Annotated in this window: 87 protein-coding genes and 11 pseudogenes; 27 read left to right on the top strand and 71 right to left on the bottom strand. The window is 62.2% G+C overall.

All coding sequences use genetic code 11. The features are described 5' to 3' along the window. Positions 1-85 precede the first annotated feature (85 nt). The 17 genes and pseudogenes from ACLFKU_RS05670 to ACLFKU_RS05590 all read right to left on the bottom strand — a co-directional run bounded on the left by ACLFKU_RS05670 (position 86) and on the right by ACLFKU_RS05590 (position 16,212). Entirely contained in the window at positions 86-1,309 is a 1,224-nt protein-coding gene (locus ACLFKU_RS05670; RefSeq protein WP_410848441.1) for an acyl-CoA dehydrogenase family protein, read from the bottom strand. Between the two features lie 519 nt (positions 1,310-1,828). Further along, positions 1,829-3,418, bottom strand: a complete 1,590-nt coding sequence (locus tag ACLFKU_RS05665; protein ID WP_368581544.1) for an ABC transporter substrate-binding protein — start codon at positions 3,416-3,418, stop codon at positions 1,829-1,831. Between the two features lie 196 nt (positions 3,419-3,614). Then, positions 3,615-3,713: pseudogene (locus ACLFKU_RS05660) on the bottom strand (ATP-binding protein); the annotation flags it as partial. A gap of 217 nt (positions 3,714-3,930) precedes the next feature. Then, positions 3,931-4,434 carry a hypothetical protein gene (locus ACLFKU_RS05655; protein WP_368581543.1) on the bottom strand — a complete coding sequence of 168 codons (504 nt, stop codon included), beginning with the start codon at positions 4,432-4,434 and terminating at the stop codon, positions 3,931-3,933. A 374-nt stretch (positions 4,435-4,808) separates the two neighbouring features. Continuing rightward, entirely contained in the window at positions 4,809-5,351 is a 543-nt protein-coding gene (locus ACLFKU_RS05650; RefSeq protein ID WP_410848440.1) for a type II secretion system protein, read from the bottom strand. A gap of 53 nt (positions 5,352-5,404) precedes the next feature. Beyond that, positions 5,405-5,794: a type IV pilin protein gene (locus ACLFKU_RS05645; RefSeq protein WP_368581541.1), complete on the bottom strand. Its 390-nt coding sequence runs from the start codon at positions 5,792-5,794 to the stop codon at positions 5,405-5,407. A gap of 8 nt (positions 5,795-5,802) precedes the next feature. Beyond that, complete coding sequence (locus ACLFKU_RS05640) at positions 5,803-6,360, bottom strand: type II secretion system protein (protein WP_176108502.1); 558 nt, start codon at positions 6,358-6,360, stop codon at positions 5,803-5,805. Positions 6,361-6,363: 3 nt separating this feature from the next. Beyond that, positions 6,364-8,658 (bottom strand): secretin N-terminal domain-containing protein, encoded by a 2,295-nt coding sequence (locus ACLFKU_RS05635; protein WP_410848439.1) that lies wholly within the window; start codon positions 8,656-8,658, stop codon positions 6,364-6,366. Then, positions 8,655-9,389, bottom strand: a complete 735-nt coding sequence (locus ACLFKU_RS05630) for a hypothetical protein (protein WP_410848438.1) — start codon at positions 9,387-9,389, stop codon at positions 8,655-8,657. The genes ACLFKU_RS05635 and ACLFKU_RS05630 overlap by 4 nt, the downstream gene beginning before the upstream one ends. Continuing rightward, on the bottom strand, positions 9,386-9,958 hold the full coding sequence (locus ACLFKU_RS05625; protein ID WP_410848437.1) for a hypothetical protein: 573 nt from the start codon (positions 9,956-9,958) through the stop codon (positions 9,386-9,388). The genes ACLFKU_RS05630 and ACLFKU_RS05625 overlap by 4 nt, the downstream gene beginning before the upstream one ends. After that, entirely contained in the window at positions 9,955-10,485 is a 531-nt protein-coding gene (locus ACLFKU_RS05620) for a PilN domain-containing protein (RefSeq protein ID WP_368581537.1), read from the bottom strand. Before ACLFKU_RS05620 ends, ACLFKU_RS05625 begins: the two co-directional genes overlap by 4 nt. After that, a complete protein-coding gene (locus tag ACLFKU_RS05615) occupies positions 10,482-11,354 on the bottom strand; it encodes a hypothetical protein (RefSeq protein WP_410848436.1) in 873 nt (290 codons plus the stop codon). The genes ACLFKU_RS05620 and ACLFKU_RS05615 overlap by 4 nt, the downstream gene beginning before the upstream one ends. Next, entirely contained in the window at positions 11,335-13,047 is a 1,713-nt protein-coding gene (locus tag ACLFKU_RS05610) for a GspE/PulE family protein (protein WP_410848435.1), read from the bottom strand. Before ACLFKU_RS05610 ends, ACLFKU_RS05615 begins: the two co-directional genes overlap by 20 nt. 20 nt (positions 13,048-13,067) lie before the next feature. Beyond that, a complete protein-coding gene (locus tag ACLFKU_RS05605; protein ID WP_410848434.1) occupies positions 13,068-14,267 on the bottom strand; it encodes a type II secretion system F family protein in 1,200 nt (399 codons plus the stop codon). Between the two features lie 26 nt (positions 14,268-14,293). Continuing rightward, positions 14,294-14,755, bottom strand: coding sequence for a type II secretion system major pseudopilin GspG (gene gspG / locus ACLFKU_RS05600; RefSeq protein WP_410848506.1), 462 nt, complete (start codon positions 14,753-14,755; stop codon positions 14,294-14,296). 157 nt (positions 14,756-14,912) lie between these two features. Continuing rightward, positions 14,913-15,602, bottom strand: coding sequence for a response regulator (locus ACLFKU_RS05595; protein WP_410848433.1), 690 nt, complete (start codon positions 15,600-15,602; stop codon positions 14,913-14,915). A 28-nt stretch (positions 15,603-15,630) separates the two neighbouring features. Next, entirely contained in the window at positions 15,631-16,212 is a 582-nt protein-coding gene (locus ACLFKU_RS05590; protein WP_410848505.1) for an SCO family protein, read from the bottom strand. Between the two features lie 422 nt (positions 16,213-16,634). Here ACLFKU_RS05590 and ACLFKU_RS05585 point away from each other — a divergent pair, with 422 nt between their 5' ends. Further along, entirely contained in the window at positions 16,635-17,786 is a 1,152-nt protein-coding gene (locus ACLFKU_RS05585; RefSeq protein WP_410848432.1) for a histidine kinase, read from the top strand. Positions 17,787-17,819: 33 nt separating this feature from the next. Here the strand turns inward: ACLFKU_RS05585 and ACLFKU_RS05580 are convergent, their stop codons facing one another. Then, a complete protein-coding gene (locus ACLFKU_RS05580; protein WP_410848431.1) occupies positions 17,820-18,608 on the bottom strand; it encodes a response regulator in 789 nt (262 codons plus the stop codon). A gap of 77 nt (positions 18,609-18,685) precedes the next feature. Next, positions 18,686-19,003 (bottom strand): hypothetical protein, encoded by a 318-nt coding sequence (locus tag ACLFKU_RS05575; protein ID WP_410848430.1) that lies wholly within the window; start codon positions 19,001-19,003, stop codon positions 18,686-18,688. Between the two features lie 193 nt (positions 19,004-19,196). Between ACLFKU_RS05575 and ACLFKU_RS05570 the strand changes: the two genes are divergently transcribed. Next, positions 19,197-19,805, top strand: coding sequence for a lytic transglycosylase domain-containing protein (locus tag ACLFKU_RS05570; RefSeq protein ID WP_410842380.1), 609 nt, complete (start codon positions 19,197-19,199; stop codon positions 19,803-19,805). A gap of 39 nt (positions 19,806-19,844) precedes the next feature. Here the strand turns inward: ACLFKU_RS05570 and ACLFKU_RS05565 are convergent, their stop codons facing one another. Genes ACLFKU_RS05565 through ACLFKU_RS05535 form a run of 7 tightly spaced genes read right to left on the bottom strand, consistent with a single transcriptional unit; the run spans position 19,845 to position 31,471 of the window. Continuing rightward, positions 19,845-21,479, bottom strand: coding sequence for a c-type cytochrome (locus tag ACLFKU_RS05565; protein ID WP_410848429.1), 1,635 nt, complete (start codon positions 21,477-21,479; stop codon positions 19,845-19,847). Positions 21,480-21,481: 2 nt separating this feature from the next. Further along, positions 21,482-22,324, bottom strand: a complete 843-nt coding sequence (locus tag ACLFKU_RS05560) for a hypothetical protein (RefSeq protein ID WP_410848428.1) — start codon at positions 22,322-22,324, stop codon at positions 21,482-21,484. Between the two features lie 26 nt (positions 22,325-22,350). Next, entirely contained in the window at positions 22,351-23,133 is a 783-nt protein-coding gene (locus tag ACLFKU_RS05555; RefSeq protein WP_368581527.1) for an outer membrane lipoprotein-sorting protein, read from the bottom strand. Between the two features lie 38 nt (positions 23,134-23,171). Beyond that, the gene (locus ACLFKU_RS05550) at positions 23,172-23,672 is read right to left on the bottom strand and encodes a hypothetical protein (RefSeq protein WP_410848427.1); all 501 of its coding nucleotides are present in this window, start codon (positions 23,670-23,672) and stop codon (positions 23,172-23,174) included. Further along, complete coding sequence (locus tag ACLFKU_RS05545; RefSeq protein ID WP_410848426.1) at positions 23,669-28,252, bottom strand: choice-of-anchor Q domain-containing protein; 4,584 nt, start codon at positions 28,250-28,252, stop codon at positions 23,669-23,671. Before ACLFKU_RS05545 ends, ACLFKU_RS05550 begins: the two co-directional genes overlap by 4 nt. Before the next feature lie 17 nt (positions 28,253-28,269). Beyond that, positions 28,270-29,862, bottom strand: a complete 1,593-nt coding sequence (locus ACLFKU_RS05540) for a multicopper oxidase domain-containing protein (RefSeq protein ID WP_368581692.1) — start codon at positions 29,860-29,862, stop codon at positions 28,270-28,272. Positions 29,863-29,905: 43 nt separating this feature from the next. Then, entirely contained in the window at positions 29,906-31,471 is a 1,566-nt protein-coding gene (locus ACLFKU_RS05535) for a multicopper oxidase domain-containing protein (protein ID WP_368581524.1), read from the bottom strand. A gap of 346 nt (positions 31,472-31,817) precedes the next feature. Between ACLFKU_RS05535 and ACLFKU_RS05530 the strand changes: the two are divergent. After that, positions 31,818-31,889, top strand: a pseudogene (locus ACLFKU_RS05530) (IS6 family transposase); the annotation flags it as partial. Here ACLFKU_RS05530 and ACLFKU_RS05525 read toward each other — a convergent pair. The 6 genes and pseudogenes from ACLFKU_RS05525 to ACLFKU_RS05500 form a co-directional block, all read right to left on the bottom strand. Next, positions 31,871-32,329, bottom strand: a pseudogene (locus ACLFKU_RS05525) (IS6 family transposase); the annotation flags it as partial. The pseudogenes ACLFKU_RS05530 and ACLFKU_RS05525 overlap by 19 nt on opposite strands. 136 nt (positions 32,330-32,465) lie before the next feature. After that, on the bottom strand, positions 32,466-33,923 hold the full coding sequence (gene hydA / locus ACLFKU_RS05520; RefSeq protein WP_368581523.1) for a dihydropyrimidinase: 1,458 nt from the start codon (positions 33,921-33,923) through the stop codon (positions 32,466-32,468). Positions 33,924-33,965: 42 nt separating this feature from the next. After that, a complete protein-coding gene (locus ACLFKU_RS05515; RefSeq protein ID WP_410848425.1) occupies positions 33,966-35,468 on the bottom strand; it encodes an NCS1 family nucleobase:cation symporter-1 in 1,503 nt (500 codons plus the stop codon). Between the two features lie 54 nt (positions 35,469-35,522). Next, the gene (gene preA, locus ACLFKU_RS05510; protein ID WP_410848424.1) at positions 35,523-36,803 is read right to left on the bottom strand and encodes an NAD-dependent dihydropyrimidine dehydrogenase subunit PreA; all 1,281 of its coding nucleotides are present in this window, start codon (positions 36,801-36,803) and stop codon (positions 35,523-35,525) included. A gap of 48 nt (positions 36,804-36,851) precedes the next feature. Continuing rightward, complete coding sequence (locus ACLFKU_RS05505) at positions 36,852-38,237, bottom strand: NAD(P)-dependent oxidoreductase (protein ID WP_410848423.1); 1,386 nt, start codon at positions 38,235-38,237, stop codon at positions 36,852-36,854. A 125-nt stretch (positions 38,238-38,362) separates the two neighbouring features. Continuing rightward, positions 38,363-39,628, bottom strand: a complete 1,266-nt coding sequence (locus ACLFKU_RS05500; protein ID WP_410848422.1) for a Zn-dependent hydrolase — start codon at positions 39,626-39,628, stop codon at positions 38,363-38,365. 348 nt (positions 39,629-39,976) lie between these two features. Here ACLFKU_RS05500 and ACLFKU_RS05495 point away from each other — a divergent pair, with 348 nt between their 5' ends. Further along, on the top strand, positions 39,977-40,696 hold the full coding sequence (locus ACLFKU_RS05495; RefSeq protein ID WP_410848421.1) for a TetR/AcrR family transcriptional regulator: 720 nt from the start codon (positions 39,977-39,979) through the stop codon (positions 40,694-40,696). A gap of 321 nt (positions 40,697-41,017) precedes the next feature. On the opposite strand, the gene ACLFKU_RS05490 is transcribed toward ACLFKU_RS05495, so the two are convergent. Then, positions 41,018-41,962 carry a LysR family transcriptional regulator gene (locus ACLFKU_RS05490; RefSeq protein ID WP_410848420.1) on the bottom strand — a complete coding sequence of 315 codons (945 nt, stop codon included), beginning with the start codon at positions 41,960-41,962 and terminating at the stop codon, positions 41,018-41,020. A 153-nt stretch (positions 41,963-42,115) separates the two neighbouring features. Here ACLFKU_RS05490 and ACLFKU_RS05485 point away from each other — a divergent pair, with 153 nt between their 5' ends. Next, a complete protein-coding gene (locus tag ACLFKU_RS05485; RefSeq protein WP_410848419.1) occupies positions 42,116-43,180 on the top strand; it encodes an Ldh family oxidoreductase in 1,065 nt (354 codons plus the stop codon). 48 nt (positions 43,181-43,228) lie between these two features. On the opposite strand, the pseudogene ACLFKU_RS05480 reads toward ACLFKU_RS05485, so the two are convergent. The 15 genes and pseudogenes from ACLFKU_RS05480 to ACLFKU_RS05410 all read right to left on the bottom strand — a co-directional run bounded on the left by ACLFKU_RS05480 (position 43,229) and on the right by ACLFKU_RS05410 (position 58,836). Further along, positions 43,229-44,208: pseudogene (locus tag ACLFKU_RS05480) on the bottom strand (MFS transporter). A gap of 484 nt (positions 44,209-44,692) precedes the next feature. Further along, positions 44,693-45,403: a DsbA family oxidoreductase gene (locus ACLFKU_RS05475; protein WP_410848418.1), complete on the bottom strand. Its 711-nt coding sequence runs from the start codon at positions 45,401-45,403 to the stop codon at positions 44,693-44,695. A 530-nt stretch (positions 45,404-45,933) separates the two neighbouring features. Next, positions 45,934-46,275: a BON domain-containing protein gene (locus ACLFKU_RS05470; RefSeq protein ID WP_368581514.1), complete on the bottom strand. Its 342-nt coding sequence runs from the start codon at positions 46,273-46,275 to the stop codon at positions 45,934-45,936. A 189-nt stretch (positions 46,276-46,464) separates the two neighbouring features. Beyond that, complete coding sequence (gltA, locus tag ACLFKU_RS05465; RefSeq protein WP_368581513.1) at positions 46,465-47,805, bottom strand: citrate synthase; 1,341 nt, start codon at positions 47,803-47,805, stop codon at positions 46,465-46,467. A 119-nt stretch (positions 47,806-47,924) separates the two neighbouring features. Next, positions 47,925-48,770, bottom strand: a pseudogene (locus ACLFKU_RS05460) (3-hydroxybutyryl-CoA dehydrogenase); the annotation flags it as partial. A 24-nt stretch (positions 48,771-48,794) separates the two neighbouring features. Continuing rightward, a complete protein-coding gene (locus ACLFKU_RS05455; protein WP_410848417.1) occupies positions 48,795-49,988 on the bottom strand; it encodes an acetyl-CoA C-acyltransferase family protein in 1,194 nt (397 codons plus the stop codon). 38 nt (positions 49,989-50,026) lie between these two features. Then, a complete protein-coding gene (locus tag ACLFKU_RS05450; RefSeq protein WP_410848416.1) occupies positions 50,027-51,259 on the bottom strand; it encodes an acyl-CoA dehydrogenase family protein in 1,233 nt (410 codons plus the stop codon). A gap of 81 nt (positions 51,260-51,340) precedes the next feature. Further along, the gene (locus tag ACLFKU_RS05445) at positions 51,341-52,105 is read right to left on the bottom strand and encodes an SDR family oxidoreductase (protein WP_368581510.1); all 765 of its coding nucleotides are present in this window, start codon (positions 52,103-52,105) and stop codon (positions 51,341-51,343) included. 77 nt (positions 52,106-52,182) lie between these two features. Beyond that, positions 52,183-53,214, bottom strand: coding sequence for a phosphotransferase (locus ACLFKU_RS05440; RefSeq protein WP_368581509.1), 1,032 nt, complete (start codon positions 53,212-53,214; stop codon positions 52,183-52,185). A gap of 19 nt (positions 53,215-53,233) precedes the next feature. Next, positions 53,234-53,908, bottom strand: a complete 675-nt coding sequence (locus ACLFKU_RS05435; RefSeq protein ID WP_410848415.1) for a histidine phosphatase family protein — start codon at positions 53,906-53,908, stop codon at positions 53,234-53,236. Between the two features lie 21 nt (positions 53,909-53,929). Further along, positions 53,930-55,381, bottom strand: coding sequence for an NAD(P)(+) transhydrogenase (Re/Si-specific) subunit beta (locus ACLFKU_RS05430; RefSeq protein ID WP_410848504.1), 1,452 nt, complete (start codon positions 55,379-55,381; stop codon positions 53,930-53,932). A gap of 14 nt (positions 55,382-55,395) precedes the next feature. After that, complete coding sequence (locus ACLFKU_RS05425; protein WP_410848414.1) at positions 55,396-55,722, bottom strand: NAD(P) transhydrogenase subunit alpha; 327 nt, start codon at positions 55,720-55,722, stop codon at positions 55,396-55,398. A 10-nt stretch (positions 55,723-55,732) separates the two neighbouring features. Next, positions 55,733-56,878 carry a Re/Si-specific NAD(P)(+) transhydrogenase subunit alpha gene (locus ACLFKU_RS05420; RefSeq protein ID WP_410848413.1) on the bottom strand — a complete coding sequence of 382 codons (1,146 nt, stop codon included), beginning with the start codon at positions 56,876-56,878 and terminating at the stop codon, positions 55,733-55,735. 163 nt (positions 56,879-57,041) lie between these two features. After that, positions 57,042-57,836, bottom strand: coding sequence for a TauD/TfdA dioxygenase family protein (locus tag ACLFKU_RS05415; protein WP_368581505.1), 795 nt, complete (start codon positions 57,834-57,836; stop codon positions 57,042-57,044). Between the two features lie 28 nt (positions 57,837-57,864). Next, entirely contained in the window at positions 57,865-58,836 is a 972-nt protein-coding gene (locus tag ACLFKU_RS05410; protein WP_410848412.1) for a zinc-binding dehydrogenase, read from the bottom strand. A 298-nt stretch (positions 58,837-59,134) separates the two neighbouring features. Between ACLFKU_RS05410 and ACLFKU_RS05405 the strand changes: the two genes are divergently transcribed. The 6 genes from ACLFKU_RS05405 (at position 59,135) to ACLFKU_RS05380 (ending at position 67,374) form a co-directional block, all read left to right on the top strand. Continuing rightward, complete coding sequence (locus ACLFKU_RS05405; protein WP_368592638.1) at positions 59,135-59,425, top strand: UxaA family hydrolase; 291 nt, start codon at positions 59,135-59,137, stop codon at positions 59,423-59,425. 4 nt (positions 59,426-59,429) lie between these two features. Beyond that, positions 59,430-60,584, top strand: coding sequence for a UxaA family hydrolase (locus tag ACLFKU_RS05400; protein WP_368581502.1), 1,155 nt, complete (start codon positions 59,430-59,432; stop codon positions 60,582-60,584). Positions 60,585-60,590: 6 nt separating this feature from the next. Then, positions 60,591-61,295 carry a GntR family transcriptional regulator gene (locus ACLFKU_RS05395; protein ID WP_410848411.1) on the top strand — a complete coding sequence of 235 codons (705 nt, stop codon included), beginning with the start codon at positions 60,591-60,593 and terminating at the stop codon, positions 61,293-61,295. Continuing rightward, the gene (locus tag ACLFKU_RS05390; RefSeq protein ID WP_410848410.1) at positions 61,292-62,302 is read left to right on the top strand and encodes an Ldh family oxidoreductase; all 1,011 of its coding nucleotides are present in this window, start codon (positions 61,292-61,294) and stop codon (positions 62,300-62,302) included. The genes ACLFKU_RS05395 and ACLFKU_RS05390 overlap by 4 nt, the downstream gene beginning before the upstream one ends. A gap of 40 nt (positions 62,303-62,342) precedes the next feature. Further along, the gene (locus ACLFKU_RS05385) at positions 62,343-65,924 is read left to right on the top strand and encodes an indolepyruvate ferredoxin oxidoreductase family protein (protein ID WP_410848409.1); all 3,582 of its coding nucleotides are present in this window, start codon (positions 62,343-62,345) and stop codon (positions 65,922-65,924) included. Positions 65,925-66,048: 124 nt separating this feature from the next. Beyond that, positions 66,049-67,374 (top strand): MFS transporter, encoded by a 1,326-nt coding sequence (locus ACLFKU_RS05380; RefSeq protein ID WP_410848408.1) that lies wholly within the window; start codon positions 66,049-66,051, stop codon positions 67,372-67,374. Positions 67,375-67,499: 125 nt separating this feature from the next. Here the strand turns inward: ACLFKU_RS05380 and ACLFKU_RS05375 are convergent, their stop codons facing one another. The 9 genes from ACLFKU_RS05375 to ACLFKU_RS05335 all read right to left on the bottom strand — a co-directional run bounded on the left by ACLFKU_RS05375 (position 67,500) and on the right by ACLFKU_RS05335 (position 78,764). Continuing rightward, a complete protein-coding gene (locus tag ACLFKU_RS05375) occupies positions 67,500-68,399 on the bottom strand; it encodes a LysR family transcriptional regulator (protein ID WP_368581498.1) in 900 nt (299 codons plus the stop codon). A 175-nt stretch (positions 68,400-68,574) separates the two neighbouring features. Next, a complete protein-coding gene (locus ACLFKU_RS05370; protein WP_410848407.1) occupies positions 68,575-69,864 on the bottom strand; it encodes a DUF3422 family protein in 1,290 nt (429 codons plus the stop codon). A gap of 73 nt (positions 69,865-69,937) precedes the next feature. Beyond that, the gene (locus tag ACLFKU_RS05365) at positions 69,938-71,200 is read right to left on the bottom strand and encodes an MFS transporter (protein ID WP_368581496.1); all 1,263 of its coding nucleotides are present in this window, start codon (positions 71,198-71,200) and stop codon (positions 69,938-69,940) included. Positions 71,201-71,366: 166 nt separating this feature from the next. After that, the gene (locus ACLFKU_RS05360; protein WP_410848406.1) at positions 71,367-73,007 is read right to left on the bottom strand and encodes a GMC family oxidoreductase; all 1,641 of its coding nucleotides are present in this window, start codon (positions 73,005-73,007) and stop codon (positions 71,367-71,369) included. A gap of 28 nt (positions 73,008-73,035) precedes the next feature. After that, on the bottom strand, positions 73,036-74,547 hold the full coding sequence (locus tag ACLFKU_RS05355; RefSeq protein ID WP_410848405.1) for an aldehyde dehydrogenase family protein: 1,512 nt from the start codon (positions 74,545-74,547) through the stop codon (positions 73,036-73,038). A gap of 616 nt (positions 74,548-75,163) precedes the next feature. Continuing rightward, positions 75,164-76,405, bottom strand: a complete 1,242-nt coding sequence (locus ACLFKU_RS05350; RefSeq protein WP_410848404.1) for an MFS transporter — start codon at positions 76,403-76,405, stop codon at positions 75,164-75,166. A 173-nt stretch (positions 76,406-76,578) separates the two neighbouring features. Further along, positions 76,579-77,700: a porin gene (locus ACLFKU_RS05345; RefSeq protein ID WP_410848403.1), complete on the bottom strand. Its 1,122-nt coding sequence runs from the start codon at positions 77,698-77,700 to the stop codon at positions 76,579-76,581. Positions 77,701-77,947: 247 nt separating this feature from the next. Then, positions 77,948-78,313 carry a hypothetical protein gene (locus tag ACLFKU_RS05340; RefSeq protein ID WP_410848402.1) on the bottom strand — a complete coding sequence of 122 codons (366 nt, stop codon included), beginning with the start codon at positions 78,311-78,313 and terminating at the stop codon, positions 77,948-77,950. After that, positions 78,303-78,764 (bottom strand): hypothetical protein, encoded by a 462-nt coding sequence (locus ACLFKU_RS05335; protein WP_410848503.1) that lies wholly within the window; start codon positions 78,762-78,764, stop codon positions 78,303-78,305. The genes ACLFKU_RS05340 and ACLFKU_RS05335 overlap by 11 nt, the downstream gene beginning before the upstream one ends. A 302-nt stretch (positions 78,765-79,066) precedes the next feature. Here ACLFKU_RS05335 and ACLFKU_RS05330 point away from each other — a divergent pair, with 302 nt between their 5' ends. Further along, the gene (locus ACLFKU_RS05330; RefSeq protein ID WP_368581489.1) at positions 79,067-79,771 is read left to right on the top strand and encodes a GntR family transcriptional regulator; all 705 of its coding nucleotides are present in this window, start codon (positions 79,067-79,069) and stop codon (positions 79,769-79,771) included. A gap of 189 nt (positions 79,772-79,960) precedes the next feature. Here ACLFKU_RS05330 and ACLFKU_RS05325 read toward each other — a convergent pair whose 3' ends face one another. Then, a complete protein-coding gene (locus tag ACLFKU_RS05325; RefSeq protein WP_410848401.1) occupies positions 79,961-82,453 on the bottom strand; it encodes a glycogen/starch/alpha-glucan phosphorylase in 2,493 nt (830 codons plus the stop codon). A gap of 764 nt (positions 82,454-83,217) precedes the next feature. On the opposite strand from ACLFKU_RS05325, the gene ACLFKU_RS05320 reads away from it, so the two are divergent. After that, entirely contained in the window at positions 83,218-83,766 is a 549-nt protein-coding gene (locus ACLFKU_RS05320; protein ID WP_410848400.1) for an aspartate carbamoyltransferase, read from the top strand. A gap of 685 nt (positions 83,767-84,451) precedes the next feature. Here ACLFKU_RS05320 and ACLFKU_RS05315 read toward each other — a convergent pair. Continuing rightward, entirely contained in the window at positions 84,452-85,078 is a 627-nt protein-coding gene (locus ACLFKU_RS05315; RefSeq protein WP_410848399.1) for a CGNR zinc finger domain-containing protein, read from the bottom strand. An 88-nt stretch (positions 85,079-85,166) separates the two neighbouring features. On the opposite strand from ACLFKU_RS05315, the gene ACLFKU_RS05310 reads away from it, so the two are divergent. Then, positions 85,167-86,111: an EamA family transporter gene (locus ACLFKU_RS05310; RefSeq protein WP_410848398.1), complete on the top strand. Its 945-nt coding sequence runs from the start codon at positions 85,167-85,169 to the stop codon at positions 86,109-86,111. Positions 86,112-86,147: 36 nt separating this feature from the next. Here the strand turns inward: ACLFKU_RS05310 and ACLFKU_RS05305 are convergent. Continuing rightward, positions 86,148-86,487 (bottom strand): annotated as a pseudogene (locus ACLFKU_RS05305) (3'-5' exonuclease); the annotation flags it as partial. Positions 86,488-86,519: 32 nt separating this feature from the next. Here ACLFKU_RS05305 and ACLFKU_RS05300 point away from each other — a divergent pair. Next, positions 86,520-86,901 (top strand): annotated as a pseudogene (locus tag ACLFKU_RS05300) (integrase); the annotation flags it as partial. A 740-nt stretch (positions 86,902-87,641) separates the two neighbouring features. Beyond that, the gene (locus ACLFKU_RS05295) at positions 87,642-88,874 is read left to right on the top strand and encodes a hypothetical protein (protein WP_410848397.1); all 1,233 of its coding nucleotides are present in this window, start codon (positions 87,642-87,644) and stop codon (positions 88,872-88,874) included. Positions 88,875-89,176: 302 nt separating this feature from the next. Here the strand turns inward: ACLFKU_RS05295 and ACLFKU_RS05290 are convergent, their stop codons facing one another. Both ACLFKU_RS05290 and ACLFKU_RS05285 read right to left on the bottom strand, forming a co-directional pair. Then, positions 89,177-89,713, bottom strand: coding sequence for a hypothetical protein (locus ACLFKU_RS05290; protein ID WP_410848396.1), 537 nt, complete (start codon positions 89,711-89,713; stop codon positions 89,177-89,179). Beyond that, positions 89,710-90,288, bottom strand: coding sequence for a hypothetical protein (locus ACLFKU_RS05285; protein ID WP_410848395.1), 579 nt, complete (start codon positions 90,286-90,288; stop codon positions 89,710-89,712). The genes ACLFKU_RS05290 and ACLFKU_RS05285 overlap by 4 nt, the downstream gene beginning before the upstream one ends. Positions 90,289-92,296: 2,008 nt before the next feature. Between ACLFKU_RS05285 and ACLFKU_RS05280 the strand changes: the two genes are divergently transcribed. Beyond that, on the top strand, positions 92,297-92,767 hold the full coding sequence (locus tag ACLFKU_RS05280; protein WP_368581687.1) for a PRC-barrel domain-containing protein: 471 nt from the start codon (positions 92,297-92,299) through the stop codon (positions 92,765-92,767). A 527-nt stretch (positions 92,768-93,294) separates the two neighbouring features. Here the strand turns inward: ACLFKU_RS05280 and ACLFKU_RS05275 are convergent. Both ACLFKU_RS05275 and ACLFKU_RS05270 read right to left on the bottom strand, forming a co-directional pair. Further along, the gene (locus ACLFKU_RS05275) at positions 93,295-94,062 is read right to left on the bottom strand and encodes a DUF72 domain-containing protein (protein WP_410842393.1); all 768 of its coding nucleotides are present in this window, start codon (positions 94,060-94,062) and stop codon (positions 93,295-93,297) included. A 248-nt stretch (positions 94,063-94,310) separates the two neighbouring features. After that, positions 94,311-95,068 (bottom strand): annotated as a pseudogene (locus ACLFKU_RS05270) (alpha/beta hydrolase family esterase); the annotation flags it as partial. Here ACLFKU_RS05270 and ACLFKU_RS05265 point away from each other — a divergent pair. Beyond that, positions 95,069-95,191, top strand: a pseudogene (locus tag ACLFKU_RS05265) (CopG family transcriptional regulator); the annotation flags it as partial. 245 nt (positions 95,192-95,436) lie between these two features. Here ACLFKU_RS05265 and ACLFKU_RS05260 read toward each other — a convergent pair. After that, on the bottom strand, positions 95,437-96,090 hold the full coding sequence (locus tag ACLFKU_RS05260; protein WP_410848394.1) for a TetR/AcrR family transcriptional regulator: 654 nt from the start codon (positions 96,088-96,090) through the stop codon (positions 95,437-95,439). A gap of 147 nt (positions 96,091-96,237) precedes the next feature. On the opposite strand from ACLFKU_RS05260, the gene ACLFKU_RS05255 reads away from it, so the two are divergent. The 5 genes from ACLFKU_RS05255 to ACLFKU_RS05235 all read left to right on the top strand — a co-directional run bounded on the left by ACLFKU_RS05255 (position 96,238) and on the right by ACLFKU_RS05235 (position 102,125). After that, a complete protein-coding gene (locus ACLFKU_RS05255) occupies positions 96,238-97,176 on the top strand; it encodes an alpha/beta fold hydrolase (RefSeq protein ID WP_410848502.1) in 939 nt (312 codons plus the stop codon). A 500-nt stretch (positions 97,177-97,676) separates the two neighbouring features. Further along, the gene (gene rbsK, locus ACLFKU_RS05250) at positions 97,677-98,597 is read left to right on the top strand and encodes a ribokinase (RefSeq protein WP_410848501.1); all 921 of its coding nucleotides are present in this window, start codon (positions 97,677-97,679) and stop codon (positions 98,595-98,597) included. Between the two features lie 53 nt (positions 98,598-98,650). Then, entirely contained in the window at positions 98,651-99,970 is a 1,320-nt protein-coding gene (locus ACLFKU_RS05245) for an MFS transporter (protein ID WP_410848393.1), read from the top strand. A gap of 38 nt (positions 99,971-100,008) precedes the next feature. After that, complete coding sequence (locus tag ACLFKU_RS05240) at positions 100,009-100,968, top strand: dihydrodipicolinate synthase family protein (RefSeq protein ID WP_410848392.1); 960 nt, start codon at positions 100,009-100,011, stop codon at positions 100,966-100,968. Positions 100,969-101,027: 59 nt separating this feature from the next. Then, on the top strand, positions 101,028-102,125 hold the full coding sequence (locus tag ACLFKU_RS05235; RefSeq protein ID WP_410848391.1) for a LacI family DNA-binding transcriptional regulator: 1,098 nt from the start codon (positions 101,028-101,030) through the stop codon (positions 102,123-102,125). Between the two features lie 246 nt (positions 102,126-102,371). Here the strand turns inward: ACLFKU_RS05235 and ACLFKU_RS05230 are convergent, their stop codons facing one another. The 5 genes and pseudogenes from ACLFKU_RS05230 to ACLFKU_RS05210 all read right to left on the bottom strand — a co-directional run bounded on the left by ACLFKU_RS05230 (position 102,372) and on the right by ACLFKU_RS05210 (position 110,508). Then, a complete protein-coding gene (locus tag ACLFKU_RS05230; protein ID WP_410848390.1) occupies positions 102,372-104,126 on the bottom strand; it encodes a methyl-accepting chemotaxis protein in 1,755 nt (584 codons plus the stop codon). A gap of 554 nt (positions 104,127-104,680) precedes the next feature. After that, positions 104,681-105,487 carry an oxidoreductase gene (locus ACLFKU_RS05225; protein WP_410848389.1) on the bottom strand — a complete coding sequence of 269 codons (807 nt, stop codon included), beginning with the start codon at positions 105,485-105,487 and terminating at the stop codon, positions 104,681-104,683. A 74-nt stretch (positions 105,488-105,561) separates the two neighbouring features. Further along, a complete protein-coding gene (locus tag ACLFKU_RS05220) occupies positions 105,562-108,702 on the bottom strand; it encodes an efflux RND transporter permease subunit (RefSeq protein ID WP_410848388.1) in 3,141 nt (1,046 codons plus the stop codon). Further along, positions 108,699-109,809 (bottom strand): annotated as a pseudogene (locus tag ACLFKU_RS05215) (efflux RND transporter periplasmic adaptor subunit). Before ACLFKU_RS05215 ends, ACLFKU_RS05220 begins: the two are co-directional and overlap by 4 nt. Positions 109,810-109,890: 81 nt before the next feature. Then, positions 109,891-110,508 (bottom strand): TetR/AcrR family transcriptional regulator, encoded by a 618-nt coding sequence (locus ACLFKU_RS05210; RefSeq protein ID WP_410848387.1) that lies wholly within the window; start codon positions 110,506-110,508, stop codon positions 109,891-109,893. A 95-nt stretch (positions 110,509-110,603) separates the two neighbouring features. On the opposite strand from ACLFKU_RS05210, the gene ACLFKU_RS05205 reads away from it, so the two are divergent. The 4 genes and pseudogenes from ACLFKU_RS05205 (at position 110,604) to ACLFKU_RS05190 (ending at position 114,542) form a co-directional block, all read left to right on the top strand. Continuing rightward, on the top strand, positions 110,604-112,067 hold the full coding sequence (locus tag ACLFKU_RS05205) for an efflux transporter outer membrane subunit (protein ID WP_410848386.1): 1,464 nt from the start codon (positions 110,604-110,606) through the stop codon (positions 112,065-112,067). Positions 112,068-112,069: 2 nt separating this feature from the next. Further along, positions 112,070-112,873, top strand: a pseudogene (locus ACLFKU_RS05200) (IS110 family transposase); the annotation flags it as partial. Between the two features lie 830 nt (positions 112,874-113,703). Continuing rightward, positions 113,704-113,934 (top strand): hypothetical protein, encoded by a 231-nt coding sequence (locus tag ACLFKU_RS05195; RefSeq protein ID WP_368581469.1) that lies wholly within the window; start codon positions 113,704-113,706, stop codon positions 113,932-113,934. Between the two features lie 110 nt (positions 113,935-114,044). Further along, complete coding sequence (locus tag ACLFKU_RS05190) at positions 114,045-114,542, top strand: ferritin-like domain-containing protein (RefSeq protein ID WP_176383142.1); 498 nt, start codon at positions 114,045-114,047, stop codon at positions 114,540-114,542. A gap of 118 nt (positions 114,543-114,660) precedes the next feature. Here the strand turns inward: ACLFKU_RS05190 and ACLFKU_RS05185 are convergent, their stop codons facing one another. After that, on the bottom strand, positions 114,661-114,978 hold the full coding sequence (locus ACLFKU_RS05185; protein ID WP_368581468.1) for a hypothetical protein: 318 nt from the start codon (positions 114,976-114,978) through the stop codon (positions 114,661-114,663). Between the last annotated feature and the right edge of the window lie 365 nt (positions 114,979-115,343).

Genomic DNA, 115,343 nt, shown 5'->3' with positions numbered 1-115,343 from the left:
ATGTGCAACCAGACTGGTTGGCAGGCTGGCGACGCTATCTCGCCACCAGGAGAATCGCGGATTGATATGCCCCACTCGGCGTTGGCTAGAACACACGTCCTTCCGTCAGATGCGTCGTCACGCCGTTCAGCTCGTAATCGCCGATCACGCGAGCCTTATGCAACAGCGGGTTGTGGTTGAAAATCGTGCGCAGATTGCGCCAGTGCCGGTCGTAGTTGTGCGCGCGCGACGTCGCCGACGCGCCGCCCGCCTCGAACATGCGCTCCGCCGCGTAAAGCGCGAGCTTGCTGACCACCAGCTGAGTGCGTGCAGTCGCGAGTGCGCCCTCCAGCACGAGCTCGGGCGCATCGGCGGCGCCCTCGCGGATTGCCCGCGCCGAGCGGTCGAGCACGCGTGCGTTATCCCGCACGAGCGCATCGATCGTATGGCTGTGCGCGCCCAGATCGCCGATTACCTGCTGGATGAAGGCATCCTCGCGCGCGGAAGGCGCGGGGCTGTGCAATGCGGGGCGGCCATGCCGCAACACGTAGTGCTTCGCATCGGCGACAACGTTGCGCACGATGCCTGCCGCCACTGCCACCAGATGCAGTTGCCGCAGCGCTCCGCCATGACGCCCAACAAGCGTCGTCTGCACGCGCGGCGTCACTTCGTCGTCGCGAACCAGCAGGTTGTCGAATTCGAGGCTGCCGCTTGCCGTCATGCGTTGCCCCATGCCGTCCCAGTCGTCTAGCACACGCAAGCCTTCGCGCTTCACCGGCACGATCGCGAGCACCGGGTCGCCGTTCTCGTCCTGCAGGTTCAGGCGCGCGAAGTCGGAGAACGCCGTGCCGGTCGCGTAGTACTTGCGGCCGCTTAGGCGGTAGTGCGCACCGTCGCGGCGCAACTGGGTCGTGATTTCGCCGGGGCGCGAGGTGCCCAGCTCAGTCGAGGCGCCGCCGAAAATCGCGCCATCGGCGATGCGCTGAATCTGGATCTCGTTGAACGGCGTGCGTGGCGACAGCAGTAATGCTTCGACCTGGTCGAAGTGGATGCGTAGCGCGTGCGCGAGATTGCTGTCCGCGGCCGCAAGCGTCGCGATGAGCTCGAACTCGTCTTCGAGCGAACCGCCGAGTCCGCCCCATTCGAGCGGCAGGCGCAGGCGTGCGAGGCCGGAGCGGCGGAACAATGCGAAACCGTCGAACGGCAATTCGCGGCGCGCTTCCCGTGACGCGGCGTCTTGCGCCAGGGCATGCGCGAGCGCGGGTAACGACGCCAGCGCGGTTCTTAGGCGCTCGTGCGCAGCGGTGGTATGTTGATCGGATTCAGCCATTCGTCGTTCCTCATACTGGACAGGCGGACCGGCACACGTGCGCCGGGCGTCGGATTTCATCGACAGGACAGCGTGCCAGTATAGGGACGCGCATCAGCGCGGATAACAACCGATTTGCGCTTACGTTATTCGCGTGTCTGCAATGAAAATGCCGCGACCTCGATGTGCGGCGCACATTGCGAGAATTTGCGCGAGCACGGTGCGCAACCGCAGACATAGCGACGGCCGTGTTTGTCCGAACGGCCCAGGGCACGCTAAAGCAACAGGCGAGCCGTGCTGCGAACGCGGCGCGCTTCAAAGCTCAGAAATGCTTGCGATGTGAGCGATTGCGATAGCGCGGGTGCCCAGGGAGAATGCGCAAAGCCGTCGCGCCCGCTTGTCGTATCGCGGGCGGCCGCCAAAGAGATGTCACCCGAGTGTCGTCGGGTGACGTTAGGACGAAGGTCGGGAGGCCGCATTGGCGCTTCGCGAGGCGCGAAGCGAGCGGCGCTTGCGTCCCATAGCCGCTAGCGAACCGCTTTACGGCTGAATATACAGATCGGCGAAACTGCCACGAATCCCTTCACCCGTCGGCGCGTAGTCCTTCACTTTCTTCGCAACGATCGTGATATTGGGATTTGCACCGAACTCGATCGATGGGATGTCGTCATGAACGAGTTGCTGGAACTGTATGAATAGCTGCCGGCGCTTTGCATCGTCCGTTTCCACCGATGCTGCTTCCAGAAGTCGATCGACTTCCGGACTGGAGTAATGCGCGGCATTCGAGAACGGCAGCCCGACCTTGAAGTTCTTCGACCAGAACACCCGCTGCACGCCAACCGTCGGGTCGAATGCATTCGACAGTGCTTCGAGCGTGATGTCGAAGGCACGATCGGTGTAGGCCTTCTTCACGTAGGTCGCGAAATCGTAGCTTTCGACCTCGCCGTCAATGCCGATTCGCGCGAGCGATTGCCGCACGAAATCGGCGGCACGCGGGTCCTGGAACGGGTTGAAGAGCAGGCGCAGTTTGAAGCGCTTGCCGTCCGGTCCACGTTTCAATCCGGCGGCGTCGAGCGCCGCATTGGCCTGGGCCACATCGTAGGGGAAGTAGTGAATATCGGCGTCGTGGTACTTCGTATTCGCCGCGCCGATTGCGGCCGCGGACACCTGGCCATAGCCATACCAGACGACCCGGTTCAATGCATTGACGTCGACCGCTTGCGAAATGGCCTTGCGTACCGCCCTGTCCTTAAGAACCGGCGTGTCCAGATTGAAGATCAGCTGCTGGTGGTTGCTGACGTACGGCCAGTTGGTCGTATCCACGGTGAAGTTCGGCAGCGTCGCGAAGCGCTTCACATCCGACAGCGGAATCGCCTGGTCGCCGAGGTTGGCCGCGCCGGATTCGAGCGCCGCCGCACGAGCGGCAGCATCGGGCAGGAAGCGCACGAGAATCTTGTCGATGTACGGCTTCGGTTTATCCCAGTAGTCCGGATTGCGTTCGAGAAGAATATAGCTGCCATGCACGAACGACTTGTAGATGAACGGGCCCGTGCCGACCGGAGCGCTGTTGTATGGGCTCGAAACGATGTCCGTGCCTTCGTACAGATGTTTCGGGATGATCGGCGATTCGGTGCCCGCTAGCGCGGTCAGCAGGAACGGCGCCGGCTTCGACAATTCGATCACCGCGGTGTAGGGGTCCGGGGTCTTTACGTCGGTCACGTTCGCGAACGTGCTTCGGCCCCGCGGATGCACCTGCTTGAGCGTGAGAATCGAGAACGCAACGTCGGCGGACGTGAAGGGCTTACCGTCGTGCCACTTCACGCCCCGGCGAAGCGTGAAGCGATACTCGAGCCCGTCTTTACCGACCGACCATGCGGTCGCCAGCAGCGGTTGCGGATTCAGATTCTTATCGTAGGTCAGCAGCCCCTCAACCACCTTGGGACCGATCTCCGCGTTGCCGCCGGCAGTGGTCGTCAAGGGGACGATCGACGCCGGCTCCGGGGTGACGAGCCATGTCAGCGTGCCACCGTGGTTGGGCTCGGCCTGCGCGGCAAGCATGCCGGCGCACATCGTCGTCGAACTGATCAATACCCCGAAAGCGTATCCGTACCACCTGTTTCGCATGCTCATAGTTGACCTGTTTTATTGTAAGAGTCATGGATACTAAGGCGCTTTGAACGGCTCGAAAAACAAGCAAAAGTGATTTGCTTTGCATCGCCGTTTCAGATCTCTGCCGCCTGTCTGCCTTTAGGTCCCTGCTTTACCTCGAAACTCAGCCGAGCAATCGATCGTCGACGTGGTGCTTCGGGTGGCCGAAGAAAGAGAGGCGCGTGAAACGCCACTCAGTGCCTTCCGGGTAGGCGGTCTGGTCGTATCCGTTCAGACACGTCGCGACATCCTTCACGTTGCGGATGCCGTAGAACGACTTGAGCTGATGCAGTCGCTGCGAGACCGGCGGCCTGACGCCTCACAGTCTGATTCGCAATTGGAGAACAGAAGGCACTTAAGAAAAGTCGGAGTTCATTGGGCGCTATTAACACTACCTTCAGTCAGATTCGCAGACCCCAATCCAGCCCCCGCTTTTGGCACAGTCCCGTTTCTTCACGCGTATGCCCTTGATTAACAACAGTGTCTAGCGGCGGCTATTGCCCACACACGGGGTTGGCGGTCACGGTGTCCGAAATCGGCGTCATAGTGGGCGGAACATAATAGATATAGGCACTGGCGACGCAGGCCGGCTGCCCGTCGGTTGTAACGGAACACGTGTTTCGGATGCTATTGCCGGACGCATCGGTTGCCGTGAATGCAGGGTCCGGAACCAGGTTGTCATAAGGCTGCAGTTTGTAGTTCTGGCGCAGGTCCCACAGGATGGTGTGCCAGGACTGATAGGTCTGGCTGTGATAGCCGCCGCCGCGCCCCGAACTGCCGCAGCGGGTCCACGCGTACACCTCGCCACGGATATACCCGTTCTCGTCGAATCCCGTGACATAGCTGGTCACATTCACGCCGCCACACGAGACCCCAAGCAGCGTTGGGTATCCTGGCGGCAACGGCAGGGTGGTCGGGAATGCCGGCGGCAACGGCAGGGTGACCTGAGCCTGCACAGCGGCACTCGCCAACAGTCCCAGCAAACCAATCATCTTCATGTCGTGTCTCCCGGCTGGTCGAACTGTCGTGACAGGTGGCTCGAACTGACGCATGGAGCCTCCTCGGGACTTGTGTCCGAGGAACTGACGGTGCTTTGCGGATATCCAATAGGGAATTCGAGAGCCGGTCGTGGCATGTTTACCACCTGTTCTGTCCTTGTTATAGGCGAATTCAGGTAATGCTACGAAAAACTTGGCGCGTTGCGCCTAGGGCCGGCGCATTAAAACTGGCGATGGTTGCCGTTGTAACGCAGGCGTCGGACATTGTTTGCAGCGCATGTCCGTGACACCGATATCTACATCGTGAACGATGGACGGGAGCAATCGTCTGTATGATGATTTCCATCTTCCGCTGCAACTGGGCCACTGTCTGTTCAGCGCAAGCCGCCCATGCTGCGCCCATTGAAAGTGGGCAACGAGCCGTTCAGAGGATCGAAGGAGGTTGGCGGCTTCGACGGCGCGCTCAGCGTGTTCGTGTTCGTGTAGTTACGCACGACCGGCGGCAAATAGAAGAACTGCCAGCCGCCATAGGTCTTCTGATTTTCGAAGTCCTGATAGAGAAGCGGAAAACCAGCGTGTTTGATCGGCAAGTCGGTGGAACTGCTATACACGCCGTATATACGCGCGCCCTGTTGCATCAAAACCCAATCGTTCTTACCCGTCACCGGATCCGGATAGGCGCGGCGCAAATGATGCAGCGGCGCCGGAAAACGCGAGTCGTCGAGCAGTTCGTCGATCGACGCCGGCAGCGCCCTTCCAGCGCGGTAGTAGCGAAGAATCGCGAGCCGGTACTGATTGCCTACGAACAGCAGTTGCCGCTCCCGTTCGCGCTGCCGCTCAAGCGACCACACGTCGAGCGCGCCCATCAATGCGATCGACATCAGCATCAGCGCAATCAGGAGCGCCAGCAGAACCATTCCATTTTCGCGAGTGACAGGGTGACGTCGGATTGCCCGCGGGCTCACATCGCTCATTGCGCCGCTCCCGCCCGATCTTTCGGCATCCCCTGCGGACTGCTCGCCGGCATGACGTCGTAGACACCCGTCTTGCTCTCGTCAGGCGATGCCACCGCCGCCCATTTATCGTCACCGTTGATGGGGTCCACCGGAATTGCGCGCAGATAGTGCCTTGTCACCAGATCGTCGAGCGTGTCCGGGTATTGGCCGTTGTCGCCATAGTATTTGTCGATGGCGTCCCGCATCACTGCCAGGTTCTGTTGACGCACCTGCTCCTTGCCGCGCTCGATACTGTGCATGTAACGGGGCAATGCAACCGTCAGCAACAGACCGATGATCGCCATGACGACCACCAGTTCGATCAATGTGAAGCCTCTGGCTTTACGCGCGCGCACGGTTGTCATGATGCGGCTCACCACTGTTTGTATGGAATGCCGTTGATGCCGACCCGATCGGATTTCGATGTCACGTCGAACACGTCCTTACCGGCGCGCGAATTGCCGGCGGAGCCGTTGTCCGCGTCACCGCCCTCACCTGGATTCGGTGCCTCGCCGAAGGCGCGCACGTTCCACGTGTCCTCGGCCGCAATATCCGCGTCCCCGGTAAAGAACGGATCGCGGGGCACGCGGCGAAGAAACATCAGCAAGCCGCCTTTGGGATCTTTCGCATTCTTCACGCCCGTCACCATCACGGTCAGCGAGGGCGGATAGCCGGATGCATCCGCCTCCCGCTCGATCAGGCCGGTGTCGCTCGCTTCCTTGTAAGCGTCCAGTGCGGTGCGAATCTCACGCAGCGCCGCGCTCAGTTGCTGCTCCTTCTGACGCTGCACGATCAGTTCCGAGAACGGCATGATCGCGAGCGCCAGGATGCCGACAAGCGCCAGCGTAATCACCAGCTCGATCAGCGTGAAACCGCGCTGGCGAGCGCCCGACCGGCCACGCGAAGCCAATGCGTCCGCCTGCGCTTTCATGGCTCAGTAACCACCGTTCTGAATCGGACGCAGCGGGTTGTCGCTCGGCATATCCCCTGGCGGCATCACGACGTTCCCCGGCGGAAAGGCGGGCGGCGGAGCCGGCGCTTGAGCGGGTGCAGGAGCGGCCGCGGGGGCCTGAGCCTGAGCCGGAGCCGGAGCCTGAGTGCCTGGCTGTGCCGCATTCGCGTCTGGGGACGCAGCGCTCTCAGCCCCGCTCTGCTCCGCTCCCGGAACCGCCACAGGGCCCGGCGGCGCCGCTGGCACGCTCGGCAGTGTCGAGAAACGGCCACCGTAGGGCGCGGGCGGAGGCGTGGTGCGCGGCGCCGGCGGCAGTTGGCCGAACGAACTGGTCGGCGGCACCGTGCCGGAACCCTGCGCAGCGGCTTGGGAATCGCGTGACGCCCCTGTCGTGCCGCCTCCGACACTGCCGGGCGCACGCACCGCGGGGACCGGCACCTGTTGAGCCGCCTCGGCGCCCACCGGATCGAGCCGCAACTGCTCCGCATGCACATTCACGTCGGTCCCCGACCACAGCTCTTGCGTATCGGCGTCGGCGGATTGCTGCGGACGCACGATATGCGGCGTAATCTGCAGCACGATTTCCGTCTTCAAGTGGTCGCCGTTGTGATTCGAGAACAGGCGCCCGAGCACGGGCAACTGTCCGAGCCCCGGCACTTTGTCGGCGGTCACGCGGTCCTCATCCTGAATCAGGCCGCCGAGAATCTGGCTCTCGCCATCGCGCACCCGCAGACTCGTCGACGCACTGCGCGTGCCGATCTGATAGGCGAGCGAAGTGAGCCCCGTTGACGAGTTACTGCTGGAAATCGTCTTGGTGATGTTGCTGACTTCGAGGTTCAGCTTCATGCCCACGTCGCCGTCACGGTAGACCTGTGGCTCGACCTCGAGCTTGATGCCGACATCGAGGTACTGAATGGTCTGTGCGTAAGACGGCCCGCTCGTGCTCGGCGTGCTCGAACTCGAAATCACCGGTACCTTGTCGCCGATCAGAATCCGCGCCTTTTCCTTGTTGCGTGCGCGGATGCGCGGACTCGCCAGCAGGTTGGCATCGACGTCGCTGAGCTTGAAGTTCGCTGTGGCCGACAGACCGCTGACGTTATATGCATTGAGCGGCAAATGACGCAACGCGCCCCACGTGTCCACGGTAGACGGCGTCGACATCGTAAATGTATTAGGCCACTCGATACCGAGGTCGGTCAGCCGGTCGTGGGACACCTCCAGAACCTTCACTTCCAGCATCACCTCGGGCTCCGGCAGATCCTGCGCCGCGATCATTTCCTCGGCGACGCGAATCGTATCCGGCGTGCCCCGGATCGTGACGGTATTGGCGCGCTCGTCGACGACGACCTCCTTGATCTTCAACAGGCTTTTCAATAGCGACTGGACCTGCTTGGCTTCGACGTTCGACAACTGGAATGTGCGCACTTTCAGCTCCTGGTATTCGAGCTGCTTCGCAGCGGTAGCCGGGTAGATGAAAAGCGTGTTCGCGTTGAGCTGTTTCTTGTCGAGCTGGTTCTGCATCAGGATCATGTTGACCGTGTCCTGCAGCGACGCGTTGGTCACGAAGATCGTGGTCTTCAGATCGGCACGCACGTCCCGATCGAAGATCACGTTCAAGCCCGAGGTCCTCGACAACGCTTCAAACACCATCCGCACATTCGCGTCGCGGAACTGCAGCGTCACCGGTGTGCGCATGATCGACGAAGCCGCAATGTCCTCATCTTTCGCAGCACGTTGCTGCTGCCGTTTTTCGTCGATCTCCTTCGCCATCTGCAGCGCCATCGCATTGGTTGGATTCTGGGCCAGCACGCGGTGAATGCGTTCGGAAGCCAACGTATATGAACCTCGCTGCATCATCCGGTCGGCCTCCTGCAGCGAGACCAGATCGCGGCGATCCCGATCGATCGCTGCGCCGATATTGCGCCCTCGTTCGCTGTTCGGATCGAGCCGGCTGGCCGCGTAGAGCTTCTGGATCGCCAGATCGAATTGATAGCTCTGACGCAACTGGTCGGCTTCGTCGAGCAGCGCATTGACCTTATGATCGCGGTCGCGCAGATAGTTGAGCTGCAACTCGGCGTTGGTCGGATCGCTCTCACGGGTCGGCGGATGAATGCAGCCGCTGAAGGCAAGCATGGTTGCGATGCTCAGCAACGCGAGCCGCCCCGCGGCCCAATTGACGGTGGGACGCTGGTCGCGAGGCGATCTGGCAGCGGACAGATGTTTCCACGAGCCGCTGTCACCGTGGCGGCTTTCACCCCGGTCGCGTGCGGTTTTCATTTATTGTCCTTCGCTTGCGTGGTTAGTACCTGTCTCTCATTGAGAGGCAGATAAGTCAGCACGACGCCACTCTCCGAAATCGACTCGATGCGATACTGCCCGTCGATGACTTCACCCGGCGAAACGATCAGCAGGCGATCGCCGTTGCTGAGGAAAACCTGGGGTTTCGCGGCTTTGGCGTCGAGTTCGCCGAGATAGGTAAACGGCACGGGCGGCGCGGTGGGCGGCGCAACGGGCTCCGGTGGCGCGGGGGCGACGACCACGGGCGGCGGTGGCGGCAGCCACGACGACGCGGCGAACGGATTGTTCGCGGATTCAAGCGAGAGCGGCGTACGCAGCGCGCGGAGTTTGTCGCGCGCTGTCGCTGCTGATTTCGCTGACCCGGTCGTTTTGACAGGAGTCGGCGAACTTGCTGAAATTGCTGAACTCGCGGCGTTTGTCGCATTCGTCATGCTTGCCGGATTCGCTGCGTTCACCGGGCTCGCCACACTCGCGACATTCGGTGCACTTGCCACGACCGGCGCAGCAGCCGGCACCGCACCGGCCGCACGCGCCGCCCCGTCGCGATGCAAGGCGACCATCCGCAGCGCAGCCCCGCTGCGAAGCGCGCCTGTCATCGCAGTCACGACCGTCGGCGTGCACAGCACGGCTTTCAGCTCACGCAAAGACATCCCTACCGCAGCGATCGCGCAGACCATCAGCAACACGCGGCCGACGAGATCGGGCTTCATGGCTGCGCTGCCCGATAGACGAGTTCAAAGCGCACCCGCGCATCCAGTACGTTGCCATCTACCGCGGGGCGTTCGACATGGATCTCGCGCAACGCCGCGTTCGGTACGTTATTGAGCACCGACGCCAGAAAACGCCGGATCGCACCATACTGATCCTTGACCGGCAGCAGCATCTGATAGCGCACAAAATGCGCGCTTGAATCGTTGGTCACGAGATACTCGGCCGAGCCGAGCGTCAGGTTGCTGTCGTGCGCCTGGGCGAGGATCGTCGCAATATCGTCGGCGCTCTGCGCGAAACCCGGGAACAGTTCGGGTAACGCATGAAGTGAAACCGCGTCGACAACCGCCGCACGCTCGGCGCCGGCATGACGCGCCCTGGCGGGGTGCGCAAGACGCTCGGAGTCGCGCAGCTCGTGCGAATCGACGTTTGCGTCGACTCGCATAGCCGCTACGGCGACCACCGCCGCCGCCCCCAGCAGCAATGCGCCGAGCAAGCCCGGCAGTCCGAGCGTGCGCCGCAGCTCGAAACGCCACGTGAGCAACCTGTCCTCCATCTGAGCGCCGTTCATGACTTTCTCCAGACGGCGGTAATCTGAAAGCGCACCGGCGTGCCAGGCACATTGGTTTCGATAACGTGATCGTTGAGCACGGCTTCGCGCAGCAGCACACTGCCCTGCAGATACCGGAGGTACGCGATCATTGCGTCGAAGTTCTTCGCTTCCGCGGTGATACGGATCTGGCTTTGCGCAGGACTCTGATCGATGCCTATCAGCGCGACGTCGTGGTCCGGATAGTCCTCGACGATCGACAGCAGGTCCTGCCACGGCACGGTCAACTCGCGCAACACCGCGAGGCTCTGGTTTTCCGCGAGCCGCGTGGCAGGCGTTGGCGGCGTCTTCGCGGAGTGCGATTCTGCAAACAGCCGGTGCCGCTGCGCGTCCTGTTGCGCCTGCGCGCGGTCGCTTTCGTCGTAGGCGTGCCAGAGCCGTTCACCACTCACCAGCAACAACAGGCTGGCGACACACAGCAGCACCATCCCCGCGGGAGCGCCCTGCAAGCGGCGGCGGCCAAAATCGATGTGAAGGCGGGGCATCATCGCGCGGCCTCCATCAAACGATACGCGACCGGCTTGTCCATCGCCGGTTGCGCGACGCTCTGCGTCGCGCAAAAGCGCCCCTCGAATGGCGCAGGATCCAATTCGGCGCCGCACAGACATATTCTGCATTCTTCGCGTTTCCCGCTCGTTCGTCCGGCGAGACGCTCGAACGACTGTTCGGCGCGGGCGGCGATCCGCTCGGCGTCGCTAGCGTCGCCGGGAAAAATACGCTGCGAGTCATAGGCGACCCAACGGTTTTCCTCGAACAGCACAGCCTGCATCAGCGTGTCCGCGACGAACAACAGCAGCGCCGTGCCGGCGCCGGCGGCGGCGTCCTGCACGCGATTGAGCAATTCTGGCAGACATAGCTTGAGAGACCGGACGTCGACGCCCGCCGCCATCCCCACATCGTGGATGCCGTCGTGCAGCGTGCAAGCGATGGCACTCGCGAAGACCGCATGGCCCCCGCGCTGCACCGAAAAGCGCACCTGCACGGACTCGGCCTCGATGCCATACAGATCAGAGAAGTGAGCGAGCACGATCTGGTTGGTTTCGCTTGCGCTCAGTGTGCGGAAGTCGCCGCGCAAGATGGCGTGGCTCGCCCAGAAATCGTCCAGCATGATGTGCGCCTGGCGTTTGACCAATATCGTGCGCGCCGTCTGCCCGGCGTCCGCGGCTAATGCAATGTTCAACGCGTCGAGTACGCCTCTCTCGGTGAAGCACTGCTCATCGGGAATGGCAACGCTCGTGGGTTCCGCAAGCGCTGCGGCATGACGGCGCGCAACCCTCCAGCGCGGCGCCGTCGCCGCCATGACCAGTTCGCGTGTACCGACGCCGATGGCGAGCGGACTATTCAACCATGGTGACACGGTTGATCTCCTCGAGTGTGGTTTCGCCCTGCTTCACGAGCGAGAGCGCGGCCGTGCGCATGGTCTGCATCCCATAGCGCAGTGCGGCTGCCTTGATGTGCCCAAGTGGCGCGCGCTCCGATAACAATTGCCGCAACTCGTCGTTCATGCGCAGCGTTTCCGCGACAGCGCGCCGCCCGCGATAGCCGCTGCCACGGCAAGCCGCGCAGCCAGCGCCGTGGCGAAAGCGGTAGCTGCCCACGTTGTCCGGATCGATGCCGGAACGGGCCAATGTGTCTCGATCGACCGTGTCGTCCACCACGCAGTCGGCACAGCACTGGCGCAACAACCGCTGCGCAATCACGCCATTCAGGGCCGACACGAAGCTGTACGGATCGACGTCCATGTTCGTGAAGCGGCCTATCACGTCGAACACGTTGTTCGCGTGCACCGTCGTGAACACCTGGTGTCCGGTCAACGCCGCCTGCACGGCGATTTGCGCGGTTTCCGGATCGCGGATTTCACCGACCATGATCTTGTCCGGATCGTGCCGCAGGATCGATCGCAGTCCGCGGGCGAACGTCAGTCCCTTCGCTTCATTCACCGGTATCTGTAGGATGTCCCCCAGTTGATATTCGACTGGGTCCTCGATCGTGACGATCTTTTCCAGGCCGTCGTTGATCTCGGTGAGAATCGCGTACAACGTCGTCGTTTTGCCGCTGCCCGTCGGCCCCGTCACCAGCAGCATTCCGTAGGGCATGGACGCCACCGAGCGCATGAAGCGCGTGTCTTCGCTACGAAATCCCAGTGTTTCGAGTGTCAATCCGCCCGGCGCCTGCGAAAGCTGATAACGGTCGAGAATGCGCAGGACCGCATCTTCGCCGAACTGGTTCGGCATGATCGACACGCGAAAGTCGATTTCGCGGCCCGCGTACACCGCCTTGAAGCGACCGTCCTGTGGCACGCGGCGCTCTGCGATGTCGAGTTCGGAGATGACCTTCACGCGCGACAGCACCTGGTCCGCGACATCGCGTCCCTCGGCACGGCCGACCACGGTCAGCACGCCATCCACCCGGCACTTGATCTTCAGCCCGTTTGCACGGCATTCGAGATGGATGTCGCTCGCCATCATCTTCAACGCGTCGTAGATGGTGGAGTTGAGCAGACGCACCACGGCGCTGTCGTCGCTGCTGATGCCCTGCAACGTCAGCGCGAGCGAAGCGGGATCGGCGGTGTGCTGCACCTCATCGTCGAGGGCGAGCGAATCCATCGCGCGCACGTCTTTTTCGCGCATGGCGAGCCACGCGGTGAGGTCACCGACGCTCGCCAGCGCCCAGCTGTACCGCGAAGTGGGCCGCGCACGCATCCGGTGCTCCATCACGCCGCGCGTGCGGGCGTCGAGCGGATCGGCGATCACGAACAGCAGCGCGCCGTTCTGATCCGGCTCGCGAAAGCACACGCACAGCCGGGTGGTGGCTTCGACGAACGGCAGTACCTCGAAATCCGCTTCCAGCCGGTTCAATTCCTGCATGCCGATCGACTTCATGCGGAACTGCCCGGCGAGCCGAACCACCATTTCGTCGGCGCTTAGCGACGCCTGCACCATCAACTCTTCCAGTGCGCGAATGCCCGAGCCGTGCGTGTCGCTGAGCGCGCGCAGCGCGTCACGCAATTCAACGCCCTGAGATTGCGGTGCCTCGCTGATCGTATCCATGCGTTTCCCCTCGACACGGCCTACTGGATGCTCGACGCAATTTCAAAGATCGGCATGTACATCAACACGACAATCCCTCCGATCACCGCGCCGATGAAAATCATCATCGCCGGCTCGATCAGTCGCGAAATCAGATCGATCGTGCGCGACACTTGCGCTTCCTGGAATGCGGCGATTCTGTCGAGAACAGGACCCAGGCCACCGGTCTTCTCAGCGACGGTCAGCAAGCGATAGGTAATCGCGTTGGCGAGACCCGCTTGCTGGAACGCGTCGGAGATCCTCGCGCCATTGCGTACCTGCTGCATGGCACTTTCCACGGCCGTCTGATCGGCCCGGCTCACCAGTCCACTGGCGAGTGTGAAGGCACGCGTGGCGGGAATGCCGCCTTCGACCAGCATCGCTGTAGTGCGAAAAAACTGCGACTGGCGAAACACACGGAAGTGCAGACCAATCCCCGGCAATGCGAGCAGGCGATCCGCGATCCAGTTGCGCGCCGCGACCCGGCGCAGCGCGACGCCGACCGTCACCGCCACCACGGCGAGGCCCACAGTGATGGCCATTCCGTGGGCATGCACCATGCCGCCCCAGGCCATCAGCAACTGTGAGAGCAGCGGCAGCTCGCGTCCACTATGCTCGAGCAGGGTCGCAAAGCGCGGCACGACGAAACCCAGCAGAAACAGCACGACGGCCGCGCCTACGAGCAGTAGCACGGATGGATAGATCGCGGCCGACACGACGCGGCCGCGCAGTTCGTGAAGCAGCGCACTGTTGCGTGAATAGCGCGTCAGACTGTCGGCAAGACCGCCGGTCTGTTCACTGGCTTTCACGCACGCCACGAGGATAGGGGGAAACACGCGGCTAGCATGCTCGAGCGCCGCGGACAGCGAGTGCCCTTCTTCGAGCTGCCGCAGCAGATCGCCATAGATCTCCGCCGACGCCTCGCGGCGCTCATTGCCGCGTAGCGTGCGCAATGCGTCGATCACGCCGACGCCGGCATCGAGCAATGCCGCGAGTTCGCGCGCGAATAGCTCGACGTTGAATTTCGCGCCCGGCATTGCGCTCCAGCCAGACCGGCGCTGACCTCGCGCTTGCGCGCGTACCGACACCACGCGCAATCCCCTTGCGCGCGCGAGCGCTATCGCTGCTGCGGACGAATCGCAGTCGACGCGAAGCGTCTGCACTGAACCGCTGGTATCGAAGCCGCGCAGCAGGTACTTCACGTCGATTCTCCTCGCTGAGAGCCGCACTACCAGGACGTGACGTTCGTGTTCTCACCGGTGCCGCCCACCTTGCCGTCCTTACCAAGCGAGTACAGGTCGTAGTCGCCATGCTCGCCGGGCGAGCGGTAATGGTAGGGGCGACCCCACGGATCCGGCGGCACCGCTTTCTGCAGATACGGGCCACTCCAGTTCGTTGCGTCCTGAGGTTTGGTCATCAGAGCCTGAAGGCCTTCCTCGGTCGTCGGATAGACGCCCATGTCGAGCCTGTATTGATCGAGCGCCTTGCTCAACGAGTCGATCTGGGCCCGCGCGATCTTGGTGTTCGACTTGCCAACCTGTTCGAAATAGCGCGGCGCGACCAGCCCCGCGAGCAAGCCGATGATGACCATGACCACGAGCAGTTCGAGCAGCGTGAAACCGCCGTTGCGCCGACGTGCATCGCCAATGCCTGGAGGGAACGTCACGCTGCTGCGGATGGCGGCCCTGATCGGGAAAGATTCGTTGCGCACGGTGCCCCCTTTCTGTCGACCCACCGGCCCGATAACACCAGAGCCGTTTTACTCATTCTTGTTCAGGTGGACAGCGGCAAGAAGTAGGGAGACCAGACCAAAGGGATGGGTAAAGACCCTCCAGTTCCCGCGTCGTTCACAGGAAGCGATCGAGCGCGCGCGCCGGTTTCGACAACGGCAGCACACCCATGTCGAGCGCGATCAGCACGAGGCCGGTGACGTTCGTCACGTCGAGCTTGCGCATCAGGCTCGCGCGGTGCTTTTCGATGGTCTTCGGGCTGAGTTGCAGATACTCGCCGACCTGCCGATTGGTGCAGCCTTCCGCGACAAGCCTCAGCACCGCGCGTTCGCGAGCGGTCAAGGTGTGCCATAGCTGCGCATGGCGCGAAACGCCTGGCAGCGGATCGCACGATACGCCGTTCCCGGCATGCTGTTCGAACGCGGGGTTGCGTTTGCCCTCCATCACGAGGCGCATTTCGCCGACGAGTTCTTCGAACGAGGCGTCCTTGATCACGTAGCCATCGGCGCCCGCCGCGAACGCCTCCTGCACGTGTTCGTCGCTGCTGTGGATCGTCAGCGCGATGATCCGCACCTGCGGGATCCGATACTTGATCACGGTAATGGCCTCGATGCCGCTCATGCCTGGCATCGAGAGATCCATCAGGATCAGATCGGGCCGGATGGCCCAGGCGAGACTGCACGCCTTGATACCGTCGGTCGCCTCGCCCGCGACGGTGTAGTCAGGCAGGGAGGACACCATCGTACGGAGACCGCCGCGCAACAGATGCTGATCCTCGGCGATCAGTACGTGATAAGTCGTCGCCACTTTGCTCGCTCCTGGCGGCCCGCCATGACTAGTTCGAGGCGACGACGTCGTGGTAAGCACTCAGCAGTTCGGCCGGCGTTGCGAGACCGTCCAGACGCAGCCACGGCTGGCCGGGTGCCGCGCGGAAAAAGACTACGGCGGTGTGATTCATCTTGTCGCCACGATAGACGTTGAACGCGCGTTGAGCCGCGATACTAGCCTCGACGGTGCCGGTGTAGTGCTGCCACTCGGGGCCGGCATCGAAGCGGGCGGCGTAGGCCTTCAGGCGGGCTGTCGTGTCCTCTTCGGGATCGATCGAGATCGACACGAGATGAACCTTGTCACGGTCGGCGCCGAGCCTCGCTTGCAATTCCTCGAAGGTTTGACTGACCATTGGGCATATCGTCGTGCAACTCGTGTAGATGAACGTCAGGATGACCGGACGGCCGTCGTTCAGCTCGTCGGGGAGCGAAACAGCTTTGCCGTCGTCGCGAACCAGCGTCACCGCGGGCAGTGTGTATTGCACAGTCGAGCGCACCGTGCCCGTGGTCATGTCATGGTGGTGATGCATGTGCATCGCGGTGTCGTGGGCCATCTCATGGGCCATCTTCCCGGCAGGCGCCGGCTGCATGTCCGTCGCCTGATGATGTTGCACCTCGATCGCGGCGCCATCGGCGACGTCTTCGGCAGTCGCGGCCACCGCGCCGACGCCTGTCACCCCTGCGCCGGTCAGCACGAGCGCGCCGATCATCCATGTGCGGTTCGTCTTCATGGGGTCTCCTGAGACAATGGAATGGCAATGGCGCGATAAGAAGCACAGCGACGCGCCCGGCCGTTCAATTCAGTCTCATGAAATCGCCCGCGCACGTCATTGGATAAAGTCCCCCAAAACGCGGTAGGGTACGTCTACCAGCGGTAACATCCACCCCGCATAAAGCGGAGTGTCCCCCGCGTGACGTGCGTAGTTGTCCCGTTGGCAGAGCGACGTGCGCGGACCTACAATTCATAACCAATGCTTAAGGTTTCCTTAAGCAAACTCGCTGGGGAGATCCCATGCAGGCACCTCCGCCCGCTGCACGGCAACTGAGGTTGCGCGACCTTGTCGATGCGATGCGCAAGCTTGGGATCGCGGCGCGACTCGACGAAACGCGACTGGACAACGTCACTGACGCGCGCGGCGCCGCGCTTGCGATCCTGTCGGCGCATGGCGCGTTCCTGTCGGTGAACCGCAGCGCCGCAGCGTTGCTCGGATACGCGAACGGCGAACTCGTCGGCCGCTCGCTGCTTGACATGGCGCCCGAGGGCGAACGCGCATCGCTCGCCGCCCAGCTATCGGTCGATCCCGCTCACGACTTTGCTCCGATCACCACGATGCTGACCTTGCGCAATGGCCGTCCCACCTTGCTGTTACTGCACCGCCAACCGATCGCGTCCGACGAGGCGCAGCAGAGACCGCCCGATGGGCAAGCCGCGCAACTGATGCTCTTCGAGGAACCCCTTGCAGCCGATGCCTCGCTTGCGCCTGGCGTCCATCTCCCCAAAGCGGCGGCCCGCGATCGGCTGAAGTATCTGATGATCGGTCAGCAACGCGAGCGTCAACGCCTCGCCGCCGAACTGCACGACGGTCTAGGCCAGGCGCTCACGCTGATCAAGCTGATGGTCGAGGACTCGCGCATGCGCCTGCGTCACGGACAAGCCGAAGACGCCGCGCAAAAGCTCGACGCCACCGTCCTGCAAATCCGCGAGGCGATCGGCGAGATGCGACAGATATGCGGCGAACTTCGTCCGCTAGCACTCGACCGGCTGGGTCTCGCCGTCGCGTTGAGCACGCTGTGCCGGCGCGTCGAGCGCAGTGCCGAAGGCCTGGCGGTGAACTTCCGCTGCGACGTCGACGACCGCGATGTGCCCGACTACCTGAAGGCGGACATTTTCCGCCTCGCTCAGCAAGCGCTCAATAACATCGTCAAACACGCAGCGGCAACCGAGATCCGGCTCACCCTGCAACGGATCGACACCGGTCTGCTGCTCACCGTTCAGGACAACGGCACCGGCTACGATACGCGCCCCCTGTCACCTGAGGACATTGGTTCGATGGGCCTCGGCCTCGCCGGCATGCAACACCGTGTCGAATCGCAGGGTGGCTTTCTCTCGATCCACTCTTCCGACGCCATCGGCACACTCGTATCGGCGAGTTGGACGCTTTGACGGACACCGCCGGCTCACCCCCGCGCGCTGCCCTCATCCGGCTGCTGGTCCACTGAGCCTCGACGCTGGCAGTTCCTCGACATCGCCGGGTGCCGCTGGCGGCTCCGGATGCGCAACCGGCGGCTGGACTGGCTTGTCGGAATCGCGTTCCGCGCATTTGGTCGCGAGCGAAGTAGACAGCCCCATGCTGATCGCGACCAGCACGAGTTCCGTCAGATTCTCGATGGCGAGCTTGTGCATCACGCTCGCCCGATACTTCTCGATCGTCTTCGGGCTGAGGTTCAGATACTCTCCGACCTGCCGGTTGGTACGCCCTTCAGCAATCAGCTTCAGCACACTGCGCTCGCGCGCCGTGAGAATGTCCCACGCGTTCTTCGGCGCCACTGCTTCGCGGCCGGTAATGAAAGAGTCGACCATGTAGCCGTACACATCGGCGCTCAGATGCTTTTTTCCCTGCATCACCGCGCGCATCGCAACAATCAGTTCGTCGAACGAAACATCTTTCAGCACATAACCGTCGACGCCCGCACGCAGCGCTTCACGCACGTACTCTTCGTTTTGATGCACGGTGAGCGCCAGGATACGCACGTGAGGCGAACGGCGCTTGATCGCCGCGCTCGCGTCGATGCCGTTCATGCCGCGCATCGACAGATCCATCAGGATCAGATCAGGATTGAGCGCCATGGCGAACTGGCAGGCTTGCTTGCCGTCCGTCGCCTCTCCGACAACAGGAAATTCGCCTTGTGCTGACAGCATCGAGCACAATCCGTTTCGCAGCAGATCATGATCCTCGCTGACCAGGACGCGATATTTGGTATTCACGATCCCCACTCCCTCGTTAGAGCATGGACGGTTGATTCATCAACCGTAAGCGCCTGTGGCAGGACGATTTTCTTCTTTCAAATATTTCTTTCTGATTCCTTGGATATTTCTTTCCAATAAATTAACCTATCCTTACTTTGACTTAACATATTTTTTGACCACATCCGATTGCCCGCGCGGCCTTGCTGTGCAAGGTTCGCGCCATCTGGCTCAGGACCTTTTCCAGAGTCGGGAAGCACGCCGCAACCTTTAGTTTGATTAACTAAGTTGGCGAAAAACGTTTCAAAACAGATACGTTCGACGGAAAAACTGATTTTGGTAAAAATAGGAATAAAGTGCGTCCTTCCTGTGTTTCGCGAATGCGAGGTAGTACAAACTACGCCATCCGCCCCCATCGGAACTATTTTCCTTCCGTGAGGCGAATGACAAACAATAGCCAAGCCTGACGGATCTCACGATTCGTTACAGATGTAACATTCCTGCAAATCAGTAAATACCCTCCTCGGCGCACCTCCAAAAGTAGGAGGGTGCCCCATTGCTCAGGTCCTTTTGCGCGACTCACAATGTCGACGCGGAGGGATGTCGAACATGCGCAAGCGCTCTTCTTTGCTGTCGGCGAGTACGCTTCGGGCGGTCACGATGACCCTCGGCATGACATCAACTGGGCTCGCGCATGCGGACATCTTTGGCGCGGTCGACAGCCAAGGTGCGATCGTCCTAACCAATACACCGGGCACGGCGGGACTGCGCGTGATCGTCGCGGGGGACCCGCCGCCCGAGCGAAGTGCGAAACGTACAAACAGCACATTCAGCGCCGTGATCGAAGAAGCAAGCCGCACCTTTCGCGTGGCGCCCGAACTGCTGCGCGCGGTGATCGACGTCGAGTCGCGCTACAACCCGAATGCGGTATCGGACAAAGGTGCCCAAGGTCTCATGCAGTTGATGCCCGACACCGCGCGGCGCTTTTCGGGCGGCAACATGTTCAATCCGCGCGACAACGTGCTGGCAGGCGCGCGCTATCTACGCTTCCTGCTCGATCTCTTCCAGGACGACATGGAACTTGCGCTGGCCGCGTACAACGCGGGCGAGAACGCCGTGATTCGGGCCGGCTATCGCATCCCTTCGATCCCCGAGACGCGTCAGTACGTGCCGCGCGTGCTGGACCGCTACCGGAGTCTGCTGACGGTCAGCGGCTGATGCGCGCCGGCGGCGCTGTCATGCCGCCCTGCCCGGCTGCTAGGGCACGATCCACGCGCCATCGGCAACGACACGCGTGTTCTCGGGTTGCGCAAAGCGAACGAGATAACCGCCCTTCGAGGCAAAGCGCTGACCCGGCGCGAGCGTCAGGCGCGGATAGTAGCCCGTCAGGATCCGATGGTCGAGCATGTCATCGACGCGTTCTACCAGGTAGTCTCTGACGAACGCATCGGCCATGTGACTGAGGGTCTCGGCGAGCAGCCCGCACGCGAGATAGGTATCCGCCTGAACGCGCTCGTCGACGACCTGAATATGCCTGATCGCGAACCAGCCGAACGCGTAATCGACACGCACGCGCCGTCCCTCGGGCAGGTCGACCGGATAGGCGATACGCGCGGCGTCGCGCCACCTTTGCGGCAAGGGTATGCGGTCCAGGCCACCCATCAGTCCCGACACAAAGACCTGAGTCGAAGCGGGCGGCTTGCCTGCGACCGCCGCGATATCAGGTGGCCGCAGCCACAGCACCAGCGCATCTGCTCCACGCGCACCGCGAAGCGCTTCGGCAACGCTATCGCCCGGCGCGAGCCTGTGGCTCGATACGCTCACGCCGTGGTCCTTCAGTGCGCTCGCGAGCGCAAGCGCCGCCGCCTCGCCGCTGTCGCCCGCGCGATACACCTGGCGTACGGTCTTCACCATGCCAGCCGGTGAGCCGCTATTCGCGTCGAGAATACGCTTCGCGATCAGCCCGGCCTCGAGCAGAACGCCCTTCGAGAAATACATCGAGTAAAAGTCCTGGTCGGTCTCGACTGGCACGTCGACGTTGGGAAAGAGGCACGGCACCGCTTCCTGCTCGCAGAAGTCGTGAACGGGCGCCCAGTTCTTGCCGCCGATTCCCGACAACACCGCAAATACGGGTTGCTGCCTCAGATACGCTTTCAACTGCTCGTGCCAGGTCTCGGGTGGGCCGTGCAGTTCCCACACATGCAACTCCCAGCGTCGGTTGACCATGAACATCATCTTGCGCGAGGTGCGCAGCGGCGGCGTTGCACCGAGCGGCGAAGCGTTCTTGTCGGCGAAATAGTGTTCCAGCACGTCGAGCATGCCGCGCCGTTTCACCGGATCCGCGTCCGGTGTGATGATCGTCGCGAAGTGCAGCACGGTATCCGTGACGCCCGGCGCCCTGCGCCGGTCGAGCCGCTTCAGATAGCCGATCAACGCCGCCATGTCCGCGTCGTTCAGCGCAAACTGCGGCATCAGATTGCTGAGTGGCTTGCCCTCGGAGTCGACGCCTTCGCGGATCGCACGGGCGATCGTCGCGTCCGTGTACGGCTCGCGATTGGCCCGCATGCCGTCGACGTAGGGTATCTCCAGCTCCTCGGGATTCTGAACCCGCGGGTGGAACAGATACTGCCCGCTGATCGGTGGAATGGTGCTGTTGCCTTCGCGCGCGCCGAGCCCGCTGCGCCGATGGCAATTCATGCATGCGACGGCGGCGCCTTGCATGCGCACGCCGCCATCGTGGCTCGCTTGAACCGCTTCCCCGGAGCCGGCAATGCCGCGCTGGTAGATCGACTCGCCGGCATCGATGGGAGGCGCGCCGCGCGCTAGTTGCACGCCGGCCAGCAGCAGCGCGGCAAGCGCGGCCGCTACCCCAAAGAACCCGGCGCGGCGCATGACTAAGGAACCGGCCGGACCGGCGAGCCGCTCGCCGGCGAGGTGTCGGCGCCGATCGTGACGGAAGCGTGCCGCCCCTGCCAAACAGGTTTGGCGAACGTCAATCTGTCGAGGGGCGGATTGAGCCTGACCTTGTCGATCACCAGCCGGTCTTTCCTATCCGTCCCGATCGGGCCGCTTTCGATGACGAACGGAATCCGCACGCCATCCACGTCCCTGAAGTCGCGATACATCACCTCGACGATCGCGGGCTGGCCCGAAGGACCGCGCGCCTCGCGGTCGGACTTCACATCGAGGAAATTCTGCGCGTCGACCCACACGTGGCGCGTCGCACCGGAGGGCAAGCGCAGCGACAGACGATAGGTATCGCGTCCTTCGACCTTGTCGGTGCCTTCGAGTGCGACGTCGATGCCCTTCGCGGCGTGATCGAGCAACGGGCCGTCGATGACCTGCGCGTCGCGCGCGAACTTCACTTCATCGCTCGTATACGGGCGCACATCCGGACCGCCGCTTCCCGACGGGCGCACTTTCCAGCCTTCCTTGCCGTCGAATACGTGCACGATCATCTGATTGGCCGCCGTGACCTCGAAGCGAGTAAGGTCGGGACGTTTCAACGTGAGCATGAATGGCAGATTCGACGCGGGTGCATTCGGACTGTCCACGTGCCCGACCCACTCCATCGACATGACCTTGCGCCAGGCATCCGCGCCGCCGCGAGCCTCGGCGTTCCTCGCGACGATTTCCTCCGTGCCAAGGCTGTCGTCCGACCTCGCGGCCGGCATCTGCTCCAGCGCGAACGCGGCGGCTATCGCCACCAGCAACCACCACCAAGAAATCCGTTTCATGACCTTCTCCCGGTGTGCTGCCGTCGCTAGCGAGCCGGCACCTTGACCATGACGAGTTGCGGCTTGGCGAACAGCGAATCGTCGGCGGCCTGATTCACCGTCACGTGCTGAATCGTCATCTGATGGGTCTGCTTCACGCCCGCGACTATTGTCTCGAGCGTATGCGGCACGACCAGGCCGTTTTCCGCGTGGTAATCGCGGAAGTAGACGGCGACGTTGTGCATGCGCCCGTCAAGCTTGCGCGGGTCGCCATCCATTTTCAGCTCGAGAAAGTTCGTCGCGTCGATCCACACATGACGCTCGGTGTGATCTTTCGTCGTCAGCATGAGCCTGTAGGCGCGGTGGCCCTCCACGGTATCCATGCCCTGCACCGCGACCTGGCTGCCCTTGCTCGCGTAGTCGATCAGCGGGCCGTCGAGATCGGCGGTGTTCGCGGCCGATTTCGCCTCGGCGGACGTATAAGGCTCGGCGTCATTTCGTCCGAGGAACGGCCGGACTTTCCAGCCTTGCGAACCGTCGTAGACCTGATACGCGGTCTGATTGTCGAAACGAAGTTCAAAGCGGCTCTTGTGCGGCCGCTTCATCGTCATCGTGAACGGCAGCTTGACTGGTTTGGTGCCGCCCACGTCGATCTGTCCTGTCATCGTTATCGTGTTGACGGCGTGCCACGCCTTCAGACCGCCGCGCGCAGCGACGTTGCGCTCCACGATCTGCGCCGCGCTCAGGTCGGCCGCCGACGCCGCGGCCGGCATCAGGGCCGCGGCCAGCAAGGCCGCCATCGGGACCGTCATCGAAAACAACCGCTTCATGGCTCACCCCTCCCTTTCTTCGCGGATCGCTGACGCGATCATTCGACCACCAGTCCATCGATATGAAACGTGCCGATCAGCACGTTGACGCGATCGCCTGCCCTGATCAGGTTGCCTTTGTTGGAGAACACCACCCAGTATTGCTGGCCGACCTCCTGCGGACCGGTCTGGCGAAGCTGGCCGATCGTGTCCATCACCGACACTTCGAGCAATGCATGACTTCTCTCGCCATACAGATACGGCGTCGAGTTCTTGTCGCCGAGCAACTGCGCGACCGCCGGGTCGGTGACCCGATAGCTGAAGCGCAGCAGATTGCCGGAGGCGGTGCGCCGCACGCTCAGGTTGTCGACGCCATGCATCATTTGATACAGCTGCTGCGCGTGCTGCGGCACTTTCACCGGCATATACGGCGACGCCCCTGGCGAAGTCGCGGCCGCCGGGTTTTGCTGCGCCGCGGCTGCATCCAGCATGGTCGCGGCCAGACAAACTCCCGATAGCAGCGATGCTCTGCGCCACGCCGACGACAATGGGTGTTTCATGGCAAGGCTCCCGTCAGGGTACTTTGCACCTGAGTCGCGTCGTTGATGACGTTCAGCAACTGGTCGAGCCCTGCGGGACCGAACGACAGATTGCTTCCTGTCACCAGCCCAGCGAGACCGGCAAGTCCACCCGTGCGCGGCAACTCGACCGCGCCGATATCGACCCCCCCGTTTTGCGGGCGGGCCGTGCCGAAGAAGTCGTGGTTCGGCGCACCAACCGGCGTGGCTGCGTTGACCGCCGGCGAATTCGACTGGATCGCATAGTTGCCGAGCGGCACGCCGTAGCCGGCGGTGCCCGACGGGATCGTCGCGTTGAACAGCGACAGCGGCCCGTACGACATGTTGATCCAGTTGTTGCCTTCATCCGGCGTGGCCGAGGGCAGCAGGCTGAAGAGCGGATTCGGCAGCACCGTGTCGGCAATCCCCGGAGGCACCGCAAAGCCGTTACCGCCACCTTCAGGCGGCACACGCGAACCGTTGCAGTACTGGCTGACCACGTTCGGATTCGCACCGCTGTTGTGCGCGTTCGGGTAATCGCCGGCATCGGTCAGGATCGAATACTGCGGGGCCAGCGTCACCCCCGACTCGTGAGTCGAGGGCTTCACATCGCCATACGCGCCGATGTCCCAATACATCGCATGCGGATCGCAATACCCGGTCTTCTGGCCCGACTGGTTCAGCGTCGGGTTCAGTGCGACCGTGTTCTGCAGGCCCGGAATGTTCGGATTGAGTCCAGCCACGGTGATATAGAACGAGCGGTTTTGCCAGAACACGTTGTTCGTCAGCACCGGGTTGGAGAACCTCGTGCAGTTCGGCAGGTTGCCAGGACACACCACGTTCGGGCTCGTGAACGCACTGATGAAGTTCGACGTATGCCGCGCGACCTCGAGACCCGACGGTTGGAACGTGGATGTCGTGATCGGGCTGCAGGTCGTTTCGGCGCCCACCGTCGTGCAGTTCGGCGGCCCGACGTTCGCCTGTGCAGCCAGCGCCGTGTTGAACAGCACGCCGGCCGACGAAGTCGAATCGTTCGAGATCACCGTGTTATTGACGAAGCTCACCCGCACCGCGTCCTGCAGCGACACACCACCACCCGACCAGCCCGCCACGTTGTTCGCGATGATGTTGTTGATCACGCTAACGTCGTGCCACGCGTTGCGGTTGTTCGGACTGCGCTGCACGTCCGTGCCGTTGATGTTCTGCAAGCGCAGACCGCCGCCTTTACCGCTTTCCGCGGTATTGCCGACAATCAGGTTGCCATCGATCACGAGGCCCGGGCCGACGCCGTCGGAAAGCTGCGGCGCGCAGTCGATGTCGACCGTCGAGTTTTCACAGAAGGTGCCGTCCGGCGGCACGCCCTGGGCGATGATGCCGCCGCCGTACGTGGGCAACGTCGGGTTGTTGCTCTGGTTGAAGATCACCCAGTTGTGCGAGATGTCGCCGTTGTAGCTGAAGCCGAAGTGAGCGATGCCGCCGCCGTCGCCGCTGCTGATATTGCCGCACACCCAGTTGTAGTTGAAGTGATAGTTGTCGGCGCCCGAGCAGAACGTCACACCGGCTGCGGACGAAGGCGTCGTCGAGTTGATTTCATCGCCATACGATGCGTTCGCGGTCACCGCGTTGTGGTGCACGTTCACATGGGTGTTGTACGCGAACGGCAACTGCGTGATGCCGTTCGCCGCGATCGTGCCGTCCGGCACTTCGACCTGGCCGATCGTGATGCCGCCCGTGAGCGTTCCGGCGTTGCTCGACACGCGGTTGTTCGACACCTCCGTGTAGTGGTTCCAGCCGTGCAGGAAGATCCCGCCCCCGCCTTGCGAGCTATTCGTGAAGGTCATGCCGTCCACCCGCGACGGATTGCACAGGAAGTTGCTGGGGTACTGAGTGCAATCCGCGTTGCTGCTGGTGAGCGGCGTGCAGATGCCGTTGGCCGTGCAGTTCGGATCTGCCGCGTTGTTCACGTCGCGCACGCCCTTGGCGAGCACCGTGATGGCGGCGCCTTCGTAGGCACCCATCAGCGTGGGTTCGATCAGCAGTTCGCCGAGGTTGCCGTTGAGCGTGTTGTCCCAGCCTATCGTCGGTTCCAGCGGAATCGCATCCACTTTTCGTTGCATCGCGGTGCTGCACGAGTACTTTCCGGTCGGGTCGTACGGGTTGCCGGAGCTGATCAGCCCACCGTTTAGCGCCACGCCGAACAGGCAGTCGACCTGTCTGCGCCACGGGTCCATCTTGCCGGACGGGTGGGGATTCGCGTTGACCGTCACGGAACTCGCGCCGACGCCTTGCAGACGAACCGGCTTCCACATCAACAGCATCTCGTTGTAGACGCCGGGTCCGACGATGATCATGTCACCCGGGGTTGCACTATCGATGGCCTTCTGAATGGCGTTGCTCGTGCCGTTCTCGCCAGCCACATACGTCGGCGCCTTGCCGCCGATCGTAACCGTGACGGTATCGATCGACTTCTTGCCGTTGCCGGCCGTGATCGACAGTTCACCGCAACGCGTCGTCGTGTTGACGCCACGCTGCTGGATCGTGCAGCTCGACTGCGCCGCGCTCAGGTTCGGCACCGTCACCGTGATCTGCGTGTCGCTCCACGAGGTCACCGGCGCGACGACACCGCCAATCGTCACGGTGCCCGTGCCCTGCACGGCCCCGAAGCCATAGTGACGCGTGACGAACTTCTGGTTATACGGCGCCGTGGTCGCGGCCGGTCCTGTATAGGCATGGTTGACCACGGTCTGGTCGCCGAGCGATTTGATCGTCAGCGCATGGCCGGCCGCACTGACCCACGGACCCGCCCCGCCGCCGCTCGAGTCGCCGGTCACCGTCGAGACGGCCGGGGTCGCGTCGGGATACGCGCAGTCGGGCTGGTTGTAGCCGTCCGCGAACGCCTGGACCGGCACGACCGGGGTATCCATGTACTGCGTCTGGCCGGGCATGAACGGAATCTCGTAGCAGAACTGGCTGTACGCCGGGTTATAGAGCGGATCGCGTTTCGTCTGGCCGGGATGCGCCGGATCGGGCATGTCGGGATCGTTCATGCAGGCCACCATCATGGTCGGCGCGTAACCCGTCGGGTTCGGCGGATTCACTTGCCACGTCGAATAGTTCAGGCCGTTGAAGATGCCCCACTGATCCGAATACACACGCGACACTTCGTTGCCGGCAAAGTCCTTCAGCGAAACCGGCACGTTCGGCACCGCGAACTTTTCACCGAACTGCGGCGAGTACGGGTCGAATTCCGACGAGAAGTCATCCAGCATGAAGCCCGTGAAGTGAGCGGCGACATGCGTGGAGCTGAACACCCAGAACTTCGCGACCGCCGACATCTGGTTGGTCAGCGTGACTTCCTTGCGGTCGCACAGATGCCGGGACGCGCCCGCGAACGGTGCGACTTCCTGCGAACCGGGGAACAGGCTGATGTAGTCGGGCACGATCCGCAGCGCGCCCACGCACGGCCAGGCAGGTTGAATGACGCCGGTGACCTCTTCGTTGCGAGGCTGCATGCCGAGATCCGTGGTCGGGTTCTGCGCATTGTTGGCGTTGTAGCTCGAATTCACCGCCGCCTGGTCGGGCAGGATGAAGATGTTGCCGAGACTGCCGAACTGTTGCGTCACCGGCGCGATGTAGTTATCGCCGATCAGGATGTTCTTGTCCTCCTCCTTCACGAGTTCATAACCCGGCGGGACGATGACTTCGACCACGTACTTGCCTGCGGGCAGCATCTTCGTGCCGTCGCCGGACGGGTTGGTCACGCAGATCGAGCAGTTCGTGCCGGTCGGCTTGCCGGTGGTCGGGTGACCGGACCAGACTGTGGTCTCGCTGAAGCCGGACGTCGTCACCGCCGATGCCACGGCGGCGTTCTGCACCGGATCGATTTCGCTCAGCACGAGCGGCACGTCCGCGTCATAGCTGACGCCGGGATAGGCCAGCGCGCGCGTCGAGCCATTGGCCGGCGTTCTGACCACCAGTACGCCGTACAGGCCCATCGGCCCTTGAATGGACGGATGCGTGCCCGACTCGATCAGGTAAGTGCCGGGGCTGAGATTGTTCCAGGTCAGGGAGGTCGTCTTTCCATGCGTCACTTCGTTGGCGAACGACTGCACACGCGGCGGCTGGGCGGGCGGCGTGAAACTCGCGCCGCTCGCGCTGCTGGCGATCGGCCAGGTGGTCGCGGTTTGCGTCGCATGCACCGGGCTTGCCGTGCTCGTCGCCGTCGTGCCTTGGCCGACACCGAGTTGGCCGACCACGACAAGCGAAGTCGGTATCGACCCCGGCAGACTGTTCGTGAGATTGATGGTCAGCGAGCCGGGCGGCACCGTGATCACGACAGGCGACCAGTTTGCGCCCGCGCCCGCATTCGACGCCGCGCATGTGGCGGGCGCCGTCGCCGCCGCTGAACAGGCGTAACCCCACATCGGCACGACCTGTCCGTCGGGAAGCGCAATCGTCGAGGCCTGCGCCGTCAGACTGACGCTTTGGGCGCAGGCCATGCCGCTCGCCGTGAGCACAATCGTTGCGGCGACGCCCGCCTTGATCAGACCGAGGAGCGTCCCTTTGAAATGGGTGGATCTCATCGCGTTTCTCCCCGCCTCTAATTGCCTTCGTTGATCGTGAAAGCTTGTGGATCCACGAGCATCATCATCATCATTCCGCCAGGGAAAATGTTGTTCGTGGTGATCTCGCGTTCATTGTGTGAGTGCCACATGTAGGCGAAGCCGGCTTCCGCAGACGGTGAGTTAGCAACCGTGCCGCTGGGCGGCGTCGTCCCGTTGTAAGCGGTCGCTCGTGCCGTGGCGTCGGGCCCGAGATAGGGACTGCCACCGAACCAGGCGCCGTTGGTCAGCACACGCGCATCCGGCAAGGTGACCGGACCGCCGCTGCCCACGTTGCCAAATGGATGAGCTTCCAGCGCCTTGTTGTGATCGGCGCACCACTCGTAGTAATTCGGCGCTTTCGGGTCAGCGGTGTAGTAGCCGTTCGCATCCGGAATGCAGACGCTGCCATCGCCCGGCTTGTGTCCGTACACGTCCCAATTCAGGCCTTTGCCGGTCCAGTAGAAGATGCCGTCCATCGCGAGGCCCGGCGTGGTCGTGGTCGTGAACAGCAAGGGGCCGGCGAGCTTGGTCGCATCCGTCTTGCTGAGCAGCAGGTTGCCGTCGCGCGCCAGCACGCGCACGTGATTGCCGTGTTCGTGGAACGGATGCTGCCAGCGCCCCGTGCCGATCACCCGCAGCAGCACCAGTTCGCCGGGATGCATGTGCGGATTGCCGTTGTACGGCTGATTCGGATATTGCGGCGCGTAGTTCGGGTCCATGTCATCAGGCATGGAGCGCCCGTTGATCAGGAAATAGGCCGGGTGATAGGGCTCGGTTTCGACGGTCATACAACCGGTGGACTGGGTGCACGCTTTGGCCGCCTGCTGTTCCGCCTGCGAGTGAATGCGCGGATCCATTTCGGAAAACTGGAACAGATACTCGCGGTCGTAGCAGGTCGCGCTATGGTTGTAGGCCGCCGCGGCATTCCGGTAATCGGGCTGTCCGTCGGGCAGCGTCGAGGATACGGCGCGGCAGCCCGTCGGCACCGCGAGGGTCCCGGGCGAGCTGGTCGGCAACACGATCAGCGCGCCGGACAAGCCCATTTCGATCTGCAGATCGCCTTGCGTGCCACTGTAGTAGCTATGCGTTCCCGGCGTCGCAGCCACGAAGCTGTAGGTGACCGTATTGCCGTGGGTCGCCTCGCGTGTCAGCACACCCGGCACGCCGGTCTGCGTCGCCGGACAGGTGCCGTCCGGATTCAGCGCCGCGGCGCATACCTGGAAGCCCGGAAACAGGATCGAGGTATTGCCCGCGGCGGCCGGCAGGTTGTTGGTAAGCGTGACCGTCACGACGTCGCCCTGTTTGACGATCAGTGTCGGCCCCGGAACCTGCATGCTGGGACAGTTCGCGCCCGCAATGCCCGCTGGCGAGAATCCCGCGGGCGCCGTGCGGCACCCGTAACCCCACGCGTAAATGCTCGAACCGTCCGGTTGACTGATACGGTTCGCCTCGGCGCTCAGATTGAACGTCGTTCCGGTGATGCCCGGCGCGGCGGCCTGCGCATGCAGGCAAATCAGTGCCGCCAGCAACGCGGCGCCGAATCGCGCGTAGCGTGCCAATCGCGCCAGGCATGCGGGGTACGCACGCATGGCGATCCCCCTTGCGTTGACGAAAATAGCCACGGTATTTCTCCTAGGAGCAGGACTTCGTGGTCGGGTCCACCGAGTGGCAGATATGGACCTCGGTCATTAACCCGCCGAAGTTCTCGGCGTCGTTGGACAGGTGATCGAGGTTCGGCGTGTACAGGTAATAGACCGAGCCCGGCGCGTACTTGGTCGTATCGCTCGCGTCGAGAATCACGTCGACCGACTCGCCGCCGCCCAGGGTGACCGAGTTGGTGTTGTAGGTCATGTCGTTGCCAGCCAGGTCGCGCAGCAGCCGCGCATTCATGCCGATCACGTGCATCGGAATACCCAGCGAAGCGAGCGTCTGAAACTCCGTGACGTCGAGGTCAGAGATTCTGAGCAGCGCACGGCCGCCGGCCGGAATGTTGACCAGTGCGGGCAGCGGTTGCGAATAGTGCTTCGTTCCGTCCGCCACCGGAGTCTGCATCGGCCCCGGCGTCACCGTGTCCGGATAGCTGCGGCCGTTCAACATGAAATGCTTGTCCTTCATGTCGACAAATGGCTCAGGATTGAACGTCATGCCGATGAAGTGGAAGTTCGGATCAAAGCCGTGGATCTGGATCGGATACTCGACGTCGTAAGCAGTCGAACCGTCGCCATCGTTGTAGGCGTAAAGCGTCGGCGTGCCGCTCTTGTTATTCACGTGCATCACGCTGTTTTGCGGCGGCAGCGGCGTCGAACACAGAATGTCGCTGCCGCATGCCGTGCGCGGATCGGTCTGCTGCGTCTGCAGCGAGGCGTAGAGCGTCCCCGTCTTGACGCGGTTCTGCCTGGGCCGCACGTAGATCTGCCCGACCATCCCCATCTGCAAATGCTCAGGCGGCGTGATGTGGCAGTGCCAGAAGTAAGTGCCGGCATCCGGCGCGAGGTAGTAGTACGTAAAGCTCGCACCGATGTTGATCGCCACCGACGCATCCGGCACCCCGTCGTAGAACGCGGACGCGTTCGGATAGCCGTGAAAGTGCACCGTGTGCTGCTCGAACAGGTCGGGGCGCATGATCATCCCGACGTTGGTGAGTGTCAGGAAGAACTCGTCGTCCTCGTCGATGGCCATGGTCGGCGCGGGAATGTTGCCGTTCATCACGCCGATGTCCATGATCGGCCGCGGGTCGACGTGACCCGTCAACTGACCGGGTGGCACTGATTCCGGGTCGGGCACGAGGCCGACCGCGCCGTTGTAGTTCGGATTGGTTTTCGCATCGCCCTGGACGTTGAACACCGAGGCGAACTCGGTGCCGGGCAGTCCGTTGCGAATGTCGGCAAGACCGGACAGCGGGCCGAACGAGAACATATAGGTTTGCGTGCCGTCGCCCATCGTCGCGTATCCATCGCCGCCTGAAATCTGCTGGCACTTGATTGCGCCGTTGATCTTATTCGTCGGCGTAATAGCATGATTGATCAACGTCTCGGACGGGCCGGTGTAGGCCGGTTCGCCCGCACCGGCCGGCAATGCGGTCGGATGGAGCGTCGTCGTCGTTGGACATTGCACGCGGAACGACTGGGCAAATGATGGCAACGCGAATAGCAGCAGCAGCGCTGCAAAACCGTTCCGGCAGATTGGAATGCTGAACATATGACCTCCGTTCAGTGGGCAGCCAGCGCGAACCGCGCTGGAGGTCATGCTCTACGTTGGGGCACTCACTGGGTACCGTCGACCTGAACCCGTAGATGAATTCTGCAGATGCGTGCAGGCGTCCGGGATGGGTCAACCCCCTACACTTGCGGTAGGGGCGAACCCTGCGGGGGTGGGAGGTGTTTGCTGCGAACGGGATCTTCTAGCCGCCATGAGCCGCGTGCTCATAAGGGCAAGCGGCGCTCGCGATGCCAGGTGGATATCTACGTGCGCAATCACACACCCGGTATACGATCAGGTTGACGCTTGACCGCGCTGCACGCTAGATTTGAACGTTTAAGCGCCGAAAGCGGCGCGCCGCAAGCCGCGTAGCACGTGGCACCTCGATGAAATGTTCGTCACACTGCGTGGCGAACCGTGCGAGACCGCATAGCCGTCAAGCGTGATGGTCTTTGGTGGCTGGCCTTGATGTTTGATTGCCTTCCTGAAAAAGGCTTGTGCCGCCTCCACGTCGCGCTTTGCACGGAGCATGAAGTCAACCGTCAGGCCAGCCCGATCAACCGCTCGATAAAGGCAAACCCACTTACCACGAATCTTCAGGTAGGTCTCATCGACACGCCACGACTGGCCAGTGGGCCTGCCAAAGCGGTTCCACCGTTTGACGAACTCCGGCGCAAAGCGCCGCACCCAGCGCAGGATCGTCGTGTGCGCCAGAGCCACGCCCCGTTCCGCCATCATTTCGACCAGATCTCGCAGGCTAAGCTTGTAGCGCAGGTGCCAGCGAACACACAGAATGATCACATCGCGGTCAAAGTGGCGGCCGGCGAACAGTTCGTCCAGCCCCATCAGCTTGCTGATCGTCGGTTCTCAATTCGTTCAGCCCGACACCTTAACCGATTCGCCCCCGCGCTATTTGCGCCAGAGCCCGCATTACACCAATCCTGCCGCGCCGAGCGCTGGACCTTCCCTGCTGTGCCTCAAGGCGTCGCCGCTTTTATTGTGGTGCGTCACCCTCGCGATGCACGGGCTGCGTCTCTTTCAGGCTCCTCGCGAGGCGCGACGCCTGCACATAGCCGGGATTCGCGGGACGCTTCAGGTAACGTCCGGCGCCTCGCCGCGCCCGCAGGTCGCCGTCCACCCAGACGAGTTCGCCTTGCGAGACGGTGTGGGTCGGCACGCCGCGCACCGTCATGCCCTCGAACACGTTGAAGTCCACGTTCTGATGATGCGTTTTGACCGAGATGGTGCGCGTGGCCTCGGGATCCCATACGACGATATCGGCGTCGGCACCGACGGCCACCGTGCCCTTGCGCGGGTAGAGGTTGAAGATTTGCGCGGCATTGGTGGAGGTGACGCGCACGAACTCGTTCGGCGTGAGCCGGCCGGTGTTCACGCCTTGATCCCACAACACCGCCATGCGATCCTCAACGCCGCCACAACCGTTCGGGATCCTCGTGAAATCATGGCGGCCCATGGCTTTCTGCGAAGCGCAGAACACGCAATGGTCAGTCGCGGTGGTGTGCAGCAGCCCGCCCTGAAGTCCGCGCCAGAGCGCGTCGCGATGCTCCTGCGTACGGAACGGGGGGCTCATCACGTGGGCGGCGGCGCGCGTCCAGTCCGGGTCGCGATAAACGGCCTGATCGATCACCAGATGCCCCGCGAGCACTTCGCCGAATACGCGCTGACCTTCGCTGCGCGCGCGCGTGATCGCCTCGAGCGCGTCTTTCGCCGACACATGCACGATGTACACCGGCACACCCAATACCTGGGCGATGCGGATCGCGCGATTCGCTGCCTCGCCTTCGACTTCGGGCGGCCGCGACAGCGGGTGCGCCTCCGGACCCGTGAAGCCGCGCGCCAGCAACTGACGTTGCAATTGAAATACGAGCTCGCCGTTTTCCGCATGCACGGTGGGCAGCGCGCCCAGTTCGAGCGAGCGGGCAAAACTGTTCACGAGGATCTCGTCGTCCGCCATGATCGCGTTCTTGTAGGCCATGAAGTGCTTGAAGCTCGACACGCCATGCTCGTTCACGAGCAGCCCCATGTCGCGATGCACGCTTTCATCCCACCACGTCACCGCCACGTGAAAGCCATAGTCGGCAGCGGCTTTTTCGGCCCAGCCGCGCCACTCGCGAAACGCATCCATCAGCGCCTGCTTCGGGTTGGGGATCACGAAGTCGATGATGGATGTCGTGCCGCCCGCAAGCCCCGCCGCGGTGCCCGTGTAGAAGTCGTCGCTGGCGGTCGTGCCCATGAAGGGCAGTTCCATATGCGTGTGCGGATCGATGCCGCCAGGCATCACATATTGACCGCCGGCGTCGACCACGGTCGCGCCCGCGGGCGCGTCGAGGTTTTCACCGACGCTCTGGATCACGCCGTTTTCGCAGAGCACGTCCGCACGCCAACTCTTGTCTGCATTGACGACGGTGCCGCCTCGAATCAGGATCGCCATGATGCCAAGTCTCCTTCAGTTGAACATTGACGCTTGAAACGCTCACGCGCTCGCCACGCTCGGGCGCCGGCTCCGGCCGACTTTCATCATCACGCCGTAGACGAGCGCCGCAATCGCGAGCCCCACGAACCACGCATAGGTATAAATGCTTTTGAACGCGTCGGGCACCGAGGCAAACACATTCGGGAACGCGACATTCAGAAAGCCCGGCAGGTTCGGCAGCACCCCGGCGATCAGCGCGATCACGGCCGCCGGGTTCCAGCCGTTCGAGTACGCGTATTCGCCGTTTTCCTCGAAGAGCTGGGTCGTATCGAGGCGTGTGCTGCGAACCAGAAAGTAGTCGACCATCAGGATGCCGGCCACCGGCCCAAGCAGCGCCGAATAGCCGACCAGCCAAGTGAAGATGTAGTCCTGCGTGGTCGCGAGGATCTTCCACGGCATCATCGCGATGGCGATGGCCGCGGTGATGAGCCCGCCCGTCTTGTACGAAATGCCCTTGGGCCACAGGCTCGAAAAATCGTAGGCTGGGCCGACGAGATTCGCGGCAAGATTGCAGCACATCGTGTCGAGCGTGAGGATCACGAGCGCGATGCCCACGCCGACGCCCTCCATGCGACTCGTGAGGTCGATCGGGTCCCAGATCGCCCTGCCGTAAATCACGACCGTTGCCGACGTCACGACCACGGAGACCACCGAGAGCAATGCCATCGGAATGGGCAGGCCGATCGCCTGGCCCACGAACTGGTCCTTTTGCGTTTTTGCGAAGCGCGTGAAGTCGGGAATGTTGAGCGCGAGCGTGGCCCAGAAACCCACCATGGCCGTGAGGCTCGGCCAGAACGTCGCCCAGAACAGGCCCGCCTTCTTGCCGCCGGCAACGAACTGCGACGATTGCGACAGCATCGAGCCCACTCCGCCTGCCCTCGAACAGGCCCACCACACGAGCACTGCGCACATCACCACCTTGATGGGCGCGGACCAGCTTTCGAGCCAGCGGATCGAATCGGTGCCGTGCAGGATGAAGTACAGCTGCAGCACCCAGAAGATGAGAAAGCAACTGGCCTGCCCGATCGAAATGCCAAGAAACGGCATTGCGTTGCCCACCAGCGCGTTGTGCGTGAGGATGTTGGCGAGCGTATAGATGGCGCTGCCGCCCAGCCATGATTGAATGCCGTACCAGCCGCACGCCACGATGGCGCGCAGCATGGCGGGCAGCTTCGCACCCTGGGTGCCGAACGATGCTCGCACCAGCACCGCATAAGGAATGCCGTACTTGGTACCCGCATGACCGATCAGCAGCATCGGCACGAGCACGATCAGATTGCCGAGCAGCACGGTGAGCACCGCCTGCCAGGGCGACATGCCCTGCTCGGTGAGGCCGGCGGCGAGCATGTACGAGGCGATGTTCATCACCATGCCCACCCATAGTGCCGCGAAGTGATACCAGCGCCACGTGCGCTGCGCGACGCCGGTGGGCGCGAGGTCATCGTTGTATAGATCGCTTTCGGCGCGGCGCGCAGTGGCGTCGACGGCTAAGGGCTGGCTCATGAAGTGGGTTCTCCGTCGCTTGTCGTGGGTTCGGCTCGGTCCGGCTTCAACGTGTCAGGCGGCTTTCGGGTCGGCGACACGCGCCGGGTTGTTCGGGTGCGTGGTCCAGTTCTCGTAGCGCTCGCCCGAATCGACGCGCTCCATCGTGATGCATTGATCGACCGGGCAAACATGCATGCATAGATTGCACCCGACGCAGTTCGCATCGACCACCTCGAAGTGGCGCTGGCCATCGCGGATGGCGGTGATCGCCTGATGCGAGGTATCTTCGCAGGCGATGTGGCAGAGCCCACACTGGATGCAGCGGTCCTGATCGATGCGTGCCTTGATGTCGTAGTTGAGGTTCAGGTATTGCCAGTCGGTGACGTTCGGCACGGCGCGGCCGCGAATCGTGTCGAGGCTGGCGTAGCCCTTGTCGTCCATCCAGTTCGACAGGCCGTCGATCATGTCGCCGACGATGCGGAAGCCGTAGTGCATCGCGGCGGTGCAAACCTGCACGCTGCCCGCTCCCAGCACGATGAATTCCGCGGCGTCGCGCCAGTCGGAAATGCCGCCGATGCCGGAGATCGGCAAGCCATGCGTTTGCGGGTCGCGCGCAATTTCCGCGACCATGTGCAGCGCGATCGGCTTCGCGGCGGGACCGCAATACCCGCCATGCGTGCCCTTGCCGTCCACGGTGGGCAGCGGCGCCATCACGTCGAGATCGACGCCTACGATCGAGTTGATCGTGTTGATCAGCGAGACGCCGTCCGCCCCGCCCTTCATCGCCGCGCGCGCGCCCTGACGAATGTCGGTGACGTTCGGCGTGAGCTTCACGAGGCAAGGCAGGCGCGTGCCTTCTTTCACCCAGCGGGTGACCATTTCGATGTACTCGGGCACCTGTCCGACCGCTGCGCCCATGCCGCGCTCGCTCATGCCGTGCGGACAGCCGAAGTTGAGTTCCACCGCGTCCGCGCCGGTCGCTTCCACCTGCGGCAGGATCCACTTCCAGTCATGCTCGTTGCACGGCACCATCAGCGAGACGATCAGCGCGCGGTCGGGCCAGTCCCGCTTCACCTGCGCGATCTCTTTGAGGTTCACGTCGAGCGGCCGGTCGGTGATCAGCTCGATGTTGTTCAGGCCTGCGATGCGCTGGCCGCGCCAGGTGGTCGCACCGTAGCGCGAACTCACGTTCACGACGTGCGGGTCGAGCCCGAGCGTCTTCCAGACCACGCCGCCCCAACCCGCCTCGAACGCGCGGTTGACGTTGTAGGCCTTGTCGGTGGGCGGCGCGGAAGCGAGCCAGAACGGGTTCGGCGATTGAATGCCGGCAATCGTGCAGCGCAAGTCGGCCATGATGCGACTCCTTCGTTTTAGCTTGATTCAATGTAGCTTTCGCGCGGCTCAGGCGGCTCTCGCAGACAGGTTCGCAAGGAAGCGGTCGATCGCGTGCGCGGCGAGCTTGCCGTCCTGCACGGCCTGAACGGTCAGATCGGTTCCGGCGTGGCCGGCACAGTCGCCGCCTGCGAAAACGCCCGTGAGCGAGGTGGCGCCGTTCGCGTCCACTGCGATGCGCCCGGCTCCGTCGGTCAGTTGCAGCCCATCAAGGCCTGCGGGTAAGAGCTTCTGGCCAATGGCCTTCAGCACCATGTCGGCCTCCACGCGCACGATCTCCCCAGTGCCGCGCAACGCGCCGGCCATATCGAGCTCGGTGCGCTCGAATTCCACGGCCTGCACCTGCGTGTCGCCGACGATTCGCAGCGGCTTCATCCATTCGGCCACGGCCACACCCTGGCTACGCGCGAACTCCAGTTCGGCCCAGGTGGCGCTCATCTGCGCTGCGCCGCGACGATAGGCGAGCGTCACCCGCTCCGCGCCCAGCTTGCGGCTTTGCACGGCGGCGTCGATTGCCGTGTTGCCGCCTCCGAGCACCACCACCTTGCGGCCGACGGGCACGCTGGCTAGATCGTCGGCCGTGCGAACGCTTGCGATGAAATCCACCGCATCGAGCACGCCGTCGAGCATTTCGCCTTCGACGGACAGCGTGTGCGTGCCGCCGAGTCCCACGCCGATGAACACCGCGTCGTACGCTGCGCGTAGTTCCTCTAGCGTCATGTCATGCCCCAGCCGCTGGCCCTGGCGCAGTTCTATCCCGCCGATTGAAAGCAGCCACCGCACCTCGCGCTGTGCGTAATCATCGACGGTCTTGTACGCCGCGATGCCGTACTCGTTCAGACCGCCCGGATGTTTGCCCGCATCGAAGACGCTCACGCGATGCCCGGCCAGCGCGAGCGTGTGCGCGCAGGCAAGACCCGCGGGACCCGCGCCGACCACCGCGACCTGACGGCACGTGTCGCTCGCGCGCTTGAAGAGCGCAGGCGCACCGGCGGCCTCGCGCGCCATCTGGAAGTCGGTGGCATGACGTTGCAGCGCGCCGATCCGAACCGGCTCGCCATCCTGATGATTTCTCACGCAGGCGCCTTCGCAGAGAATTTCGGTGGGGCACACTCGCGCGCACATGCCGCCCAGCGGGTTCGCGCTCAGAATGTCGCGCGCCGCGCCCCTCAGATTGCCGTTGCCGATCTTGCGGATGAAGCCGGGAATGTCGATGCCCGTGGGGCACGCGTTCACGCAAGGGGCGTCGTAACAGTAATGACAGCGGTCGGCCGCGATCACGGCCGCGTTCGCGGAAAGCGGCGGCGCGACGTCGGCAAAATTGCAGCCGAGCTGCTCGGCGCTGAGACGGCCTGCGGCGATGCCGTCGGCGGCATTCGAGGTGGTCTGGGACATCCGGGTGCTCCTTGCGAGGCAAAACACGGGTCCGCCGGCCGTGTGCGTGATGCGCGCGGCCGGTACAGGGGAATCGTTGGAAAGACAGCGCGGCGCTGAGACCGCTAGCGTTCAATCGTCGCGCGTCAGCCGGGTTCGCTCGCGCGTTCGAGCATCGCGTGCAGCAACACGTTCGCGCCGGCTTCGATCCATTCGATCGTCGCGTCCTCGACTTCGTTGTGGCTAATGCCGTCGATGCACGGCACGAACACCATCGAGGTCGGCGCGACCGTCGCGAGATAGCACGCGTCGTGACCTGCACCCGACACGATGTCCCGATTCGAATAGCCGAAGCGCTCGGCCGCCGCGCGCACGGACTTCACACACGCCTCGTCGAACGGCACGGGCGCGTAGTAGAAAATCTGCTCGACTTCGGCTTCCAGCTTGCCCTGTTCCGCGATCTTCGCGATGCCTTCGCGCAGTTCGGCGTCCATCTGCGCGAGCACTTCGTCCTGCGGATGGCGAAAGTCGATGGTGAAGAACACGCGGCCGGGAATCACGTTGCGCGAGTTCGGATGCACCTGCATCATGCCAACTGTCGCGCACGCGAGCGGCGCGTGATGCAGGCCGATTTCATTGACGAGCTGCACCACACGCGAGGCGCCCAGCAACGCGTCGCGGCGGCGCGGCATGGGCGTAGGCCCCGCGTGCGCCTCCTGCCCCGTGAGCACGACTTCGTACCAGCGCTGGCCTTGCGCGTCGGTGACCACGCCTATCGTTTTGTTTTCGGCCTCGAGTATTGGCCCTTGTTCGATGTGCAGCTCGAACGCAGCGTGAATCTTGCGACCGCCGCACGGCACTGCGCCCGCATAGCCGATCCGCTGCAATTCCTCGCCGATGGTCTTGCCGTCGACGTCCTTGCGCGAAAGCCCGTACTCGAGCGTGAACACGCCGGCAAATACGCCGGAGGCGACCATCGCCGGCGCGAAGCGCGAACCCTCTTCGTTGGTCCAGATCACCGTTTCAACAGGCCGCTCGGTTTCGATGCCGTAATCGTTCAGCGAGCGAATCACCTCGAGCCCGGCGAGCACACCATAGATACCGTCGAAGCGGCCGCCCGTCGGCTGGGAGTCGGCGTGCGAGCCGGTCATCACGGGCGGCAGGTCGTTGTCACGCCCCGCGCGGCGCATGAACACGTTGCCCATCTGGTCGACACTCACCGTGCAGTTCGCCTCTTTCGCCCATTGCACGATGAGATCGCGGCCCTGCTTGTCGAGGTCGGTCAGCGCGAGACGGCACACGCCGCCCCTGGGGGTGGCGCCAATCTTCGCCATCGCCATCAGGCTGTCCCACAAGCGCTGGCCGTTCACGTGGATCGCGGTCGTCAGCGCGGCTTCGCTTACTGCGTTCATACGTGTCCTCCTGTCCGTGTTCGTCAAACGTGCCTGCACGCCACCGTTTGGGGCGCGAAGAGCCATCGCGGTGCACGCCTGGATAGCACTATGCGGCTCCTGAAATCCCGCCCTTCGAATCCTGTCCGATTGGACAGGTTTTAGACGATAAACTTCGCTAATTCAATGCGGAGTTACGAGCGAGAACCGTGCCATTGATGCTGCAGTGCGCGAAAAGCACGCGGACGTCCGACTTGCGCGCTTCTGCCGACGCGGGTGAATACGCGACGCACTTGCATCGTGGCTACAATGAAGCCGGCACGCGCGCGGCCGACGCGCTTCTCATTTCTTTCGAATGGACCGAACACTATGCGCAACGACGAACCCACCGCGCGACCCGTGCCCTTCGGGACGCGTGGCACGGCGCTGGCGCAGCCAGCCGCTGACGCAACGCATAGGCCCGGCCGGCGCAAAGCCGCGATTCGCGCGTCGAATGAATCTCACCTGCTCGCCTGTGCCGAAGCCGTGTTCGCCGAACGCGGTTTCGAAGGCGCGAGCACGGCGCTGATCGCCGAGCGCGCGGGCTTGCCGAAGGCCAATCTGCACTACTATTTCCCGACCAAACTCGCGCTCTACTGGCGCGTACTCGACGATGTTTTCGAGGAATGGAACGCGGCCGCCAACGTGTTCGATGCAAGCGACGATCCGGTCGAGGCGATAGGCGGCTACGTACGCGCCAAGATGGCCCTGTCACGGCGCCGCCCGCTCGGCTCGAAGGTGTGGGCCAACGAAATCATCAGCGGTGCGGCGCATATGCAGGAGATCCTGCTCGAACGCGTGAAGCCGTGGATGGACACACGTGTGAAGCTGATCGAGCGATGGATTGCCAAAGGCTTGCTCGCGCCCGTCGATCCGCCGACCCTACTGTTCATGATCTGGGCAACCACTCAGCACTATGCCGATTTCGAGGCACAGATATGCGCGCTCTCGGGCAAGCGCGCGCTAGCGACGAAGCGCTTCGAGGCGACTACGGAAGAAGTGGTGAGCATGATCCTGCGAGCGAGTGGAGCGCGATCGCCGGCCGAATGACGATGCGGATTCAACCGTTCGTGCCGCCCGCGAATCGTGGCACCCGTCGATTGAACAACGGTCGTTGGATCGATTAATGAGCGCGCCCATCTGATACGTGACGAAGGTGGGTTCAGATGGCAACCGGTACGCCGAAAACCGATGCAGCGGTCCACCTCGCCGACTTCGCGAGCGTGAAGCCGAACTGCGTCGTATACCAGGCAGCTAGATGCTGAGACCGTGACACCCGAGGTTTACCAGCAAGCACATGAAGATAATGCCGACACTATGCCTGGTTACGCAATTGGGAAACGTACTCTCACGACCGTCACGTTGACCAACCTAGCATTGCGCGGCGATTGCGAAGAGGATGGCAACGAATTCGTTCACCGCTTGCGAAGCAGCTTCGTCTTTTCGTGTAATGACGCTGTAGTTCGACATTGTCCGCCGTATCGGCACGTCCAGATAACCTAGTAGGCCATGCTCGACGTACCTGTCCATCGCTGCCTTTGGTTGAAGGGAGATCATGTCGGTGGCCTGCAGCAACTCTAGCGTCGAAAAAATCGAGGGGGTTTCCACGATGCCCACAGGCGCGACCATGGCAGCCGCCGCGAACGTCTCTTCGAACAGCTGCCGCATGGCTGTGCCTTGCGGATACAAGATCCACGACCACTCGCCCAGGTCGGCGATCCCGATGCGCCGCTGCTTTAGCAACGGATGATGCTGCCCGACGACCACACGCGCCGGCTCCGCCAATAAATCGACCACATTGAAAAGCGCTTCATGTCGTGGCTCTGTCGGGCGCCCAATCATCACATCTAGTCGCCTTTCCTCAAGCCATGTCGCGAGTTGATCGCTACTTTGCTCGACCAGCTTGATGACGAGTCTCGGGCGTCGGCGCTGGATCTCCTTGATGGCGGTGGTGACGAGTTGTGCGGCGGAAGCCGGAATGAAGCCGACCGTGAGATGACCATAGCCGCCATTCTTCAATGTCGCGAACTCGCTCGAAAACTTGCCCAGATCGGACAGCGTCGTGCTGGCGTAGCGCACGGACAGCGTACCGAGATCGGTCGGCCGCATTTCGCGCGGTAGCCGGTCGAACAGCGACGCACCAAACATCGCCTCCAGGTCGCTCAGGATCTTCGTGGCGGCCGGCTGCGTGACGTGCATCTGCTCAGCCGCGATACGGAGGTTGCGGCTACGCCCGAGCAGTTCAAGCAACTGGAGATGCCTGAAGCGCAGCTTTGTCAGCAGTTGGGTAACGGAGAGGGTGCAATCTTGCGGCATAGGGTAAACACAGACAAACTCATAACCAGATGGAATTGATTTTACTCAATTCGCAATTGGACGCTTATCAAAAGCTCAAACGACAATCCGAAGCGCGTCGGGCATTTCCGACCCGGCAATCTTCGAACAATCACCCTCACTGACCCAATCACGATGAATACATTAGTCCGCTACTCCGCCGATGAACTGCAAGACTTCGCACAGCGTCTGCTGGTCAGGGTCGGAATGGAGGACGTCAAAGCGCGCACAGTCGCTCGTACGCTCGTAGACGGTGACTTGATGGGACACGACACGCACGGCCTTGCGTTGCTGCCCGCATATATCCGTGAGATCGAAAACGCGACGATGACCTGCTACGGCGAGCCCGAGGTCGTTTCAGACCGGGGCGGCAGCGTGCTGTGGGATGGTCGGCGTCTTCCGGGCCCGTGGCTGGTTGTCAGTGGCATCGAAAGGCTGGCGCCGAGGGCGAGGAAGTATGGCAGCGCGACATTGGTGATTCGGCGAAGCCACCACATCGCATGCCTTGCCAGTTATCTGGAGAACGCCACTGCCGAAGGATTCATGATCTTGCTCAGCAGTTCCGACCCGGCGGTGCAAAGCGTGGCCCCTCACGGCGGCACGCGGTCCGTATTTACACCCAATCCGATCGCGGCGGGCATTCCAACCTCGGGCACGCCGTTTCTGATCGATATCTCCTCGTCGACCGTGACGAACGGCATGACCGCGCGCCAACATAAAGCGGGACAACTCTTCGAGGAAGCATGCTTTCTCGATGCGGACGGGCAGCCCAGCCGAGATCCCGGCGTGCTCTCCGCTGAGCCCCCGGGATCCATCTTACCGATTGGCGGCATGACGTGGGGGCATAAGGGCTTCGGGCTGGCGTTGTTGATCGAGGCGCTGACGGGAGGCCTGGCAGGCCACGGTCGAGCCGATCCTGCCGATGGATGGGGCGCCACCGTGTTTCTGTCGCTATACGATCCGGCGGCTTTTGGCGGTCTCGGAGCGTTCGCGCGGCAGATGGACTGGCTCGGCGATGCATGCAGAGATAATCCGCCGCGCCCCGGAACGGCAGGTGTGCGGATGCCGGGAGATCGCGGACTCAGCCTCAAGCGCGAGCAACTGCGCGACGGAGTGGCACTGCACCCGACGATCGCCCCGGCGCTTGAGGCCTGCGCGCAGCGCTATGAAATCAGGCTTCCTGCCGCACTACCTGACTGATTAGAGCGAGAGCCCCAGACCCTCGCCCGCGGTAGCGTCGTTTTGCCGTTACACATCACGGGTAAGCGCGGCCGGCGGTATTGGGCCGTGTACGAGTAGCCAATAGCCCATCACCGCGACAGCGGCAACACCCGCCCCTACGAACAGCGCGGGCTGGAACGAGTGTGTTTGCTGCACGATGAAGCCCGTGACCACCGGTGCCAGCGCGCCCCCGAAGTAGCCCCCGAAATTCTGCATGGCGCCGATGGACGCGGTGCAATTGGCGGGCGCAGCAACGGACGCCGTCGCCCAGGCCGCACTGCTCGAGACATACAGCAGCAACATAGAGATCGAGATGAACACGACCGCCAGCGTTGCGCTGTGCGTGAGACCGGTCAGTGCCGTGAACACGGCGACACCGGCAAGCGAGGCCGCCATCGGGTACTTCCGGCTGTTGATTGCCGATACCCCTCGCCGCGCGAGCACATCGCAAATCTTTCCGCCAGAGAGACTGCCCACCACGCCAAAGAGATAGGGAACCGCAGCCACCCATCCCGACTTCGCAATAGTCAGGTGAAGTTCCATTTGCAGATACGTCGGCAACCTTTGGCCGCCGTTGGAAACTGCGGTGCCTCCCCTATTCCCAGCACCATGCGAGCGGTGAAGAACTGGCCGAAGCTGTTCACGACGCCGCCGAACGCTTGCGCCACCGACCATGTCGCCAGGCTGACGGTTAACATGACGCGCGCGCCGAAGCGATCGACCAGCGCGCCCGCTGGCAGTTGCGCAAACGCATAAGCCCAGAGAAACGCCGAAAGCAGCAGGCCCATTTCCGCGACCGAGAGTCCAAGATCGTGCCGGATCAGCGGGTTCGCGATGGACAGCGTTGCGCGATCGATATAGTTGATGACCCCGCTCAGGAGGAGCAAAACAAGCGCGGTACGCTGAATTCGCCGCACCCTTGGCGAAGCCTGGTCGTTGGAAGCGATGTTCTGAGCGCCACTAGCGCCCGACTCCGGCACACGCGGCACCGTAGAGGATTGCTCCATAAGGTAAGTCTCCTGGATGTTTTGTTCTATCGGCGAGGCCGTTTTTCGATCCGAACGCACGCATTGCGGCATTGGACTGACGCACGATATGTCCGCATCCGTTGGAAATCCAATCAAAATTCGTCGAAAAGCAATTCCATTTGTTTATCGCGAACCAGGGGCAAACCCGAGTCGTCGCCGGCGGCCGGAACGCTATGAGCTGGCACCGCCCAGGTCATTGCGGTCCGCCTCGTTCGGGCCGTCGTCGCCTGTGAGGCATGCATGGATGAATTCGGCATGAAGCCGCTCCCGGTCGGCCGCCGTCAGGTGGTGCTCGAAGATATCGAGCGCGGTGCCCGGGAGCTTGTCCGCCGCAAGCGCGCGCCGCGTGCAGCGTCGCGATGGCCCGCCCCGCTATCCGCACTTTCATGACGGATAACTCCGGCCTTTTTGCGGTCCGGACAGACGGGATCAAAACGTATGCGCGCGACGTTGCCGTACGGCTTCAATTCGCGACGGCAAGCGTCATGGCACTTGCCAACGCCATTGGCGAATAGACGCCCGACAGCGAGTAGTGCGTGTTGAACACGAAATGCGGCACGCCGCTCACCTTCGCGTCGCCGAACGAGCTTCGCTGGCCGGCGAGATCCGTGGCACGCTTTGACGCCGTCAGGTGTGCCGTCAGACTCGTGTACTCGAGGCCGAATTCGAGGCCAAGGCGCGCGAGGACCTCGCTGTCGCCAACGTTCTCGCCTTCCATGAAGTAGGCGGTGAGAATCCGGTCGATCAATTCCGTCGTCTGCACGCCGGTTCCACGGCTCGCCGCGAAGGTCACAAGTTCGTGCGCAGCGGCGGTGTTCGGCATCACCTCGATGCGGTCGAAGGCGAATTTGATGCCCGCGTCATCGCCTGCTCGCTGCACCTGCGCACGCCTCGCCGCCACGGCTTCCGCACTCCCAAGACGATCGCGATAGAACGCCTGGTAGGGCAAACCCTCGACAGGCATGCCGGGCAGCAACTGGTGAGAACGCCACTGCACCGATACGCGCACATCGGGCCGCGAGCTTTCGAAACGCGAAACGGCCACATCCAGATTGCGCTTGCCGATCAGACACCAGGGGCAAACGAAGTCGAAGAACGTTTCGATCTTGAGGACGGATCGCTCGCCTCTTTCACTGCAGGCTTGCTCATTCAGGTTTTGGTCAGAAGAGGTCATCGAGGAGTATCCTCGCGATCGGCGTGGCCCAGCAGGCTGGTCCTTGTGAAACACAAAATCATTTCGTATGGTTTCCCAAGCTCGTTAGTACCGCGCGTCAACGATCATGCCGGCGCGCTCCATCTGCATACCCGGTACTCAGGAAGTCCCGGCTGATCGAATAACTCAGCGGGACGGGGCGCGGCGCTCGCATCCCGGCAGAAGCGCGCGTGCCAGGGCATGTGATGGTTCGTCGCTGCAAGAACGGGCCACGCGGGCGCCTATGAAATACCGCTCGAAACATCGGCGATTCGGTCACACACACGATAAGGCAATCCCGCGATGCGCTTTGATGATCAGGCGCCATAGTTTTAGGTTTTCGCGCCAACCGGCGTTAAGCCGAAGCATCACAAATTGCCGGCAATCGTTGCGTATGGCCTGGCCGCTATCTCGTCTGAAGTCGGCAATCGTCTTGACGTCCTAGTGCCGTGCGACTGCCGGTCAAGGGTGGTGTGCGCCAATGCACACGGACACGTTCACCCTCGGACCTGCTACTGCCCTGGCGGGCGGATGGAAACCGTGTTTTTCACGGAACTGACTCCGGCGACTCCCTTGGCAACCTCGCCAGCCCTATCGATCATCGTAGCGTCTGGCACGGTACCCGCGAGCGTGACCGCGCCATTGTTCGCCCGCACATTGATGTTGCTGATGTTCAGGTTCTTCGTCCTGGACAGAGCGCGGCGGACCTCCCTGGCGAGCGCTCGATTGGCCTGCTTTGCCGACTTGGCGCTCGATGCCGCCGTGCCGGCGTCGCTTGCCTGTGCGAAGACATTTGCGGTCGCCGCTAGTGCGAGCACACCGGCCGCAGCGACAAGAAGCTTTTTCCCTAGCATAGTTCTCTCCTGTTGACGCCAAATGGGTTGGCGCACAACGGCGGCCAACCGATCAGCGTCCTGACCGACGCTTCCTCTATCGAGGCCAGAATGTCAGTGCGCCGGTTCCATCTCACGACGCTGCACTCAAAGATTCGTTGCGGCCGAGCGGCTTGCCGCTTGCCAGCACATCGCACGCGCATCCTGGCGTTACTCACTCTCACCCGGTTGCCGCATTTGATCACCTGCCCGAGCTTCGCCGCACTGGCCAACCACACGCCTACCCTCGCCGACGAACAGCTGACGCGGACGACCAATCTTCTGCTCAGGATCGGCGATCATTTCGTTCCATTGCGCGATCCAGCCGACCGTGCGTGCCATCGCGAAGATACACGTGAACATCGACGTCGGAATGCCCAGCGCGCGCTGCACGATACCCGAGTAGAAGTCGACGTTCGGGTACAGCTTGCGCGACACGAAGTATTCGTCTTCTAGCGCGATCTTTTCGAGTTCCATCGCGAGCTTGAACAGCGGGTCGTCGTGCAGGCCCAGCTCTTCGAGCACTTCGTGGCAGGTTTCGCGCATCAGCTTCGCGCGCGGATCATAGTTCTTGTACACGCGGTGGCCGAAGCCCATCAGCTTCACGCCCGAGTTCTTGTCCTTCACCTGCTTGATGAACTCAGGAATGTTGTCGACCGAGCCGATTTCTTCCAGCATGTTCAGCGCGGCTTCGTTCGCGCCGCCGTGCGCCGGGCCCCACAGACACGCGATACCCGCCGCGATACACGCGAACGGATTCGCACCCGAAGAACCGGCGAGACGCACGGTCGACGTCGACGCGTTCTGCTCGTGGTCCGCGTGCAGGATCAGGATACGGTCGAGCGCGCGCACCAGCACGTCGTTGACCACGTACTCTTCGCACGGGTTCGAGAACATCATGCGCATGAAGTTCGCGCTGTACGACAGGTCGTTCTTCGGATACACGAACGGCTGGCCGATGCTGTACTTGTACGCCATCGCGACCAGCGTGGGCAGCTTCGCGATCATGCGGATTGCCGACACTTCGCGGTGACGCGGGTTATTGATGTCGAGCGAGTCGTGATAGAACGCCGACAGTGCGCCGACTGCGGCAACCAGAATCGCCATCGGGTGCGCGTCGCGACGGAAGCCGCGGAAGAAGAACTGCATCTGCTCGTGCACCATCGTGTGCTGCTTGACGGTGTTCTCGAACTCGGCTTTCTGCTGCGCGTTCGGCAGTTCGCCCTTCAGCAGCAGATAGCAGGTTTCGAGGAAGTCGGCGTTCTGCGCGAGGTTGTCGATCGGATAGCCGCGGTACAGCAGCTCGCCCTTGTCGCCGTCGATATACGTGATTTCGGAGTTGCACGCCGCCGTCGACATGAAGCCCGGGTCGTACGTGAATTTGCCGGTCTGGCCGTATAGTTTGCGAATGTCGATGACATCCGGGCCAATCGTGCCCTTGTAAATCGGCATTTCAACGCTCGGCGAGTTATCGCTGAACGATAGTGTGGCTTTGATCGTGGACTGCTTCATATTAGCGAACTCCATAAGAATGCAAAAAGCCATCAATTCATGACTTCTTCTACGCCCGGCCGCACCGAGTCGTTCGGGCCGCTGACGAGACGCGAGCGTCGTTCCGGGGGCGATGAGTCGTACTGGAACGCGCCGCGACCGGTCTTTCGACCGAGCCGTCCGGCACGAACCAGTTCTCTCAGAAGCGGACATGCGCGGTACTTCGGATCGCCGATGTCGCTGTGAAGGACATCCATCACCGAAAGACACACGTCGAGCCCCACGAGATCCGCGAGCGCAAGCGGACCAATCGGATGGTTGGCGCCGAGCCGCATTCCGGCATCGATTTCCTCCGCGGTCGCCACGCCCTCCGCGAGTACGAAAAAGGCTTCGTTGATCATCGGAACGAGAATTCGATTGACGGCGAAACCCGGCGAATTTTTGACTCGAACCGCGGTCTTGCCGAGACGTCGCGTCAGCTCGACGACAGCTTCAGCGGCCGCTGCGCTGCTTTGCAGACCGCAGATGATCTCGACGAGCTGCATGGTCGGCACCGGATTGAAGAAATGCATCCCGACGAGCCGTGAAGGATCCGCTAGCGATGCGGCCAGCGTCGTGATCGATATCGAAGAGGTGTTCGTGGCGATAACGGCCTTCTCGTTGGCGACCGATTCGATTCGCTTCAGAATGCCGAGCTTGATTTCGACGTTTTCCGTGACCGCCTCGATAACTAGATCGCTGTTCGCGAGCCGCTCATAGTCGGTCGATATCTGGATGCGCGCGAGAGCGGCTTCTCGCGCTGCGTGGTCTAGCTTCTCATTGCTGACCAGCCGCTCCAGGCCAGCTTTGATTGCGGCAAGACCTTTTTCCAGCGCGGCTTCGGTTACGTCGATGACCACGACCTCCAGGCCGGCAACGGCGGCCACCTGGGCGATACCGCTGCCCATCGCACCTGCACCGATCACGCTGATCGTTTCGATTGACATGTTGTTCCCCTGCGATCGACGAGCCTAGGCGCGCCGAAGATTCTCGAATATCGCCGCAATCCCCTGCCCGCCTCCAATACACATGGTCACGAGCGCATAGCGTCCATTGATTCGTTCGAGCTCATGGAGGGCTTTGACTGTGATCAGCGCACCGGTGGCGCCGATCGGATGGCCGAGCGAGATGCCCGACCCATTGGGATTGACTTTCTGCGGATCCAGTTCGAGCATCCGCGTCACCGCACACGCCTGTGCCGCGAATGCCTCGTTCGACTCGATCACATCGAGATCCGACGCATGCAGCCCCGCGCGCTTCAACGCAGCGAGCGTCGCGGGCACGGGACCGATGCCCATGTACTGCGGATCCACTCCCGCGTGCGCGTATGAAACGAGGCGCGCGAGCGGGCTGATCCCGCGCGTGCTGGCGGTTTGGGCGTCCATCATCAGAAGCGCCGCCGCCGCGTCGTTGATGCCCGAGGCATTGCCTGCCGTCACGGTGCCGCCTTCCTTGACGAACGCGGGACGCAAACCGGCAAGCTCGTCATATCCGAGGTCGGCGCGCACGTGCTCGTCGGTATCGAACACCGTGGTTTGCCCTTTCACGGTTCTCTTCAACGCGGCGATCTGATCTGCGAAACGTCCCTCCGCGATGGCCCGCGCCGCGCGCCGATGCGACTCCAGCGCGAGCTCATCCTGCTGCTCTCGCGTGATGCCGTACTTGCGCGCGACATTCTCGGCGGTGATGCCCATGTGAATCGAATGAAACGGGTCGTGCAACGCACCGAGCATCATGTCGACGAGGCGGCTGTCGCCCATCCGCGCGCCAAAACGAGCATCTGTCGCGAGATAAGGCGCGCGACTCATATTCTCCGCACCACCGCCGAGCGTGACCTCGGCGTCACCGAGCAGAATCGCCTGAGCAGCGCAAATGACCGCTTCCAGTCCCGAGCCGCACAGACGGTTCACCGTCATTGCCGGCGTCTCCTCGGAGACGCCGGCATCCAGCGCCGCGACCCGGGCCAGATAGAGATCCCTTGGCTCGGTGGCGATCACGTTGCCGAACACCACACGGCCAACGTCCTGGCCCTGCACGCCTGCGCGCGCCAGCACCTCGCGTGCGACGAATGCGCCGAGCGCGGTGGGCGGCTGATCCCTGAGACTACCGCCGAACTTTCCAATCGCGGTGCGCACACCGCCGACAACCACCACTTCCCTTTGCATGCCCGACTCCTGAGATCAGAACTGTTTTACAGCGCCCGTCAACCGCGGTCTCGTCGAGAATGCCGCTGGAGTTCGAGCCGGGCGATCGCGTTGCGATGCACTTCGTCCGGGCCGTCCGCCAGCCGAAGCGTGCGCTGGTTCGCCCACGCATAGGCCAGCGGGAAATCGTCCGATACCCCCGCGGCGCCGTGCAACTGGATCGCCCAGTCCAAGACCTTCAGCGCCACGTTCGGCGCGACGACCTTGATCATCGCGATTTCGGCTCGCGCCGCCTTGTTGCCGACCGTGTCCATCAGCCACGCCGCTTTCAGCGTGAGCAGGCGCGCCATTTCGATCTCACAGCGCGCTTCGGCGATGCGCTCCTGCGTCACGCCTTGCTCGGCCAGCGGCTTGCCGAACGCCACGCGGCTGAGACTGCGCTCGCACATCAATTCGAGCGCACGTTCGGCGGCGCCGATGCTGCGCATGCAGTGGTGAATGCGGCCCGGCCCGAGCCGGCCTTGTGCAATCTCGAAGCCGCGGCCCTCGCCGAGCAGCAGATTCGCCACGGGCACGCGCACATCCTTCAGTTCGACTTCCATATGGCCGTGAGGCGCATCGTCGTACCCGAACACGGGCAGATAGCGCTTGACCGTAATACCCGGCGCATCGGCCGGCACCACGATCATCGACTGTTGCTGATGACGCTCCGCGTCCGGATCGGTCTTGCCCATCACGATGTAGATCTTGCAACGCGGGTCTCCGGCGCCCGACGACCACCACTTGGTCCCGTTGATCACGTAGTGATCGCCGTCGCGCTCGATGCGGCAGCATATGTTCGTCGCATCCGACGAGGCGACTGCAGGCTCCGTCATCAGAAACGCAGACCGAATCTCGCCGCGCAACAGCGGTTCCAGCCAGCGGTCCTTCAATGCCTCGCTCGCGTAACGCTCGAGCGTTTCCATATTCCCCGTGTCCGGTGCGGAGCAGTTGAACACTTCGGGCGACCAGGGGACGCGCCCCATGATTTCGCACAGCGGCGCGTATTCGAGGTTCGAAAGACCTTCCGGCGCGCGTGGCGAGCGCGGCAGGAACAGATTCCAAAGTCCGGCCTTGCGTGCGAGCGGCTTCAGTTCCTCGATAATGCGCGTCGGAATCCACGCGTTGCCGGCTTGCCGATTGGCCTGAATCTCGGCCTGGTACCGGTGCTCGTTCGGATAGATATGAGTCTCGAAGAAATCGAGCAGCTTCGACTGCAGCTCTCGGACCTTCGGTGTGTAATCGAATTGCATCGTGTCTCCTTTCGCTCGCCTGCCGCGTCAAAACCGTGCACCGATCCGGTCGCGACGATATAGCGGCGGCGACTCCTTTCACTAGATGGTCAGCCCGCCGTCCACGACCAGGCATTCCCCATTGGTGTAGCTCGCGGCATCGGACACGAGATACAGCACCGCGCCGGCAAGCTCGCGCGGCTCAGCGTGGCGACGAAGCGGGATCTTTTTCATCCACTCTTCGTAGATCGACGGGGTCTCGAACAGCGCGCTCGCGAACTTCGTCCGCGTCAGGCCGGGAAGCAGCGCATTGACGCGAATCCCGAATGGGCCGCACTCCTTGGCGAACGCCCTCGTCATGTTGACGACCGCCGCCTTGCTGATCGAATAGATGCCCTGCATATCGCCCGGCTGCAGCGCATTCACCGAAGCGGTGTTGACGATGGCGCCGCCGCCATGCTCGCGCATCAATCGGCCGGCTTCCACGGACATGAAGAAATAGCCGCGAATGTTCACTTCAACGGTCTTGTCGTATGCCGCGAGATCGGTATCGAGGATGTGCCCGAAATACGGGTTGGCCGCCGCATTGTTCACGAGTATGTCGAGGCGCCCATGGTGCGTGCGAATGTAGTCGAACGTTCTTGCGATGTCCTCCATGCGGCCCACGTGGCAGGCCAGCGCTTCGGCGTTGCCGCCCTCGCGGCGGATCTTCTCCGCGACGGCCAGACACTCTTCCAGCTTGCGGCTAGACACGATCACGTGCGCGCCCTGCTCCGCCAGCAACCGGGCGATTTCTTCACCGATGCCTCGGCTGGCCCCCGTGACGAGCGCGATTTTTCCGCTCAGATCGAAAAGTTTGGTGCTCATGCTGCTCCGTACTCCTGTCGATGATTCATGTTCGTTGGGGCGTCACCCGTTTGCGCAGTGCGCTCCTCCGCAGCCTGTCAGCTTTGCTCTTCCAGCGCGCTCACTGCCATCTGCGCGAGTTGTTCCACCATTTCGCCGACTGCGCCCGCGTTGGCATGCGAAGCGTTGCCCTCCATCGCACGTTTCTTGACGCCCTGTGCGATGGCGGCGAGGCGGAAAAAGCTGACCGCGAGATAGAAGGACCAGCCGTAGATTCCCGGAATGCCGCGCAATTCGCAGTACCGCGCGACGATCGCCTTCTCGTCCGGAATACCCAGCGCAGCCCGGTTCATTCCTTGAAGGCCCGCGACCGGCCCATTGGCGGGAAGCCGCAGACACATGCAGAAGTAAGCCAGGTCGGCAAGCGGATTGCCCAGCGTCGATAATTCCCAATCGAGCATGGCCTTGATCCGGCACTCCTGCGAATCGAAGATCAGGTTGTCGACGCGGAAATCGCCGTGCACGAGCGAGCGGGTTCCGTCGTCGGCTGGGCAATGAAGCGGCAGCCATGCGATCAGCTTCTCCATCGCGTCGATACGGCTCGTCTCCGACGCCCGGTACTGCCTCGTCCACAGATTGATCTGACGCTCGAAGTAATTGCCGGCCCGGCCATAGTCGGACAGACCGACCGTATCGACGTCCACGTCGTGCAAGGTCGCCATCGCGCGCACGATTGCGTCGTAATACTCGCCTCGCTGGTCACGCGAAATCTCCGGGAATGCGGGATTCCAGAAAATGCGTCCCTCCTCGAAGCTCATCACGTAGAACATCGTGCCGATCACATCGCGATCCGTGCACAGGTGATATGCGCGCGCGACCGGCACGTCCGTTTTCGTCAATGCCTCGAGCACGCGGAACTCGCGATCGACCGCATGCGCCGACTTCAGCAGCGGGCCGCCGGGCTGGCGGCGCAACACGTAGTTTCCGCTGGCCGCCTTCAGCAGGAAGGTCGGATTCGACTGACCGCCCGCGAACTTCTGCGCACTGACCGGCCCGTTGAACCCTTCGATCGTCCGCTCGAGATACGGGGCAAGTGTTCCCACATCTATTTGCATGGCGTCGTTCGTCATCGTTTCATCCTGTTCTCAATTAACCAAAAGTCTGGAAGCGGCGCCGGTCTGCGCGATCGAGGTGCGGATCGCTGTTGAAGCTGGCGAGGTGAAACGCATCCCGATTGAAGAAGAACCTGCAAAAGCTGCTGTTGCGGATCTGCAGATTCAGCGCAATCGCGGCGTCGGCCGGCGCCTGCAGCGCCTGTTGCGCGATGGCCGCCATTACGCCGCCCGAGGTCACCACCAGCACCCGCTCAGCCGGGCTCCGCTGGATCGCACGCCTCGCCGCTTCGACGCGGTGCTGAAACTCCCGCCATGTCTCCGGAATCGGACCGCGGATCAAATCCTTCGACCACAGTTGCAGCACCCGCTTCAAGCTCCGGTAGAACTCTTGCCGGGAAGCACCGCGCCACGCCTTCAAATCCTGATGTGAGTCATCCAGTCCGTCGAAGAGCGCCTGAAAGTTGTACTCGTCCAAGCCGGCATGCTGCTCGACCGGCCCGAACGAACGACCCATGCCGCGACAGATTGCGTCGAGTGTCTGTCTGTGGCGGCGCATGCCGCCCGTCATCACGCGGTCGAAGTTCAGATCGAGCTGCGCGAAGTATTCGCCGAGCCAGACCCCCTGACGCTCGCCGACCTCGGACAGCACGTCGTAGTCACTCGCGCCAAAGGATGCCTGGCCGTGACGCACGAGATAAAGTTCTGCCATGAGTTTTCCTCGTCCGATCCGTCACGCCGCGGCCTTGACCATGTCCTCGATCACCTTCTTCGCATCGCCAAAGACCATCATGGTCTTGTCCATGTAGAAGAGATCGTTGTCGAGCCCGGCGTAGCCGGCCGCCATCGAGCGCTTGTTGACGATCACCGTGCGCGCCTTGTACGCCTCGATGATTGGCATGCCCGCGATCGGCGACTTCGGGTCATTCTTTGCTGCCGGATTCACCACGTCGTTCGCGCCGAGCACGAGCACCACGTCGACCTGGCCGAATTCGCCATTGATGTCCTCCATCTCATGGACCATGTCGTACGGCACTTCGGCTTCGGCGAGCAGCACGTTCATATGGCCCGGCATGCGGCCCGCCACCGGGTGAATCGCGTACTTCACCTCGATGCCCTTCTCGACCAGCTTGTCGGTCAGTTCCTTCAGCGCATGCTGCGCGCGCGCCACGGCCAGCCCGTAGCCCGGCACGATCACCACCGATTCCGCATTGCCGAGCATGAACGACGCGTCATCGGCCGAACCCGATTTCACCGGACGCTGCTCCGTCGCGCCGCCCGCCGCCGTGCCCGGTTCGGCGCCGAAGCCGCCGAGGATCACGTTGAAGAACGAGCGGTTCATCGCGCGGCACATGATGTACGACAGAATCGCACCGGAAGAGCCCACCAGCGAGCCCGCGATGATCAGCATCGCGTTGTTCAGCGAAAAGCCGATGCCCGCCGCCGCCCAGCCCGAATAGGAGTTCAGCATCGACACCACGACCGGCATATCTGCGCCTCCGATCGGAATGATGATCAGCACACCCAGCGCAAACGCGATGGCTGTCATGACGATGAACGGCAGCCACGACTGCGTGAGGAAGAACATCACGCCGAAGCCGATCATCGCCAGCGCGAGCACGAGATTGATCAGGTGCTGGCCCGGATAGACGACGGGTGCGCCTTGAAACAGGCGGAATTTGTATTTGCCCGACAGCTTGCCGAACGCAATCACCGAACCCGAGAACGTGATCGCGCCGACGAACGTGCCGATGAACAGTTCGATCCGGTTGCCGTAGGGGATGAAGCCCGCATGCGGCGCGTCCTGGACACCAAGTCCGAATGCCGCGGGTTCCGACACGACCGCGTACGCGATGCACACGGCGGCCACGCCGATCAGCGAGTGCATCGCGGCGACGAGCTCCGGCATCTTCGTCATCTCCACCCGCGCGGCGACGAACGCACCGACCGCGCCGCCGATGACTAACGCGGCAAACAGAAGCGCCAGTCCCAAAGCAAGGTTGGAGCCGAGCGATGCGGCCTGTTTCGCGATCAGCGCGACGGTCGTCAGAATGGCGATCGCCATGCCAGCCATACCGAATGCGTTGCCGGCGCGTGCGCTTTTCGGGTTGGAGAGCCCCTTCAACGCCTGAATGAAGCAGACAGACGCGAGCAGATAAAAGAGCGTGACGACGTTCGCGCTCACGAAATCAAAGGACGTCATACGGCCTCCTTGCCGCCAGTGGCCAGTTTCTTCGGTTCCTTCTTCCTGAACATTTCGAGCATGCGTCTCGTGACGAGAAAGCCGCCGAACACGTTCACCGCGGCGAGCCCGACGGCGACCGTGCCGAAGAACTTGCCCGCGCCGCCGAGCGTGAGGCCCGCGGCAATCATCGCCCCGACGATCACGATCGCGGAGATCGCATTCGTGACTGCCATCAGCGGCGTATGCAGCGCCGGCGTCACGTTCCAGACGACGTGGTAGCCGACATAAATCGCCAGCACGAAGATGATCAGGTTGATCACCGTGTGATTGATAACTTCCATTGCGCTCCCCTCATCCGTTGCGCTTGACCACGCCTTCGTGCGTGAGCAGGGTTGCCGCGACGATGTCGTCCGCGAGATCGATATTGAGCGTGCCGTCTTTCGTGACGATCAGCTTCAGGAAGTCGACAAGGTTCCTCGCGTAGAGCGAGGACGCATCGGTCGGCACCATTGCCGCCAGGTTCGTGTAGCCGACGATCTTCACGCCGTTCTCCGTGACGACGACCTTGTCGGTCTCGGTGAGCGGACAGTTGCCGCCTCGATGTCCGCCGATGGCTGGCCCGCGTCCCGCGGCAAGATCGACGATGACGGAGCCCGTCTTCATCGCCTGCACCGTTTCGGACGAGATCAAGGTCGGCGCGTCGCGCCCGGGAATCAGCGCCGTCGTGATCACGATATCGGCCTGTTTCGCCTTTTCGTGCACGAGCGCCGTCTGGCGTTGCAGCCAGCTCGCCGGCATCGGCCGCGCATAGCCGCCCGTGCCTGCCGCAGCCTCGCGCTCTTCGTCGGTCTCGTAGGGCACGTTGAGAAACTTCGCGCCGAGCGATTCGATCTGCTCTTTCACTGCGGGGCGCACGTCCGACGCTTCGATGACCGCGCCGAGGCGCTTGGCCGTCGCAATCGCCTGAAGTCCCGCGACGCCTGCACCGAGCACCAGCACCCGCGCGGCTTTCACCGTGCCCGCGGCTGTCATCAGCATCGGCATGAAGCGCGGATAGTGCTCCGCCGCGACGAGGACCGCCTTGTAGCCCGCGATGTTCGCCTGCGACGACAGCACGTCGAGGCTTTGCGCGCGCGTCGTGCGGGGCGCGGCTTCGAGCGCGAACGCAGTCAGTCCCGCGTCGGCAAGACGGCGGGCGTTGTCGGTATTGAACGGGTCGAGCATGCCCGCCAGCACCGAGCCGCGCTTCATCAGCGACAGTTCGGATTGAGTCGGCGATGCGACTTTCAGCACGATTTGTGCGCCGAAGGCCGCCGCCGCATCCCCGATCTGCGCGCCCGCTTTGCGGTATGCGTCGTCCGTGTAGTGCGCGCATTCACCGGCACCCGACTCGACGGTCACGCTGCGTCCTTGCGACACGAGCATCTTGACCGTCTCAGGCGTTGCCGCGACGAGCGATTTTTGACCCCGCGACTCGGCGGGCACTCCAATCTGCATTTCAGACCTCACCTTGCGCTTACCTGCGCCGATAGTCTCTGTGGTTCACCTGACGATGCGGTCTTCGCGCGCCGGGAACGGCGCGCGATATGCCGCACGTCTCATCATTCGACATCCGAAATAAATTGATGTCGAAAGCGCATTCGTTCTGCATCGGCTCCTGTCAGACCGGCACTTCGCCCTCGAGCGTGATGCGGTTGAGCACGCGTTCAGCCTCGCCGTAGTCGTGCACCGCGTAGTGCATGGTGCAGCGGTTGTCCCACATGACGACGTCGCCTTCCTGCCACATATGGCGGTATACGTTGTCCGGCGTGGTCGAGTGTTCGTACAGGAAGTCGAGCAACGGGCGGCTTTCGGCGACGGTCATCCCTTCGATCTGCTGGGCGGTCTCACGGTGGCCGACGTAGAGGGCCTTGCGGCGCGTCTCCGGATGCGTGCGCACGATCGGGTGGACCGCCTCGGGAATCTTGTCGATCCCTCGCATTCTGGCCAGTCGCAGCCCCGTGAACCGCGCACGCAGACCCTCGAGCATGCGCTGCATGGTCGGAGACAGGCGCTCGTACGAAAGGTATTGATTGCACCACATCGTGTCGCCGCCGTGCGGCACCACGACTGCCGACAGGATCGAGATCTTCGGCGGCACCGGTGTATAGATCGAATCGGAGTGCCACGCCTCGGTCGACGCCGTTTCCTTCGGAATCTTGGTTACCTGGATAAGTCCCGGAAAGCCCGGCACGCTCGGATCGAGCGGATTGTTTTGCGCAGGCTTGCCCCAGAGTTTGGCGAACTCGACGTGAGCCGACGGCTGCAGCCGCTGGCCGCGAAATACGAGCACACCGTAGTCGAGAAACGCGCGATGCAGCACTTCGAAGTTCGTCACGTCGACCGGTTCGTTGAGGTTGATGCCTTCGACGCGCGCGCCCACCGAACCGGTGAGCGGAGTGATCTGGATACCCATGAATATCTCCTTTTCCTCTGCTTGAGGTTTAGTTTGTGGTGAGGACAATCTTGCCGATATGTTGATCGAGCAGCATGTAGGCATGTGCTTCGCCGATCGCATCCATTGCGAAGGTGCGATCGATCGGCAGGCCGATGCGGCCCGCTGCGAGATGGGGCAGCAAGTCGCGCGCGCATGCCTCGATGCACTGCAGCCGCTCCTCTTCGGTACGGGTGCGGAAGGTCACGCCAATCAGCTTCAAACGCTTGAGCCAGAGCTGGCTCAGATCGATCTGAGCGGTGGCCGAGCCGAGTCGGGCGATGTTGACGAGCCGACCCTTGACCGCGAGGCTTTGCATGTTCGCCTCGAAGACCGGTCCGCCCACGGTGTCGATGATCAGATCGACCCCTCGCTTGTCGGTGGCGGCCATCACCACATCGAGCTGTGATTGGTGCGACGAGTCGATGCCTACGTCGACGCCGAATTCGGCCAGCCGATCGAGCTTCGCGGCCGAGCGCGATTGGGCCATCACGGGCTTGGCACCCCATACGGACGCGATCTGAATCGCCGCCATCGCAACGCCGCCCGAGGCGCCGTTGATCAGCACCGACTCGCCTGCGCGCAGTTCCCCATTGGTGATCACGGCGTCGTGCGCGGTGATGAACACGTTCGGGAAAGCCGCCGCTTCGATCCAGGAAAGCCCTTCCGGCACCGCCATCAAGGCCCGGGGATCAGAGAGCACGTACTCGGCCTGGCAACCCTTGCCGTGTCCCATCACGCGATCGCCCTCGCGCCAGCCGCTGACGCCCTCTCCGACTGCCGCCACTTCCCCGGCAAATTCGACGCCCGTGGTGATCGTATTGCCCGAGCGCAGGTCGCGAGCCTGATTGATCTCGCCACGATTCAGGCCGGCCGCGCGCACCCTGACCAGAACCTGTCCCGCGCCAACGACCGGGACCGGGATGTCTTGCACCTCCACGATGCCGCCCGACGGGGCCGGTATTACACGCACTGCTTTCATCGACGTCGTCTCCTTTGAAGAACTCGTTCTGTCTGGTCCGCTTTGCGACCCGCTAGCGCTTTTTTCCGACGAATATTCGCGCCTCGTTGACGCAGTCGGCGGATTGCTTTCGTTGAGTCAAAGATAGTCGCGCCCCCTTCGAGTGTCAACAACTTATATATAGGACCATGGAAAATACCTATATAGGACTTCGCGAACTCGACCTATTCTGTTTCCACGGATTCGCGCAATTTAAAACGCGATTCGCTGGATCCACCGGTCCTACGCTAGTTCATAGATCTATATAGGAGTTTAACCAATGCCTCGCGCCATCGTGCTTCATGCCACCGACAACGTGGCAACACTGCTGGACCCCGGACAGGAAGGGGAAACCTGCGTCCTGCAGGGAGAAGTAACCGGTCAGGTGACCCTGACGCAGGACGTCCCCTTTGGCCACAAAGTCTGCATCGCACCGACTACGGAAGGCGCCAAGGTACTCAAGTACGGCCAGGTCATCGGTACTGCTCGCCGCGCGCTCCGGGTTGGCGAGCACACCCATGTTCATAACGTCGATTCCACCCGCGCTCGCGGTGATCTGAAAACGAGGTAACTACGTGATGAAAACATTCCTTGGCTATCGACGCGAAAATGGCGCCGTTGGCGTACGCAACTGGGTCGCGGTGATTTCCGTCATGGATAACTGCAATCCCGTTACGCGCACGATCAGTGAGGCGGTCGAAGGCACGATCCCGGTCACGACGCTGTTCGTGCGCGGGCAGTTCGGCGCGGATCTCGATTTCGCCTATGAATCGCTGGCCGGTCTCGGGCGCAACCCGAATATCGCAAGCGTCCTGCTGGTGGGACTGGAAGAATCGTCCACCGAAGAAGTGGCGTCCCGCATCCGCGCCACCGGGAAAGCGGTCGAAACGGTGCATCTGCAGCCGAACGGCACCATCGCCTGCATTGCGGAAGGCACACGCAAGGCGATGCGCCTTTCGATTGCCGCATCCCGCTTGCGCCGCGAGCCGTGTCCTGTTTCCGAACTGGTCGTGGGCGTCGAGTGCGGTGGGTCCGATACGACTTCCGGACTGAGCTGCAACCCGACGATCGGCCGGATGGCCGACCAGATCATCGCTGAGGGCGGCACGGTCATCATTTCGGAGACCTCGGAGTTCATCGGCGCCGAGCATCTGTTCGCTGCACGGGCCATCGACGAAACGGTCAAGGCGGCCTTCGTCTCCGCGGTTCGCAACATGGAGCAAGGCGCGATCGACCGGGGCGTCGATATGCGCGAATCGCAGCCGTCGCCCGACAACAAGAAAGGCGGCTTGACGACGGTCGAGGAAAAGGCGCTCGGCGCGATGGCGAAGGCAGGCTCGAGCCCCCTCGTCGGCGTGCTGCGATACGGCGAAGCCCCTCGCCGCAAGGGTCTGCACTTCATGGATGCCCCTGCGGCGGCGGTCGAAAACCTCACAGCGCTTGCCGCGGGTGGTTGTCAGCTGACGTTCTTCGGCACTGGCGTCGGCAATCCGATCGGCAACATGGTTGCACCGACGGTGAAGGTGTGCGGAAACATCAATACCGTCAGGACGATGCGCGACAACATCGATTTCGATGCGAGCGGCGTGCTCGAACAGGCCATGAAGATTTCCGATATCGGTGACCGGCTGTACGAATACGCGCTGGACGTCGCGTCTGGCACCTGCCTCGCGAGCGAAGTGCTCGATGTCCGCGAAACAGCGGTCAGCCGTTTCGAACGCAGCCTCTGAAGCAAGATGACAAAACTGTCCATGGTGTCGGATGCCATCATCCGCGATATCGAATCGGGGTCATTGCGCGAGGGTGATCGACTTCCTTCCGAAGGCGAGCTGGCGGCACGGCACCATGTAAGCGTCGGCACGATCCAGAAGGCGCTCACCCAGCTCTCGCACTCCGGACTCATCACGCGCGAGCAGGGTCGCGGCACCTTCGTGTCGGGCACGCGCGTGGCTCCCGCGGACGTTCGCTACCTGCGCTTTCGCGGCGCAGACGGCAACGATCTGCCTTGCCATGTCCACGCGCGCTCCGTCAAGCGCACGACACGCAAGGGGCCGTGGTCGGAGTTTCTGGGCGGCGACGGCTTCGTGCGAATCGAGCGCATGATCAACGTCGGAGGGCGGTTCGACCTCTACAGCGAATTCTGGCTGCGAGAGGAAGACTTCGCGGAGCTGGGTGGCCTCGACCGCTCCGCACTCGAAAAAAACCTCCGCGAACTCGTGGGTCAACGGCTTTCGCTGCCCACCTTGCGCGTGGACCAGTGGATCCGGTTTGGCGAACTGCCCTCGGCCGTCGCTGAAGAACTGATGATCGCAACCGGCCAGGCAGGCTTAATCAAGGAATTGCGCGGCTACACGCTGCGCAATCGGCCGCTCTACTACCAGTCCGTCTATGCCGGGCCGTTTCAGGAGCGTCTTGTCATCGAGCGGGAGAACGGGCAATGAGTACGCATTGGTCACCTGACACCATCGGGCATTGGACCGCGCGGATTTTCGAAACCTGCGGCGTACCACGGGATCACGCCGCCGAAGCTGCGTCGATCCTCGTTCGCAGCGAGCTGCGGGGTTACAAGACGCATGGCATGACGCGCCTTTCGTCCTACGTGAACCGGCTGAAGAACAGGGAGTTCAATCCGAAGCCCACGATGTCGCATCGGGCTTTCCCGGGCGGCATCGTGCTGAACGCCGACGGCGCAATGGGACAGATTGCCGGCCCTCACGCCGTGCGCCTTGCGCTCGAAGCGCTGAACACGAGCGCCTCCGTGCTCGTCGTGATGCAGTCGTGCGGCCATCTCGGGGCGCTCGGCATCCACACGCTGCTGGCCGCCGAAGCAGGCGCCTTCAGCGTGATGGGGCAGCACACGCCGCCGGCGCTCGCGCTCGAAGGCTTTCGCGGCCCGGCGATCGGACACAACCCGATCTCCTTCGGCTGCCCTTTGCCGGGACAAGCGCCGATCGTCTTCGACGTGGCCTGCAGCGTGGCGGCGAGAGGCCACATTCTGCTCGCCGCCCGCGAAGGCAAGTCCATTCCCGAAGGCTGGGCGCTCGACTCACAAGGCCGGCCCACCACGGATCCGCAGTGCGCGCTCGAAGGCTCGCTGATGCCGATGAGCGGACACAAGGGCATGGGCATCGCGATGATGGTCGAGTGCCTGGCGGGCGCCCTCGCCGCTAGCGCGGGTTCACTCAACTCGCCGCGCGGCGATGCGATGCAGGACGCGTTCCTCTGGCTCGTGCGTCCCGAATCCTATACGGGGCGTGAGGCCTTCGACGAGTACATGCGCCAGTGGACCGAGACCTACGTGACAGCAGGCGGCGACGCCCGGCTGCCGGGTGCGCGTGGCGACGTGCTCGAGCGCGAAGCCCGCGAACGCGGCATGACGCTGCCCACCGCGATCGCCGACGAACTGGCCGCACTTGGCGAGCAGCTTGGCGTGCGCTTTCCTGCGTAATCGCCCTGCCCCTGACAACATCAATTGACGAGTAACAGCAATGAATGCCCCACTCTCAGAAGCAAACCGTGAGGCCATGGAGGCCGTCACGCTCGACGACAAGTACGCGCTGGATTCCGGGCGTGCCTTCATGAGCGGCGTCCAGGCGCTCGTGCGCCTGCCGCTCGTGCAGCGCGCACGCGATGCGCAAGGCGGCCACAATACCGCCGCGTTCATCTCCGGCTACCGGGGCTCACCGCTCGGCACCTATGACCAGGCGCTGTGGCAGGCCAAGAAGCACCTTGCGAACAACCATGTCGTGTTCAAACCAGGCGTCAACGAAGAACTCGGCGTCACGGCGGTTTGGGGCTCGCAGCAGCTCGAGTTCGACCCGGCGAGCAAAAAATACGATGGCGTGTTCGGCATCTGGTACGGCAAAGGCCCCGGTGTGGACCGCAGCGGCGACGCGCTCAAGCACGCCAACCTCGCGGGCACCGCGCCCCTCGGTGGCGTGATCGCGCTAGCCGGAGACGACCACGTCTCCAAGAGCAGCACGCTCGCGCATCAGAGTGACCACACGTTCATCGCTGCCGGACTGCCGGTGTTCTTTCCCGCGAACGTGCAGGACATCCTGGACCTCGGCGTGCATGCCTTCGCGATGAGCCGCTTCAGCGGCTTGTGGGCGGGCATGAAGACCGTGCAGGAAGTGGTCGAGTCTGGCTCGTCGGTGCTGACTGCTGTCGACCGGGTGGGCATCCTGCTGCCTGAAGACTTCGCGGTGCCCCAAGGCGGCCTGCACATCCGCTGGCCGGACGACCCGCTCACCCAGGAAGCCCGGATGATGGAGTACAAGTGGCCGGCCGCGCTCGCCTATATCCGCGCGAACCGGCTCAACCACAACGTCATCGAAGGTCCGAATGATCGGCTCGGCATCATCGCGAGCGGCAAGGCCTACAACGACACGCGCCAGGCGCTGATCGACCTTGGGCTCACCGAAGAGCTGTGCCGCGAGCTCGGCATCCGGCTGCACAAGGTCAGCGTGGTATGGCCGCTCGAGCCTCAGGGTGTGCGCGAGTTCGCGCGCGGCCTGCGTGAAATCCTCGTCGTCGAGGAAAAGCGCTCACTGATCGAACAGCAGTTGAAGGACGAGCTTTATCACTGCAACCCGGATACACGGCCTGTCGTGCTCGGCAAGTACGGTCGCGCCGACGGTGAGGACACCGGCGGCGAATGGAGCCACAGCAGGCCGGGCGACGACTGGCTGCTGCGCGCGAAGGCCGATCTCACGCCCGCGATGGTCGCCAGGGCGATCGCGGGGCGCCTGAAGAAGCTCGGCGTGCCAGCGGACGTGGTCGCCCGCATGGACCAGCGCCTCGCGCAGATCGACGCGGCCGAACGTACCGCCGCCGAAGGCGCGAGCGGCGGCGCGGACCGCCTGCCATGGTTCTGCCCCGGCTGCCCGCACAACACCAGCACGCGAGTTCCGGAGGGATCGCTCGCCACCGCCGGGATCGGTTGTCACGGCATGGCGGTGTGGATGGACCGCTCGACCACGTCCTGGTCCCAGATGGGCGGCGAAGGCGTGTCCTGGATGGGACAGGCGCCGTTCAGCAAGCGCTCCCACATGTTCGCCAATCTGGGCGACGGCACGTATAACCACTCCGGGCTGCTCGCCATCCGACAGTCGGTCAATGCCGGGGTCAACATCACCTACAAGATCCTGTTCAATAGCGCCGTGGCGATGACGGGCGGCCAGCCGGTCGACGGTCAGCTCGACGTGCCTGGCATGACCCGCGAGCTTGCCGCTGAGGGCGTGAAGCGCACCGTAGTGGTAACCGATGAGCCGGAGAAGTACGCGGGCGTGACGGATCTCGCGCCCGGCGTCACGGTACGCCATCGCGATGCGCTCGATGACGTGCAGCGCGAGCTGCGCGAGCTCGAGGGCGCCACCGCGATCATCTACGACCAGGTCTGCGCCACCAAGAAGCGTCGCGAACGCAAACGCGGCACGATGCCCGATCCGGAAAAGCGGGTGATCATCAACGAGCTCGTGTGCGAAGGCTGCGGTGATTGTTCGGTCGAAAGCAACTGCGTCGCCGTTCAACCGCTCGAGACCGAGTTCGGCCGCAAACGCCAGATCAATCAGAACACGTGCAACAAGGACTTTTCCTGCGTCAAGGGTTTCTGCCCGAGCTTCGTCACGGTCGAAGGCGGTCAGCTCAAGAAGCCCGCGGCAGCGCGCAGCGCGAAGCTCACCGAGATGCCGGCCCTGCCCGAGCCGACGCTGCCCGACGCTGCCATCGCGCGGCGCATCCTGGTGGCCGGCGTGGGCGGTACGGGCATCGTCACGATCGGCCAGGTGCTCGGCATGGCGGCGCACCTCGAAGGCAAGTACGTGACCACGCAGGATGCAACCGGCATGGCGCAGATGGGCGGCGCCACCTGGAGCCACATCCAGATCACGAGTGACGACAATGCCCTGCACGCGACGCGGGTCGATACCGCTTCGGCCGATCTCGTGCTGGCTTGCGACACTGTGGTGGGCGCGAACAAATTCACCCTGTCCACCATGCATCCGGGGCGCACTTATGTCGTGCTCAATAGCCACGTGACGCCAACCGCGGCTTTCGTGCGCAATCCCGACTGGCAAGCCGGCACCGACCAGTCCATCGCGGCAATCCTGAACGGGGCAGGCCCTGGTCAAGTCGGCGTTTTCGACGCCGAGCGCATGGCCACGCAACTGCTCGGCCAGTCGATCTACTCGAACCTGATGCTGCTGGGCTACGCGTGGCAGAAGGGCCAAGTGCCGCTTACGCGGGCCGCGCTGATGCGTGCGATCGAGCTCAATGGCGTGCAGGTCGAAAGCAACAAGGCTGCCTTCGAGTGGGGCCGTCATTGCGCGCACGACCTCAACAGGGTGCCGGTGCGCTCCGCTGACGCCCAGGTGATTCAGTTCGCGAAGAAGCCGTCGCTCGCCGAGTTCATCGAGAAGCGATCGGCGTTTCTGGTCGGCTATCAGAGCCGCGCTTATGCCGCTCGTTACGAAGCGTTCGTCGCAAGAGTGCAGGAGGCCGAGAGCCGCTTTGGCAGCGATCGGCTCAGCAGAACCGTCGCGCGTTACCTGTTCAAACTGATGGCCTACAAGGACGAGTACGAGGTGGCGCGCCTGCATACCGACGCGGCATTCACGATCAAGGTCGCGGAGATGTTCGAGGGCGACTACAAGCTCGTGCATCACCTCGCACCCCCGCTCCTGTCGAAGCGCAATGCGAAGGGCGAGCATGTCAAGCGAGCCTTCGGACCCTGGGTTCGTAGCGCGTTCCGCGGCGTGGCAGCGTTCAGGGGCTTGCGCGGAACCGTCGTCGACCCGTTCGGATACAGCGCCGAACGACGCACCGAACGTGCGCTGATCGGCGAATACCGCGCCTGTATCGAGGAACTTCTGCGGACGCTTTCGGAGGACAAGCTCGAACTGGCGCTGGAGATCGCGGCCCTTCCCGAGATCATCCGCGGTTACGGCCACGTCAAGGCCCGCAACCTCGATGCCGCACGGGTTCGCTGGGCAGCTTTGATGCGCCAGTGGCGCGATGGCGAACGCGCTCCGCAACGAACGTCCGTCGCGCTCGAACAAAGCGCCAATTGAGTGAAGCAACCTGCCGCGGCCTGATGCGCTCATCGGGCCGCGGCCCGCTGGGACGCGGCTTCGCCGGTCCCTTCAGCCATCACACAGATGCTGGCTGACACCTGACAAAAACCCAGGAGACACCATGCCTCATCATCGTTCCGTCATCAGCACGTCTTCGCCGTCGATGACTTCAGCCGTCTCATCCGGCAAACCGTTGTCGAAACCGTGGGCCATTGGTGCAATAACGGTTGGCAGCGGCCTCGAACTCTACGACTCGGTCGTCTACAACTTCTTTGCCACGCTGATCGGCCCACAATACTTTCCACTGACCGACCCTCTCGGCCAGTTACTGTTCTCTTTTGCCGCCTTCGGCGTCGGCTATCTGATGCGACCGATCGGCGGATTGGTGATCGGCGCCTACGCCGACCGCGTCGGCCGCAAGCCTGCCGTGGTGCTTACCCTGTGGCTGATGGCGTTGAGCGCCACGATGCTAGTGCTGGCACCAACCTACGCCCAGATCGGTCTGGCCGCGCCGGTCATCATGACGATTGCACGTCTGCTTCAGGGCTTTGCGATTGGCGGCGAGATGGGACCGGCCAGCGCGATGCTGCTCGAATACGCCGACGATAAGTCACGTGGGTTCTATACGAGCTGGCAGCCGTTCAGCCAGGGGCTCGCGGCGATCTTCGCGGCGCTCGTCGCCCTTTCGTTGACCAATTTCCTGCCGCAGTCCGCGCTGTCATCCTGGGGGTGGCGCGTCTCGTTCGTGATCGGCATTCTGGTGATTCCGCTCAGCGTGATGATCCGGTCACGTCTGGACGAGACTCTGGTTCCGACCAAGTGGGGCGAAAGCGATGCGATCTCGCACCGCCGCCTCGTGAAAGAACACCGACGGGAGCTGCTCGCCAGTGTGCTGCTGATGATTGGACTGGCATCGGCCGTGCATATCGTTGTTTTCTATCTTCCCAACTACGGCGCGATCCAGCTTCATCTGCCGCTTTCGCAATCGATCTGGGCGGGCTTCGTGGGCTCGGTGGCGCTCACCCTGCTCTCACCGTTCGCCGGCTGGCTCAGCGATCGCATCGGCCGTAGAAAGGTCGTGTGGTGGTCGCGCGTCGCGATGCTGGCGATGATCTATCCGGCGTTTTACGCGCTGAATAATCTGCACTCTCTGACTTGCCTGCTGATCGTCGCCGGCTGCCTTGCCGTACCAATGGCCATGACTTCCGCCTCGACCCTGGTGCTGGTCAGCGAAGTGCTGCCGCAGCGGCTGCGCGCAACGGGATTGTCGGTCAGCTATTACGTTGCCGTCGTGATCTTCGGGAGCTTCTCGCAATTCTTCTCGACCTTGCTGATCCATTTGACGAAGGACGCCAACGCCCCCGCTTACTATGTGATCGGCTGTGGATTGATATCGCTCATCGGTCTTGCGATGGTCCATGAAACGAAGGGACGCCGGCTCGCATAGTTTGCGACGAACTAGCGCTTGTCTGCTCGCATACCGACACAGGCGAAGCTGCCCGCAAAACCGCCATCACCCCGCTTGTGTTGAACAAGCCAACGGGCGGTGGCGGTTTTCAGCTATCCGCCTTCTCAAATGTGCGAACTTAGTCGCTGAACCAATCGATTGGCGGCAGGGGAAAGCTGCCGCCCAGCACGCGTGATCAGATGAGCCTCAGGACTCTGAAGCAAGCGGTTCTCCACTGGCAAGGCCACTAACTCACCGGCGGCGATTTCGGGTGCAATGGAAATCGGCGTGAGAAAGGTGAAGCCGAGATTGCTCTTTGCGAACAGCTTGAGAACGGCGACCGAATTCGTCGTGATCACTGGCGTAAGCCGGACCTTGTCGACCAGCATCGCCGCATCGACCAACCGCCGCGTGCCATGCTCCGGGTGTGTCAACGCGACCGGATATGAAAGAAGATCGTGAAGCGTGACCGACTCGACTTTTCCCACCAGAGAAAACGTCGGGGAAACGATCGCATGCATCGGCTGGCGCGACTTCACGCGGGTCACGATTCGGGCGTCCGGCGTCGGGTTGAACACCAAACCGACATCCGCTTCATCCTCCGACACCCGGCGCATCACCTCGTTGGTGCTGCACAGATCCAGCGTGATTGAAATGTCCGGATAGGTCTCGCAGAACTGCTTGATCGGCCCATCGACCATGGTGGAGGCAAACCCTTCACCCATGACGACGGTAACCAGTCCTCGACGCAGCCCCCTGATTTCCTGAAGCTTCGACACGAGATCAGCCTGATTGGAACGCTGCTGGCGAAAATACTCGACGAGCAGCGCACCGGCCTCGGTGGCCTTGACGCCACGCTTGTCTCGCTCCACCAGCTGCATCGCGAGTTCCTGTTCCAGCAAGGCGATCTGCCTGCTGACGGCCGAGGGCGCCAGGTCGAGATGCTCGGCAGCCGCCCGTACCGTGCCGCGCCGTACGGCTTCGTACAGGTATCCAATGCGGCTTTCGTTGATTGCACCGTCCATTCTGTGTCCTCGCGCATTGGACAAAGGCTTTCGGGCTTGCGATTCATTGTCGCATTCTGGGCGGTCACAATGCAACGCGTGTTCCGGCGCAGGTGGGGCGCTTGCGTCAGCTTCATCCACCTTCCGAAATGAAGCTCGTCGCTTTGCGTCGGCGAACGACGGGAAGCTCATGGCGTCATTCCGAAACCTGGCGACCCACGGCCATGGGCTTTCGATCGCCGCGCTTCTTATGCCTCGTGACCATCAACACCGACAATACGACCGGGACGATCAACAGCCCTTCGACCAGTTCGGGATCGAGCGGCAGCGCGGCCGCGTGGAGTGACTTGAGCGCCGCACCCGCGAGCGACAGCACATAGTATGAAACAGCTGCGACCGACAGCCCCTCGACCGCGTGCTGGAGCCTTAGCTGACTGCGTGCCGTCTGATTCATGCCTTCGAGAAGCCGCGTCGTATCCTCCTCCTGCGCGACATTGACGCGCGTGCGCAGCAGCGCGACCACCCTCGCAACACGCGCCGCGAACTGCTCCTGCCGGGTCCAGACCGCGTTGCACGTTTGCATCGCCGGGCCGAAACGGCGTTCCATGAACTCGGCGATCGTCGGCATACCCTCTATCCGTTCCTCCCGCAACTCATGAATGCGGGCTTGCACGAGACCCTCATAGGCCCGCGACGCGCTAAAGCGTGGCGCCGACCCGGCGAGCGTCTCGACTCGCACAGCGAGATGCGTCAGGCTCACCAAAAGTTCCGAATCGCGGTATCCCCTTTCGCTCTGATCCATGGTTCTCATGATCGGCACGAGTGAAAACTGGAGTTCGTCCAGCGCCATGCTCATATCGCGAGCGACCGGCAACGCGAGCAAGGCCATCATCCTGTAGGTCTCTATTTCGTAGAGACGTTGAAGGAGCCGTCCGCTCTGAACTTCACGCAAGCCTTTGTCGATCACCAGGAAGCGTGAAAACCCGTCGCTCTTGATGGTCCAGTCGCAAAACACCTGCGCGCTTCCGAGCACATGACTACCCACCATCCCAGACCCATCGATCCATCTGTTTGCATTGTCGGACGCGTAAACGGCGGCCTCGCCCGACACCAGTTCGGTCCTGACGGCGACGAATTGCTTCCCCTTGATTGCTTCGAACCACGCAGACGGCACGTGTTCCGTCGCAAGGTCCGAGAAGTAATCGGTATCATCCCGGCGGGCGACGAAGGTAAAGGTCGAGAACTCGGTGTGTCGTTCCCATTTCAGCTGCTTGTCGTCGCTCCACCGGAACGAATAGTGCTTGGTATCGGCAATGGGCTCGGCAATGCCGGTGAGCCGGCACAGGTGCCTTAAAAGCGCTTCGTGAATCGTCGCTTCGCCGTCGGCATAGACCGCTATATGCGTCAATGACACCGACCCACTGATCCGCAGAAATGGCCGTGCGTGAAGCTCGTCGGCCAGCGTGGCTCGTAAGGGATGATCCATGGGCAACTCGCATACTTCGTCAATCATGAGCTGGACGGCACGCCGAGCGCGGTGCAAGCAGGCAAGACCGTGATCAGGCTTTCGAAAGGGAACTCGCGACCTCGCCCGTAGCGGGTTGTCCTGCACGCCGATAACGCCCAAGCGTAAGAGTCAGCACACACGCAACCAGCAAGATGCACGGCAAGATCAGGAGCGGCAAATCGTAGTTGCCGTGCCGGTCGAAGTAGCGGCCGATCGCCACCGGGCCGACCACAGCACCAAGGCCATACCCGCAGAAGCAGATGCCGTATAGCGTCCCGAACGAACGCAGACCGAAATAGGAGCGCACCAGGTACGAGATCAGATCGCCCTCCGCACCGATCGTCAGTCCGACCAGGGCCGCCGCCATCATCAGCGTCGGAAGTTCGTGCGAACCACGCAGCATGAGAAGACCAATCGCGCCGGACACGAAGAACACGCAAGTGACGAACGGCGCATGCATACGGTCGAGCATCAGACCGGTCAGAAGGCGCCCCGCGAGCAAGCCGGTTCCGAGCATCGACGCACCGCGTGCGGCATCGGCCGGGCTGAAGCCGCGATCGGCGAGCATGGTCGGCAGGTGCGGGACCAGGGCCAGCGTGCACGAGGACCCGACCAGAAAAATCAGCCAGATCGCCCACAGTCGATAAGTCTTCGCCGCCTGGACGAGCGACAGACCGTCCGCAGGTTCGACATCAACCCGCCGCAAGCCGCGCGGCGCGCGTCTACGCTCCCTGATCAGCAGGCATGCCAGCAGCGTGAGCGGAATCGAGCCGGCCCCAAGCGCGACGTAGGCGGCTCGCCAACCGAATTCCGATACCAGCATTTGCGCGAGTGAAGGCATCAGCGTCGTACCGATGCCGAGACCGCACATGGCCAACGCAAGTGCCAGCCCGAGGCGACGGTCGAACCACTGCGGCAGTACGGCAAGATAGCCGACAACCGAGACCGCGGCCCCAAAGATGCCGACCAAAGCGGACAGCCCGACCCAAAGCATCTTGTCGCCATTCTGCAAGGCCATGCAGATGACGGCGAAACCGTAGGCAACGCCGAGCGATGCCACCACCCGACGCACGCCGAATCGATCCATCAGCATGCCAACCAGCGGACTGCCGACGGTGAGCCCCATCATCGAAGCAGAGTACGACAGGGACGCCATCGAACGACCCCATCCGAACTCTCCTCCCACTGCTCGCGCGAAAATACCTCCAGCCGCATGAAACGACGGCGTCAAGCCGGCGAACATGCCCAGTGCAGCACCTAGCACAACCGCACAATACGTCCACCTCCCGATTGGGCGGTCATTTTTCCGATCCATGGTGTCTCCTCCGTGGGCGGCCCGCCGGCCTTGGTGGCGGCTGTGGCTCGCAGCATCAGTTACGATGTGAATGGAATGTCAATCGTCAGGTCGCCCCGTCTGAACGCCACGCGTATCGGGCAGTTCGACGTGTGACGGGCTTCAGCGCATTGCATGCTTACCGGGATCAGACTGCTCCCGATCTATGTGCTGCCATCACGAGATCAGCGGCCTTTTCACCGATCATGATCGACGCAGCATTGGTATTAGGCGAGCACATCGTCGGCATCACCGAGGAATCGACGACGCGCAAACCGATGACGCCCCTGACTCTCAATTCTGGATCGACCACGGCCATTGCGTCCGTGCCCATCTTGCAGGTGCCGATTGGATGCCAGCTCGTCTGACCAGACTGACGGATGTACTGCAGTAGCGCGTCGTCATCCTGGACATCGATTCCCGGGCGCGTTTCCCGCGCGACGAACTCCGCCATGCCGGGCTGCCTGACGATTTCGCGCGACATCCGCAACGCTTCCAGCATGACCCGCTTGTCCGCCTCGTTGCTCAGGTAACGTGGCTCGATGACGGGCGCATCCAGCGGATTCCGGCTGCGCACGTGCAAATGCCCGCGGGATTCAGGGCGTAGCTGGAAAAAGCCGACATTGAAGCCCGGGAAGGAATCGAGTCCGAATCCCTTGCCGGCGTACCGATCGGCGCCGCTGAGGTGGCCGATCTGAATCTTCGCGCTCGGCCGGGCATCATGAGGTCCCGAACGCGCAAGCGCATGGGCGGAAACGGACGGCGTTCCCATGATTCCGCGGCGGGTCAGCAGGTAAGCAAGTCCCATCCGGCCCTGGCGCCAGCGGCTGTGCATGATCTCGTTCAACGTAACCGGCTGCGTGCACGCATAGGTAAGGCGTGACTGCAAGTGATCGATCAGGTTCTCTCCGACACCGGGCAAATGCTGTTGAACCGCAATTCCCAGAGCGCGGAGCCGTTCCGCGTCGCCGATGCCGGATAGTTCCAGCAATTGCGGCGACTTGATCGGGCCAGCACTGACGATCACCTCGCGCCTTGCGAGGGCGCGACGTGTCTGCCCGCCCTGCGTGTATTCGACGCCTGTCGTCCGTTTGCCGTCGAACAACAAATGCGTGGCAAGCGCCTCGGTGACGAGGTGCAGGTTTCGATGCGGGCGACCACGCAGATAGCCCGCTGCCGTGCTGCAACGTCTGCCGCTGCCGGTCGACAGTTGCAGGTAGCTGACGCCTTCATAGGATGCGCCGTTGTAGTCCTCGGTAGCGGGGATGCCAGCGCTCCGGCATGCGCTGATGAACCCATCACTGAGCGGGTTCGGGCTGACCTGAGCCACCGACGACACCTGAATCGGTCCGCTTCTGCCACGGTAAGCGTCCTCGCCGAACGCGACCGCCTCGAGCCGCCTGAAGTAAGGCAGCAGCGACGCATAGTCCCACCCTCGATTGCCGAGTTCGGCCCAGTGATCGAATTCCGCCGGCTCACCGCGCACATAGATCATGCCGTTGACCGAGCTCGATCCGCCGGGCATGCGTCCGCGCGGCCAATAGACCTTCTGGTCGGCCAGATCTTTCTGCGGCTCGGTGGAAAACTGCCAAACGTATTTGTCGTTCTGCAAAAGCTTGGCGACACCGATCGGAACCTTCACCCAGAAGTCCCGATCGCGAGGGGCGCCGGCTTCGAGCAACAGGACCGTCCCTGCGTTGCGCTCGGCCAATCGCGTAGCGAGCGTGGCACCAGACGATCCGGCGCCGATCACCACATAGTCGAAAGTCTCAGTGTGTACCGTATTCATGATCGGCTTGATTCTCCTTTTCCTTCGCTCAGGCGCGACCGAACGGGGTGACTGCCGAGGCGGCCGTCTGAACCCAGACACTCTTGGTCTGCGTGTACTCGTAGAGCGCCTCGATGCCGCTCGTGCGTCCGTATCCGCTGTTCTTGTAGCCGCCAAACGGCGAACCCACGTGAATCGAGCGGTAGCTGTTGATCCAGAAGGTTCCCGCGTCCACCTGTGCCGCCACACGGTGTGCTCGTGCGACGTCATTGGTCCACACGGCGCCCGCCAGACCAAACTCGTTGTCGTTGGCGATGGCGATCGCCTCTTCCTCGGTTTCGAACGGAATCGCCGCGATGACGGGACCGAATACCTCGGTGCGCGCGATGTCCATGTCGTTCGAGACGCCCGTGAATAGCGTTGGGGGTACGAAGTATCCTTCGTCGCCGAACTTCGTCGTCCCAGCGGCAAGGTGCGCGCCTTCCTCGACGCCTCTGGCGATCATTCGCTTGATGTGCTCGAACTGATTCCGGTTGTTGATGGGGCCGATCTCAGTGGTGTTTTCAAGGGGATGCCCAACGCGCAGCTTGCGCGCACCGTCGGCGACCTTGCCGACCACCTCGTCATAGACTTTGCGATGCACCAGCAAGCGTGATCCCGCCGTGCAGCTCTGCCCTGCGCCCGAAAAGACCGCCACTTGTGCGCCCGCCGCCGCCTGATCGAGGTTGGCGTCATCGAACACGATGTTGGCTGACTTGCCGCCGAGCTCCAGGATGCACGGAATGACGCGCTTTGCCGCAGCTTCGGCGATTCTCACGCCGGTTGCGGGCGATCCGACGAAAACGACCTTCTTCACGGCATGGTCTGCGATCGCCGCTTGAGCGGTGGTGTGACCGTACCCTGCCAGAACGTTGATCAGGCCCACCGGCACGCCGGCTCGTTCCGCCAGCATCGCGATCGCGAGCGACGTGAACGGGGTCAGCTCGGACGGTTTGAGCAGCACGGCGTTGCCGACGGCGATGGTCGGCGCCACCTGCCAACCAAAGGACAGCATCGGGATATTCCACGGCGCGACGTGCAGAATCGTGCCGTAAGGCTCTCGGCGGGTGTAGTTCAAATGCGTGGTCGGCACGGGGATCACATGGCCATAGAACTTGTCGGCCCACCCAGCATAGAATTCGAACATTTCCGCCACCATCTCGGCTTCGCGGCGGCTATCGCGAATCGGCTTGCCGGTCGAAATCGCTTCAAGGCGAGCGAGCGGCTCGTTGTGCTCCCGCACTTTGGCCGCGACGGCGTAGAGAATTCGGCCGCGCGCGGCATGCGTCATGCCCCACCATTTCTTCTGCGCTTCCTGCGCGGCGACGCACGCCTGCTGCGCGCATGCCGCGCCGCCGTCCCGATAGCTGACCGATTTTTCTCCGCTGGCTGGATCGTATAGCTGGATCTCGTCGCCGGTGCCCGGAATGAGTCTGCCGCCTACATAGGATCCGATCTCCGTCGCGCCGGGGAAAAACTCAGCAAATGCTTCGAACAAACCTTCTACCGTTGACTGCTCCATCAGTACGCTCCGATCAGATGTGGGTTGAATCTCTCGCTCACAGGCTGCGTTGGTCGTTCGACCGCTGCTATCGAACGCTGCCAGTCACTGTTTGCGTTGAATGCCGAAGCAGTATGTTTTGAAGAGGGGTGTCGATCAATTAGACAGGTTGAGCAATCGTGTTCTAACAAAGAGAACACCTCTGCTAGAGCCCCACGCGGCGGCGCGCTCTAACGTCGGCAGGTGGCCGCGGCACTGCGCGCTGACTGCAGGTGTCCGCGGAGTTTCAGGCGGACGCGAGGCATCCGCGTGTGCTCCGTGAACGGGTGCTATCAGCCTGGAATTTGCTCGGCGGGGTGAACGTCGCCCGCGCACTGAATTTCAACGGCGCGGGGACAAGGAATGCGAGCAGAACGGATGGCGCTGTCGCATCTGCGAGCCGGAAAGGATCGGCAGCAGATGGATTTTGAATAGCACAGAAGCGGCGACTCCCTTTGCGAAGGAGTTTTGTCAGGTACGACGCACCGTTGAATCAGCGCCGCGATCTGGCCGAAGTTTCGTATGTGACGCTCCGAATCATGCAGCCGATCGGGCTTGCGATGCGTTTGACGTAGGGGCGCCGACGCATCGCCTTGCGTTACGACGCAACCGCCTCGATGCGGCCGCTGCTCCCCGGATAACGTCCGAGCGTCAATATCAGCGCACACGCACCAACGAGGACGCACGGGAGCACGACCAGGAGCAGATCGTAACTACCGTGCCTGTCGAAATAGGCGCCGATGCCAAGCGGGCCGACGACGGAGCCCAGGCAATATCCCGAGAAAGCGATTCCGTACAGGGTGCCAAACAGGCGCATTCCAAGATACGCGCGCACGAGGTAGGAAATCAGGTCGCCCTCGGCGCCAATCGTCAAGCCGATCAGCGCCGCGGCCAGCAACAGCACCTGATAGTCTCGAGAGATATGAAACAACAGGATGCCGGCGGCGCCCCCCAGAAAGAACAGCACAGCGACCAGAGGAGCATGCACATGATCGAGCAATACCCCGGTGAGAAGTCGGCCCGCCAACAGGCCCACTCCGAGCATCGAAGCACCGCGTGCAGCGTCTTCCACGTTGATGCCCCGATCGATGAACATGCTGGGAAGGTGCGGCACCAGTGCGAGCGTACAGATCGACCCCAGCATGAAAGTCAGCCAGATCGCCCACAACCGGTAACTCTTCATCGCCCGCCCGAGCGTCAGTCCTTCCGCACGCACCGGTACGGTTGAGCGCTGATCTGGCGCGTCGATCCTGTGCTCCCTCAGTAGCGAACAGGCCACCAGCATCAAGGGCAGCGACGCGCCTCCGAGGATGACATAGGCCGTACGCCACCCGAAATGGGTCACCAGATATTGCGCGAAAGTCGGCATGACCATCGACCCAACGCCGAGACCGCACATAGCCAGTGCGAGCGCGAGGCCGAGACGACGATCGAACCATTGTGGAAATACCGCGAGGTAGCCCAATACCGAGACCGCCGCGCCGACGACTCCGATCAGCCCGGAGAGTCCGATCCACATGATCTTGCTGCCGTCCTGCTTCGACATGCAGATGACGGCGAGGCCGAAAGCGACGCCAGACCAGAAGATGACGCGCCGAATTCCGAACCTGTCCATCAGCATGCCGATGAGTGGACTGCCTATAGCCATGCCAAGCAGCGTAGCCGAGAACGACAGCGACATTTCCATCCGGCCCCACCCGAACTCCGCCGCGAGTGGCCGGGCGAAGATGCCCGGTACCGAGTTAAACGACGTCACGCCGGCAAACATGCCGATTGCCGCGCCGACCACGATCGAAACATAAGTCCACCACCCGATGGAGCGGATACCCTCGCGATCCATGCCATTCCTCCTGGATCCAAACCAACGTTTCAGCGACGCAATAAGCGTCTATTACATTCGGCGTGAATCGACTGCCCTTATATTGCGCCGGTTGCGGCTTGCACAGGTGGTCACGCGCCACGAGAACGCCCGGCAGCACCACCCCCGTCGCCCGGCGCCTGTAGCCTGGGGCCTCAAAACATGTGACGAATGCCGATCTCCGCACCGAACTGATTGCCGCCAGGAGCCGGCGCGGCAGGCACCGTGCTCGCCGCGGAGACGGAATAGATGCCGCCTTTGCCGTTGTTCTTCAGGTAGGAGAGCACGCTGTATACCGCAGTGCGTTTGCTGAAGTTGTAGTTGACGCGCACCGTACCAAGGGTGCCGTCGGCATCGAACGCAGTGTTATCGATCCGAGAAATCTGCGCTTCGAACGTCCAGGCCTGATAGGGGTAGGTCGCGCCAAGATATTCGAGGTCGGTAGTGGCCGATTTCACGTCCCCCTGAATGCGCCGGTGCAGCCACCCGGCGCCCAGTTGCACAGGCCCGACGAAGAGCTTGGCTGCAACCTGGTACCGCCGATCAGTATCCGATGACTTCGTGAAAGCGATGCCCGGCAAGCCGGGAACTACTGTGACGGGTGCCGCTCCCGCTCCACCGCGCTGCTCGTCATAGGTTGTCGCGATGCCCCAAGCGTTAGCGTCATACTTGAGCATGGCGGACACAGCGCGACAGGCCAGAAAGTCATTGCCGCTCTGGCCCGGGCAGTTGCCTGCCGGACTCGAATCACGACCGAACGAATAGCTCGCCCCCACGGTCAAGCCAGCGAATGTGCCCAGATACACCACGTCGCTATCGAAACGTGCCGCCAGCAGGTAAGGATCGAACGAAGCCAGACCACCCATCCCGCCTGAGCCAAGGATATTCGAATCATACATTCCCCAGGTCGTCATGCTGTACTGGCGCCCGAAGGAGAGTTGCCCCCAAGGTCCAGCCAGGCCGGTGTAAGCCTGCCGGCCGAACAACCGACCACCCTGCTGCAACGAGCCGTTCGACATCGAGAATCCGCTCTCCAACGTGAAAATGGCCTTCAACCCGTTGCCGAGGTCCTCCGAACCTTTGATGCCCCAGCGCGACGCCGCGTCACCACCGCCAATCACCGGCATACGCACAACAGTCCCTCCGGTCGACGTTGCATGCGTGATGTATTCGACACCGGTATCGACAAGCCCGTACAACGTGACCGAGTTTTGAGCAAACACCGATACCGATGTCATCGCGCAAGCCGCAAGGGCGGCTATCTTTGTCTTCCTCATTTCATCTCCTTTTCTGTGGAAGGCAAATCACCTTTCACCAATGATCATGAATTTGCGGGTGCGCCGGGGATCACGCGTACGGAACGGAGTCCATACATCGCGATGCCTTCCTAACGCATCCGTAGTACGCCGAATCAATTGATTGGTATTTACTGATTTACCTCGCGGCTGAACTACGTCCAGCGATAACTGGACCACCCGTGTCGATGGCGTTTTCTCCATCGCGTGTGGCCGCGAAAATGACGCATCAAACGACGTTTTCTGCCTTGCGACGAATGACCGACAGCAATTCGAGCGCTCGATCCGCCGCAGCCTTGGCGCCCGGCCGGTTTCCGCGCACGTATGGCGGACGCAGATCTTCGATTTCGGAGAGCGCCTTGACCATCTCTTCGTCGGCAACACATAGACGCCGGTACTCGTTCACCGTCAGCAGATAAGTATGAAATACGTCGGCGCCAGGACCCGTCGCACCCTTTCCATGCAGAACTGCGTTCAGCCAATGCGTGCCTGCCAGCATCGCCCCCTCGATCTTCATTTCGCAGTCGTCGTCGGCGCACTTCTTCAGGGATCGCTCGATGCGCCGCGCAGCTTCGAGATGTTTTTCAATGTCCATGCGCGTCTCCTTGCAGGCGCTCATTCAAAAGCCGCTGGCACCGCGCAAGCGCTGCGTCGCATTCGGCGACGATGGCTGCCGTCGGTACCACGCCTTCACGCACGCATGGATCGCGGTATCGTTCTACAGTCTCCATCAGGTGCATCATCGATTCGATGTCTTCCGGTATCGCAGCCTCGATTACCGGGCGACCTACATGCAGGATGTCGCCGAGCGGTCGAAATTCGGTCGTCAGCGAGCCGTCGGCGCGAGGCACGAGATAAACCCCCGGTTGTGTCGGATGAATGTCGTCGCTCGCGGTAACCCCCGCGCAATGGAGCGCGGCATTGACCGCATGGGTGCCTGCGGTCATGCCGGCCCAAAACCAAAGTTCGAAGTCGACGAGCGGGTCAAAGCGATTGCGCAGCAACTCCAGTCTCGCGATCTTCTCCAGGTGGGACTTCACATTCATTTGCTCAAAACCTCCTTCCGCGTGGCCCAGCACATTGCGTCTCCAATGTCTGCAAGATACGGCGCGTCGCACAGGCGAGTCAACACTTCTATATAGGAGTTAAGGGAAACTCCTATATAGGACATTATGATCAGACGGCAAAAACTCTTGATTTAGATAAAATTAAGCATTACATTCATGCATAGGACTGGCGCCTGATACGGCGCGTGAGGAGTTCGATGCTCCAGCGGCAGGTCCCCGAGTACATTTCCCGCGGTTAGGGAGTTCGTTCACGGGGATTTCAACGCAGTGTTTGGAAAAAAATGACAAAACTATCCATGGTGTCGGAATCGATCATCCGGCACATCGAAACTGGCGACCTTCGCGAGGGCGACCGGCTGCCCTCAGAGGGCGAACTGGCGGCCACGCACGGCGTGAGCGTGGGCACCGTCCAGAAGGCGCTCATGCAACTCGTGCATTCGGGACTCATTACACGCGAACAGGGCCGCGGAACATTCGTGTCGGGCGCGCGCGTGGCACCCGCGGACGTTCGCTATCTCCGCTTTCGCGATGCCGACGGTAATGACTTGCCCTCCTATGTTCATCCGCGTTCAGTGAAACGCCTTAAGCGCAAGGGGCCCTGGTCCGACTTCCTCGGAGGCGAAGGCTACGTCCGCATCGATCGTGTCATCAGCGTGGCTGGCCGGTTCGATCTGTATACCGAGTTCTGGATGCGTGATGAGGATTTCTCGGAACTGGGCGGACTCGATCGCGCTGCGCTCGAACGAAACTTGCGAGAACTGGTCGCCCAGCGTCTGTCATTGCCGACGCAGCATGTCGACCAGTGGATCAGGTTTGATCCGCTGCCTGACGTTGCCGCGAAAGAGTTGAAAATTGCAAGTGGCCAGCCAGGGTTCATCATGGAATTGCGCGGATATACGCTGCGTAACCGTCCGCTTTATTTCCAGACAGTCTATTCAGGACCGTTCTCCGACCGGCTGGTCGTTATGCGGGAGAGCGGCCAATGAGCCCGCTTGGTTTTGGCGCGAGTTCGACCGAACCAGGGGAATTGCCCTCGGCCGCCTCGCAAATGAAGTTCGCGATGAGAACGCGCCGAAATATCGAATGATTGCATCATGGCCCGGCATTTTGTCGGAGCGCCCGGCGAAGGCCCTGCGGAAATGCTTGATGGCGGCATGAGCCGGTCGCAATTAAGGTTAGTCAAGCGCGATCCTGACCGGAGAAATATTCCAGATCCGCTCACAATACTCGCCGATCGCGCGATCGGACGAAAATTTCCCCGAGCGTGCTGTGTTGAGGATCGACATCCGCGTCCAACGTCCCGGATTCTGCCAGGCGACGCTTACAAGTTCCTGGCACGCCACATATCCAGCGTAGTCGGCCAACACCAAAAACGGATCGAAGTTGCGCAGGTTGTCCACGAGCGGACGGAACACCTCACGGTCGCCGCGCGAGAAGTATCCTGACGAGATCAGGTCCAGCGCTTCGCGCAACTCCGCATTGCCCTCAACGTGAACTTCAGGGTGATAGCCCTCGCGTTTGATACTCGTCACCTCTTCAGCGGACAAACCGAAAAGGAAGAAGTTTTCCTCGCCCACCTCCTCACGGATCTCGATATTCGCACCGTCCAATGTTCCGATCGTGATTGCGCCATTCATCATGAACTTCATGTTGCCGGTTCCGGATGCCTCCTTGCCAGCCAGTGAAATCTGCTCTGACAGGTCGGCAGCCGGATAGATGAAATGGGCATTTTTGACGTTGAAATTTGGGAAAAACACGACCTTGAGCCGCCCCTCCATTGCCGGGTCGTTGTTGACTACTTCGGCCAGACCTGTCATCAGACGAATCATCAGCTTGGCCATCGTGTAGCTCGGTGCCGCCTTGCCGCCAAAGATGAAACAATGCGGCACCACGTCTTGCTCCCGGTGGCGGCGAATACGCTGATAGAGCGTAATGATGTAAAGCAGATTCAGGTGTTGCCGCTTGTATTCATGGATGCGCTTGACCTGGATGTCAAACAATGCATCGGGATCGACAACGATGCCCGTGCTATTCCGTACGAGCTGCGCAAGATCCGCCTTATTGCATCGCCTGACGTGACGCCAGTCGTCCTGGAAAGCCGTGTCGTCGACGTGGGACTCGAGTGTGCGAAGACGCGCCAGGTCGGTTACCCATCCCTCGCCCACCGTCTGGTCGAGCAGGCGCGCGAGACGCGGATTGCCCAGCAGCATGAACCGGCGCGGTGTGACGCCGTTGGTTACGTTGTCGAACCGCTCAGGCCACAATTCGGCAAAGTCGCGCAGCACTGTCTGTCTCAGGAGCGTCGAATGCAGTGCGGCCACACCGTTGATCGCGTGACTGCCGATTGTCGCCAGATGGGCCATGCGGATCTTCTTCTCGCCGGTTTCGTCGATCAGCGACATTCTCGCAATACGCGCTTCGTCGCCGGGATAGCGTTGCCGGACCTCAGCGAGAAACCGACTATTGATCTCGAAAATGATCTCGAGCGGGCGCGGCAACAGGTTGCGAAAGAGCGGCAAACCCCATGTTTCCAGGGCCTCGGGCAGCAGCGTATGGTTGGTGTAGGCAAACGTGCGCTGTGTGATGTTCCACGCCTGCTCCCAGGGCAGGCGTCGCTCGTCCACGAGCAGACGCATCAGTTCGGCCACCGCGATCGACGGATGCGTATCGTTCAACTGCACGGTGAACATTTCCGCGAAGCGTTCGACCGGCTCGCGCCTGCGGTCGAGCAGGCGCAGCATGTCCTGCAGCGAGCACGAAACGAAAAAGTATTGCTGTGCAAGGCGCAGGCGCTTGCCGGCGTCGGGTTCGTCGTTGGGATAAAGCACCTTGGACAGCGTTTCGGAATTTACCTTTTCCTGCACGGCCTGGTAATAGTCGCCAGCATTGAAGTCGTGCAGGTCGAAGGACTCGACAGCCTCACTCTTCCAAAGCCGCAACGCGTTGCACGTGTTGACCCGGTATCCGAGCATTGGCATATCGCAGGCCACGCCCTTCACCTGGTGCGCCGGTATCCAGCGCACGCGAAAGCCGCCCTGCGCATCGAACTCATATTCTGTATGGCCGCCGAAAGAGACATAAAAGTTGACGTCGGGGCGCACGAACTCCCATGGATTGCCACGCTGAAGCCACTTGTCGGTCACTTCTGCCTGCCATCCATCACAGATTTCCTGTTTGAAGATGCCAAACTCGTATCGAATGCCATATCCGATTGCCGGAATTTCGAGCGTCGCGAGCGAATCCAGATAGCAGGCAGCCAGCCGCCCAAGCCCCCCATTGCCGAGCCCGGGCTCTTCCTCGATCGCCAGCAGCGTATCAAGCTCCTGGCCGAGCGCCTGCATGGCGGCGCGCGTGTTGGCTTCGATCCCGAGGTTGACGAGGTTATTGCCGAGTTGCGGTCCAATCAGGAATTCAGCGGAAAGATAACAGGCAACCCTTAGTTCCCGGGCGGTGTAGCCCTCGACGGTTGCCGCCCAGCGCCCCAACATGCGGTCGCGCACGGTATGTGCAAGGGCCATATACCAATCATGCGCGGTGGCCAAGGCAGGATGGCGGCCTTGCAGACAGATGACGTTCTCGACAACGCCATGCCGCAGCGCATCGACATCCAGCCCACTGCGCGCGTCGCCAGCTCTCTCTTTTATGCCGAATCCTTCAAGAGTGCTCATGTTGCTTCCTCCGCGAGTTGCGGTCGGTTCGCGATCTGCGAAGCTGCATCAGCCGCACGGGCATTTCAATGGCGTCCCATTTAACTCACGCAGTGGGTCAGGTAACCGGACGGCGTTTCTGACCTGAAAACGAGAGCCCGCGTGCAGCGGTCGCTAGCGACAGTCCCAGAAGTCCAGACCAGCGGCCTATTACCACCAAATCTAGTGCGCGGATTTGAGTTTCGACCTTCGCTTCTGCCTGGCAGCGGAGGTCAAACGTGTATGGCGAACGCCCAAAGTCCAGTGCGCAGCGCCGGAGCGCGCTGTGGTTCGGTTCAACGTATCCGCTCATAGGTATCAACGGTATTTTACGTTCACGCGTATGGCACATGCACTCGCGATCGCGAGTCTTGGTTGAGTCGATCCAAAACAGGGCCGATCAGTCGATGGCGCGATCAGCCGCGACATTTGGTATGCGTACGCGCGTCACTGCGGTGCTTCAAGTCCACCCACAACGGCGAATCGTACGGTCGCCCCACTCAAGGGCTGCTAACGTTTAGGGTTATTCGACGCCTGCCTTCATTCACATTGCTGTGAGCGTGTCGCGGCGCCTGCGGGCAGGCGTCGCTCCCTGCCAGATACGTCGGGGTCATGTCGGCCCACCGCCGCCTTTCGCGCCAATGCAAGGGCTATGGCCGGTTGCAAGCCCGAAGGGACGTTCGCCAATACCGGAAACGGACATTGAACGCTAGACTATGCGTTCTCTATTTCGATTGGAGCAACTCATGTCACGCCCGTCGGCGGCTGTTGTCGCGCTCTCAACCGCGGTCCTTCTCGGAATAGCTGTTCTTTCGTCGCCCGCTATCGCCGACGTTACGGCACGCCAGAGGGAAGTGGAGCAACACGGCACGGAGGTGATGCCGTTCTCCCTTGCGGCCACCACACACATCTTTACGAAGACGGCCGACGGCGGAATCCAGCAGGTCGTCACGAAGCATCATGATCCGAAGCAGGCCGCCATGATCCGCGGACACTTGGCCATGATCGCCCGGCATTTTTCGGAGGGAGATTTCAATGCGCCGGAGCTAATCCACGGCAACGACATGCCGGGCCTAGCCGTGCTACGTACCGCGAAGCCGGGCGAACTGACGATCCACTATCACGACTTGCCCGATGGAGGCAAAATCGTATATCACGCGGACGAGCCTCGCCTCGTCATGGCGCTGCACGAATGGTTCGACGCCCAGTTGTTCGATCATGGCCACGACGCGATGGCAGGGCACGATCCAAGCATGACGCACCATCATCCGGCAGACGCCTCGACAGCGGAATAGATAGCGCACACGATCAGGATGCCAATGATTGGCCGGTCCGATTTCCCGCTCGGTCAGTGGCGGGTCAGCGCCGGACCTTTGACTTGTTACGAAGTCAGAAGTAAGCGCCGAAGGGCCGCTCGTGGCCGGCAGCACGCATTCATCCCCGTCGCCGGAAAGCAACCATTGAAAACTCCATAGTCAGCTCTGGAAACAAGTTGGCAGAACTGCGCTCGCGTTGCGTTGGAAAGTCCGGTGACGACGCCTACGCCGACAAGGTTATCTGGTCACGAATACCGTTCCAGACCATGAGGTCGACTGATCCATCACCTTGTCGAACTTGATGATCACCGACACGACACGCATGGAAAACCGTGTATAGACTTCGACGTTGATATCCAGCGCCGGCAACGGGATCGAAGGTGGAATTCGAACTCGCCGGCCTAGCGAAGCTCAGCCTCCTTCTTCTCGCGGAAGCGAACGGACACTCTGCCTTTCGAAGATGCTGTTCACCCCGTTCTTGTCACCTTCGCCCAGCCGCCTTCAACGGAATCTGCGTCTGCATGCTCAGCGACGGCCGCTTCATCAACCGGCAGACGATGCCAGACGACACGTCACACCGGAATCGCTTCGCCCTAGCCGCCGATTGTTTTGAGCAACACATTTCTTCACAGATACCTGCGACGCATGCCATCGTTGTAGACGCTCAGGAGGATTCACGCCCCCGCGCGTAGTTACGCCTTGCTTTCGCGCAATTGCCGCAATCCCCCATCGAACACCAGCGCCTGTTTTGCGCACGGCTCTCATCGACGAAAAGCCATCCGCAGCCGCGCGCGTCTTCGCACTGCTTGATCCGTTTCGCGCGTGGCCCCGTCAGGAGTCCCAACGCCGAGACGACGAATGGCCTTATCAACGCCGCGGCGCGCAACGCGTTCGCGTCCCATGACCAGACGTACCTACCGTTTCTGTGCAGCAGCGTTGCGCCCGGCGTCTCGACGCTGAGCAATCGAAACAGCAACGACAGGTCCGCCGGCGTCTTCTTTTCCCTCGTGGCTCCGTAGAGGGCGGCATAGATCGCCTCGCGCGCTTCGATCGCAAGCCGGTATGCGTTGTCAGCCGCCCTGGGATCGCTCTTCCAATGGACGCGGTACGCACGCAGCAGGCCATCGTCGACCAGCCGCTGCTCCCTCAGCACAACCAGCAATGAGCGGGCGGACTCGAGCCGCTCCTGAGGCTCCCCGGTTAGTCTCCATGCGACCGTATTCACGAACGGTATGCAAGGGTCCTCGGTGACGACGAATGCGCTGCTCGCCTGTGACGCGGTGTTGACCATGCTCATAGCCGACTCCTTGCAAAATACCGACCGTAGTCTAACCTGTTAACCGGTTAAGTATTAGTGGAAAGCGCCAATGCGTGTACGCTTGCTCATCGCGTTTTCAATCATCTACGTCGTCTGGGGGTCGACGTATCTTTGCGTCGCCATCGCGTTGCGCTCGTTCCCGCCACTGATGCTGATGTGCATCCGCTGTCTGGCCGGCGGGACCATACTGCTCCTTTGGGGTGCCTTGCGCGAACGCGACCCACTGACGCCGCGAACGCTGCTGCTGGCAATTGTTTGCGGACTCCTGTTTTTCGTAGGTTGCCATGGGGTATTGGCGCTCGCGCAGCGGCATGTGCCGTCCGGACTTGCCGCGGTCATGCTCGCCACGATCCCGTTCTGGATCGCCCTGCTGCGCCTCCTGCTACCGGGTCGACGCGCGCCTTCGCGGTCCGTATGGCTCGCGCTCGGCGCGGGCTTTGCCGGGGTAGGCGTCATTGCCTGGGCTCCCTCTTCGTCGGGGGCTATCGACGCGTTTTGGCTCGCCGCGCTGTTAGGCTCGAGTCTTTCGTGGGCGCTCGCAACCGTCGCCGTGCAAAACTTCGGCGGCACGAAACAAGGCCTGAGACTTTCGGGGATTGAACTGCTCTCAGGCGGCGTCGTGCTTGCAGCGCTGAGCGCAGGAGCCGGCGAAGCGCAGCTTTTCCGACCGGATCGAATCTCAGGATCCTCGCTCGTCGCGTTGGCTTACCTGACGATAGCGGGTACTGTCGTTGCATTTTCGGTATACGTGTGGCTGCTCGACCGTGTTCAACCGACGTTGGTCGCAACGTACACGTTTGTCAATCCTGTGGTGGCGGTCGTGCTAGGGTGGCTTTTTCTGGACGAGCAGCCGAGCATGGGGATGCTCATTGGCGCGCCGTTGACGATCGGCGCGGTATGTGTCGCATGGCGGCTGGAACAAAGAAACCCCACCCGGCGGACGCAGAAGCGCCACGATCTTGTCGCATCGTCACTTTCGCGGGGCGGGCAGGACTGCGATCGCTAATCGTCGCGACCGCCGAGCAGATGGGCATTTCCACCTTCAGGCGGCTCGCGTCGGCTGCTCGACCTGTGCCTCAGTTACGAATCGCGAAGCGAAGTTCTTTTGAGGTGCCGGAAAACATCAGCGTCGCGCGCGGGTCATTGCTACGTAGAACAGTCGCCGCTCTTCTGGCTCGGTTGATTTGGGACCGGAACGATGGTCTCTTCGGAGCGTGTGATCCAGACTTGGTCCCACTCAAGCTCCTTCGAACTGTTCATCGTCGTGAGCATGAGCACGTCGGTGCCGGCTCGTTGTTGTCCTGGCGAAAGGACAGCAGCCGCTCGGCAAAGGTGTCGTTCAAGCGTGAGATGACGTCACACGTCGCCTGGATGGTGCGGATGCCGTTTTCCTTTTTGGTGTGCTTGAGCATCCCGGGTGCGAGACGTCTGTCATGAGGAGCACATCGCCAGCCGGGCGACGATCATGCAGCAGAAGACACAACGGCCGGTACAGTTTGAGATTACCGAGCAAACCCGCGACAGCGTGATGGCATAGATACGGCACGCGGGGCTGCATGGAACCGGCTTCCTGTTCCCGAGCCGAATTCACGAGTCTCCTCACTTGTCAACGCGACAATATGCGCGGCTGGGGCCTCGACGACACCGCTGACGGTGCGCATACGATGCACCGGACCAAGGCGTCGTTGATCTATCGTCGCACGAAGAATCTCCGCGCTGTCCAGTTGTTGCTCGGCAACACGAAACTTGAAAGTACAGTCCGCTACCTTGGCATCGAGGTAGATGACGCACTTGAAAGGCGGAACAAACAGGCGCACTTCCAGCGCCGCGGTATGCTGCATGCAACCACGCGTGAAGAAGGAGCATCAGCCCTGATGCCTCACTCGACTTCGTGGCGCGTCGGCCGACACGTCGCGTGGAGCGCTTTTAGCTCGCACACCCGATGCCGACGGCCAGTAGTGCGAAGATGCCGCACAATTGAGCCCCAAGCAGTGCACCGACCGACGGCTGGAGTTTGTTCATCGAAAACACCACCCGACATCCGTCAACCATGGTCGCCAGCTGTGCTACGTCCCGTGCGGCGTTGTCCCATAAGATTTGATCCGGACAATGGCCCGGTGCATCCTTCAGCTCACATTCCAGAATCGACTCCGACGGCGCGCGTCTTATCAGTCTGCAGTTAGCTGAGCGACGTGTTCAAGTGCAAACCGGTGCTAACCGATTGCATCTCGCCGCGACGGGCACCCTTTCGTCAGCTGTTTTTGACGCGAAGCCCGAGCATGGTGGTATGGCGAACTTCGCGACATTGAATGGCTAAAAGTTCCGCTCTGCATTGCGGAGTCGCCTTGTTCAGGGTAGCGGCAGCGGCAACGCTCGACGGAAACCTTATGAAAAACTGAAGCAAATCACGTTTGAGACCTGGTGAATACGATACGGACGACTACTTAATGGAAAGCGTATGCTGTAGCGGCGGATTCCACTGTTGCGGACGCATTGACGAAGCTCGACATATTTCAACGATCAGAGGAGGTGGGCTATGCGAAGGTACATTTTGGCAAATGCAATGGCGGTTGCGTCGGTGGCGGTCGTTATTGCGGGCTGTGGCGGCGGGGACAACCTTACAAGCGGGCCGCATTATGTATCGGACATTGCCGTGCCGAACATCAAGACCGGCGTCAACTTTTCGTTTGATATCGGCGTCGTTTCCGGTAGCCATTACTTTTTTACCGACAGAAATAACGCTTCGCTGGATCAGATCGACATTCCGTCGAAGTCGTTCGTCAAGGCAATCCAGGGGAGCGGTCCGCTCGCGTTTACGGGACTTGGACCCGGTCCAAATTCGCAGGCCGGTCCGGACGGCGCGACGCCTGTCGGCAGCCTCATCTATGCGGGGGACGTGAATTCTGTGAAGATCGTCGACCCTGCAGCAGGGGCAGTGATAAGCAAGATAGTGGTCAGCACAACCGGCGTGCGCGCAGATGAAGGTTGTCTCGATTCGACCCATGGCATCTTCATGATCTCGAGTCCGGAAGAGAACCCGCCCTTCGCGACATTCATCAACACGGCGACTCAGACCGTCGTGGCAAAGGTCACATTCACTGACAACGCGGGTAAACCCACTGCCGGACTCGAAGCCTGCCGGTACGACGCCACGAGCGACAACTTCTACGTGAACGTAGACGGCAGCACGACGAATCCTCATGGTGAACTCGTAAAACTGCCGGGAGCATCTGTTCGGGCAATACCAAACGGCGGCACGCAGAACTATACAACCCTTGCGGGCGTCGCGATGTATGGGGAAGGTAACTGCGATCCTACTGGGTTGGCGCTCGGGCCTGGGAACGATATTGCGGTCGGTTGCCGAGAAGGGACGACTGGCGCGCCGTTGCTCATGCAGATTATCGATCGTTCAAACGGCGCGCTCCTGGCGTCCCTCAACGCGGGTGGAGGTGATCAGCTTGAATACGATGTGTCCACCAATCGCTACTACAACGCGGCAAGCCGTTGGACTTCTTCCGGCAATGCCTCGACGAATGGCGCCTGCTCGGCAGCATCGCCGTGTACGCCAGTACTAACCATTGTCGACGCCGGTTCCCGCAGCGTTGTCACTCGCCTGAACACTGGTAACAATGCGCATTCGGTTGCAATCGACCCGGCGACAGGGCTGATTTTCGTTCCCTACTCTTCGGCGACATCGCCAGCAGGATGCCCGAGTTGCGCCGCAAATGGATTCGTCAATGGCGGGGTCTCGGTGTTCGCCGCAAGGTAGCGTCGATCCACACCCGCTTCCGCTTTGCGGGAGCTGTCGACCCGTGTGCTCTAGCGTGACCATTGATTGAAAGACGTCGCCGCTTCTCGGATGTACAGAGCGACGTTAAATCACTCCTGCTAGCGTGCGATCTATCACGCGGGGCTGTGCTCAACGACGCAGCCCCATCGGGACTGCATCCTGGTCATCGGGGGCTGCCCTGCGCGCGCAAGGTGGACTGCGTCCTCCAGGAACTGCTTACGATGGGGTCGGCCGTCGTTAATGACGGAGGCAAGAAGCAGCGAGAAACACTCGCCGCTTTTTTATTGCAGGTTGCCCCAGCGTGCGACTGCCGGCTCGGCCGTCGCCCACTTCCAGCCGTTGTCCTGCTGGCACGCGCTGGCCGTGAACCACCTCTCGGGCGCGTTCGGGCCGTCTCCGTCCTGCACCGAGAACACGAAGTCTTTGCACAGCGCGAGCGCCGAGTTGACCGCGCGCGTCACGCGCACCTGGCCGTGACCGTTCTCGATCGGCAACGTGTGCTTGACCGACCATGGTTTCGTTTCGCCGACCGGCATCGTGCCGACCAGCGCCGCCATCAGATCCTGCTGGTCTTTGTGCATGCTGCGCATGTAGCGCGCGACCGCTTCGTCGGTGGCGGCCTGCACCGCCACGCCGACGCCGAGCGCGACGGCCGGATTGCTGGTCACGATGCCCGAAGCGACACCCGCCGCCGCGCCGCTCGCGGCGCCGATCGACGCGCAGCCGCTCGCCAGCAGGCTCGCGCCGACGCATAGCGCGCCGGCCGCGATGAGCCGAAGCCGATCACCCCACGGAACGCCAGGCGAACACAATTTCATTGCAGCGCACCCCAGCGCTCGGTGGCGGGTTCGGCCGATGCCCAACGCCAGTCCTTACCGTCACGGCAAACCGATGCGATGTAAAACGCGCTGCTCGCGGGCTTGTCGCGCGTTGCGGTCTGATCGACGGAAAAAACGATTTCCTTGCAGTCGAGCGCGCCGGTGCTGATCAGGCGGCTGACGGTCACGCGGCCGTGCTCGTCGTCTTCGATCGGGAAAGAGTGGGTGATGCTCCAGGGAGCGACCGCGCCGACTTCGAGCGGACCAGCCGCCTGCGCGATGCTGTTCTGCGTATTCGTGTGGACCACGCGCTCCGAATACTGCACGCCGGCGCGCGCGGCGGCGACCGCGCCGAGACCGATACCGGTCGCGACCGCCGCATTGCTGGTGACCTTGCCCGCGACCGCGGCACCCGCGATACCGGCGCCCGCGACCGCGCCTTCCGAATACAACGAGCTACAGCCGCTCAATGCCGACGACACGGCCAGCGCCAGCGCGATCAGCGCTGCTACGTGGGGGCGTTTGCCTGTGACAACGGACTTCGCGTTGTCAGCCCACACCAAGTTCTTCTGCATTTCTACCGTCCCTGCCCTACCAGTGCCGTCGATCAAGGCCACACGCGTAACAGTCTGCGGCGATGAGGCTCATATGCGATCGCGTCCACGACAGAAGATTGACCCGTGCATTCGAGGCTTTCCAGGCGCGAGCGCAGTGTGTCACCGCCGACGGAGACACTTGAGCAAACAGTGTTCCCATTCTCGGAGAGTGATCTGTGCTCGTCGGCCTCCGGTCGCTGAGACGGAACTATCGAATCGCGACAACCGAACCGATAATGCAAACGGAGTCCGCCTTTTCGGCGGCTTCTGTGCGCACCGCACTAATCTTGCGCTGGCATGGAACGGTGTCGCTACAATTACCTCTCGCCATCCTCTGCTCCTGTCACTTCGGGATTCAACACCGTCTTCATCATGTGCGCTGCTCGATCGCGACTACTGGAAACGGCGCGCACAAATGCCAACCGCGCGCTCCGATGCCGGGCTGCTGCCTGATTGCCGGCTACGTCGCCTCACCGCCCGTTGCAAACAAGATGGCTGCGACAGGAGCGCTATGATGTCGACGGCGAACTTGGGACCTGGAACGGCGACTGTAAAACGGTGCTCTCGCCTGGCTGCGTTCGGCAAGCGTCGGGCGTGCCATACCAGATAGAGATGGGCAGTTATCGAGTGATGGGCGAAGCGGAGAGCGATGCCGTACTCGTTGCGCCAGTGCTTGCCTACGATCACGGTCGCGGCGAATGGCCGACGAGGACGGTCGCCACTTTGACGTTCAGTCGAGCATCACCGCCATGCATCGGGATATTTAGGAGAGTAGACATTTCTTCTGCTTTCTTGGAGCGTCGCATCAGTCATTGCGCTGTGTCGCGTAGCTGGCGATCCGCCAACGCATCAATTCCCACGGGCTGTTAGCTTTTCGCTTGGCCCGATCACGCGGTCGACATGGACCGCGCAACAACGTACGGCGACCGGTGTCGGGGCAAGCGGCGCCGCGCAGCTCCGCTAAGCCCTCAAAACGACTGTGCTGTTCTCGCGACGCATGCCGCTGCGCGTGTCTGTCAGTTTGCATTGCGGCAGCGAATCGCTAGCTGCGTAGTCGAAAGGCGGGCTGTGTCGCGTGGACGTCAGCCTCGCGCGATGTTGACGCCGCGTGCAACCCGCTGTTATCGCTACCGGCCGTCTTGCCTTGGGCTGTTCCGTGGTTTATTGACGTCGCTGTTCGCGCCGTCACGGGTACCCATATTCAGACCATTGGCCTTGCCGCGCCTGGAAGGCACCGTCGCAGGACCACTGGCCGCTCCACTGCCCATGACATTCGGTGAATCGGATTCCCTCCCACTGGGGGTCTTCATCCAACCGGCGCCGCCATGGGATGTTGCCGCCGCTTCTGCTCTGCCGCCTTGTGCATATGTAGTTGCCGACAGTGCCATCACTAGAGCCGAAGCGAAAAACGTGTTAGCTGGATGTTTCATGGCTCACTCAAAAGAAGAATCTCATGTCAGCGTCTGCGGTTCACTTGAAGGAGGCGCCGCAAGCCGCGTGCCTTCTGTCGCTGACTAGTCGCCGTTGCCAATGCAGGTTGGCCATGAAATCAACAGCAGACCGTAGGCAGCGCGTAATTTCTCGAAAATGCCACTATGACGTCTGTCCGTCGCAATGGCCGACGCTGGGCAGCGTCCTGCCTTGCAGCGGGCCGCTCGTGGGCTCCCGTTTCTCGCGGCTCTTTGTCATGGATTGGCGTGTGCTTCGTAAGAACTGCTTCGTCATTTCCGCGGGTCCATTCCCCTCTACAACACACGACAAACCTCGATAGAGGTTTCAGGCTTGGTCGTTGCCGCGAACGTTTGCCGCGTTCACATTCTGAAGTGATAGGCATTCTGAGCCTGCTGGCACGACCTGAACTGCACAAATCTCACCGTTCGTCCCAGCCCCTCGACGACCGTTTCTTCGGTTGCGAAACAGATACTAACTTCCTTTGGGCACGCGCCTTGCGCACCAATAGAGCACTATTTTTTGATGGAGGTGAATGATGGGCTCAATCAACCCGCAAGGCACTCAAAGCGGAGCCAACATCGTCGGCGGAGGCGTCGGCGAAGGCCCGGGGCCGGAGGTCATGGCTGCAGCGACGCTCGACGGCACCAAGGTGATGTCTTCCGACGGCGAACACGTCGGGAAGATTTCAGACATCATGCTCGATGTCCGCAACGGTCGCATCGCCTACGCAGTGCTCTCCGAGGGCGGCTTCCTTGGCATGGGTTCGAACCTTCACGCCATCCCGTGGAGCGCGCTCACTCTCGATACGGACCAGAAGTGCTTTTTTGTTGATATTGCGGCGCAGCGCCTCAAGGACGATCCCGGCTTCGACAAGGACCACTGGCCGGCGATGGCAGATGCGAAGTGGGGAGAGACAACCTACAGCTACTACAACAGGAAGCCGTACTGGTCCGCAACCCAGGAGGTCGTAGAAAGCGACCCAACGTTCCGGCCGAGCGAGCATTAAATTAAAAGACTATGGCGTTAGCCGTCCGCGGTAAATGCCTTATCTGCCACTCAGCGCCTATGCCGCCGTGACCTGCTTTGGTGGCCTAGGCGCATTGCTTGAAGTACCAGACGCGCGGAAAAACGTCCCCTGCAACCAGGATGGTTTCGCTGCCTCCCTTCGCTGCTTCGCCGAGCTTGGCCAACGGTTCGACCGCGGCAGATATTTTCTAATGGCGGTGCCGCGACCGGGGTGGCTGTGCGCGACTGGATCGATACGCGGGGCTAAATCCCGCAGCATCTTCTCGCTCTGACCGCGAATGGCCGGCCTCCAGATCAATCGCTCTCCCTTGCACTTGTATGCGAGACGCCTGTCAGCCGAAGCGCATCGCTGCAGATGCGCCCCATATCCTGCGGGGCCAAACTGACTGGCGACGTGTCACCCAGCCGTCCGCGGGTGAAAACGAGGAGGTCATCAATCACCTCTTTCATGCGAATCGAGCCGCGTTGTATGCGCGCCGGGGCGCCAGGATCCTTCGACGGGCTATCTCAGCAAGCGGCCCCCTCCAGCTTCTCCATCAGTGTTAGAGCGTTAGGAACCGCCTGGCCGCGCGCGGTATTGTCGAAAATACACCAGACCTCGGACGCAGAGGATCGAGCCTCCAAGAGCCGCGCAGCCACCGCTTCGATGAACGCCTCGTCGTATGCCGAATAATAGATCTCTGGCGAGCCATGCAGACGGACGTACAGCGTCCCCGGATCACCCACCGGTTCGACGCCGGCGATCGGCGAAGGATGCGCGCGCACGCAGGCGATCCCAGCGCTTTTCAGTGTTTGCGCGCCCTCCTCGGTAAACCATGTGGCATGGCGCGGTTCGCAGACGATATGCGCTGCCGTGAGGCTACGCATCAGGGTAAAAAAATCTCGTGTCGCGACTTCATCGAACGCCAGGCTGGGTGGCAGTTGCAGCAACAGGCACCCCAATTTTCTGCCCAACGGTGTGACCTCCTGCACGAAATCGCTGACGGGCGCATCCGCGTCGCGCAACCTGAGCTCGTGCGTAATCCTCCGCGGAACCTTGACAGAGAACCGGAATGCATCGGGTACGCTTGCAGCCCATCGGGCATAGGTTTCCGGCCGGTGCGAACGATAGAACGACGAATTGATTTCAACCGAAGAAAAGATTTGCGCATATCGTTCGAGATGGCTACCCCGCGCGGGAAAGCGGGCCGCCACGTTGGCTGACAGTCCCCATCCAGCACATCCGATTCGTATCGGCGATGCAGTGGAAGGACTCTCGCAATGCTTCACATGGATCGGGGGGTTTCGATTCAGCAAGGTCGGCGCCAATGTTGGGTTCGTCGGTCCGCAGCGTTACCGACAGATTCTACTGATCGCGGCGAACCTGCCGTTCTCGCTGCCCCTGCCGTGGGGGCCATGCCCGGGCATCCTCGCGGTGAGTTTTTGATCGGTCTGCACGTTTAGCGGTTCAGAGGCAGGTTTGCTCAGCAATCGGCGTGGTGACAATAACAGCCCGGGTCCATTTCGCTGCCCGCGTCATCGGCTCATCGCCGCTGAGGGTGCGCAAGAAAGAATCGCAGCATTCCGCACTTGCGTCAGGACCGACGGGGTCGGTGTAGCTTCCCCTCGCATTGCCGCCTGCCCACGCGTGCGGCCCTGCGTGAATAGTCCACAGTTCGGCATCGATACCGTCCGCTGAAACCAGCTGGGATACGGTGGAGGAACGTCGACCTGTATCGTTCCGACGCTGATCGCGGCCGCCATGCGGTCGTGCGACGAAACCATGAACAAGCTGCATGGCATTTTGTACGTGAACAGTGGCGTCCGCATATCCGTGGAAGACGATGACTGGCCGTTTCGGCGATGAAGTGACAGCGTCCATGGCATGCCGCGCCTGTCTGGAACGCGTGCCGCCCTTCATCGCCGCGAGTGCGGTTGGAAGATCGTGTGCGCAGCGAGCCGGAAGACCGGAATGCACCCCCGCCGCCGCGTACAGTTCGGGATACGTGTCAATCATGATCGCCGCCATTGCGCCACCCGCGGACAGACCTGCGACGTACACGCGTTCAGGATCGACGTGGTGGGCTGCGATAATTTCCCGTGTTATGCCTGCGATCAATGACGGTTTACCGCGTTCGCAATGCTGATCATCGGGTTTGAACCAGTTCCAGCACTTCGACGGATTCGTCTGCTGCGGTTGCTCCGGATAGGCGACAAGAAATCGGTGCCGCTCGGCCAGCGCATTCATCTGCGTGCCTGCTGCGAAATCGTCGGCGTTCTGTGTGCAGCCGTGCAGCATCACGCCAGCATCGCTGGCGACGTCACCCCGGAACTCGCACTCGCGACCATCGAAAGCGTCGTGGAGTTGGGGGCCTTTCACGCCTCGACTGCGGTCAAGACGGCGCTCGCCGACAGAATCCGCTAGCAGCGCAACGTCTGGCACTCAATCGCTAACGGACCAACAGAATGAAACCTGAAGTCGAGGACCGGCCGGTTGGTCAGGCAATCCACGGCATTCGGCGATGCCAGCATTCTTGGAAAACGCCGAACTTCGTGCCACAGAAGCTGAAAATCACTTGGATCGCGTGACGCCGCATTTTCAGCGGCTCGACGCTGGACTCACATGCAACGCGATCCGAATCTTAGAGAGCTCGACTGCCCCGTAAATCCTCACGATGCTTTGGCAGTATTCAAGTTTTGGCCCAGAGGCGAAAACGACAGCAGCCGCACTGTGTCCTCGATCAGGCTATTGCGGTCGGACTCTCCGTTTTTCATCAGCCGTACGAGTCGATGATCGAGAAGCAGCATCGACAGGCCATGCACGAAAGACCAGACGAAGACCGCGATCGAGCGCTGGCTCGCCCCATCGAGTTGAATAGCGGCGATTTCACGTTCCAGAACATACAGCGCGCAGTCGTTGGGGGCTGACGGCGTTTTGCCGTGCTGGTCGGCCGGCAGCGGCGGCCCGAACATGACACGAAAGCGCTCCGGCCGGTCCAATGCGAAATCGACATAGACACGCGCGACACAGCGTAAGCGCTCTGCAGGGCCGCCCTCGATCCTGGCCAGCGCCGTTTCCAAGCGCTCTGCCAATTCTTCCACGCCTTTCTTGGCAATCGCGGCCAACAGGCCGTTCATATTCGAAAAATGATGCGCGGGCGCGGCTTTAGAAACGCCGGCTCGCCGCGCACATTCGGCCAGCGTAAAGCCGGCCACACCTTGCTCCTCAAGCAGCGCTTCGCCCGTTTTGATCAGGGCAGAGCGCAGATCGCCGTGGTGATATGACGATTTGGTCGGAGCGGATGAATTTTGATCGGAAAGCATCTTGACGGGGTTAAGATGAGTGCATAAGATTCCATCTTACCGTCGTTCAGATGGAATGGCTACGTCTTCGGTGTTTTATGCGGGCTGCGAACCTTGGAAGTCTGAACGGCTTTCGCCAACGTCGTCGCGACCGAGTGAGATTTGCAAATGCTGAATTCAGCGATAAGTAGTACAAGTCATTTAACGTACTTACCACCGACCGATAACTGGAAAACACAGACACAGGAGCGGAAAGTCCTGACTGCGTTTGGCAAGATCAACGTTCGTACCGGTGGCAGTCAGGACGGCCGCACGATGGTTTTCTGGCCGAGCCTTATGCTAGACGCCTCCATGTGGAGTTATCAGTTCGATCACTTCGCGGCCGACTATCGCATTGTGCTTATCGATCCGCCGGGGATCGGCGGATCGGATGCGTTGCGCCGTCCGATTACCGTTGAGGATTCCGTTGCGTGTCTGAAAGAGATACTCGACGCACTCAAAGTGAAATGCTGCATCCTCGTCGGCAATTCCTGGGGATCTTTGGTCGCAGGTGTTGCAGCTGCAGATCTGCGGGAGCGCGTAGAGGCAGCAGTCATCACCAATGGCACCGCTTCTGTATCGACGCCGGAACTCATCGAGCAGATGAGCAGCATAGCCGACGCGCTAGAAGACTGCGATGCCGCCCCTGACTGGCTGCTGCCAGCCGTACGGCAAGGGTTCGGCGGGCAAACGGCCGAGGCTCGTCACCCTGAATTTCTGGCCTACCTCGGCCGAATACTGCAGGAAGATCCCGTGTCGATCGCGTTCGCCATCAAAGGCATATTGCTCGCCCGCGAAGATTTGCACGCCACGATGCGGCGGATTCGTGACGTGCCAGTCCTCGTCATCGCGGGCACTGAGGATCGAATTTTCGATGTCGCTCAGACGCAAAGGCTGGTCGATGCGATCGCCGGCAGCGAATTCGTGCTGCTGCCGGAGACTGGCCATCTTGCTGCGCGGGAGAACCCCGTGGCCGTCAATGCAGCGATCGACGCTTTTCTGGCCGCTCGGATAGCGCGATTACGAGACCCATCTGCAGAGCCTTGGAACGTCCGGCCGGCAGTCTGAAAGATATTTTCCGTATGTGCGTCAGCAGTTCTTCACTTACGTGGCGCAGCTCTGATCTGCGCTTGCTTCAAGTGTTACCTTTGCTTGTCGACGAGACTTCTCGTTAAGAATCTGATGACGCCGATGGTCCGTCATCTTCTTCCGCCCCGGATTTCGTCACTAAGGTGAACAGCTGACGAACTAGACGTGTTGCTTGCCCCCTTTGAATGTCCGCCTCCAGCTTGCGGCCGTTCGAGCGGGGAACTTGTCAACGACAGAAGTGGGTCGGCAGTACACACTGCTGACCGGCCGCTGGTGACACGGCGCCTCATCAGCTTTTAAGGGACTTCCCGAAGGTCGCGCCTTTTCGATTGCGTCGGCGTGCCTTGGCGAGTAATGTAAGCGCTAACACGTTCCCTATTGCAACGTTCACCGGTCCTCATTGCATGTCATCCCTAAAAACAGCCGAAAATGTAAGCGCTAACACGCGTTCTACCAAAGCATCCTCCTCTTCGGTCCGGATCATCGTCGCAGGTAGCGCCAACATGGATCTCGTGGTGCACGCGGAGCGTCTGCCCGCGCGGGGGGAAACCTTGCTCGGCGGCGCGTTCGCTACCTTCGCCGGCGGCAAGGGCGCCAATCAGGCCGTCGCGGCGGCGCGTCTCGGCGCTTCCGTGGCGATGCTCGGCTGCATCCGAGACGACGACTTCGGCGCGCATCTCCGCGCGCGTATGGACAGCGAGCACATCGATACGGCGCAGCTGCACACGGTGGACGACATGTCGACCGGCATCGCCGCCATCACGGTGGCCGCGGACGGTGCGAATACGATCGTCGTCTCGCCGGGCGCCAACGCCGCGCTTACGCCCGCCCACGTCGATGCGGCGCAAGACGCCATCGGGGCCGCCGGCATGCTGATTTGCCAACTCGAGGTGCCGCTCGACACGGTGCGGCACGCAATTTCGGTCGCAGCAAGGCTCGGCACGCCCGTGCTATTGAACCCGGCTCCGGCGCAGCCGCTTCCGGACACGCTGTATCGCCAGGTGGCTTTTATCGTGCTCAACGAGACCGAGGCCCACTTGCTGACGGACGTGCCTGTCGATGGCCCGGCGTCCGCGCGCGAAGCCGCAGCACACCTGCGCGCGAAAGGCGTGGAGACGGTGATCGTCACCCTCGGCGCCGAGGGCGTCTGGTACGCGACAAGCGGAGAAGAAGGTCACCTGCCCGCGCCGCGCGTCGATGCGATCGACACCACCGCGGCCGGCGACACCTTCGTCGGCGGCTTCGCAGCCGAGCGCGTGCGCGGCGCCAGCATCCGCGATGCGATCGACTTCGGACAGCGGGCCGCAGCGCTCAGCGTCACGCGTCAAGGCGCGCAGGCATCCATTCCGACGCAGGCCGAAGTGCGGGCACAACCCGCCTTCCCGGCAACGGTTCGATAGACCCGGCTACGCGAGATCGCAGCCGATCCACAACACAACATGGAGACGACAGCATGAACCCAACCCCCGTGTCCGAGCAGGCACCGCCGCGCGTGCGCCGCGCCCAGATCGTGGCGCTGACGCTGCTGATGGTGAGTGGCATCGTGAACTATCTTGATCGCGGCACGCTCGCGGTCGCGAATCCGCTGATCCGCAAGGATCTTGGTCTGTCGCTCGGCGAAATGGGGTTGCTGCTGTCGGCGTTCTCCTGGAGCTACGCGCTCTTTCAACTGCCGGTCGGCGGCCTCGTCGATCGCATCGGACCGCGCAGGCTGCTCGGCGTCGGCCTGATCATCTGGTCGCTCGCGCAAGCCGCGGGCGGCATCGTGTCCACCTTCGGCTGGTTCGTCGTCGCGCGCATCGTGCTCGGCATCGGCGAGTCGCCGCAGTTTCCGTCGGCGGCGCGCGTCGTGAGCAACTGGTTTCCGCGGCGCGCGCGAGGCAAGCCGACCGGCATCTTCAATTCCGCGTCGCCGCTCGGCACGGCGCTCGCACCGCTGTGCCTGTCGGTGCTCGTCGTCGAATTTCATTGGCGCTGGGCCTTCATCGTTACCGGCGCGCTCGGTCTCGTGGTCGCGGTGATCTGGCTCGCCATCTATCGTGACCCGAACCCCGCTGCGCTCACTGCGGAGGAACTGCGCTACCTCAAGGGCGACGCCGTGGAGACGAAGCCTGCCGAGCAGCTCAGCTTCGCCGACTGGCGCGCGCTGTTCTCGAACGTAACGACTTGGGGGATGCTGATCGGCTTCTTCGGCTCGGTCTATCTGAACTGGGTTTATCTGACCTGGCTGCCCGGCTACCTGACGACAGAGCGCCACATGACCCTGATGCACACGGGGATCGCGGCCTCAATACCCTTCTTCTGCGGCTTTCTAGGTGCGCTTTGCGCAGGCTGGTTCTCCGACTTCATCACCAAGAAGAGCGCCTCGCCGGTGGCGAGCCGACGCAACGCGGTCGTCATCGCGATGCTCGGCATGGTGGCGTTCACCGTGCCGGCTGCACTCGTCGAAAGCAACACGATCGCCATCGTCTGCATCTCGGTCGTAATCTTTCTCGCCAATGCGGCATCAGCCTGCTCATGGGCACTGGCAACCGCGGCAGCACCCGCTAACCGCGTCGGCTCGCTCGGCGCCATCCAGAACTTCGGCGGCTTTCTCGGCGGCGCACTCGCGCCCATTCTCACGGGCTATATCGCGCAGGCGTGGTCCTTCGTGCCGGCATTGCTGACGGCTGCGGGAATCGCCTTCGTCGGCGCAATGAGCTATCTCTTCCTCGTGCGCAAGCCGATCGAGGTCGAGGTCGAGCCGGGTACGCCGGCGCGCGCTCACGCCTGAGAAGCGTCATATTCAATTCTCAAGAGGACAACACCGACATGACCTTCCCCACTTCCCTGCCGCGCTCGACGCCCTCGATCGAAGGCATCGTTCCCGTCATGCTGACGCCTTTCGACGACGCCGGCACCATCGACTATGCCGGGCTCGAACGATTGATCGAGTGGTATCTCGCGCATGGCTCGGACGCGCTCTTCGCGGTCGCCCAGTCGAGCGAAATGCAATTCCTGAGCCTCGCCGAACGCGCCGCGCTCGGCCGCTTCGTGGTCGAGCGCGTGGCCGGCCGCGTGCCGGTCGTGGTCTCAGGCCATATCAGCGACGATCCGGACGCGCAAGCCGAGGAGCTGAACGCGGCCGCCGCGACGGGCGCGGACGGCATCGTGCTGGTGACGAACCGGCTCGATCCGCGCCGCGAAGGCACAGAAGCGTTCTCGGCGAACCTGCATCGCCTGATGAGCCGCCTGCCCTCGGACATTCCGCTGGGGCTGTACGAGTGCCCCGCCCCTTATCGGCGCCTGCTGTCCGACGACGAACTCAAGATGTGCATCGATACCGGCCGCTTCGTGATGCTGAAGGACGTCAGCTGCGATCTCGACACCGTGAAGCGCCGCGTCGCGCTGGCGAAGGGCTCGCCGATGAAGATCCTGAACGCGAATGCCGCGATCGCTTGGGACGCGATGAAAGCCGGCTCGGCAGGTTTCAACGGTGTGTTCACGAACTTTCATCCGGACCTGTACAACTGGTTGCGCAACCGCGCCGACGAGAACCCGGCGCTCGCACAGGAGCTTTCGATCTTTCTCGTACTCGCGGCGGTATCGGAGGCGCTCGGCTATCCGGCGCTCGCGAAGATGTATCACCAGCGGATCGGCACGTTTCAGTCGATTCGTTGCCGCGCGATCGACTACGACGTGCGCGAGCGCTTCTGGGCGCTCGACGCGGTGCTCGACAGGATCGTCGAAGGCACCGAGCATTTCCGTTCGCGCATCGCCGCGGGGATTTGACCCATCAGTCACCCCGCCGCGGGTAAGATGACGGGCGTTCTTTTCGAATCACACCGTTGATGCCTCGCTCCTCTGACTCCGCCTCCACTCTCGAAGAACCGTCGCCGACCGGACGTTCGGCCGGCGGGCGCGCCCGCCGCGGCGCGGGCCGCCCTGTCCTGTCGGATGTCGCAAAACGCGCGGGCGTGTCAACGGCGACGGTATCGCGCGTCTACAACGAGCCCAGCAAGGTGTCCGACAGCGTGCGCGAGCGCGTCGAACAGGCCGCACTGGAGCTGAACTGGTTTCCGAATGCGGCCGGGCGCGCGCTCGCGTCCACCCGCAGTCACATCGCGGGCATCGTGATTCCGACGCTCGACGATCAGGTGTTCGCCTCGCAGGTGAGCGGCATGCAGGCGGAGTTCGCCGCGCGCGGCATCACGCTTTTTCTCGGCTGTTCGAACTACAACCCCAATGAAGCGCTCTCGCAGGTTCACGCGATGCTCGCGCGTGGCGTGGAGGCGATCGCGGTCGTGGGCGAAGCGCATCCGCCGGAACTCTTCGAAGCGCTGCGCGTGTGGCGCGTGCCTTACGTCGTGCTCTATGCGTGGCGCGAGGGAAGCACCCACGATTGCATTGGCTTCGACAACCGTGCGGCCTATGAGCAGATCACCGAACATCTCGTCGGGCTCGGACACCGGTCATTCGCGGTCTGCATCCAGCCGACGCGGGATAACGACCGCGTGCAGGCGCGACTCGCGGGAATTCGCGTCGCGCTCGAACGTCATGGTCTCGCGGTTCGGCCTGAGCATCTGATCGAAGGCGAATCCACACTCGATTTTGGAAGGCGGGCGTTGCGTGCGCTCTGGCAACAACCGGGGCCGCGTCCAACCGCGGTGATCTGCGGCAACGATCATATTGCGCTGGGCGTCTTGCGCGAGGCGGAAGACCTCGGCATCGCGATTCCTGAGCAGCTTTCGGTCACCGGCTTCGACGATCTCGCGATCGCGCGCGAAGCGCGGCCGCCTCTGACGACGATGCACGTGGACACGCGCGAGATCGGCACGGTCGCCGCGAAGCATCTGCTCGATGCGCTGGATGGACGACCGACGCGGCAAGGGTACGCGGTGCCGGCGGAATTGAAAGTGCGCGGGTCAACCGGGCCGTGCGTGGGATGACCGTTGTTGATGTTGCTGCCTGGGGCACGAAGGTCTGCCCTTCGAAGGTTGCGCACGCGCGCCGCATCTAGCCAACATCTACTGCCGCCGCCGATGCGCTCGGGCGGCAACATCCCACTGAGGCCCGCAGCGATCGGCAGCGTGCTGTTCGCACTCTTGCTCATGCGCTTTCGCAATACACGCGAGCAAATGGCCTGACGCCGGCGCGGGCGATCCACGCGGCCTGGGGTGTCGCCACTGCGCGCGTCAGAACGTGTCCCAGCTTTCTCCGTTGACTGTGGTGGCTGCAGCGGCGCGTGTCGCATTAGCCGTCAGCGCGACCGGCCTCGTGTTGGCTGAGGTATTCCGGGGTGCTCGCGGCGCAGTCCGCACCCGTGCCACCGGGACGCTTGCCGGGGCAACGGGTCTGCCCGGTGCGTGCGCAGCGGCCTGGGAATCCAGACGGAAGAACGACACGGCCTGGTTCAGCTGCCGGCCCTGATCCTCGAGCGATTTCGACGCCGCCGCCGCTTCTTCCACCAGCGCGGCATTCTGCTGCGTCACTTCGTCCATCTGCGTAATCGCCTGATTGACCTGCTCGATCCCGCGGCTCTGCTCGGTCGACGCGGCTGCGATTTCCCCCATGATGTCGGTCACCCGCGCCACGGCCTGTGTCACCTCCGCCATCGTCTTCCCCGCCTCGTTGGCAAGCGACGACCCATTCTGGATCTTCTGCACGGACGCGTTGATCAGATCCTTGATCTCCTTCGCGGCACTGGACGAGCGCTGAGCGAGGTTGCGCACTTCGCTCGCGACCACCGCGAACCCACGTCCCTGCTCGCCTGCACGGGCGGCCTCCACCGCGGCATTCAGCGCGAGGATGTTGGTCTGGAAGGCGATCCCCTCGATGATCCCGGTGATATCCGCGATCCTGGTGGAACTCGTCCTGATTTCGCTCATCGTATCGACCACCTCGCCAACGACCTGATTGCCCCGTCCCGCCACTTCGGATGCGTTGGCCGAGAGCGAGCTCGCCTGCTGTGCGTTTTCGGCATTCTGCTTCACCGTCGACGTCAGCTCCTCCATGCTTGCGGCGGTTTCCTGCAGTGACGCAGCCTGCTGTTCCGTACGCGTGGAAAGATCCACGTTGCCCGACGCGATCTGGCTCGAACCCGTCGCGATATTGTCAGCCGAAGTACGAACCTGACCGATCAGGTGAACGAGGCTGACCTGCATCTTGCCCATCGAGGCGAGCACGCTTCCGGTCGGCGCACTGTTCGCCCCCGGCACCGGGCTCAGGTCGCCGCCGGCCACGCGCTGCGTCACTTCGACCAGTGCCGTGGGCTCGGCGCCCAAAGCGCGTAGCAGGCTGCGGGTGATGACTGCGCCTGCCACGACCGCCAGCACGAGCGCAACCAGACAGATTGCAATCAACAGATTCCGCTGAGTCGCGAATTGATCGCTCGATTCGCGGACCAGTTGTTGGGCGCGTTCACGGGTGAAGTTCTCGTACTCGTTGGACGCCTTGATCAGGGCCGAAAGCAGTGGCCTGCATTGGGTATCGATTGCCGCAATCGCCGCGTCGCGCTGATTGCTCACCGCCAGCCTGTTGATTTCCAGGGCCACGGGACGGTAAAGCGCCTCGATCCTGGGAAGTTCAGCCGCGAGTCTGCGTGCCTTGTCGGTCATGTCGGAAGCGCCCGCTACCATGGTATTGAACTTTTCCAGGTTAGCCTCGACTCTGCGTTCAGCGTCGATGACGGCGGCCTTTTCAAGTTCGATGTCGGCAGGCGTGGTGACCAGCACCAGATTGCGCACCGCCACGGCCCGATCATCCACTGCAGTGCGGACAGCTTCAGCCACTGTGGCTCGTGCGTTAATACCATTGATGTAGCCGGAAAAGCGGTCATTCGCGTCGTTCAGCTCCTTCAAGGCGAGTCCTGAAACAATCAGTACAACAACGGCCAATGCTCCGAAAGCAACCGTAAGCTTTGTCTTCACGGACAAGTTATTCAGGATCATTTTTCGCTTCCATTTTCGACGGAAAGATACGTAAATGCGGGCGACCGTTGTTGATGCCCGAGTCACGCACCGGTATGCGGCCGCGCCCGTGGAAACTGATGCGCCTCGCATATGTATTTACGGCGGCGGACTTAATGAACTGAAGCCAGGATTGACCCGCCGATCAATTGCGCAAACGTTGGCGCGGCATTGATTTGTACTATCGCGGTTTAGGTATTGTTTAAGCGCGTTTTTATCAGACGAAATAGGATCGGCTAATATAGGAGATCACACCAATTTTCTCTGGCGTTGTAAATAAATCGTGATCTTCGCGAAAGCGATTTTTAAATTCGGTTGGCAGTCCCGACATGAGTTTGCGAGGGAACGGCGCCATTCGCGCGAGACCACGCTTGCCGCCCCGTGCAACCAAACCGTTCCCGCGAAGGTTCTTACCGAGCGTTCCAGTCAGTGATCGGAATTACGGTCATAGGGCTCGTCCGGCAATTAGGTGCGCCGGATCTTTTCGCAGAAAGCTCATTTAAATTCTGGTTGTGACGTGAAGTCGGTAGGCAACATCACGAGAGTCCAAATGTCTTTCTCAGGTTTGCGTCGACGGGTCCGGCAGGCATGAAGCGACGCAATTTGCTTAGCAGAGAAGCCTGGCCTTTAGGAGTGCGCCTCATTCTCCATGCGCCCAACGCGGCATCGACAATCGTGGTTGCAACGCCATCAGGCGCTGGCGCCTCATCGACGTTCTTTTGAATCGCGCGGGACACGATGGCGCGCTCATCGTCATAAGCTGCGATTTTGGAAGCCGCATGCGGTGCATTGAGATCCAGATTGGTTCTGGTATAGGAAGGCTCGACAAGCACCACGCGGATTCCTAACTTGCGCACCTCATGATCCAAGGTTTCAGACATTCCCTCGACGGCATGCTTGGATGCTGAATAGAGCCCCATGTACGGAGCCGGAAGGAAGCCTAGCACTGAGCTCACATTGACGATTCTTCCCGAACGTTGCGAGCGCATGTGCGGCAGTACCGCTTGTGTTGTGCGCAAGATACCAAAAACGTTGGTATCGAATAGCGACTGAGCCTCGGCAATCGACGTTTCTTCCGTCGCGCCGAGCAGCGTTACGCCCGCGCTATTGACGAGCACATCGATGCGCCCGGCTTCTGCGATGACGCTCTGGACTGCCCGTTGCACTGAGGCGTCGTTACAGACATCCATCTCGACCAGCACCACACCGGGTATCGATTGTGTGGCTCTAGCGTTGCGTACGGTGCCGAATACCCGGCAACCCTGCCTGGCAAACTTCTCCGCGGTGGCTCGTCCGATCCCCGACGACACACCGGTAACCACGACGACTTTGGAATTGGACATGACAGTTTCCTTCAATGCACGTGAATGGGAATAAAAGGCGAATCAGCCCCTCCGATTGATCTTGCAGCCAAGGTTCATTGCCTGGCAGCGAGCACGTCTTGCGGCAGGTCTTTCGCAGCCTGCGCCTGCTTATGCCTGCCTCCGTGCAGTTCAGTGGTATCGCTCGGCCGGATCCTGAACCAGATGGAATACATGGCCGGCAGGAACACCAGGGTCAGGATCGTCCCTGCAAAAGTGCCACCGATCAGCGTATACGCGAGCGTCCCCCAGAACACCGAATGAGTCAGCGGGATGAACGCCAGGATCGCCGCCAGCGCGGTCAGGATCACGGGGCGCGCACGCTGCACGGTTGCCTCGATCACGGCATTGAACGGATCCAGCCCGGCCTGTTCGTTCTGGTGAATCTGGCCAATCAGAATCAGCGTGTTGCGCATCACTATCCCCGATAGCGCAATGAGGCCGACCAGCGCATTGATACCGAACGGCTGCCGGAAAAGGATCAAGGTTGGCACGACACCGATCAGTCCCAGCGGGCTGGTCAGAAAGACCATGACCATCGCGGAGATCGAGCGCACCTGCAGGATGATGATGAGCAGCGTGACTGCCAGCATGATCGGAAAGAGCGGCAACATGGCTGTGGTCGCCTTGCCTGATTCTTCGATCGAGCCGGCCTGCTCGATGCGGTAGCCGTCCGGCAGCTTGTCCATGATGGGCTGAAGCCGCCTCGTGATCGCCGTTGACACGTCTGGGGGCTGCAGACTCTCCGCGATGTCGCCGCGCACGGTAATCATCGGCACCCGGTCGCGCCGGCGCATGATCGGTTCCTCCATGCGCACATCGACCTTGCCCACCTGCGACAGCGGGATGCGCTGGCCGTTTGCGCCAGCGAGCGTGAAGTCGCCGATCCGCGCCGGGTCGAGCCGGACCTCGCCAGCCGAGCGCGCGATGACCTGCACCGTGCGAATGTCCTCGCGGACGACGGTGACAGGCACACCGGTGAGCAGGAATTGCAGTTGTTGTGCGACCGCGCTCGATGTCAGCCCCACGGCCTGCAGCCGGTCCTGCTGCAGGGTGAAGTGCAGCGTGGGCGTGCGCGTGCCCCAGTCGGTGTTGACGGTGCGCATCATCGGACTCGCATCCATCACCTGCTGAACTTGCTCCGCGATACCGCGGAGCTTGTCCGGGTCCGGACCCGTGACCCGGTAAGCGACCGGGAACGGCGAGTAAGGACCGAATATGAGCTGCGTGACGCGCAGGCGCGCCTCGGGCGCAAGCCCATCGGCAATGGCCTGGCGCAGCCGCTGTTTGAGTGCCTCGCGCTCGTCCTGGTTATCCGTGCGCACCACGATCTTGGCAAATGACGGATCGGGCAGTTCCGGTCCCATCGAGAAGTAGAACCGCGGGGCGCCCTGACCGACATAGGCTGTGACGATTCTCGCTTCCTTCTGTCTGGCCAGCCAGCCTTCGACCTTCGCTGTGGCGGCGCTGGTCTGGGCGATCGACGTGCCATACGGCATCTGCACCTCGATCAGCACTTCAGGGCGGTCGGAGACCGGGAAGAACTGTTTCTTGACTACCGCCATGCCGAGGACGGCCAGCACGAAGAGGCCCACGACCGACCCGGCGACCAGCCACTTGCGCGCAATGACGCGCTCCAGCAGTTGACGGAAACGGTTGTATCGCGGCGTGTCATAAAGCGCGTCGTGGCCACCTTCGACTTTCCTGAAGTCGGGCAGCATCTTGACGCCGAGGTAGGGTGTGAACACCACGGCGACCACCCACGATGCGATCAGCGCGATCCCAACGATCCAGAACATGTTGCTGGTGTACTCGCCCGCAGTGGATCGGGCGAAGCCATTGGGCATGAAGCCGACCGCCGTGACCAGCGTGCCGGAGAGCATTGGCGCCGCGGTATGACTCCACGCATAAGCCGAGGCGGCAACGCGGCTGTAGCCCTCTTCCATCTTCACCACCATCATTTCGATGGCGATGATGGCGTCGTCCACCAGCAGGCCCAGCGCCAGGATCAGCGACCCCAGCGTGATGCGGTCGAAGTTCTTGCCGGTCGCGAGCATCACCAGGAAGACCACCGCCAGTGTTAGCGGCACGGCCGCGGCAACCACCAGGCCCACGCGCCAGCCCATGCTCACGAAGCTCACCAGCATGACCACCAGCAGGGCAGCGAAAAACTTCACCATGAACTCATCGACCGCCGAACTGATGTTGACGGCCTGGTCGGTGACCTTCGTCAGGCTCATGCCGAGCGGCAGCCCGCCGTTGATCGCGCCCACCTCACGGTCGAGCGCGTGACCGAGATCGAGCCCGTTCCAGCCGTCGCGCATCACGACGCCCAGCAGCAGCGCAGGTTCGCCGTTGTTGCGGATCAGGAACGTCGCCGGATCTTCATAGCCACGCGTGACGGTGGCAATGTCCGATAGCTTCAGCGTGCGTCCCTGCGCCACGACGGGCGTATCGCGGATCTTCTGCAACGCGTCGAACGCGCCGTCGAGGCGTATGAACACCTCCGGGCCTCTCGTCTGCACAGAGCCGGCGGGCGTCAGGGCATTCTGGCCGTTCAGCGCGGCGAACACGTCCTGCGGACTGACGCCCAGCGTCGCCAGACGATCATGCGAAAACTCGACATAGATCCGCTCCGCCTGCTCGCCAATGATGTTGACCTTCTTCACCCCCGGCACGTGCAGCAGCCGCTGGCGCAGAGTCTCGGCGTCGCGTACCAGCAGGCGCTGCGGTTCGCCCTTCGCCTTGAGCGCGAAAAGCGCAAACGTCACATCCGCGTATTCGTCGTTGACCATCGGCCCGATCACACCAGGCGGCAGGTTGCCTGCCTCGTCGCTGATTTTCTTGCGGGCCTGGTAGAACTGTTCCTGCACTTCCGAAGGCGGTGTGCTGTCGAGCAGGGTCAAGGTCGTGAAGGCGAGGCCCGGTCTCGTGTAGGTCTCCGTACGGTCATACCAGCGCAGTTCCTGCATGCGCTTTTCGATCTTTTCGGCGACCTGGTCCTGCATTTCCTGCGCGGTGGCTCCCGGCCAGGCAGTGATGATGGTCATCACTTTGACCGTGAAGGCGGGATCTTCGGCACGGCCGAGCTTGAAGAATGAAATGAGTCCGGCCAGCGAGATCAGGCAGATCAGGAACAGGGTGATGGAGCGCTCGCGCACGGCGAGCGCGGAAAGGTTGAAACGACCTTCGCTCACGGACGGGCTCCCTCGGTTGCGGTCACGGGAGCCTGCCCCGCCACACGGACCAGTTCACCTTCGCGTAGCAGATGTGCGCCGAGCGCGACGATCCGGTCGCCTTGCTTGATCTGGCCGATGATGCGGACGTCGTCGTCATCCACATGCTGGACCGTGACCGGCCGCCATGAGACCTTCGGCGGCTCACCGTCGACGACCCATACTCCCGGTCCCTTGCCCGCATCGAAAAGGGCGCCAAGCGGCACCTTCAGCGCGCTTTGCGCGGAACGATGCGCATCCGGGATCTGGATGGTGACCGTTGCTCCTAGCGGTGCATCGGACAGCGTGCCGTCGAGCACGTATCGAGCCTCGAAGGTGCGGGTGAGCGGGTCCGCAGCATCGGACAGTTGCCGCAATTCGGCGGGAACCGTGACGTCCTGCTTGCCGAAGAGCGTTGCCTGCGCGACGGAACCGACCTCAGGGCGAAGGGTTTCCGGCAACTGGATGACGGCCTCGCGACGTCCGGCGTGAGCCAGGCGCACTACGATCTGCCCGGCGTTGACGACCTGGCCGGGCTCGGCCAGCGATGACGACACCATCGGCGTCGGCCACCAGCTCCGTATAGCGACTCGCATTCAGCGCGACGTCGGCTTCGGCTTCGGCTGCGCTGAGCTGGGCTTTGGCAGCATCCGCCGCAGCCTTGACCTGGTCGTAGGCCGACGCGGAAATCGCGCCCGTGCCGCGCAGATCGCGGTAGCGCGCTTCATCTTCCGCAGTCTGCTGCGCCCGTGCCCGCGCGGCAGCGACGGCCTGCTGCTGCGCCTGCGCGGCCAGCTTCAGATCGACGGGATCGATGCGCATGAGCGGCTGGCCGCGCCTGACGCTCTGCCCGGCATTGACCAGCCGCTCCAGCACCTTGCCGGAGACCCGAAACCCCAAGTCGCTCTGCACCCGGGCGGCTACCGTACCGGTAAATGAGCGCGAGGCAGGCGGTGCGTCCCGAACGACGGCGGAGCGCACCAGCGGCGCCTCCGTGCGCGGATCGGGCGGTGCTTTTGCGCCGCAAGCGGCCAGCGCAAGCGGCAGGGAGAAGACGACGGCTGAGGTGGCGAGGCGGCGCGCAAGCATGAAAGACCCATCGACGAAAAGATGATGGATCCGATTATGGTTCTAGTGACCAATATAGTCAACAGTCACCATTCGTGCGCGTTAAGGTGAGAGGCTTCGGAGCACCAGACTGGACAGCTTCGCCGGCGCCTCATCGGTGTAATCGAAGCTGTGTTGCAGGATCAGAGGGTTGAGGTACGGGCGCAAAACCAGGTAGATCGCCATCGCGGTCTCATCCAGCGGCGTCTTGCGCTCGAAGTCCCCGCTTTGCCGCCCCTTTTGGAGGATGTCCTGAAGCAACTTCTGGATGCGCTCTTCATAGGCGAGCGTCGCCTGCCACTGCTCGGTGGCGGCCGACGCGGCAATCTCGTAAAGCTTGCGGTCCTGGGAGAACAGGCGAAGGCTCGCCTCGACGATCGCCTTGAACATCCGCCGCAGTTTCTCGGGCGGCCGGTCGACCTCTTCGACGGCAGCTTTGACCTCGCTTTCGATCTCACGCAGGCAGTTCGCGCAGATCATTTCGCCAATCGCCTGCTTGGACTCGAAGAACTTGTAGATATACGCCTTGGAAAAGCCGATGGACTTGGCGAGATCAGAGACGGTCGTTTTCTCGTAGCCATACCGGCTGAAGTGCTCGGTGGCCGCCGCAACGATCTGATCGCGCACCTCATGGTCGGCTGGGCCGCGGGCCGAAATGGGATAGGTGGCTGCATTTTTCATGGTTCCTAGCTTACCGCCGCTCCCGAAAATCGACAACAAGTGACTAAATTGTATTATAGTCACTTTCATCCGCCCTCCTCGCCCGGAAGAAGCTCATGCTGCCCAAACGCACCCTTGCCATGCTTATCGCCGCCAGCCTATCGGCAGGCTGCGCGGTAGGTCCCGAATACGTTCGGCCCGATGTACCGATGCCGGAGCGGTTCATCGGCCAGGCCGCGGTCGATCAGCGGCATGCGACGGCCACTGCGGACCTCGACACCTGGTGGACGGGGTTCGGCGATCCGCAACTGACGCGATTCGTCGCGCTTGCGCTGGAGCAGAACCTTGACCTCGCGCAAGCTTCTGCTCGTGTCGCCCAGGCACGTGCGGCAATTGGGGCGGCGAATGCCGCGCTGCTGCCTTCCGGCAATGTCAGCGGCCAGGCAGCCAGGGTCTACCAGTCGGTTGAAACGCCCCTCGGGCGAGTTTTGAACTCGACGCCCGGTTTCGACCGCTACGGCAACGATTACGAAGCCAATCTCAGCGCGAGCTGGGAACTGGATGTGTTCGGAGGCCTGCGTCGTGGACGGGAAGCGGCGCTCGCCGAGTACGAGGCTTCGGAAGCCGGCGCCGCGGCCACACGCCTGGCCGTGGCGGCACAGACCGCCGACATCTACATCAGCATCCGCGGATTGCAAGCCCGTCTGAACGTTGCGCGGCGGCAGGTGCAGACGCAGCAGGATCTGCTCTCCACCATCAACCTTCTGTATGGCAAGGGGTTGGCAGCCGAGCTTCAGGTCAGACAGGCGGAGGGGGCACTTGCCCAGGTCCGGGCCTCCGTCCCGGTCCCCGAGACGGGCCTCGACGCGGCCATGAATGCACTGGATGTGATGCTCGGCGCCCAGCCCGGCGTACACCGGGCCGAGCTGCTCGAAGCCGGCGACATCCCCGCCCCCCCACAGATCGGAGCCACCGGATCCCCGCGCGAGCTGCTCAGACGCCGGCCCGACCTGATCGTGGCCGAGCGACACCTCGCCGCATCGAATGCACGTATTGGAGTGGCGATCGCCGAGTACTACCCCAAGGTCTCCCTGAGCGGACTGATCGGCAGCGCGACATCCGTGGCTAGCGGCAATCTGTTCTCGAGCGGCGCCAGCCAGGCCGCCGGCGTGCTCGGTCTGCGCTGGCGTCTGTTCGACTTCGGCCGGATCGATGCGCAGATCAACCAGGCCAAGGGCCAGCAGTCCGAGATGCTGGCTGCGTACCGGCTTGCCGCACTACATGCAACTGAGGACGTGGAGAACGCTTTTTCGGCACTGGTCAAGCGCGAGGAACAAGCCGCTGTGCTCAACCAGGGCGTGGACTCGCTCGGCCGCGCAAGAGCTGCCTCGTTTGCAGCCTATCAAAAAGGCGTGGTCAGCCTGATTGAAGTCCTGCAAGCCGACGACAGCCTGCTACGCACCTCCGATGCGCGAGTGCAGGCACAAACGGAGTCAGCCCGGGTAGCAGTTGCTGCTTTCAAGGCGCTCGGGGGTGGTTGGCAAGCCGGCGAATCCGCGGCGACGGTAGCCACCAGGTAGCTGGCGCACGCGCCGACCTGTCAGCGGTGTATGTGCCCAGCGTGGAAGACGAAGCATTCCGCGATCTGGCTCGCGCGTGGGTGAGCGCGAAGGACGATCTAAAGCGTGCCCGGCAACGACTGAAGGCCTTTCTGCTCTCGCATGGGGTGGGCTATACCGGCTGCGCCGACTGGGGGCCGTCGCACAGGCGCTGGCTGAGCACGTATGCGTTTGATAGCCCATGGCAGCAACTCGCGTTCGAGGAGCTTCGGCGCACGATTGAGGACCGCCTCACCCAATGCGAGCGTCTCGAAGTCGCACTGCGCGAGGCGGTTCTCAATTGGCGCTTTTATCCGGCCGTGCTGGGCCTGCAGACCATGCGCGGTGTGCAATTCACCACGGCGGTGGGCATGCTTGCGGAACTGGGCGATCTGTCACGCTTCGCGCACCCGCGCCAGTTGATGGCCTGGATGGGGGTGACGCCGTCCGAGCACTCATCCGGCGAGAAACGCCGTCAGGGCAGCATCACCAAGAACGGAAATAGCTATGCGAGAAAGCTGCTGATCGAAGCGGCCTGGAGCTACCAGCATCCGGCCCGCGTGAGTCGCGACATCCAGCGTCGCCACGAGGGCATCCCCAAGCCCATCGTGGATCGCGCCTGGGACGCACAGGTGCGCTTGTGCCGACGCTATCGGAAGCTTCTCGCGCGCGGCAAGCAGAAGAACATCGCGGTGATCGCTGTCGCCCGCGAACTCGCTGGGTTCATCTGGGACATCAGTCGGCAATCGATGTCGCTTGCCACACGGCGCGAATACCATACGGCTTGACACAACTCACGAGTGGCAAGCCATACTCACCCAACGATTGGAGAATGAGTTTCCTGAAGGCGGCGTAGCCCGGCACATGAGTAACCCGCGAGCCCGCTACGCGACGGATTGCATCCGACTTGCGGCTCTAGATAGCGGCAGGCTCATCGGACGGACTTCTGTAATGCGGTAGCCAACCCGCGGATATCAGCATGATCCACCGTCGAGATGTACTGCTACGTCGCCCTCAGGAAATTCCGACAATATGAATTCGAGAAACTGAAAAACCGATCCCGATTGACACCGGGAGTCATATCAGGCGGGCTGATCAATCCGTACCCGACGACGACGCGAAGCAGCGGTCTACGCGTACGAGATCGAGTTGGATTTCAGTAACCTCTTCCGCACGTTGGGTGCGAATCGCATCGTCGATGCGTTCGTCGGCCCCATAACGACGTGTCTTGTGGCCACTACCCGTTCATCGCAGAGACGCGCCGATTTAGCACGTGGCGGCGCAAGGTGGAAAGCGCAAGATCTTTGCGCCCCGTAGCCAGCAAAGGCCTCCCGCGCAAACGTCCCCATTTTCGAGGCAGGCAGCGAATCCGCGCACGCGTGTTGGCCGTTAACCGCGTCTTTCGGACAGGCATAGGCAAACCTCCGAGGCACATGGACTGCTTGGGAAACATGCATCGAAGCGTAGAAGCCAGAGAGGATTGAGTGCACCGTCTGGGCGCTAATGGCTCATGGTCGAACGTATCAACCCGGTTACGCGGTTTGCGCCGCGTAGAAGACCCACTTACTACGGAGATTGGTCGCACCCGGCAAACGGGAAGGCGTCCATATAACTCAGAATGACCGACGTATCATTGCAGGTGACGCATCGGGAGTGGGTGATTCGTTCGTCACCGGAGAAGAGAGGCTTTCACTACCACGCTCGCGTGGAGGTCGAGCGCCGCCCTCAGGACTACGTGGACAATCGCCAGGTCTTTCGCTTCATCGACATCGGCTATTTCGACACCGAGGCTTCCGCAAATGAGCGCGGTGTGGCCTGGGCGAAGGCATGGCTCGACGTCAACTTCTAAGCGTTGGCGATTCCCCTCACATCACGCAAGTCTCTGGATGCGTGCCGCTCGGTCTCGGGCATATTCGTTGCGCCAGTGAGGGCTCCGAACAACCTTTTAGGAGCTCACAAATGTCACAGCGAAAGACGGTCGATGATCTGTTCGTGCACATGCTTTCCGATATCTATAGCGCGGAGAAGCAACTGACACGAGCGCTGGCGAAACTCTCCCGCGCCGCTTCCGACCCGGCGCTAAGCGACGCATTCAAGACTCATCTTGAAGAAACGCAAGGACAGGTCGAACGGATCGACAAGGTGGTGGAAACCTGTGACATCCGCCTGAAGAGAATGAAGTGCATCGCGATGGAGGGATTGATAGAAGAAGGACAGGAACTGATCGACGAGATTGAAAAAGGTCCGGTCCTGGATGCGGGCCTCGTGGCTGCCGCGCAGAAGGTCGAACACTACGAGATCGCCACCTACGGTAGTCTCTGCGCCATCGGCAAGCAACTAGGTTTCACCGAAGCCGTGAAACTGCTGACAGAGACGCTGGACGAAGAAAAGGCGACGGACCTCAAGCTTACCGAGTTTGCGGAAAGGGCCGGTAACAAGAAGGCGACGCAACAGTAAACCATGAGGACACAGCGCAGGCGTACCGGTCGAAATGGTCTGCCTGCGCTTGCCATCTTGTGATTTACCTTCGATTTATGCCAACCACATTCGTCCGTGGGTGTGATGCTTCCATGCATCACTGGCCGTTTTGCTGCTTGCCATCCGTATTGTCGTTCGTGCCGTGGCCGGTGTTGGGACGGGTGCTATTGTTCATCCCGCTCGACCGATCCCTCGACGGGTTGTCAGGCGCAGCGCCAGTTCCGGTTCCTGTCGCACCCGTTGCCATCCCTCCAGCGCCCCCAGCATTGCCGCCGTCAGCGGCCACACCGTTACCGGTTCCGCCGCCGCCACCGGCCCCGCCCGCTCCGCCTCCGCCGCCACCCTGCGCGTAGGCGCCGCCCGACAGTGCCGTCACCAGCGCAGAAGCCAGCATCGCTTTAGTCATGAACTTCATGGTTCGCCTCCATTCCATTGGATCGATGTCGCCAGCTGTCGGGCGCAACGCCGTAGTCGCTTCGTCACTTTCGACAGCCCGCTACTGCCGAAGGTCAGTCCCGCGGCAGCATCAACTGGAATGAGCAGGGGTTATTCCCGGGATGCACTGGAGGTTCTCCATAAGTCCCCGCTTCACGCCGCCGGTTGAGCACCGACGCATCAAAGCCAAGGAATCCGAATGGGGTATGCCCTTGTGTCCTGCCGTGGCATGCCGGATGCGCGATCGCGATCCATTCGTCGGCATTGAACGAGTCATGTCGCGGATTGCTCACTGCGCGAGCATTGGAAAGATCGACCGGCCGATGCCGCCGGGAGGAAGGGAGC

The organism is Paraburkholderia sp. EG304 (assembly GCF_046543485.1).
In the GTDB taxonomy this organism is placed as follows: Bacteria; Pseudomonadota; Gammaproteobacteria; order Burkholderiales; family Burkholderiaceae; genus Paraburkholderia; species Paraburkholderia youngii.
This window is presented reverse-complemented; position numbering and strand designations above follow the sequence as displayed.

Excerpts from the sequence above, each read along its gene's own strand:
- ACLFKU_RS05500 (WP_410848422.1), bottom strand. The coding sequence starts at position 39,628 with ATGAACGCAGTAAGCGAAGCCGCGCTGACGACCGCGATCCACGTGAAC.
- ACLFKU_RS05470 (WP_368581514.1), bottom strand. The coding sequence starts at position 46,275 with ATGCTAGGGAAAAAGCTTCTTGTCGCTGCGGCCGGTGTGCTCGCACTA.
- ACLFKU_RS05565 (WP_410848429.1), bottom strand. The coding sequence starts at position 21,479 with ATGCGCCGCGCCGGGTTCTTTGGGGTAGCGGCCGCGCTTGCCGCGCTG.
- ACLFKU_RS05360 (WP_410848406.1), bottom strand. The coding sequence starts at position 73,007 with ATGAATACGGTACACACTGAGACTTTCGACTATGTGGTGATCGGCGCC.
- ACLFKU_RS05640 (WP_176108502.1), bottom strand. The coding sequence starts at position 6,360 with ATGAAAGCGCAGGCGGACGCATTGGCTTCGCGTGGCCGGTCGGGCGCT.
- ACLFKU_RS05545 (WP_410848426.1), bottom strand. The coding sequence starts at position 28,252 with ATGAGATCCACCCATTTCAAAGGGACGCTCCTCGGTCTGATCAAGGCG.
- ACLFKU_RS05395 (WP_410848411.1), top strand. The coding sequence starts at position 60,591 with ATGACAAAACTGTCCATGGTGTCGGATGCCATCATCCGCGATATCGAA.
- ACLFKU_RS05625 (WP_410848437.1), bottom strand. The coding sequence starts at position 9,958 with ATGAACGGCGCTCAGATGGAGGACAGGTTGCTCACGTGGCGTTTCGAG.
- ACLFKU_RS05295 (WP_410848397.1), top strand. The coding sequence starts at position 87,642 with ATGCGAAGGTACATTTTGGCAAATGCAATGGCGGTTGCGTCGGTGGCG.
- ACLFKU_RS05590 (WP_410848505.1), bottom strand. The coding sequence starts at position 16,212 with ATGCAGCCGGCGCCTGCCGGGAAGATGGCCCATGAGATGGCCCACGAC.
- ACLFKU_RS05230 (WP_410848390.1), bottom strand. The coding sequence starts at position 104,126 with ATGATCCTGAATAACTTGTCCGTGAAGACAAAGCTTACGGTTGCTTTC.
- hydA (WP_368581523.1), bottom strand. The coding sequence starts at position 33,923 with ATGGCGATCCTGATTCGAGGCGGCACCGTCGTCAATGCAGACAAGAGT.
- ACLFKU_RS05650 (WP_410848440.1), bottom strand. The coding sequence starts at position 5,351 with ATGGTTCTGCTGGCGCTCCTGATTGCGCTGATGCTGATGTCGATCGCA.
- ACLFKU_RS05385 (WP_410848409.1), top strand. The coding sequence starts at position 62,343 with ATGAATGCCCCACTCTCAGAAGCAAACCGTGAGGCCATGGAGGCCGTC.
- ACLFKU_RS05415 (WP_368581505.1), bottom strand. The coding sequence starts at position 57,836 with ATGGGTATCCAGATCACTCCGCTCACCGGTTCGGTGGGCGCGCGCGTC.
- ACLFKU_RS05260 (WP_410848394.1), bottom strand. The coding sequence starts at position 96,090 with ATGCTTTCCGATCAAAATTCATCCGCTCCGACCAAATCGTCATATCAC.
- ACLFKU_RS05540 (WP_368581692.1), bottom strand. The coding sequence starts at position 29,862 with ATGCGTGCGTACCCCGCATGCCTGGCGCGATTGGCACGCTACGCGCGA.
- ACLFKU_RS05205 (WP_410848386.1), top strand. The coding sequence starts at position 110,604 with ATGCTGCCCAAACGCACCCTTGCCATGCTTATCGCCGCCAGCCTATCG.
- ACLFKU_RS05610 (WP_410848435.1), bottom strand. The coding sequence starts at position 13,047 with ATGGATACGATCAGCGAGGCACCGCAATCTCAGGGCGTTGAATTGCGT.
- ACLFKU_RS05355 (WP_410848405.1), bottom strand. The coding sequence starts at position 74,547 with ATGGAGCAGTCAACGGTAGAAGGTTTGTTCGAAGCATTTGCTGAGTTT.
- ACLFKU_RS05380 (WP_410848408.1), top strand. The coding sequence starts at position 66,049 with ATGCCTCATCATCGTTCCGTCATCAGCACGTCTTCGCCGTCGATGACT.
- ACLFKU_RS05190 (WP_176383142.1), top strand. The coding sequence starts at position 114,045 with ATGTCACAGCGAAAGACGGTCGATGATCTGTTCGTGCACATGCTTTCC.
- ACLFKU_RS05505 (WP_410848423.1), bottom strand. The coding sequence starts at position 38,237 with ATGTCCCAGACCACCTCGAATGCCGCCGACGGCATCGCCGCAGGCCGT.
- ACLFKU_RS05195 (WP_368581469.1), top strand. The coding sequence starts at position 113,704 with ATGACCGACGTATCATTGCAGGTGACGCATCGGGAGTGGGTGATTCGT.
- ACLFKU_RS05255 (WP_410848502.1), top strand. The coding sequence starts at position 96,238 with ATGCTGAATTCAGCGATAAGTAGTACAAGTCATTTAACGTACTTACCA.
- ACLFKU_RS05435 (WP_410848415.1), bottom strand. The coding sequence starts at position 53,908 with ATGGCAGAACTTTATCTCGTGCGTCACGGCCAGGCATCCTTTGGCGCG.
- ACLFKU_RS05635 (WP_410848439.1), bottom strand. The coding sequence starts at position 8,658 with ATGAAAACCGCACGCGACCGGGGTGAAAGCCGCCACGGTGACAGCGGC.
- ACLFKU_RS05420 (WP_410848413.1), bottom strand. The coding sequence starts at position 56,878 with ATGCAGATTGGAGTGCCCGCCGAGTCGCGGGGTCAAAAATCGCTCGTC.
- gltA (WP_368581513.1), bottom strand. The coding sequence starts at position 47,805 with ATGAAGCAGTCCACGATCAAAGCCACACTATCGTTCAGCGATAACTCG.
- ACLFKU_RS05630 (WP_410848438.1), bottom strand. The coding sequence starts at position 9,389 with ATGAAGCCCGATCTCGTCGGCCGCGTGTTGCTGATGGTCTGCGCGATC.
- ACLFKU_RS05225 (WP_410848389.1), bottom strand. The coding sequence starts at position 105,487 with ATGTCCAATTCCAAAGTCGTCGTGGTTACCGGTGTGTCGTCGGGGATC.
- ACLFKU_RS05550 (WP_410848427.1), bottom strand. The coding sequence starts at position 23,672 with ATGAAACACCCATTGTCGTCGGCGTGGCGCAGAGCATCGCTGCTATCG.
- ACLFKU_RS05535 (WP_368581524.1), bottom strand. The coding sequence starts at position 31,471 with ATGTTCAGCATTCCAATCTGCCGGAACGGTTTTGCAGCGCTGCTGCTG.
- ACLFKU_RS05320 (WP_410848400.1), top strand. The coding sequence starts at position 83,218 with ATGTCACGCCCGTCGGCGGCTGTTGTCGCGCTCTCAACCGCGGTCCTT.
- ACLFKU_RS05490 (WP_410848420.1), bottom strand. The coding sequence starts at position 41,962 with ATGCCGCAAGATTGCACCCTCTCCGTTACCCAACTGCTGACAAAGCTG.
- ACLFKU_RS05235 (WP_410848391.1), top strand. The coding sequence starts at position 101,028 with ATGCCTCGCTCCTCTGACTCCGCCTCCACTCTCGAAGAACCGTCGCCG.
- ACLFKU_RS05445 (WP_368581510.1), bottom strand. The coding sequence starts at position 52,105 with ATGAGCACCAAACTTTTCGATCTGAGCGGAAAAATCGCGCTCGTCACG.
- ACLFKU_RS05515 (WP_410848425.1), bottom strand. The coding sequence starts at position 35,468 with ATGAGCCAGCCCTTAGCCGTCGACGCCACTGCGCGCCGCGCCGAAAGC.
- preA (WP_410848424.1), bottom strand. The coding sequence starts at position 36,803 with ATGGCCGACTTGCGCTGCACGATTGCCGGCATTCAATCGCCGAACCCG.
- ACLFKU_RS05560 (WP_410848428.1), bottom strand. The coding sequence starts at position 22,324 with ATGAAACGGATTTCTTGGTGGTGGTTGCTGGTGGCGATAGCCGCCGCG.
- ACLFKU_RS05390 (WP_410848410.1), top strand. The coding sequence starts at position 61,292 with ATGAGTACGCATTGGTCACCTGACACCATCGGGCATTGGACCGCGCGG.
- ACLFKU_RS05315 (WP_410848399.1), bottom strand. The coding sequence starts at position 85,078 with ATGGTCAACACCGCGTCACAGGCGAGCAGCGCATTCGTCGTCACCGAG.
- ACLFKU_RS05375 (WP_368581498.1), bottom strand. The coding sequence starts at position 68,399 with ATGGACGGTGCAATCAACGAAAGCCGCATTGGATACCTGTACGAAGCC.
- ACLFKU_RS05455 (WP_410848417.1), bottom strand. The coding sequence starts at position 49,988 with ATGCAAAGGGAAGTGGTGGTTGTCGGCGGTGTGCGCACCGCGATTGGA.
- ACLFKU_RS05410 (WP_410848412.1), bottom strand. The coding sequence starts at position 58,836 with ATGAAAGCAGTGCGTGTAATACCGGCCCCGTCGGGCGGCATCGTGGAG.
- ACLFKU_RS05335 (WP_410848503.1), bottom strand. The coding sequence starts at position 78,764 with ATGAATGTGAAGTCCCACCTGGAGAAGATCGCGAGACTGGAGTTGCTG.
- ACLFKU_RS05365 (WP_368581496.1), bottom strand. The coding sequence starts at position 71,200 with ATGGATCGGAAAAATGACCGCCCAATCGGGAGGTGGACGTATTGTGCG.
- ACLFKU_RS05405 (WP_368592638.1), top strand. The coding sequence starts at position 59,135 with ATGCCTCGCGCCATCGTGCTTCATGCCACCGACAACGTGGCAACACTG.
- ACLFKU_RS05340 (WP_410848402.1), bottom strand. The coding sequence starts at position 78,313 with ATGGACATTGAAAAACATCTCGAAGCTGCGCGGCGCATCGAGCGATCC.
- ACLFKU_RS05665 (WP_368581544.1), bottom strand. The coding sequence starts at position 3,418 with ATGAGCATGCGAAACAGGTGGTACGGATACGCTTTCGGGGTATTGATC.
- ACLFKU_RS05620 (WP_368581537.1), bottom strand. The coding sequence starts at position 10,485 with ATGATGCCCCGCCTTCACATCGATTTTGGCCGCCGCCGCTTGCAGGGC.
- ACLFKU_RS05475 (WP_410848418.1), bottom strand. The coding sequence starts at position 45,403 with ATGACCTCTTCTGACCAAAACCTGAATGAGCAAGCCTGCAGTGAAAGA.
- ACLFKU_RS05555 (WP_368581527.1), bottom strand. The coding sequence starts at position 23,133 with ATGAAGCGGTTGTTTTCGATGACGGTCCCGATGGCGGCCTTGCTGGCC.
- ACLFKU_RS05185 (WP_368581468.1), bottom strand. The coding sequence starts at position 114,978 with ATGAAGTTCATGACTAAAGCGATGCTGGCTTCTGCGCTGGTGACGGCA.
- ACLFKU_RS05655 (WP_368581543.1), bottom strand. The coding sequence starts at position 4,434 with ATGAAGATGATTGGTTTGCTGGGACTGTTGGCGAGTGCCGCTGTGCAG.
- ACLFKU_RS05425 (WP_410848414.1), bottom strand. The coding sequence starts at position 55,722 with ATGGAAGTTATCAATCACACGGTGATCAACCTGATCATCTTCGTGCTG.
- ACLFKU_RS05485 (WP_410848419.1), top strand. The coding sequence starts at position 42,116 with ATGAATACATTAGTCCGCTACTCCGCCGATGAACTGCAAGACTTCGCA.
- ACLFKU_RS05330 (WP_368581489.1), top strand. The coding sequence starts at position 79,067 with ATGACAAAACTATCCATGGTGTCGGAATCGATCATCCGGCACATCGAA.
- ACLFKU_RS05670 (WP_410848441.1), bottom strand. The coding sequence starts at position 1,309 with ATGGCTGAATCCGATCAACATACCACCGCTGCGCACGAGCGCCTAAGA.
- ACLFKU_RS05570 (WP_410842380.1), top strand. The coding sequence starts at position 19,197 with ATGCGCAAGCGCTCTTCTTTGCTGTCGGCGAGTACGCTTCGGGCGGTC.
- ACLFKU_RS05495 (WP_410848421.1), top strand. The coding sequence starts at position 39,977 with ATGCGCAACGACGAACCCACCGCGCGACCCGTGCCCTTCGGGACGCGT.
- ACLFKU_RS05370 (WP_410848407.1), bottom strand. The coding sequence starts at position 69,864 with ATGGATCATCCCTTACGAGCCACGCTGGCCGACGAGCTTCACGCACGG.
- ACLFKU_RS05240 (WP_410848392.1), top strand. The coding sequence starts at position 100,009 with ATGACCTTCCCCACTTCCCTGCCGCGCTCGACGCCCTCGATCGAAGGC.
- ACLFKU_RS05325 (WP_410848401.1), bottom strand. The coding sequence starts at position 82,453 with ATGAGCACTCTTGAAGGATTCGGCATAAAAGAGAGAGCTGGCGACGCG.
- ACLFKU_RS05450 (WP_410848416.1), bottom strand. The coding sequence starts at position 51,259 with ATGCAATTCGATTACACACCGAAGGTCCGAGAGCTGCAGTCGAAGCTG.
- ACLFKU_RS05285 (WP_410848395.1), bottom strand. The coding sequence starts at position 90,288 with ATGCAGAAGAACTTGGTGTGGGCTGACAACGCGAAGTCCGTTGTCACA.
- ACLFKU_RS05290 (WP_410848396.1), bottom strand. The coding sequence starts at position 89,713 with ATGAAATTGTGTTCGCCTGGCGTTCCGTGGGGTGATCGGCTTCGGCTC.
- ACLFKU_RS05345 (WP_410848403.1), bottom strand. The coding sequence starts at position 77,700 with ATGAGGAAGACAAAGATAGCCGCCCTTGCGGCTTGCGCGATGACATCG.
- ACLFKU_RS05440 (WP_368581509.1), bottom strand. The coding sequence starts at position 53,214 with ATGACGAACGACGCCATGCAAATAGATGTGGGAACACTTGCCCCGTAT.
- ACLFKU_RS05575 (WP_410848430.1), bottom strand. The coding sequence starts at position 19,003 with ATGGGGGCGGATGGCGTAGTTTGTACTACCTCGCATTCGCGAAACACA.
- ACLFKU_RS05645 (WP_368581541.1), bottom strand. The coding sequence starts at position 5,794 with ATGACAACCGTGCGCGCGCGTAAAGCCAGAGGCTTCACATTGATCGAA.
- ACLFKU_RS05245 (WP_410848393.1), top strand. The coding sequence starts at position 98,651 with ATGAACCCAACCCCCGTGTCCGAGCAGGCACCGCCGCGCGTGCGCCGC.
- ACLFKU_RS05280 (WP_368581687.1), top strand. The coding sequence starts at position 92,297 with ATGGGCTCAATCAACCCGCAAGGCACTCAAAGCGGAGCCAACATCGTC.
- ACLFKU_RS05210 (WP_410848387.1), bottom strand. The coding sequence starts at position 110,508 with ATGAAAAATGCAGCCACCTATCCCATTTCGGCCCGCGGCCCAGCCGAC.
- ACLFKU_RS05350 (WP_410848404.1), bottom strand. The coding sequence starts at position 76,405 with ATGGATCGCGAGGGTATCCGCTCCATCGGGTGGTGGACTTATGTTTCG.
- ACLFKU_RS05585 (WP_410848432.1), top strand. The coding sequence starts at position 16,635 with ATGCAGGCACCTCCGCCCGCTGCACGGCAACTGAGGTTGCGCGACCTT.